This window comes from Planomonospora sp. ID91781, assembly GCF_015711595.1.
Taxonomy (GTDB): Bacteria; Actinomycetota; Actinomycetes; order Streptosporangiales; family Streptosporangiaceae; genus Planomonospora; species Planomonospora parontospora.
The window spans coordinates 56,239-170,216 of record NZ_JABTEY010000001.1 but is presented as its reverse complement, the minus strand read 5'-3'; the positions used below and the strand labels follow the sequence as shown (position 1 = coordinate 170,216).

Below are 113,978 nucleotides of genomic sequence, written 5' to 3'. Positions count from 1 at the left end.
TGGTCCGCGCAGCTGAAGAAGGCCGGCCTGCCGTTCGAGAAGCCGAAGGTCCGGTTCATCACCGGGCCCACCCGCGTGTGCGGAGAGCCATGGGGTGAGTACGTCGTCGGCCTCTACTGCACCAAGCAGCGGCAGATGGTCGTCATGATCGACGACTACTCCATCCAGCAACCGGCCGACCCGGACATCCTGCACACCCTCGCGCACGAGTACGCCCACCACGTGCAGAACGTCACCGGCATCCTGCCCGCCTTCTGGCGTACGCGGGTCCGCACGGAGGCTCAGGCTCTGACGTACGTCCGCCGCATGGAACTGCAGGCCGAGTGCCTGGCGGGGGCGTTCATGGCGAGCATCTGGGCCTCGCAGGAGTACACCGCCGAGGAGCGGGAGGCCCTCGTGAACGCCGCCCGGCACAACGGTGACGAGCAGTTCGAAAAGGGGAAGCGCATCCACGGCACGGGCAAGAACCAGTCCGCCTGGTTGCAGCGCGGCTTCGACAGCGCCTCCCCGGCCGCGTGCAACACCTGGACCGCGCCGGCGTCCCGCGTCGCCTGACGGCAGGACCTTCCGAGGCGAGGGGCGGGCCCGGTTCCGGTGATCCCGGTGCCGGGCTCCGGGCGGGCCGGGCGGCCGCCGTACCCGGCCGCGACGGGTGCGGGACGCCGGGGCCGATGCATCGGCCCCGCCTGGATCGGCCCCGCCCGGCGTGATGACCGCGAAAGGCGGCCGGAGTGCTGGAGCGGCTGAGCCGGGACCCGGCCGTCCTTCCCGCCGGGAGGTCAGAGGCGTTCCTGGCGGGGCAGGACGACCTCGCGGACGATGAGCAGGACGGCCGCGGCCATCGGGATGCCCAGCAGGGCCCCGACGACGCCGAGCAGGGCGCCGCCGAGCAGGGCGCCGACGATCGTGGCCAGCGGCGGGACGTCCACCGAGCTCTTCATCACCCTCGGCGCGATCAGGTAGTTCTCGACCTGCTGGTAGAGGGTGAAGAAGACGATGCAGACGATGCCCACCGTGGGGGAGACGAAGAACCCGACGAGGGAGGCCACCCCGGCGCCGATGAAGGCGCCGACCAGGGGGATCAGGTCGGTCAGCGCCACGATCAGGGACAGGGCCAGCGCGTACGGCACCTGCATGATGCTCAGGAAGACGAAGGTCGTCACGCCCGCGATCAGGGAGACGATCAGGTTCCCCGCGACGTAGCCGCCGATGCGCTGGATGATCTCGTCGCCGAGCAGGCGGGTGCGGGTCCGGCGGGACCGGGGGACCATGCGGTAGCCCATCTCCTTGATCGAGGTGAGCGAGCCGAGGAAGTAGAGCGTGAGGACCAGCACGGTCAGGGAGTTGAAGACCGCGCCGAGCAGGACCGTGCCGAGGCCGAGCACCCCGCCGAACATCTGGGTGCCGAAGTCGCCGCTGGTGACGTACTGCTGGAGTTTCTCCAGCAGTTGGAAGCGCTGGTCCAGGTCGCGGATGAGCGGGTGGTTCTGCAGCTCCTGGACGTACGTCGGGACGTTCTCCACGAACTCGGCGGACTGCGTGGTCAGCGGGGGCACGACCGCCAGGCCGAAGACCGCGAAGACGGTGATGACGCCGAGGAAGACCGTCGTGATCGCGAGCCAGCGCGGCAGGGTGCGGCGCTGGAGCGCCTCGACGGCGGGGTTGAGGCCGACGGCGAGGAAGAGCGAGACCACGATGAGGACCAGCACCGACCCCGCGCTCGCGACGGCCTGTACCAGCCACCACGCGGTGAGCACGCCGAGGGCCGCGGTGAAGCCGAACACGAACGGGTTGCCCCGCATGGAACGGCCGGGCCGTCCGAAGGGGGCGTCGGCCGGCGGAGCGCCGGTGGCGGGCGCCGCGGTGACGCCGTCGGTGACGTCGTCGGGGACGGGCGGAGCGGCCGCCGGGACCGGCCCGGAGGGGGGCGCGACGGGCAGCGGGCCCGCCGAGGTGAGGAGCGGTTCGGGAAACGGATCCGGCAGCGGGTCGGCCGCGGACGGGTCCGGTCCGGGAGGGGGAGCGGACGGCGCGCCGGATGCGAACGGGCCAGGTCCGGGAAGGGGGCCGGACGGCGCGCCGGATGTGGATGGGCCCGGTCCGGGAGGAGGGGCGGGCGCGCCGGATGCGTCCGGTGGCGTGCCCCCGGGTGTGTCCGGGGCCGTCTCCGGCTGCGGAGCACCGTTGTGGGAGGTGGGTTCGGGCACGTTCCGCTATTGCCCGTTATGGGGAGAAATAGTCGGACAGAAAGCGGGCCGGACCTGGGGAACGGCTCAGCCCATGCTGACGTACCGACGGGGGCGCAGGGCGTGGCCGCGCAGGGCCGCCAGCGCGGCGGCGCGGCCCGCCGAGGTGAGCTCGCCCCCCGCCCGCAGGCCGAACGCGTCCAGGAGACGGGTCAGCCCGGCCAGGGAGGCGTCGATCTCCGACCGGCGCTCCTCCTCGCAACCGATCACGGAGGCCACGCTCTCACGGTCGGCGGGCAGGCCGTCGGCCAGGAGCATGAGCGCCACCTCCCTGGCGGAGACGCCGAGGTCGTGCTCGTGTGAGACGGGCGAGAGCAGCGCGGTCGTCGCGGCCTCCCAGAGCAGCTCCGCGTCGCCGAGCAGGCGCCGCCCGGCGGCGGTGGTCACCAGGGCACGGCCGTCCCGGTCCAGCGCGCCCATCCGCTGGGCGGCCTCCCCCGCCGCGGCCAGTTCGTCGCCGCCCCAGCGGCCCGGCGTCCCCGAGGGCGCCGCGAGCACGGCGGGCACGACGACGGGGCCTCCCGGACCTTCCGGACCTTCCGGGCCCTTCGTGTCCGCGGAGTCCGCCGGACCCGCCGAGTCCGTCGGTCCCTTCGTGTCCGCCGGACCCTTCACGTCCTCCGAGTCCGGCGGGTCCGGGACGAGCGGGACCCCTCCGGGCTCCCCGCCCCGGCGCAGCAGCCAGCGCAGCGCCGCCAGGTGTTCCCCGGCCGGAGCCGGGATCGGGGCGTGCAGGCGGACCTCGAAGGGCTGAGCCAGCTCGCGCCAGGCCGCCCCCCGGCCCAGCACCCACCGGTTCAGCCGCTCACCCTGCACCCGGTGCAGCCAGTTGTCCCCGCCCAGCTCGGCCCGGGGAGTGGTCAGCCAGCGGCGGGTCAGGGCCTTGCGGTCGCGGGTGGAGCCGGGTGCGAGTTCACCCGAGACGATGGCCAGCTCCAGGGCGGCCGAGCAGGCGCCGTGGGCGCCCAGCTCCTCCGGCCCCATGATCGAGCTCCACCGCAGCTCCGGCACGTCGGGCGGGAGCACCCCGCGGGCGTCCAGCGCCGCCTGGTAGGCGGCGATCCCGGCGTCCTCGCCGGCCCGGGCGTAGGTGCGCAGGATCTGCGCGGTGACGGGGGAGGAGCACAGCGCCGCGTAGCGCTCCAGCCCGCCCAGGCGGAGCAGCCGGCCCAGCGCGCGGGCCGTCGCCGGCCGGTCGCCGGAGACCTTGGTGGGCAGCGTGTACCAGAGGAACTCGCAGACGGCGAGCTCGGTGATCGTCTCCAGCGGCTCGCCGCCGCTCAGCCACTCGATCGCACCGCGGGCGTCCTCGGCGCAGTCGGGGTCGGACCGTTCGAGATCGGCGAGGAGCGCGGCCACGTCCGGTGCAGGCATGCCTCGAAGTCTGCCGTATGACGGCCTGCCCTGACGATGAACGTGACGTAGTGGATCGTGCACGTCGCCCACCCTACGAAATCAGCTCTAAGCAACTCGTATGTGGACGGTCAGATCCACCTCTGGAAGAACATCCTCGCGTGCCACTCGGCGTACGGGATGCTCTCCGCGGTGAGCACGGGATAGAGGTACCAGAAATTGAGCAGGGCGAGCAGCACGAACGCCCCGACGATTCCCGCGCCGATCATGCGCCTGGGCTGGGTGAGCGGCACGAACGCCCCGGCGATCCGCACGCCGAGCATGCGCTGCTTCGGCGGGGCGTGCACCGGGCCGATGACGAGTCCGGCGGCCAGGACGAGGGCCAGGATCATGAACGGGACCATGGGGATGGCGTAGAACATGAACATGGTGCGGTTGTCGGCCAGGGCGTAGTAGAACCAGGGCAGCCAGCCGGCGGCGTAGGCCAGGAGCACGGCTCCGGCGCGCCAGTCGCGGGTGGCGACGTACCAGGCGACCATGGCGACGAGCGCGGCCAGCCCGCCGTACCAGATGACCGGCGTGCCGACGCCGAGCACGGCCTGGGAGCAGCCGCTGGGGTCGCCGCAGCCGGGTTTGGCCGTCTCGTAGAAGAAGGCGACCGGGCGCAGCAGCAGCGGCCACTCCCACGGCTCGGACTGGTAGTTGTGCGGGGTGGTCAGCCCGGTGTGGAAGCCGAGGACCTGGAAGTGGTAGGCCAGCCAGGAGCGGACGGAGTCGAAGACGAAGTAGTAGGGGCCCTGGGAGGTGGCCTGGGTCCAGTTGCGGCCCCAGCCGCCGGCGGAGGCGAACCAGCCGGTCCAGGAGGCCAGGTAGGTCAGGGCCGGGGCGGCGGCGAGGGCGGTCAGGGCGGTGGGCAGGTCGCGCATGAAGGCGCCGCTGTAGGGGCGGCGCAGGCCGACGGCGCGGCGGGCGCCGGCGTCCCACAGCAGGGTCAGGATCGTGAAGGCGGCCAGGAAGAAGATGCCGGACCATTTGACGGCGCAGGCGGCGCCGAGCATGGTGCCGGCGGCCAGGCGCCAGGGGCGCCAGCCGAGCCAGGGGCCCTGGTCGGTGAGGGGGGAGGTCTCGTACCAGGTGGCGAGGCGGGCGCGGGTGTGGTCGCGGTCGGTGACCAGGCAGGCGAAGCCGGCCAGGACGAAGAGCATGAGGAAGATGTCGAGCAGGGCGGTGCGGGACAGGACCAGGTGCAGGCCGTCGAGGGCGAGCAGGAGTCCGGCCAGGCAGCCGAGGAGGGTGGAGCGGGTCATGCGGCGGGCGGTGCGGGCGAGGATGAGGATGGAGATGACGCCTGCGGCGGCGGTGGCGAAGCGCCAGCCGAAGGGGGTCATGCCGAACAGGTGCTCGCCGGTGGCGATCAGCCACTTGCCCAGCGGCGGATGGACGACGTACGACGCGCACTTGTCCAGCTCGGCCGGGGCGCACTGCTCCCAGATCGCCGTGTTGCCCTGCATGAGGAGCTTGTCGGCGTCCTTGACGGCGTTCCGCTCGGCGCCGAAGTTGAGCAGCGCGAAGCCGTCCTTAGCGTAGTAGGTCTCGTCGAACATGACCGCGTTGGGGCGGCCCAGGTTCACGAAGCGCAGGACCGCACCGAACGCCGCCACCAGCAGCGGGCCGATCCAGCCCCACAGGACGCTCCCCGGCATGGGCGGCACCAGCCGGTCGCGTACGGAGTCCTCCGGTCGGCCGCCCGGCCGGGGCTCCGGCTGCTCGGACACCTGCTCAGGGAAATCGGTCACGGCCACCCGGACATCGTACGGGCCTCGTCACCCGTGCACCTCAAGAAACATCCCGTACGTACCCAACCGGGGAGCTTCTCCACGGCGGAACCGTGTTCTCCGCTGTCGTCCCCGGCTCCCCGGCCTCCCGAAATGCTCCGGACGGGGCGGACCGGGGCCGGGAACGGCGGGCGGGGACGAGCGGATCGGAGGCGTGACGGGAGGGGACCGGACGGGGCGGACCGGGGGCGGGAACGGCGGGCGGAGGCGGGAGCGGTGGGCGGGATGGGAGAAGATGGAAGGGTGACGGACAACGGCAGGCTGGTGCTGGCGGGGGCTCCGATCGGGCAGGCGGGCGACGTCTCGCCGCGCCTCCGCGAGGCACTGGAGACGGCCGACGTGGTCGCGGCGGAGGACACCCGGCGGCTGCGCCGGCTGGCCTCGGACCTGGGCGCGGAGATCGGCGGCCGGATCGTCTCCTACTACGACGCCAACGAGGTCGCGCGGGCCGCCGAGCTGCTGGAGGTGCTCCAGGCCGGCTACACCGTGCTGGTCGTCACCGACGCGGGCATGCCGGGGGTCTCCGACCCCGGCTACCGCCTCACCCGCCTGGCCGTCGACGCCGGGATCACGGTCACCTCGCTGCCCGGCCCCTCCGCGGTCACCACGGCCCTGGCCATCTCCGGCCTGCCCAGCGACCGGTTCTGCTTCGAGGGGTTCCCGCCGCGCAAGCAGGGCGAGCGGACGCGCCGGCTGGCCGCCCTGGCCGCCGAGGAGCGCACGATGGTGTTCTTCGAGGCGCCGCACCGGCTGGCGGCCTCGCTGGCGGCGATGGCCGAGGCGTTCGGGGCCGACCGGCCCGCCGCGGTCTGCCGGGAGCTCACCAAGACCTACGAGGAGGTACGGCGCGGCGGCCTGGGCGAGCTCGCCGAGTGGGCCGCGCAGGGGGTCAAGGGCGAGATCACCGTCGTCGTCGCCGGGCACGTCCAGGAGGCCCTGGAACCGGTCATCGAGGACCTGGTCGCCGAGGTCGCCCGGCGCGAGGAGGCCGGCGTGCCGAGGAAGCACGCGATCGTGGACGTCGCCAAAGCCGCGGGCATCCCCAAACGCGATCTCTACGACGCCGTCCATCGGGCCTGATCACACGGGCATCCCCAAACGTGACCTTTACGACGCTGTGCATCGGGCCTGATTCATCACCATAATCTCCTGAATGGGATCAACGCGTGACCGGCTGGTGCCGCCCATGCCGGGAGGCGTCCTGTGGGGCTGGATCGGCCCGCTGCTGGTGGCGGCGTTCGGCGCGGTCCTGCGCTTCGTCGACCTGGGCCGCCCCAACGCGGTCGTCTTCGACGAGACCTACTACGCCAAGGACGCGTTCGCGCTGCTCAACTTCGGCGTGGAGCGCAAGGCCCTGGGCAGCGTCGAGGACCAGGTCGCCGACCGGATGCTCATCGCCGGGGACACGCGGATCTGGGAGACGTGCGTGCCCGCGGACGCCGACCCCTGCCCGCTCTACGTGGCGCATCCGCCGCTGGGTAAGTGGCTGATCGCCACCGGCGAGCACCTGTTCGGCATGACCCCCTTCGGCTGGCGCTTCGCCACCGCCGCCGCAGGCGTCATCTCCATCCTCATCCTCGCCCGCACCGCCCGCCGCATGACCCGCTCCACCCTCCTCGGCTGCCTGGCCGGACTCCTGCTCGCCCTCGACGGCCTGCACCTGGTCCTGTCCCGCACCGCCCTGCTCGACATCTTCCTCATGCTCTTCGTCCTGGCCGGCTTCGCCTGCCTGGTCACCGACCGCGACCACACCCGCGCCCGCCTCGCCACCTGGTACGAGACCTCCCCCCTCACCGACCAGGGCCCCTGGCTCGGCTGGCGCCCCTGGCGCCTGGCCGCCGGCACCATGCTCGGCGCCGCCTGCGCCGTCAAATGGTCCGGCATCTTCTTCCTGGCCGCCTTCACGATCCTGACCCTGCTGTGGGACGCCGGCGCCCGCCGCGCCGTCGGCCTGCGCCGCCCCTACAGCGGCGCCTTCATGCGCGACCTGCCCACCGCCCTGACCGCCCTCGCCGCCGCCCCGGCCCTGACCTACCTGGCCTCCTGGACCGGCTGGTTCGCCTCCGCCGGCGGCTGGGGCCGCAACTGGACCCAGGCCACCTCCCAGGGCCCCTACTACTTCGTCTTCGACTCCGTCCGCTCCTGGCTGGCCTACCACTTCCAGGTCCTCGGCTTCCACACCGGGCTGGCGAAGCACCACGACTACCAGTCCGAGCCGTGGGAGTGGCCGCTGCTGCTGCGCCCGGTCGTGTTCCACTGGAAGACCCCCGCGAGCGGGTGCGGCGGGGGGAGCTGCGCGCAGGAGGTCCTGGGCGTCGGCACGCCGGTCATCTGGTACGGCGGGCTGGCCGCGCTCGTCGCCATGGTCGCCTGGTACGTCGCCACCCGCGACTGGCGCGCCGGAGCCGTGCTCCTGGCCTACGCCGCCGGCTGGCTGCCCTGGTTCTACTACGCCCTGGCCGACAACCGCACCATGTTCATGTTCTACGCCATCCCCATGGTCCCGTTCATGATCCTGGCCCTCGTCCTGGCCGCCGGACTCGTCATCGGCCCGGCGCGCGCCCCGCTCAACCGCAGGGCGCTGGGAGCCGCGCTGACCGGGACGTTCGCGCTGCTCGCGCTGGCCAACCTCTGGTGGCTCTACCCGGTGCTGACCGGCGAGGTCATCCCGTACGAGGACTGGTCGTCGCGGATGCTCACCGGGGACTGGATCAAGCCCGGCTGACGCCGGGCCAGGGTGATCGCCGCGGCGAGGCAGGCCAGCGGCACCGCGGGCAGCAGGTAGCGGTAGTCGAACTCGGCGGTCGCCGCCGGGGCCAGGATGAGCCCGAAGGCGGCCAGCCACGGCAGCAGCACCGGCCCGCCCAGCGTGCGCCAGCGCACCGCCACCCCGCCCAGGCCGATCAGCAGCAGCGCGCCCAGCACGATGCCGGGCAGCCGGACGATCCGCTGGTAGCCCTGCATGAAGGCGGCCCACGGGTCGTGCACGTCGGTGCCGATCACCCGGAGCCTGCCCTCGATCTGCGCGGTGGGCAGATCGGGGTCGTAGATCTGCGCGTCCCGGTCGGTGGTGCTGCCCTTGGGCGAGGACCAGGCGGGCAGCACCTTGTTCTCCGGGAGGAACTCGTACTGCCGGTAGGTGTTGGCGTCGGGGAAGCGCGGCCGGTCCCAGCGGAAGGCGCGGAAGAAGTCCCGGGCGACGACGGCGAGGTAGTCACCGGGCTGGGAGAGGATCGCCCGCTTGGCGAAGTCGCCGGCGGTCTTGTTCATCTCGGGGGTGAAGGTCGTGCCCACCCCGAAGGCGTGGAAGCGCTGGCCGTTGCGCGCCCACCACAGGTACATCTGCCCGAAGAGCCGCTTGTCCGGCGGATCGCTGATGCACAGCAGCGCGAGCTCCAGCTCCCTGCGCTTGTCGATCTCCATCTTGCTGCAGTCGGCGAACATCGCGGTCCGCATGTACAGGATCGCGCCGTCGCTGTTGGTCATCGCGACGTTGCCGTGCGCCGAGGCGAACCAGGCCATGTAGCCGGCCACCGGGATCGCGCACGCGGTCACCATGGCCGCGACCGGCTTCCACCCGGACCGCTTGACCAGCAGGTAGACCACCACCAGGGCGAGGATGGGCAGGCCGATCGAGCGGGTCAGCGCGGTGAGCGCGAGCAGCAGGCCGATCAACGCCCCCATCGGCCAGGTCATCCGCCGGTGCCAGAGCACGAGCGTGATGACGCCCACCACCAGCAGCATGAACATGGTGTCGGACATGATCAGGTGTTCGAGCTGGATCTGGTAGGCGTCGAAGAGCACCGGCACCGCGGCCAGCGCCGCCCCCCACCCCGGCAGGGCGAACCTCCGGCGCAGCAGGGCGTACACCAGCACGCCGACGGCCAGGCCCATCAGGTGCTGGGTGAACGCCACCAGGCTGAAACTGTGGAACGGCCGCAGCAGGAGCAGCCAGAAGGAATAACCGTTCGGCCGCAGGGCACTGGGTCTGTCGGGGTTGACGGCTCCGGAGACGTACTCGTAGGAGTCGTTGAACCACAGCGCCGGGCCGTACCCGAGCATGGTGACCACCCGCAGCGCGAAGGCCGCCGCCAGCACCACCGCGAACACGCGGTGGCGGTGCAGGAACGCCCGGAGACGGGCGCGCGCACCGGTCGGAGGTGGAGGATCCGCGACGGTCACCATGCATTACAGAATGCCAGCCGTTTGACGGACTCGACGCGGGCACCCGGACGAGAGGGCATCATGGTGGGATTGCCTGTGCCGTGACTGAAGGGTTCGAGACGTGGAACTGACCGTGGTCATGCCGTGCCTCAACGAGGCGGAGACCGTGGAGACCTGCGTACGCAAGGCCCTGGCCTGCATGCGGGAACACGGGATCGACGGCGAAGTCCTGATAGCCGACAACGGGAGCACCGACGGCTCGCAGCAGCTGGCCCGGGACGCCGGGGCGCGGGTCGTGCACGTGGACGCCAAGGGGTACGGCAACGCCCTCATCGGCGGCATCCGCGCCGCCCGCGGGACGTACGTCATCATGGGCGACGCCGACGACTCCTACGACTTCACCGCGCTGATGCCGTTCGTCGAGCAGCTGCGCGACGGCGCCGACCTGGTGATGGGCAACCGCTTCAAGGGCGGGATCGCGCCGGGCGCCATGCCGCCGCTCCACCGCTACCTCGGCAACCCGGTGCTCTCCTTCATCGGGCGGCTGTTCTTCCCCAGCGCCATCGGCGACTTCCACTGCGGCCTGCGCGGGTTCCGGCGCGACTCCATCCTCAGGCTCGGCCTGCAGACCGGCGGCATGGAGTTCGCCAGCGAGATGGTGGTGCGCTCGACGCTGTCCGGGCTGGACGTGCGCGAGGTGCCCACCACGCTCTCCCCGGACGGGCGGAGCCGGCCCCCGCACCTGCGCTCCTGGCGCGACGGCTGGCGCCACCTGCGCTTCCTGATGCTCTACAGCCCGCGCTGGCTGTTCTTCATCCCCGGCCTGGTCATGATGACCCTCGGCCTGGTCGCGGGCACCCTGCTGACCTTCGGCCCGGTCTACATCGGCAAGCTCGCCTTCGACGTCGACACCCTCGTCGGCGCCTCGGCCATGCTGGTGATCGGCTTCCAGGCGGTGCTGTTCGCCCTGTTCACCAAGGTGTACGCCGCCGAGGAGGGGTTCCTGCCGGAGGACCGGCGGGTGCGCAAGCTCGTCGACATCGTGAGCCTGGAGAAGGGCCTGATCGCCGGCGGCCTGCTGGCCCTGGCCGGGCTGGGCGGACTGGTCGCCTCGCTGGTCCACTGGCAGACCCGCAGCTTCGGGCCGCTGATCCCGTCCGAGTCGCTGCGCATCGTGGTGCCCTCGGCCACCGCGCTGATCATGAGCTTCCAGACCATCTTCGCGGCGCTGTTCATCAGCATCCTGGGCATCCGCCGTACCAAGGAGACGCCCATCGACGTGGCGGCCTCCGCCGCGGAGGAGGCCGCCGAGGCGGTCAGCCGGGAGCGCGCCGGGACCGCCGGGAGCGCTGAGAGCGTTGGGAGCACCGCGGACGGCGGCGTCCCGGTGGAGACGGGCGCGGACAGCGGTACGGCGTGACCCGCCGCCCGGGGCGCCGGGGTCCGCTCGGGCGGAGGATCCGCGGCACGGCGTGACCCGCGGCCCCGGCGCCGGGGCCCGGCCGGGCGGCGGTACGGCGTGACCCGCCGCCTGAGCACCGGGGCCCAACCGGGAGGAAGATTCACAGGACAGGCTCTAGGCTTAGAACATGTCCCAGCACATCCTGACCGCGGTCGCCTGGCCCTACGCCAACGGCCCCCGCCACATCGGGCACGTCTCCGGATTCGGCGTGCCGTCCGACGTCTTCAGCCGCTACCAGCGGATGGCGGGCAACAAGGTCCTCATGGTGAGCGGGACCGACGAGCACGGCACGCCCATCCAGGTCCAGGCCGACAAGGAGGGCCTGGGCGTCCGCGAGGTCGCCGACCGCTACAACCGGCTGATCGCCGAGGACCTCACGGCCCTGGGCCTGTCCTACGACCTGTTCACCCGGACCACCACGGCCAACCACTACGCGGTGGCGCAGGAGATCTTCAAGGGCCTGCACGCCAACGGCTACATCTTCCCCAAGACCACGATGGGGGCGATCTCGCCCTCCACCGGCCGCACCCTGCCCGACCGCTACATCGAGGGCACCTGCCCGATCTGCTCCTACGACGGGGCCCGCGGCGACCAGTGCGACAACTGCGGCAACCAGCTCGACCCGATCGAGCTGATCAACCCGGTCAGCCGGATCAACGGCGAGACGCCGGTCTTCGTGGAGACCGAGCACTTCATGCTCGACCTGCCCGCCTTCGCCGAGGTGCTGGGCTCGTGGCTGCAGTCCAAGCAGGGCGAGTGGCGGCCCAACGTGCTGAAGTTCTCCCTCAACCTCCTCGGCGACCTGCACCCCCGCGCGATCACCCGCGACCTCGACTGGGGCGTGCCGATCCCGCTGGAGGGCTGGAGCGACCAGGCCAACAAGCGGCTCTACGTCTGGTTCGACGCGGTCATCGGCTACCTCAGCGCCTCCATCGAGTGGGCCCGCCGCTCCGGCGACCCGGACGCCTGGCGGCAGTGGTGGCAGAACCCCGACGCCCGCGGCTACTACTTCATGGGCAAGGACAACATCGTCTTCCACTCGGAGATCTGGCCGGCGCTGCTGCTCGGCTACAACGGCCAGGGCGCCCGCGGCGGCACGGCCGGCTCGCTCGGCGCGCTGAACCTGCCCTCCGAGGTGGTCTCCAGCGAGTTCCTGACCATGGAGGGGCGCAAGTTCTCCTCCTCCCGCCAGGTCGTCATCTACGTCCGCGACTTCCTGGCCCGCTACGACGCCGACGCGCTGCGCTACTACATCGCGGTGGCCGGGCCGGAGAACCAGGACACCGACTTCACCTGGTCGGAGTTCCTCAACCGGAACAACGGCGAGCTGGTGGCGGCCTGGGGCAACCTGGTCAACCGCTCGATCTCCATGGCCGCCAAGAACTTCGGGGCGATCCCGGAGGCGGGCGACCTCACCGACGCCGACCGCGCCCTGCTGGACAGGTCCCGGGCGGCCTTCGGCCCGGTGGGCGCGGAGCTGAACCGCTCGCGGTTCAAGAACGCGGTCAACGAGGCGTTCGACGTCGTCCGCGACGCGAACAGATACCTCGCGGAGCAGGAGCCCTGGAAGATCAAGGACGACCCCGAGCGGGTCAAGTCCATCCTGCACGTCGCCCTGCAGGTCGTCGACGACGCCAAGACGCTGCTGACCCCGTTCCTGCCCACCTCCTCCAACAAGATCTACGCGATGCTCGGCGGCACCGGCGTCTGGTCGGGCATGCCGGAGATGAAGGAGGTCGGCGAGGACGGCCGGAGCTACCCGGTCATCACCGGGTCCTACGAGGGCGCCGCCCGCTGGGAGTCCGCCCCCATCAGGCCCGGCACCCCGCTGGCCCCGCCGACCCCGCTGTTCCGCAAGCTCGACCCGAAGATCGTCGATGAGGAGCTCGCCCGCCTCGGCGAGTAGCCGCACGCCCCGGTCGTACGCGGCCGCCCGGACCGTCGCGGTCCGGGCGGCCGCTCGTCTTCGGGGGCGCCGGGCTCAAGGGCCGGCGGCACCGTGCTCGGGGCCGGAGAGGCCGGGCTCAGAGGCTGGAGGACGCCGGGCTCAGGGGGGGCGGGGGGCAGGCCGTTCAGGGCCGGGGGAGCAGGCCGTTCAGGGCCGTCTCGACGACGCGGTCGGCGTACTCGGGGGTGAGCGGTCCGCCGCGCTGCATCCACCGGTTCTGCAGCGGGCCCCAGAGCATCTCGACGGCCACGTCGAGGTCGAGGTCCGCCGCGAGCTGCCCGGCCCGCTGGGCGCTGCGCAGCCGCTCCTTCTTCAGCTCCCGCATCGGTCGCTCCAGGTGTTCGGCGTAGGCGGCGGCCAGTTCCGGGTCGTGGGCGATCTCGGTGTTCAGGGCGCGCATCGGCTCGTCGTAGCGCGGGTCGTTCAGCTCCGCGACGGTGGCGCGCAGGACCGTCTTCAGGTCGGCCTCCAGGTCCCCGGTGTCGGGCAGGGCGGGATCGCCCTCCGCTCCCTCGCTGAGCATGAGGAAGGCGTCGAAGAGCACCGCGCCCTTGGAGGGCCACCAGCGGTAGATCGTCTGCTTGCCGACGCCGGCCCGGGCCGCGATGCCCTCGATGCTGAGCCTGGCGTAACCGACCTCACCGGCCAGGTCGAACGCCGCGGTGAGGATGGCCCGCCGGGAGGTCTCGCTGCGGCGGGCCGCGTTGGCGGTGGTCGTGCGCTGCGTCGTCATGCGGCCCAACCTAACAAAAACTAGACGAGACGGATCGTCTTGACTTGATGAAGCCGCCTTCGGTACCGTCATCGCCATAGAGCGAGACGGACCGTCTCGACTCGTCAAGTGAACGATCGGAGAATCCGTATGCGCACCCCGGGAACCGCCCCCTCCCGCACCTGGTTCGTCACCGGCGCGAGCCGCGGCCTGGGCCGCGCGTTCACCCTGGCCGCGCTGGAGCGCGGCGACAGGGTGGCCGCCGCGGCCCGGACCGTCTCCGCGCACGACTTCGGCGACCGGTACGGTGACCGGCTGCTGGCCCTTCCCCTCGACGTGACCGACCGCGACGCGGTCTTCGCCGCCGTGGACGCGGCCGCCGAGCACTTCGGCCGGCTGGACGTCGTGGTCAACAACGCCGGGACCATGTCCTCGGGGATGGTCGAGGAGTTCACCGAGGCCGAGGCCCGCGCCCAGTTCGAGGTCAACCTCTTCGGGGCGCTCTGGGTCTGCCAGGCCGTACTGCCGCACCTGCGCGCGCAGGGCTCCGGCCACATCGTGCAGATCTCCAGCGTCGCCGCCCTCGGCGGCTTCCCGACCACCGGGATGTACAGCGCGAGCAAGTTCGCGCTGGAGGGGATGAGCGAGGCGCTGGCGATGGAGGCCGCGGGCTTCGGTGTCAAGCTCACCATCGTGCAGCCCGGCGGCTACTGGACCGATCTCTACGCCGGCATGGCCATGACCGCGCCCGCCGAGCCGTACGGCCCGCTCCGCGCCGAGATCGAGAAGCAGTGGGCCGAGGGATCGGTCGACAGCGAGCCGCGCCTGGCCGCCGAGGCGGTGCTGGAACTGGTCGACAGCGACGATCCGCCGCTCCGGCTGCTGCTCGGCGGCATGGCCTACGACCTGGCCTTCGACGTCTCCCGGCGGCGGATGGAGACCTGGGCCGGCTGGGAGCGGGTCAGCCGCGCCGCCGAACGCGCCGTGCCCGCCCCCGGGACCGCCGGGTGACCCGCTCCGCCCCGGGCTCCGGCCTCAGTCCGGGCGGCCGGGGCCGGGCAGGACGCGTTCGACCACGTCGGTGACCAGGGTGTGGATCCGGTCGGCGGGAAAGACGTCGGGCAGGGTGAGCCGCTCCACGATCAGCCAGTTCAGCGCCAGATAGAGCAGGACCACGGTGGTCTCGTCACCCGGCATGCCGGACCGCAGGTGGTTGTCGACGTTGAAGTCGAGGTCGGCGCGGACGCGCTCGGTGAGCAGGCGGCGCAGCTCCGGGCGGCGGGTGGCCTCCAGCCGCAGCTCCAGCAGGGCCAGGTAGCCGGAGCGGAAGTCGCTGATGCGCTCCACCAGGTCGTGCATGAGGCGGGTGACGTGGTCGCGGTCGCGCGGCCCCTCCATCGAGGCCGCCAGCATGCCGGGATCGGGCGTCAGGCGCTCGTAGAAGCGGTGACCGACCTGGGTGAGCAGGTCGTCGCGGTTGGTGAAGTAGTTGGAGGCCGTGCCGTTGGGCACCTTCGCCTCCGTGTCGACGGCGCGGAAGGTCAGGCCGCGCGCCCCCTCGCGGGCCAGGACCTCGATGGCCGCGTCGAGGAGGGCCGCCCGCCGTGCCGGGTTCTGCCGCATCACGTTCTCTCCCTGGAGTTCGGTGTTGACACCACTTTAAGCGTAGTACTACATTCTAATCACTCCAAGCAGAGTACTAAATATGTAGTGGAAAGAAGAGGAACAGAGATGCGAGTTCAGCTCACCGCCCCGGTCACCCCCACCGCCCCGGTCGCCATCACCACCAGGGTCTCCTTCGCCCCGGCGGCCGCGGCCGCCGCTCCGGTCGTGCCCGCCGCTCCGGCCGCTGCCGCCGCCCCGGTCGCGGTCCACTCGCCGGTCGCCGGGCCGACCCCGTTCCCGGCACGGCCGGCGCACCGGCGGCAGGTCCCCCGGCCGCGTTCGGTGCCGCGGCCCAGGCCCCTGCCCAAGCCCGGCGGCAACCGGTGACCGGCGCCGCCGTGCGGCCGACCGAGCCGCCGGAGGCGCGGCCGCAGGCTTCCCCGGGACGGACCGCAGGCCTCCCTCGGGACGGGACCGCCGATCTCCGGGCGGTAGGTTGGGCGGGGTGACCACGATGCCCTCCGCGCCGGAGCCGTTGACCGGCGAAGTGTTCGACAGCCACTGCCACCTCGACATCATGGTGGGCAACCGCCAGGCGTCCTCGGGGGACCCGGTCGCCCAGGCCGCGCAGGCGGCCGAGGCGAGCGTGGAGCGGATCGTCGAGGAGGCGCGGGCGGTCGGGGTGACCCGGCTGATCACGATCGGCTACGACCTCGCCTCGTCCCGGTGGAACGCCGACGTCGCCCGGCTCCACCGCGACGTCTACGCCGGGGTGGCGATCCACCCCAACGAGGCGCACGCCTCGACCCCGGAGGTCCTCGCGGAGATCGAGGAACTGGCGAGGGAGCCGCAGGTCAGGGCCGTCGGCGAGACCGGGCTCGACTACTACCGCGACTGGGCGTCCAAGGACGACCAGCACGCGAGCTTCCGGGCGCACATAGAGATCGCCAAACGGACCGGGAAGGCCCTGGTCATCCACGACAGGGAGGCCCACGACGACGTGCTGCGCGTGCTCGCCGAGGCGGGCGCGCCCGACGTGGTGGTCTTCCACAGCTACTCCGGTGACGCGGAGATGGCCGCCGCGTGCGCGGAGGCCGGCTACTTCATGTCCTTCTCCGGGCCGGTGACCTACAAGAACGCCGGCTACCTGCGGGAGGCCGCGGCGGTGGCCCCGGCGGAGCTGATCCTGGTCGAGACCGACGCGCCCTACCTGCCGCCGGTCCCGCACCGGGGCAAGCCGAACGCGCCCTATCTCATCCCGCTGATCGTGCGCTGCCTGGCCGAGGTCAAGGGGATGGAGCCGGACGAGCTCGCCGCCGCGGTCAGCGCGAACGGGGAGACCGCCTTCGGCGCCTGGTGACCTCCCGGTGACCGTCCGGCGGTGTCCGCGGCCTTCGCGGGTCCGCGGCCTGACGGTGTCCGCGGCCCCGGCGGGTCCGGTGCGCTCGGGCCGGCCGGAGACCTCGCCGGGACCGAGGATCCCCGGCGGGGCCCGGTGATCCTCAGCCCGCCGCCGCGCCGAAGTCGACGGAGGCGCCGCCGGTGACGGCCGGGATCCGGCCCGCGCCGGGGGAGAGCAGGGTGACCGCCCCGTCGTTGCGGCCCAGCAGCGCCACGGCCCCGGAGGGACCGTGGTCCGGGGCGCCGGCGACCAGCTTGTTCCCGGCGGAGGCCAGCGACCAGCCCAGGCGCCCGCCGGGTGCGGTCCCGGACACCATCCGGGACCGGGCGGGATCGGCGGGCGGGACCAGGTGGACGCCTCCCCGCTGCTCCGGTCCGTCGAACGGCACGCCCACGGCCAGCCGTACGTCCCCGCCGGAGGCGAACGCCAGCGCGGAGCCGTACCCGCCGCCGGGGGAGCCCTCCGCGCCCCGGCTGAGCACGGGACCCGGCGTGATCTCCGCCGTGCTGGACGCCTGGAAGAGCTGGACCAGGCCGGAGTCCCGCACCGAGCCGCCGTCGCCGAGCGGGGCGCCCACCGCGAGATAGGACGTGTCGCCCTGCTCGGCGTAGGCGAGGGCGTAACCGAACCGGTCACCCGCGTCGGCGTCCAGGACCTCGCGGAGGTCCCACTTCCTGGACGACTGCGCACCGGTCCTGGCCCGCACGTCGAACAGGACGGTCACCGCGCCCGAGTCGAGGTTCCCCTCACCGGCCTGCACGCCCTGCCCGTCGTCGTTCTCGTACGGCAGGCCGACCGCGAGGTCGGGCTCCCCGGCGTCCCCGCCCAGCCTGCCGAGCTCCACGGCCCAGCCGAACATGTCCCCGGCCTCGCCGTTGCCGGTGACCCCCTCGGTGTTCTGGGAGAGCCGCCGGGCGGTGCCGAGCGCGGACGTCTCGAACAGATAGACCGCACCGGAGTCGGCCACCCCCTCGGCGTCCTCGTGCGGCGCCCCGACCGCGACCAGGGGGCCGCGCCCGGCCAGGGACCAGCCGAAGTGGGCGTCCGCCTCCGGGACCGGGGCGACCAGGCGGACGGGCTCCCGCCCGCCCCCGCCGTACACGGCGTAGACCGCGCCCGCGTCCCGCACCCCCGCCACGTCCGTGTACGGCGCGCCGACGAGCAGGTCGGCGCAGCGGTCGCCGTCGAGGTGGACCAGCCGGACCGACCAGCCGAAGCCGTCGCCCGCCGCGGGGGAGGGCGCGGTCACCACCGCTCCCTCCCCGCCCTGCCCGGCCACGCCCGACAGCACGTGCACGGCTCCGGCGCCGTCGGCCCTCCCCGGTCCCCCGGAGCCCTCCGGGGGACCGACGTCCGCCAGGGGGTCGCCGACCACGGCGTCGTCCACCCCGTCGCCGTCGAAGTCCCCGCCGGGGTCCCCGGTGCCGGCGTCGGCGCAGGCGGACGCGGACAGGTGTCCGGCGGCGGGGAGCACCGGAAGGGCGGGGAGGGCGGGGAGCACGGGGAGCGTCACCGCGGCGACGAGGGCGGCCAGAAACCTCACCAGGTCCTCCGGAGGAAGCCCCGGGCCTCAGACCGGGGAGGAATCCGGACCCCCGAGCGCCGCGTTCTGGTACCGTCTCGCTCGGTGGCGATAACCAAGCCACCACCGGTACGACCGCCCCAGGGCATGGGGTGGCTGCGCGGGGAGGCTTCGGGGTTGCCCAGCCGGTGAACCGCGAACCTCAACATGGTTTCCTCCTTGGGAACCAGGTCGGAATCCTCCGCCTTCAGGCGGAGGAGGATGTCAAGACAGTCTCACCTCGATGTCCTCGCTGCCCTCGATCACGGGGCCGGTGAGCTTGAGCGGTCCGCGGACCGGCGGAAGGTCGTAGACGAGGACCCCGTCCGCCCTGGCGCCGGGGGCCAGATCGGACGGGGGTCCGGACGAGGCGGGCTCGGGGGTGTGTGCGGAGCCCCGGTCGTCCACCAGGGTGAGCGGGGTCCGGCTCAGCCGGACCTGCGTGCCGCCGGTGTTGAGCAGGGTCCAGCGGATCACGCAGAACCGCCCGCGGGCCGGGGCGGCCCCCCGGTAGGAGATCAGGTCGCAGGAGGGCGCGACGGGCACGATCAGCTGGGGGCCGCCGATCGCGGCGCCGAGCGTGATCCGGCGGCCCACGTCGGCGCCGGGGGTGGCGCTCCCGGCGGAGGCCGACGGCTTCACCGGGTTCTCGCCTCCGCCGATGAGATTCGCCAGTACGAACCCCGTGACGGCCAGCGCCGCCACCACGGCCAGCCCGGCGAGCATCCACCGCCATCGGGGCGTCCCCGACCGGCCGGAAGGACCCGCCGCCTTCACCGGTACCGCCGGCGTCGTCGGAGCGGCGAACGAGGAGACAGGTCCCGAGGTGGATCCCGGAGGCGCGGCAGGCAGGGTCGCGGCGGATCCCGGGGGCGTGGCGGGTCCGGTGGGCACCCGGGGTTCGGCGGGAGCGGTGTGCGCCGGGGGAGCCGGGGGGACCGAGGGGTCCGTGGCGGCTCCCGGAACCGTGGAGGGCTCCGCGGGCGCGGGTGCGGCCGGGACCTGCAGGTCGAGGACGCTGAGCGTCAGCGTGGCGTCCGACTCGACGTTGGGCGGGGCCTGCCACGACTCGGCCAGCGCGTCGGTGGCGACCAGCGTGGGCGGGTCCACCGGGAGGGCCGCCGCGGGAGCCGGGGCCGCGATGCCGCCGCCGACCAGGGCGATCAGCAGGTCCTGGGCGGTCGGGCGCTGATAGGGGTCCATCGAGGTGGCCAGCCGGGCCAGGTCGTTCAGCGGGGCGGGGAGCGCCCCCAGGTCGGGCGGACCGTTGAGCAGCCGGGAGGCCATGGTGATCATGTTTCCGCGGCCGTAGGGGTGGCGGCCGTTCCCGGCGTAGGCGACCAGGCAGCCCCAGGCGAAGACGTCGGCCGCCGGGGTGATCTCCTGGCCCCGTACCTGCTCCGGAGCCCACCAGCCGGGGCTGCCGAGCACCTCGCCGGACTTGGTGAACCCGGAGGTGGAGTCCAGCGCGCGGGCGATGCCGAAGTCGATCACCCGGGGCCCGGACAGCGACAGGATCACGTTGGCCGGCTTGAGGTCGCGGTGGACCAGCCCGGCCACGTGGATCGCGGCCAGCGCGGCGGCCACGCCGAGGGCGACGCCGTGCAGCGGGCCCGGTTCGAGCGCGCCGTGCTGGAAGATCTGCCGGGACAGGGGGGTGCCCGCGATGTACTCGGTCACCATGTACGGCCGACCGTCGTCGGCGTTGCCGTTGTCGAGCACCTGGGCGGTGCAGAACGAGGCCACCCGCCGGGCGTTCTCCACCTCCGCGTGGAACCGGGAGGCGAACCCCTCCTCGATCGCGAACTCCGCCTTCACCACCTTGACGGCGACCGGCCGCCCGGTGGGCGCCTGCGCCAGGTAGACGGTCCCCATGCCGCCCTCGCCGAGGCGTCCGAGCAGGCGGTACGGCCCGATCCGCTCGGGATCGCCGATGCGGAGCCCTTCGACGCCGGGCTGGTCCACGGCCACCTCACCCAAAAGATCATCGTCCCTTGAACCCTCGAATGAGCCCTCGAAGGCCGTCCCCCGGGGGACAACGGTATCCACAGGCGAGCCTTTCGTGTCCAGGATGCGTCTTCGCACGGCATTCGATGCGCGAGACTTGTCGGATGGCATGGGGAGAGGGAAAGTGATCGGACGCGGACGAGACCGCAGGCACGGCGGGGTGCGCACCTGCGCCGCGCCCGGGGGCGGAGATCGAGCATGAGCCTGCTGGGCCCGGTGGAGATACGTAATCTTGCACAGAGGCTGGACATCCGCCCGACCAAGAAACTCGGCCAGAACTTCGTGATCGACGCCGGCACGGTGCGCAGGATCGTCCGGACCGCGGAGCTGCGCCCCGACGACGTGGTGATCGAGGTCGGCCCCGGCCTGGGCTCGCTCACCCTGGCCCTGCTGCCGGAGGTCCGCTCGGTGGTCGCGGTGGAGATCGACCCGGTCCTCGCCGCGCAGCTCCCGGCGACCGTCGCCGAGCACGCCCCCGAGCTGGCCGACCGGCTCACGGTGGTGCTCGCCGACGCCATGCGCGTGCTGCCGGAGGAGCTGCCGGAGGACAGGCCGACCGCGCTGGTGGCGAACCTGCCCTACAACGTCTCCGTGCCGGTGGTGCTGCACCTGCTGGAGGTCCTGCCCTCGCTGCGCAACGTCCTGATCATGGTCCAGTCGGAGGTGGCCGACCGGCTGGCGGCCGCGCCGGGCTCGAAGATCTACGGGATCCCCTCGGTCAAGGCCGCGTGGTACGCCGACGTCCGCCGCGCCGGCCCGGTCGGCCGTACGGTCTTCTGGCCCGTGCCCAACGTGGACTCCGGGCTGGTGGCGATGACCCGCCGGGAGCCTCCGGCGACCGGGGCGACCCGCGAGGAGGTCTTCGCCGTCGTGGACGCCGCCTTCGCGCAGCGCCGCAAGACCCTCCGCGCCGCCCTGGCCTCCTGGGCGGGTACGGCCGCCGCCGCCGAGAGCGCGCTGCGCGCCGCGGGGATCGACCCCTCGGAGCGGGGGGAGCAGCTCACGGTGGAAGATTTCGCGCGGATCGCTGAGAACCGCACATAGCGTGATTTGTCGGCGTGCTGGCGTGGGCGGACCGGCGCCCCCGTTACCATCGGTGACCATGCATGAGCAAGAGCCGGTGGAGGGCGCCGCATGAACTCCGTGACCGTCCGCGTCCCCGCCAAGGTCAACCTGCAGCTCGCGGTCGGGCCGCTCCGGGGCGACGGCTACCACGACCTGGTCAACGTCTTCCACGCGGTCTCGCTCTTCGACGAGGTGACGGCCGTCGCGGAGACCGGGATGAGCGTCCGGGTCGAGGGCGAGTCCGCCGACCAGGTGCCCGAGGACGACGACAACCTCGCCATCCGGGCCGCCGTCGCGCTGGCCCGGCACGCGGGCCGCTCGTACGGCGTGAGCCTGGCCATCCGCAAGGCGATCCCGGTGGCCGGCGGCATGGCCGGGGGCAGCGCCGACGCCGCCGCGGCGCTGGTCGCCTGCAACGAGCTGTGGGGCCTCGGCCTGCCGCTGGAGGACCTGATGGAGATCGCCGCCGACATCGGCAGCGACGTGCCGTTCGCGCTGCTCGGCGGCACCGCCGTCGGCACGGGCCGGGGCGAGCGGCTGACCTCCCTGGAGGCGGCCGGGCCGTTCCACTGGGTGTTCGCGCTGGCCGACGGGGGCCTGTCCACGGCGAAGGTCTACGCCGAGTGCGACCGCATCCGGGCGGAGGAGGGGCTGCCGGTCGCCGAACCCCGGGCCGCCGGGGCGCTGCTGGCCGCGCTCCGCGACGGCGACGCCAAGGCGCTCGGCGCCGAGCTGACCAACGACCTGCAGTCGGCCGCCCTGCGGCTGCGCCCCTCCCTGGCCGCCACCCTGGAGGCCGGGCGCGGGCACGGCGCGCTCGGCGCGCTCGTCTCCGGCTCGGGGCCGACCTGCGCCTTCCTCGCCGCCTCCGCGGCGCACGCCGGGGAACTGGCCGGGGCACTGCGGGACGCGGGCGTGGCCCGCGAGGTCCTGACCGCCCACGGCCCCGTCCCGGGACCCGCCGTCGTGTAGTGCGCGGTCCCTCCGGGAGCGGTGCGGGAGACTTGGGCGGTGACGATCGAGAACGCCCGCCCGGGCCCGCCGGCGACCAGCCCCTCCATCGTGCTGCTCACCCTGGCGCACCGGATCGAGTCCGAACTGGGCGCCGCCCTCGCGCCGCTCGGGCTGACGGTGAGCAGGTTCGGCCTGCTCGGACACATCTCCGGGGTGCCCGGCGCCTCGTTCAGCGACCTGGCGCGGATGTCGGGGATAACCGTCCAGAGCGTCCACTCGGCGGTGAAGGCGCTGTCCGGCGCCGGGCTGGTCCGCGACACCACCGCCCGCGCCGGATCCGCCTCGGCCATCGAGCTCACGCCCGAGGGCGAGCGTCTCATGCGGGAGGCGATGAAGGCCGTGGCCGAGGTCGACGAGCGGTTGTTCGGCCCGGACGCCGACCCGGTCCAGCGCCGGATCGCCGACACCGTGCGTGCGGCCTTCGGGGGACGCGCCCGGCCCTGACCCCCGTCCTCCGCCGGGTGGGATCCTCCGCCGGGACCCCGCCTGCTTCTCGTCGGTGGCCCTCCATCGGGAGGTTCTCCATCAGGCAGCCCTCCCTCCGGGCGGTTCCGTCCCGAGGAGAGATCCCGGACGGCCCGGACGTCTGACCCATCACATCCTTCAGGCCGCCTGAAGCATCTGTTACGCTTCAGGCACCCTGAAGGTTGCGATGGGAGGAACCCGTGGAAGGTCTGCTGCTCTCGATACATGTGCTCGCCGGCATCGTGTTCGTCGGGGGTTCGGCGGTCGCGGCGAGTCTGTTCCCCCGCTACGCCCCGATCGCCGCGGCCTCGCCGGCCGTCCCGGTCGCCTCGGGCGCCCCGACGGGTGCCTCGTCGGCCGTCCCGTCCGCCTCGGGCGTCCCGGTGGGCGCGGCCACGGCGGACGCGACCGCCGGTCCGCGTCCGGAGGAGCCGGGCGACCGCAACCGGGCCGTGGCCGTCGCGATGCACCGCATCACCCGCGGCTACGGCGTGCTCGCCGTCATCGTGCCCGTCGTGGGAATCGTCCTGGCCTTCGTCCAGGGCCGGATCGGTGAGATCTGGATCAGCGTCTCCATGGCCCTCACCGCGGCCGCGGGCGGACTGCTCACCCTGTGGATCCGGCCGCTGCAGAGCGAGGCCCTCGCCGACCCCGACGACGGCGGGCGGCTGCGCACCCTCGGCATGCTCGCGGGGGTCTACAACCTGCTCTGGGCGGCCGTCGTGGTCCTCATGATCGTCCGTCCGGGGTCCGACTACTCCTGAGCGCCGCCCGGGCAGGGGGGCGGCGCGGGACCGGGGAGCGCGCCGCCGGGAAGCCGGAGCCCCGTGCCGCCTCGGATACCCTTGTCACAAGATGAATCTGGTCAATCTTGAGTCGGTCTCCCACTCCTACGGTCCCAAGCCGCTGCTGAAGGACGTCTCCCTCGGCATCGAGGCGGGCGACCGCATCGGCGTGGTCGGCCGCAACGGCGGCGGCAAGACGACGCTGATCTCGGTGATCGCCGGACGGCTGAAGCCCAACGAGGGCCGGGTCACGCACAACCGCGGCCTGCACGTCGGCACCCTGTCGCAGGGCGACGACCTCGATCCCGCGCGCTCGGTGGCCGAGATCGTCCTCGGTGACCGGCCCGAGCACGAGTGGGCGGGCGACGCGGGCATCCGCGAGATCCTCGCCAACCTGCTCGGCGACATCGACCTGACCGCCCCGGCGCGGAGCCTGTCCGGCGGCGAGCGGCGCCGTACGGCCCTGGCCCGGCTCCTCATCGAGGAGCACGACCTGATCATCCTGGACGAGCCCACCAACCACCTGGACATCGAGGCCATCGACTGGCTGGCCAGGCACCTGTCCGCGCGGCGGACCGCACTGGTGGTCGTCACCCACGACCGGTGGTTCCTCGACGCGGTCTCCACCCGGACGTGGGAGGTCGTCGACGGCGCGGTCGAGCGCTACGAGGGCGGTTACGCCGCCTACGTGCTGGCCAAGGCCGAGCGCGCCCGCATCGCCGCGGCCTCCGAGGCCCGGCGGCAGAACCTCATGCGCAAGGAGATCGCCTGGCTGCGCCGCGGCCCGCCCGCGCGCACCTCCAAGCCCAAGTTCCGCATCGACGCCGCCCAGGCGCTGATCGCCGACGAGCCGCCGCCGCGGGAGAGCGTCGAGCTGGTGAAGTTCGCCGCCGCCCGGCTGGGTCGTACGGTCTACGACCTGGAGGACGTGACCCTGCACGCGGGCGGCCCCGACCAGGGCCCGCTGGTGCTCGACCGCTGCACCTGGCAGTTCGGCCCCGGCGACCGGATCGGCCTGATCGGGGTGAACGGCTCGGGCAAGTCCTCGCTGCTGCGGCTGCTGTCCGGCACCGTCCAGCCCGACTCCGGCAAGGTCGTGCGCGGCCGGACGGTACGGCTGGCGCACCTGTCGCAGGAGCTGGGCGAGCTCGACCCGTCCCGCCGGGTGCTGGAGACCGTCGAGGAGATCCGCAAGTTCGTCCAGGTCGGCAAGAAGGAGTGGACGGCCTCGGCGCTGCTGGAGCGCCTCGGCTTCAAGGGCGAGGCGCAGTGGAAGGTCGTCGGCGACCTGTCGGGCGGTGAGCGCCGCCGCCTGCAGCTGCTCCGGCTGCTCATGGACGACCCGAACGTCCTGCTGCTCGACGAGCCGACCAACGACCTCGACATCGAGACGCTGAACGAGCTGGAGGACCTGCTCGACGGCTGGCCCGGCACGCTGATCCTGGTCAGCCACGACCGCTACTTCCTGGAGCGGGTCGCCGACCGCTGCGTGGCGCTGCTGGGCGACGGGAAGCTGTCGATGCTCCCCGGCGGCGTGGACGAGTACCTCCAGCGGCGCGCCTCGGGCGCGGCCCTGTCGGCGCGCGCGGCCTCGGGCTCCGGTTCGGCCTCCCCGGCGGCCCCCTCGTCCGCCGCCGCCTCCGCCGCCCCGGCCGCGGAGGCCGGTCCGGGCCTGTCGGCGAAGGAGGAGCGCGAGCTCCGCAAGGAGCTCTCCCGGCTGGAGCGCCAGCTCGACAAGCTGGCCGGCCGGGAGGCGAAGCTGCACGACTCCATGGCGGCGGCCGCCGCCGACTACGGCCGTCTGGCCGAGCTGGACGCGGAGCTCAAGGCGGTCCGGGCCGAGAAGGACGACATCGAGACCGCGTGGATGGAGCTCGCCGACCGCCTCGGCGAATGACATTCCGCAGATCGCGTTTATTTCCCGCAGGGCGGGCACAGAGAGTCCTGTGGTTCAGGGTGCTCCGGTGTCCGTCGCGTCAAAAGGGATGAGTAGCGTGCGCAGCAGGCCCGCGAGGGCCTGCTGTTCATGCTGTCCGAGGCCGGCCAGCAACTCGCGCTCGCGGCGGAGCAGGTCGGCGAAGGCGTCGTCCACGCGCTTGCGGCCCGCCTCGGTCAGCGAGACCAGGACGCCGCGCCGGTCCTCGGGATCGGGGCGGCGGGTGACGAGCCCGGCGGCGGCCAGGCGGTCGATCCGGTTGGTCATGGTCCCGGAGGTGACGAGGGTCGCGCGGAGCAGGGCCCCCGGGCTCAGCTCGTACGGCTCGCCGGCCCGGCGCAGGGCGGTGAGCACGTCGAACTCCCAGGTCTCCAGATCGTGCTCGGCGAACGACGCGCGCCGGGCCCGGTCGAGGTGGCGGGCCAGCCGGGAGACGCGGCTGAGCACCTGGAGCGGTTCCACGTCGAGGTCGGGACGCTCCTGCCGCCAGGCGGCGACCAGGAGGTCGACTTCGTCCTCGGTCCTGTCCGGGTGGTGCGAGGTCATGGCAGGGAGTGTATCTGTCTTGACATCGAGATATATAACTTGATATCGATTATCTTGATGTCAAGAGATATGTGGGACCCCGAGGTCTACGCCCGCTACGCCGAGGAGCGGGCGCGCCCCTTCCGCGACCTGGTCGCCAGGATCGGCGCGGAACGCCCCGGCTACGTCGTCGACGCGGGCTGCGGCAGCGGCGAGCTCACCGCGGAGCTGGCCCGGCGCTGGCCGGAGGCCGAGGTCCACGGCTTCGACTCCTCGCCCGCGATGATCGAGCGGGCCCCGGCCGGCGACCGGCTGTCCTTCTCCGTCGGCGACGTCGCGGACTGGCGCCCGGAGCGCCCGGTGGACGTGATCGTGTGCAACGCGGTGCTGCAGTGGGTGCCGGACCACCCGGAGCTGCTGACGCGCTGGGTCGAGGACCTCGCCCCCGGCGGATGGCTCGCCTTCCAGGTCCCCGGCAACTTCCACGCGCCCAGCCACGAGGCGGTCCGCGAGGTGATCCGGGTCAAGTGGTTCGACTGGCTCGGCGACCTGGTCCGGCACGACCCGGTCGGCGGGCCCGCCGACTACCTGGACCTGCTCGCCGGACCGGGCCGCGAGGTGGACGCCTGGGAGACCACCTACCTGCACGTCCTGCCGGGCCGGAACGCCGTCCTCGGCTGGATCGCGGGCACGGCCCTGCGCCCCATGCTCGACCGCCTGCCCGAGGCCGAGCACGAGGAGTTCCTCACCGACTGCGGCATCCTGCTGAACGAGGCGTATCCCCGCCGGCCGTACGGCACGCCCTTCCCCTTCCGGCGCGTCTTCGCCGTGGTGCGCAAGGTCGCCACGGATGAATAACGGATTGTCGGTAAATAACGCGATAGCGTGATAGATGGTCGGGCAAAAGGGGTGGGCTCGTGGCGATGGAGATCGAGGACAAGTTCGACGTCCCGGAGGACTACCGGCTCCCCGACCTGACGGGACTGCCGGGCTGCGACGAGACCGCCGGCCCCAAGTCCCACCGGCTGGTCGCGATCTACTTCGACACCCCCGACCTGAGACTCGCCGCCCGCGGCATCACCCTCCGCCGCCGCAGAGGGGGCCTCGACCCCGGCTGGCACCTCAAACTGCCCAGGGCCAAAGGCGTCCGGCAGGAGATCACCCGTCCGCTGACCCCCAGCACCAAGATCGTTCCGGCCGAGCTGGCCGACCTCGTCCTCGCCTACACCAGAGGCGCCCCCCTCACGCCGGTCGCCGAGCTCGACACCCGCCGCTCGGTCACCCACCTGCGCAACGGCGCGGGCGTACGCCTGGTGGAGATCGCCGACGACCGGGTCAAGGGCACCGTGCTCGGCGGCGAGCCGTACGTCGAGCGCTGGCGCGAGGTCGAGGCCGAGCTGATCGAAGGCGACGCGAAGCTCCTGCGCAAGGTCGGCAAGCGGCTCCGCAAGGCCGGGGCGGTCCCCGCCGGATCGGCCAGCAAACTCGCCCGCCTGCTCGGCGCCGCCCGCGAAATCCCCCGCCCGCGGCTCGCGCGGACCGCACCGGGAAGCGCCGGAGAGGCCGTCGTCGGCTACCTGGCCTCCCAGGCCGCCGTCCTGCTCGCCGAGGACCCCCGGGTGCGCCGGAACGAGGAGGACGCCGTCCACCGGATGCGCGTCGCCTGCCGCCGGACGCGGAGCGCCCTGAAGTCCTTCAAGGGGATCGTCGCCGGCACCCGCCCGCTGCGGGACGAGCTCAGATGGCTGGGCGAGGTCCTCGGCGAGGCCCGCGACCTGGAGGTGATCAGGGAGCGCTTCGCCCGCGCCCTGGACGGGCTGGACGAGGACCTGGTCGCGGGCCCGGTCCGCGCCCGCCTCGGCTCCGACCTGCTCGACGACGAGCACGAGGCCCACGACCGCATCAGGGAGGCGCTCGGCGGCGAACGCTACTTCGCCCTGCTCGACGCCCTCGACGACCTCCTGGCCACCCCCGCGCTCACCGAGGACGCCGGCCGGCCCGCCGCCTCCCTCACCGCCGTCGCGGCCAAGAGCTGGCAGCGCGTCACCCGCGCCTACGAGGCAGCCCAGGAGGTGGAGGACCCCGGCGAGCGGGCGACCGCCCTGCACGAGGTGCGCAAGGCCGCCAAACGGGCCCGCTACACCGCCGAATCACTCGGCATGACCGAGCTCGCCGAGCGGGCGGAGACCGTGCAGGAGGTGCTCGGCGCCCACCAGGACGGCGTGGTGGCCCAGCGGCGGCTGGCGGCCGAGGCCCGAGCCGCGCGGCGGGCCGGGGAGGACACCTTCACCTACGGCGTCCTGACCGGCCTGGAGCGGGCCCGCGCCGACCGGGCCCACGCCGACTTCCCCGGGGTGTGGCGGAAGACGGCCAAGGCCGTCGCCAAGCTCCTCTGATCCGCCCGGCGGCCCGGTCCGCCGCGCACCCGCACCCGTACGACCGGCCGCCGCACGCGCCCCGGGACGACCGCCCCGGAGACCGGGGACGGCCCCGCCCCCGCGGGGCCGTCCGGCCCGTCTCAGGCGGGGTAGCGGTCCGCGGCGACGATCCGGCCGCCCGCCCGGTGCACGACCAGGAACGCGCCCTTGTCGAGCCGTACCTCGTCCGGTCCGCCGACGAGGCCGGCGATCAGTCCCGGGAGCACCTTGCCGTGGCTGCACAGCGCCGCCGGCGCGCCCGACTCCAGCACCGCCGACGCGACGCGCAGGGTCTCGGCGGGGTCGTGACGGCTCTCCGAGAGCAGCGGCTCGCGGCGGATCTCCAGGTCCGCCCGCCCGGCGTACGGCTCCAGGGTCTGCACGCACCGCAGGCTCGGCGAGCTGACCAGCTCCACCGGGCGGTAGCCCGCCAGCGCGTCCGCCAGCCGCCCCGCCTGCGCCCGCCCGGTCCCGTCCAGGGGACGCAGGTCGTCGTCGCCCTCCCACGCGTCGCGCGAACCCGCCACGCCGTGCCGGACGAGGACCAGCGGCACGGTCGCCAGCGGGGCCCCCGACGGTGACCGGAACAGCGACCGGAGCAGCTCGGCGTCCTGCTCGTAGGTCAGCCGCCGCCACGCCTCCTCCGGCGGCAGCCAGGCCACCTCGTCCACCTCGTCCGCCGCGGTGGGCGCCCCCTCGGCGACCGCCCGCGCCACCCAGTAGTCGACCCGCTTGAGCCGGCCGCCCTTCATGTAGTGGGCCGGGGGAAGGGCCCGGCCCAGCACGACCGTCGCCCCGGTCTCCTCCGCCACCTCGCGCAGCGCCCCGGCGATCACGTGCTCGCCCCGCTTCAGCTTGCCCTTCGGCAGGGACCAGTCGTCGTACCCCGGCCGGTGCACGACGGCGATCTCCGGAGCCGACTCCTCGCCCCGCCACACCACCGCCCCGGCGGCACGGATCATGCCGCCCGGGCGGGTGCGCGCCCGAACGGGCTCAGTCATCGACCGACCTCCACCGCCTCGTGCCCACCAGATGGCTCTGCAGGTCCTCGCCCCGGTGCCGGCTCCAGGAGCCGTCCGCGTTCAGCCACCACGTCGCCGTGTCCTCCGCCATCGCCCGGTCCAGCAGGTCGCTGAGGTAGAGCCGGTGCTTCTGGCCGGTCACCTTCACCAGCGCCTCCACCCGGCGGTCCAGGTTGCGGCGCATCAGGTCGGCGCTGCCGATCCAGATCTCCGGCCTGCGGCCCTGGCCGAACTCGTAGATCCGCGAGTGCTCCAGGAACCGGCCCAGCACGCTCCTGACCCGGATGTTCTCCGACAGGCCCGGGATCCCCGGCCGCAGCGTGCAGACCCCGCGCACCCACAGGTCCACCGGGACGCCCGCCTGCGAGGCCCGGTACAGCGCGTCGATGAGCGGCTCGTCCACCAGGGAGTTCGTCTTCATCCGGATCCGGGCCGGACGGCCCGCCTGCTGGTGGGAGATCTCCCGGTCGATCCTGGCCAGCAGGCCGCCGCGCAGCGAGTGCGGGGCGACCAGCAGCCGCCGGTAGGCCGTGTGATTGGAGTAGCCCGTCAGGTGGATGAACAGGTCCGTGACGTCCTCGCCCACCAGCGGGTCGGCGGTCAGCAGCCCCAGGTCCTCGTAGAGCCGCGCCGTCTTCGGGTTGTAGTTGCCCGTGCCGATGTGGCAGTAGGTGCGCAGCTCGCCGGAGGGCTCCTGCCGTACGACCAGGGCCAGCTTGCAGTGCGTCTTCAGGCCCACCACGCCGTAGACCACGTGGCACCCGGCCCGCTCCAGCTTGCGCGCCCAGCTGATGTTGGCGTGCTCGTCGAAGCGCGCCTTGATCTCCACCACCACGACGACCTGCTTACCCGCCTCCGCTGCGTCGATGAGCGCGTCCACGATCGGGGAGTCGCCGCTGGTGCGGTAGAGCGTCTGCTTGATGGCCAGCACGCCCGGGTCGGCGGCGGCCTGCTCGATGAAGCGCTGCACGCTCGTGGCGAACGAGTCGTACGGATGGTGCAGCAGCACGTCCCGCTCCCGCAGCACCGTGAAGATGTCGTCCTCGACGTGCACGACCTCCGCCGGCACGAACGGGCGGAAGCTCAGCTCACCCCGGTCCAGGTCGGCGATCGTGTGCAGCCCCGTGAGGTCCAGCGGGCCGGGCAGCCGGTAGATCTCGTGCTCGGCCACGCCCAGCTCGTCGACCAGCAGGTCGAGCACCTCGGGCGTGATGGTGTCCTCCACCTCCAGCCGGACCGGCGGGCCGAACCGCCGCTTGAGCAGCTCCTTCTCCAGCGCCTGCATGAGGTTCTCGGTGACGTCCTCGTCGACGTCCAGGTCCTCGTTGCGGGTGACCCGGAAGACGTGGTGCTCGACGACCTCCATGCCCTTGAACAGCTGGCCCAGATGGGCCGCGATCACGTCCTCCAGGGGGACGAAGCGCTCCCTGGACGCCGCGACGAAACGCGGCAGCCGGCTCGGCACCTTCACCCGGGCGAACACCGTGTGGCCGGTCGCCGGGTTGCGGACGGTCACCGCGAGGTTGAGCGAGAGCCCGGAGATGTAGGGGAAGGGGTGCGCCGGGTCGACGGCGAGCGGCGTCAGCACCGGCCGGATCCGCTCCCGGAACAGCCTGCGCATCTCGGTGCGCTCGTCGCGGCTCAGGTCGTTCCAGCGGACGATCGCGATGCCCTCGGCGGTGAGCTCGGGGCGCACCCTCTCGTGGAAGCAGGCCGCGTGCCGCTGCGCGAGGCCGTCGGCGATCGCCGCGATCCTCGCCAGCTCCTCGCGCGGCTTCAGCCCGCTCTTGGTGCGGAGCAGCAGGCCGGTGGCCATCCGGCGCTTCAGGCCGGCCACCCGGACGCGGAAGAACTCGTCCAGGTTGCTGGCGAAGATGGCCAGGAACCTGACCCGCTCCAGCAGCGGCAGGGACGGGTCCTCCGCCATCTCCAGGACACGCTGGTTGAACTGGAGCCAGCTCTCCTCGCGGTTGAGGAAACGCTCCTGGGGGAGAGGCAGCCCTTCCGGGGAGGGGGGTGCAGGTTCTGCGGACATATGACCAGAATGCCCGCTTTCGTTGAACGTAACGTTAACTACGGCTCAACGGACGCTGTTGCTTCTCCCGCCTTCCCGGCCCCAGGGGCGGAAAGCCCACACCTGAGGCGGGGGAAGCCCGCTCCCGGAGGCCGGGAAGCCTCCTCCCGGGGGCGGGGAGCCCACCCCTGGGAAGCGGGGAGCTCACTCCCGGGAGCGGGAAGCCTCCTGTTCCGCCTCCCGCCCGGCCGCCTTCGCCAGCCTCGCGGCCTCCCGCTCGGCCGCCCGCGCCTCCCGGAGCCGGATCTTCTCCAGCTCCCGCAACTCCCGCTCACGGGCCTTCTCCTGCTCGCGCAGCAGCCGCTCCTGCTCCTTGAGCTCCCGCTCGCGCGCCTTCTCCCGCTCCCGCAGCTCCCGCTGCCGCGCCTTCTCCTGCTCGCGCGCCAGCTTCTCCGCCTCGCGCTGCTCCCGCTCCCGGATCCTCTCCAGCTCCTTGAGCTCCCGCTCGCGCGCCTTCTCCCGCTCCCGCAGCTCCTTGTCCGTCGGCCGCGGCGCCACCGGACGCCGCCTCTCCGCCTCCCGGGAGGTCGCCGTCAGCCGAGGACGCGGATCCAGGCCCGTCAGGCCGTTCCAGGAGAGGTTGACCAGATGCGCGGCCACCTCCTCGCGCGACGGCCTGCGCACGTCCAGCCACCACTGGCCGGTCAGCGCCACCATGCCCACCAGCATCTGCGCGTACATCGGCGCCAGCTTCGGGTCGTAACCGCGGCCCGCGAACTCGGCCACCATGACGTCCTCGACCTGGCTGGCGATGTCGTTGATCAGACTGGCGAACGTGCCCGTCCCCGACGCCGCGTGCGAGTCGCGCACCAGGATCCGGAAACCCTCGCTGTTCTCCTCGACGTACGCCAGCAGCGCCAGCGCCGCCCGCTCCAGCTTCACCAGGGCGTGCGAGGCCGACAGCGCCTCCGTCACCATGCCCAGCAGTTTCTGCATCTCCCGGTCGACGACGACCGCGTAGACGCCCTCCTTGCCGCCGAAGTGCTCGTAGACCACCGGCTTGGAGACGTGGGCGCTCGCCGCGATCTCCTCCACCGACGTGCCGTCGAACCCCTTCTCTGCGAACAGGGTGCGGCTGACCTGGATCAGCTGCTCCCTGCGCTCCTTACCGGTCATCCGCCGCCGAGGTTCGTTCACACGTTCAATGATGACGCCGGCGACCGGGGAGGCGGGCACCGTACGGGACGGAACCGCCGCGAGCGCCGCGCCGGGAAGGACCGCCAGGGCGGTCCCCGGGGCGCTTCGCCGAGCGGTCCGCGGGACGGCCGGGGCCGGGCCGGTCACCGCCGCCGGACCCACCGGGACGGGCGGACCCGGGACGGCCGTCGCCGCCGGGCCCGCCGGAACGGACCCCGCGGGCCGGTCAGCCTCCAATGCGCTTCGCCGCCAGGCGCTCCGGCGTCGGCCAGCGGACGTCGTAGGCCCAGCCCGCCTTCTCGAACCAGCGGATCACCCCGGCGCTGAGGTCGATCTGACCCTTCAGCGCGCCGTGGCGGGCGCAGGTCGGGTCGGAGTGGTGCAGGTTGTGCCAGGACTCGCCGAAGGACGGGATGGCCAGCCACCACACGTTGCGGGACTTGTCGCGGGACTCGAACGCCTCCTCGCCGAAGACGTGGCAGATGGAGTTGATCGACCACGTCACGTGGTGCAGCAGCCCGATCCGGATCAGCGTGCCCCAGAAGAAGGCCGTCACCGCGCCCCACCAGGACCAGGTCAGCAGCCCGCCCAGGACCGCCGGGGCCGTCATCGAGGTGATCGCCAGCACCGGGAACCACTTGTGCAGCCTGATGATGTCCGGGTCCTTCAGCAGATCCGGGGCGTACTTCTCCCGGTTCGTGCGGTGCGTCTCGAACAGCCAGCCCATGTGCGCCCAGAGCAGGCCCTTGGCCATCGACCAGAAGCCCGGCCCGAACCGCCACGGCGAGTGCGGGTCGCCCTCCTTGTCGGAGAACTTGTGGTGCTTGCGGTGGGTGGCCACCCAGTCGAGCACCGACATCTCCAGGGAGATGCTGCCCGCGATCCCCAGCGCCAGCTTCAGCGGGCGCTTCGCCTTGAACGAGCCGTGGGTGAAGTAGCGGTGGAACCCGACCGTCACCCCCAGTCCGGACACCACGTAGAAGACGGCGGCGATCGCGATGTCGACCCAGCCCAGCCCCCATCCCCAGGCGAACGGGATCGCGGCGACCAGGGCGACCAGCGGCGCGGCCACGACCACGCCGAAGGTGATGAGTTCGGGGAGCGTCTTCGGCTCCGGGTCGATCTCCGGCTTGGGACCCGGTGCGGGGCGTTCGGATACGACTGTCATGCGGTACCTCATGAGATCGGGAAGGCGGTGCGTCTTGCTTGCCTACGCAACCGTAACCTACGCAACAGTAAGTTAGAACCCCTAAAGCGCCAACGCGGTGAACAGGACTCTTTCCCGGCGATTTCCTGGCATCGCCGTGACTTGCCGCCCTCGAGCCGGCCTGCTAGGGGTCCCATCGCCCTCCCGCCTGCCCTGCCCGCTGATCGCTAATCCCGGCCCGCTTCCGCGTCCGCCGTGACCGTACGGCGGGCGTCCGGCCGGCAGGGCCGGGGAAGGCGGAGATCGGCGCGCACCGGAGCGGGAGGGCTCGGTATCGTAGGGGTGTCCGGCCTTCGGAATCCGTCCGAATTGTCGGATCGATCCGGCATTGGGTAATTGGCAGCCCCCAAGGTTTTGGTCCTTGTTGTCCAGGTTCGAGTCCTGGTGCCGGAGCTGTGATATTTGTCCGGTTTGGTAAGCGGCTGGTCGGCTGGGGGGATCCCCGGGGGGAAGGTATCCTCACGTTGTCGAGCGGGTGACGGTGCGGTGCCCTGGTGGTAGCCGCGAGTCACCCCGTTTCGTCATGTCTCAGCCGCGATGCCGAGGGAGCCTCGCCCGTGAGTGTGCCGCGCCCGGCCGCCGTCATCGTCCTCGCCGCAGGCGAGGGCACCCGGATGAAGTCGAGAACACCCAAGATCCTTCATGAGCTGTGCGGCCGCACGCTGGTCGACCACATGCTCACCGCCGCCCGGGGGCTGGAGCCCGAGCGACTGATCGTCGTCATCGGCCACGAGCGGGAGCGGGTCCGGGCGCACCTGGAGGTGAGCAGCCCCGACGCGCTGGCCGTGGTCCAGGAGGAGCAGAAGGGGACCGGCCACGCGGTGCGGACGGTCCTGGAGGCCGTCGGCACGGTCGCCGGCACGGTCCTGGTGACCTACGGGGACACGCCGCTGCTGCGCACCGGCACCCTGGCGGGCCTGCTGGAGCGGCACGCCGAGGACGGCAACGCCGTCACCGTGCTCACCGCGGAGGTCCCCGACCCGTACGGGTACGGGCGGATCGTCCGCGACTCCTCGGGGGCGGTCCTGGCGATCGTCGAGGAGAAGGACGCGAGCCCGGAGCAGCGGGCGATCAGGGAGATGAACTCCGGCGTCTACGCGTTCGACGGCCTGCTGCTGGCCGACGCGGTCAAGCGGGTGTCGGCCTCCAACGCCCAGGGTGAGGAGTACCTCACCGACGTGCTGTCCATCCTGCGCGAGGACGGCCACCGGGTGGGCGCGCACGTCGCGGCGGACTACGTCGAGGTGGAGGGCGTCAACGACCGGGTGCAGCTGGCCTTCGCGCGGCGGGTGCTCAACGCCCGGCTGCTGGAGGGGCACATGCGGGCGGGTGTGACGGTGGTCGACCCGGCCAGCACGTGGGTGGACGTGGACGTCGTGCTGGGGCAGGACGTGGTGGTCCATCCGGGCACCCAGCTGCAGGGCCGTACGACCGTCGGGGAGGGCGCCGAGATCGGCCCGGCCTCGACGCTGACCGACACGGTCGTCGGCGAGGGGGCGGTGGTCCGCAACGCGGTCTGCGTGGAGGCCGAGGTGGGTCCGGAGGCGGCGGTCGGGCCGTACGCCTACCTGCGGCCGGGCAGCGTGCTGGCCCGCGGGGCCAAGGCGGGGACGTACGTCGAGCTGAAGAACGCCCGGGTGGGCGAAGGCTCGAAGGTGCCGCACCTGTCCTACGTGGGCGACGCCACGATCGGCGCCGGGGCGAACATCGGCGCCTCCTCGGTCTTCGTCAACTACGACGGAGTGAACAAGCACCACACGACGGTGGGCGACCACGCCTTCGTCGGGTGCGACACCATGCTCGTCGCGCCGGTGAACATCGGCGACGGCGCCTACACCGCCGCGGGTTCGGTCATCGACTCCGACGTCCCCGCCGGGGCGATCGGGGTGGCCCGCGGGCGGCAGCGAAATATCGAAGGGTGGACGGTGCGCAAGCGCCCGGGCACCAGATCGGCGCAGGCGGCGCAGCGGGCCGCCGAGGCCGGAGATCAGCAGGGGAGCACCTCCGAATGAGCAGCATCAAGCAGACCGGTGAGAAGAAACTGATGTTCTTCTCCGGGCGCGGATATCCGGAGCTGGCGGAGGAGGTGGCCAGTCACCTGGGGATCGGGATCGCCCCGACCACGCTGCGTGACTTCGCCAACGGCGAGATCTACGCGCGTTACCAGGAGTCGGTCCGGGGCTGCGACGCGTTCGTGATCCAGAGCCACACCGGGCCGATCAACCAGTGGATCATGGAGCAGCTGATCATGGTGGACGCGCTCAAGCGCGCCTCCGCCAAGCGGATCACCGTGATCATGCCCTTCTTCGGCTACGCCCGGCAGGACAAGAAGGGCCGGGGCCGCGAGCCGATCACGGCCCGGCTGATGGCCGACCTGTTCAAGACCGCCGGGGCCGACCGGCTGATGTCGATCGACCTGCACACCTCGCAGATCCAGGGCTTCTTCGACGGCCCGGTGGACCACCTGTTCGCGATGCCGGTGCTGGTCAACTATCTCAAGGACAAGCTGGACCTGGCCAACACCACGGTGGTGTCGCCGGACACCGGCCGGGTGCGGCTCTCGGAGCGCTGGGCGGACACGCTGGGCACTCCGCTGGCCTTCATCCACAAGCGCCGCGACCTGGACGTGGCCAACCAGGTGAAGGTGAACGAGGTGGTCGGCCGGGTGCGGGGCCGCACCTGCGTGCTGATCGACGACATGATCGACACGGCGGGCACGATCTGCAAGGCGGCGGACGCGCTGTACGAGCAGGGCGCGACCGACGTGGTGGTGGCGGCGACGCACGCGGTCTTCTCCGACCCGGCGGTGGACCGGTTGAAGAACTCGCGCATCTCCGAGGTCATCGTCACGAACACGCTCCCGCTGGCGGAGGACAAGCGGTTCGACAACCTGACCGTCCTGTCGATCGCGCCGCTGATCGCGCGGGCGATCACCGAGGTGTTCAGCGACGGCTCGGTGACGAGCATGTTCGAGGGCGACAGCTAGGCGCGTCCGCCGGATTCCCGTCCGCCTCCCGCGGGGAGGCGGACGAAGCCCTGCGACGAGCCGATAGGCTGTGCAGGTTGCGCGCGCTCGTAACGCCTTCCGCTAGGGCGGGTGAGGGGGAGCGCGCTTTCACCGTCGAGGATCCCTAGGAGATCTGCCGTGTCTGAAGTAGTCATCGCCGCCGAGTCGCGCACCGGTTTCGGCAAGGGCGCCGCCCGCAAGATCCGCCGCGAGCACAAGGTGCCCGTCGTCCTCTACGGGCACGGCACGGACCCCCGCCACCTGTCCCTGCCGGGCCACGAGCTGCTGCTGGCCCTGCGCACGCCGAACGTGCTGATCCGTCTCGAGGGCGCGGTCGACGAGCTGGCGATCCCGAAGGGCGTGCAGCGCGACCCGATCAAGGGCTTCCTGGAGCACGTCGACCTGCTGCTGGTCAAGCGCGGCGAGAAGGTCACCGTCGACATCCCGGTCAACGTGGTCGGCGAGGTCTCCGACGGCATCCTCGACCAGCAGATGGTCTCGGTCTCGGTCGAGACCGAGGCGACGCACATCCCCGAGGGCGTCGAGGTCGACGTCGCGGGCCTGGAGGTCGGCGCCCAGGTCACCGCCGGCGACCTGAAGCTGCCGAAGGGCACGACGCTGGTCGCCGACCCGGAGGCGCTGGTCCTGATCGTCTCCGGTGCTCAGGCCGCCGAGCCGGTCGAGGGCGAGGCCGCCGAGGGCGAGTCCGCCGAGGCCGCCGAGGGTGAGGCCGCGGAGGCCGCCGAGGGCGAGTCCGCCGAGTAAGTTCTCTCTGCTACACCTGTCAGGGCGGCCCGGGAGCGGGCTGCCCTGACGCGCATGGAAGGGGTGCCGGCCGTGGACCGCTGGCTGGTGGTCGGCCTGGGGAATCCGGGGCCGGAGTACGCCGGGAACCGGCACAACGCCGGGTTCATGGTGCTGGACGAGCTGGCCGCGCGGGCCGGGGGGCGGTTCAAGGCGCACCGGTCGCGGGCCGAGGTGCTGGAGGGCCGGTTGGCGGACGCCCCGGTGGTCCTGGCCAAACCGCTGTCGTTCATGAACCTGTCCGGCGGCCCGGTGAAGGCGCTGGCGGACTTCTACAAGGTCGATCCGGCGCGGGTGGTCGTCGTCCACGACGAGCTGGACGTGCCGTACGGCGCGCTCCGGGCGAAGCTGGGCGGGGGCGACAACGGCCACAACGGGCTGAAGTCGATCACGAAGTCGCTGGCGACGCGTGACTACCTGCGGGTGCGGTTCGGCATCGGCCGCCCGCCGGGCCGGATGGACACGGCGGCGTACGTCCTGCGCGATTTCGCGACCGCGGAGCGCAAGGACCTGGCGTTCCTGGTGGACCGGGCGGCGGATGTGGTGGAGTCGCTGGTCCGGGTGGGGCTCGAGGCGACGCAGAACACCTTCCACGCCGTCGATCTGAAGCTTTCGGGCCCGCCCCGCTAGCGGACCCGGCGGACGGCGCGCCGGGGCGTGCGTTCCGGCGTTCGCCCTCCCTTCTTTCTCCTCGCCGATACCATTCCATTACTGTCAGTAGACGAATGGTTACGCGGAGGGGTGCGTGCGCGACGTAACGGCTCTCCATGTGGTGTCCGGGTCCGTGCCGGCGGCGCGTTGGCGGGAGCCGCTCTGGGTGCGCGGGCACCGGGCGCGGGCGGTCGTCGCCGACTTCGGGTGCGCCTCCCTCTCCGGCGCTCTGGCGTTCTTCGTGCGGTTCGGCGAGGTCACGCCGTACGTCGTCCCCTATGTGGTGCTGAGCGCGGCGCTGCCCGTGGTGTGGGTGTGCGCGATCGCGTTGAACCGGGCCTACGAGGCGAGGCTGATCGGTCTGGGCCCGGAGGAGTTCCAGCGGGTCCTGCAGTGCGGTTTCATGATCACTGCTGCGCTCGCGGTCGGCGCGTACGTGACGAAGACCGACGTGGCGCGCGGTTACGTGGTGCTGGCGGTGCCGCTGGCCACGGCCCTGACGCTGCTGGTGCGCTACCGCCTGCGCCGGTCCCTGCACCGGAGGCGGGCACGGGGCGGGTGCATGCGGCGGGTGGTGGCGGTGGGCCACCGGGCGGCGGCGGCGGAGCTGGTCGACCGGCTGCGCCGGGAGCGCTACCACGGCATGGAGGTCGTGGGGGTGTGCGTGCCGCGCGGCGGCGGTCCCGAGGTGGCGGGGGTGCCGGTGCTGGGCGGCCTGTCGGACGTGCCGCTGGTGGTGGGGCAGGCGGAGGCGGACACGGTGGCGGTGCTGGCCTGCCCGGAGATGGACGGCACGGCGCTGCGGCGGCTGGCCTGGCGGCTGGAGAAGACGCACACGGACCTGGTGGTGGCTCCGGCGCTGATGGAGGTGGCGGGGCCGCGGACCACGATCCGCCCGGTGGCGGGCCTGCCGCTGCTGCACGTGGACCATCCGGAGCTCGCGGGGCTGCGGCAGGTGGTCAAGATGCTCTTCGACCGGGTGGGGGCGGGGGCGCTGCTGGTGCTGCTGTCGCCGCTGCTGCTGGCGCTGGCGCTGGCCGTGCGGGTGTCGGGACCGGGGCCGGTGCTGTTCCGGCAGACGAGGGTGGGCCGGGACGGCGCGGAGTTCATGATCTACAAGTTCCGGACGATGGTGACCGACGCGGAGCAGCGGAAGATCACCCTGATGAGCGACGACGGGGGGGTGCTGTTCAAGATCCGGAACGATCCGCGGGTGACCCCGGTCGGCGCCTGGCTGCGCCGCCACTCCATGGACGAGCTGCCGCAGCTGATCAACGTGGTGCTCGGCCACATGTCGCTGGTGGGCCCCCGGCCGCCGCTGCCGGAGGAGGTGGCCCGGTACGGTGACGACGTCCGGCGCCGGCTGCTGGTCCGGCCGGGGATGACGGGGCTGTGGCAGGTGAGCGGGAGGTCGGACCTGAGCTGGGAGGAATCGGTCAGGTTGGACCTGCGTTACGTGGAGAACTGGTCCCTCATGCTGGACCTGCAGATCCTGTGGAAGACTTGGTCGGCTGTCGCGCGAGGGGCTGGAGCTTACTGATGACGATTCGCGACGATCATGTCCTGGCCGGGGATCTGGCGGCCGAGGCCGGCGAGAGGCTGCTGGCGCTGCGGGACGAGGAGGGCTTCGGCGATCCGTCCGCGCTGCGTGCGCGGGGCGACGCCGAGTCGCACCGGTTCCTGATGGAGGCCCTGGCGCGGCTGCGCCCGAGTGACAGCGTGCTGTCGGAGGAGGCGACCCAGCAGGAGCGCCTCGACTCCCGCCGCCTGTCGGCGGAGCGGGTGTGGATCGTCGACCCGCTGGACGGCACCCGCGAGTTCGCCGAGGAGGGCCGCCAGGACTGGGCGGTCCACGTGGCGTTGTGGGAGCGGGGCGTGCTCACCGCCGGGGCGGTGGCGCTGCCCGCGCAGGGCAGGACGCTCTCCACGGCGGAGCCGCCGGTGCTGCCCGGGCCGCCCGCCGGCCCGGAGGCGGCCTCCGGCCAGGAGCCGGTCGCGCGGCCGGGCGGCGGCCGGGTGCGGATCGCGGTGAGCCGGACGCGGCCGCCGGAGTTCGTGCAGAAGCTCGCCTACCTCGTCGGCGCGGACCTGGTGCCGATCGGCTCGGCGGGGGCGAAGATCTCCGCGGTGCTGACCGGAGAGGTGGAGGCGTACGTGCACGCCGGGGGTCAGTACGAGTGGGATTCGGCGGCTCCGGTCGCGGTGGCGCTGGCCTCCGGGGCCCACGCGAGCCGGATCGACGGCTCCGCGCTGACCTACAACCAGGACGACCCCTCACTACCGGATATTCTGGTATCCCTACCAGGACTGGCGCCAACGCTGCTCGCCGGAATCCGGGATCTGCACCGATAGGGGCGCACCCCCAATCCCCGATGGGAGAGTCAGATGCTTCAGCGCGACTACACCACGTCGCAGCTCGATGTCCTCGAGGCGGAGGCCATCCACATCATGCGTGAGGTGGCGGCGGAGTTCGAGCGACCGTGTCTGCTCTTCTCGGGGGGCAAGGACTCCATCGTGATGCTCCGCATCGCGGAGAAGGCGTTCTGGCCCGCGCCGATCCCGTTCCCGCTGATGCACGTGGACACCGGCCACAACTTCTCCGAGGTCATCGAGTTCCGCGACCGGCGGGCCGCGGAGCTGGGCGCGCGCCTGGTCGTGGCGTCCGTCCAGGACTCGATCGACGCCGGGCGCGTGGTGGAGGAGACCGGCCGCCGGGCCTCCCGCAACCGGCTGCAGACCACCACGCTGCTGGACGCGATCGAGGACAACGAGTTCGACGCGGTGTTCGGCGGCGCCCGCCGCGACGAGGAGAAGGCCCGCGCGAAGGAGCGGGTGTTCTCCTTCCGCGACGACTTCGGCCAGTGGGACCCGAAGAACCAGCGGCCGGAGTTGTGGAACCTCTACAACGCCAAGATCCGCAAGGGTGAGCACATCCGGGTCTTCCCGCTCTCCAACTGGACCGAGCTGGACATCTGGGACTACATCCGGCGTGAGGGCATCGAGATCCCGTCGATCTACTACGCGCACACGCGCAAGGTGTTCGAGCGCGACGGCATGCTGCTGGCCGACAGCGAGTTCGTCACCCGGGACGAGGACGAGCAGCTCGTGGAGATGACGGTCCGCTACCGCACGGTCGGCGACATCACCTGCACCGGCGCCGTGCAGTCCGCCGCGGCGACCGTCGAGGAGATCATCGAGGAGATCGCCGCGACCCGGATCACCGAGCGGGGCGCCACCCGCGCCGACGACCGCGCCTCGGAGGCCTCGATGGAGGACCGCAAGCGGATGGGCTACTTCTGATGCGGCACCTTCCCTCCCCGTCCCCCCGCGCACGCCGTACGACCTCTGGAGAGCAGAACTGATGGACATCCTTCGCTTCGCCACCGCGGGAAGTGTCGACGACGGGAAGTCGACCCTGATCGGGCGGCTGCTCTTCGACTCCAAGGCGATCTTCGAGGACCAGCTCGAGGCGGTCGAGCGCACCTCCCGCGACCGGGGCACCGAGTACACCGACCTGTCGCTGCTCACCGACGGCCTGCGGGCGGAGCGGGAGCAGGGCATCACGATCGACGTGGCCTACCGCTACTTCGCCACCCCCAAGCGCAAGTTCATCATCGCCGACACCCCCGGGCACATCCAGTACACCCGGAACATGGTCACCGGCGCCTCCACGGCGGACCTGGCGGTCGTGCTGATCGACGCGCGCAAGGGCGTGCTGGAGCAGTCGCGCCGGCACGCGTTCCTGACGACGCTGCTGCGCGTCCCCCACCTGGTGCTGGCCGTCAACAAGATGGACCTGGTCGGCTACTCGCAGGAGCGGTTCGAGGAGATCCGCGAGGAGTTCACCGCGTTCGCCTCGAAGCTGAACGCGCCGGACCTGACGTTCATCCCGATCTCCGCGCTGCACGGCGACAACGTGGTCTCCCGGTCGGAGAACATGCCGTGGTACAACGGCTCGTCGCTCCTGCACCACCTGGAGAACGTGCACATCGCCTCCGACCGGAACCTGGTCGACGTGCGCTTCCCCGTGCAGTACGTCATCCGCCCGCAGAAGGCGACCGACCCGGCCTTCCACGACTACCGCGGCTACGCGGGACAGGTGGCGGGCGGCGTGCTCAAGCCCGGTGACGAGGTCGTGCACCTGCCGTCCGGGCTGACCACGCGCATCGCGTCCATCGACACGTTCGACGGCCCGGTGGAGGAGGCGTTCGCGCCGATGTCGGTCACCCTGAGGCTGGAGGACGACATCGACATCTCGCGCGGCGACATGATCTGCCGCCCGAACAACCAGCCGCACGTCGCGCAGGAGGTGGAGGCGATGGTGTGCTGGATGACCGACGCGTCCAAGCTGGCCCCGCGCACGAAGCTGACGATCAAGCACACCACCAGGACGGCCCGCGCGCTGGTGCGGGACCTGCACTACCGGCTCGACGTCAACACCCTGCACCGCGACGAGTCGGCGACCGCGCTCGGCCTGAACGAGATCGGCCGCGTCTCGCTGCGCGTCACCCAGCCGCTGTTCGTGGACGACTACGCGCGCAACCGGCTCACCGGCGGTTTCATCCTCGTGGACGAGGCCACCAACAACACCGTCGCGGCAGGCATGATCGTCGAGGCGCGGTAACCGGCCGGTCACCCGCCGTAGGTAGATCCTTTGACCGTTCACTGACTGCGAGGTTACTCTCCGCGATATCGTCGGCACGTTCCGTATCCATAACGGTGAGGATTCGTGCCTGTGTCTGTTCGTCCGCAGCCCACCCGGGTGGTCTTCCTGGGTGGGCTTGGCCGTAGCGGAACCACGCTGCTGGAGCGCCTGCTCGGGGAGCTCCCCGGCTGCGTCGCCCTCGGCGAGGTGGTCCACCTCTGGGCACGGGGTGTGCTGGCGGACGAGGCCTGCGGCTGCGGCGAGCCGTTCGGCGCGTGCCCCTTCTGGCTGAAGGTCGGTGACCGCGCGTTCGGCGGGTGGTCCGCGGAGCGGGCCGAGCGGGTGCTCGAGCTGAGGCGCCGGGTGGACCGCACCCGGCGGATCCCGGGCCTGGCCCGGCTGCTCGCCGAGGAGCGGGCGGGCGCCGGGGTGTGGCGGTCGCCGACCGTGACCGAGGAGCTGGGCGAGTACGCCGTCGCCTACCGCAGGCTCTACGAGGCGGCGGCCGAGGTCGCGGACAGCCCGGTCGTCGTCGATTCCAGCAAACACGCCTCCCTGGCGTTCTGCCTGGCGGCGGCCGGAGTCGACGTGCACGTCGTGCACGTCGTGCGCGACCCCCGCGCGGTCGCGTACTCCTGGCGGCGCCGGGTCGCGCGCCCGGAGGACGGCGTCCCCATGACGGTCTGGTCGCCCGCCCGGACCTCGCTGCACTGGCTGACCCAGAACCTCGGTCTCGAGCTGCTGGCCCGCGAGGGCGTGCCCGTCACCCGGATCCGCTACGAGGACCTGCTGGGCTCACCCGTCCGGACGCTGCGGCGCCTGGCGGCGGGGCTCGGCGTCCGCCCGAGCCTGGGCTTCCTCGGCGACGGCGAGGCCGAGCTGTCGGTGGCGCACACCGCCTCGGGCAACCCCATGCGGTTCACGGTCGGCCGGATCGGCCTGACACGGGACGACGGCTGGCGCACCGGCGCCCCGCCCCGGCAGCGGAGCCTGGTCACCGCACTGACCTGGCCCCTCATGCTCAAGTACGACTATCCCTGGAGGCTCTCGTGAGTCCATCGGTGGGCGTGGTCATCCCCACGCGTGGAGATCGGCCCGACCAGCTGCGCGCGGCCACGTGCGCCGCGCTCGCGCAGGACTACCCGGGCTCCGTCGAGATCGTCATCGTCGTCGACGGCGGCGACCCGTCGCGGGTGGCCGGCCAGGTGGCCGACCTCCTCGCGGGCCGGTCCCCGGCGGTCCGGGGGGAGACCCCGCCGCCGGAGCGCGGCGTGCGGGTGCTGGCCAACCGGTTCACCCCCGGCCTGCCGGGGGCGCGCAACACCGGCATCGCCGCGCTCGGCACCGACCTGGTGGCCTTCTGCGACGACGACGACCGGTGGCTGCCGGGGAAGGTCGACGCGCAGGTCGCGGCGGTGGAGGCGGCGCCGGGGGCGGAGTTCGCCAGCTGCGCCATCGAGGTGGAGTACGGTTCCCGGCGGGTCCCGCGGCTGGCCGGCACCTGCCGGGTGACCCGTGAGCAGCTCGTCCGCTCGCGCATGGTGATGGTCCACTCCTCGACGTTCCTGTTCCGGCGCGGAGCCCTCTGGGTGGACGAGAGCGCTCCCGGAGGCCAGAACGAGGACTGGGACCTGGCCCTGCGCGCGGCCGGCCGCCATCCGATCGTGCATGTCGACCGCCCGCTGGTGCGGGTGCGCTGGGGCGGCTCCATGTACGCGACCCGCTGGGCCGATCGCATCGCCGGTCTCGAGTGGATGCTCGCCCGGCACCCGGATCTGGCCGTAGACCCGCGCGGCGCGGCGCGGATCTACGGCCAACTCGCCTTCCACCACGCGGCCCTGGGCCGCCGGAGGGAGGCGGGCCGCTGGGCCTGGCGGGCCTTCACCGCCAGGCGCGGCGAACCCCGCGCGCCGATCGCCCTGGCCGTGGCGCTCGGCCTGGTGCCCGCCCAGGCGGTCCTCAGCCGCCTGCACCACCACGGACACGGCATCTGATGCGGGCCGGAGCAGGCCACGCCCCGGTGGCCGCGGACGGGTGCCTCGCGATGGCGACGGGACCGAAGGACCCGGCCGGGCGGTTCGGGCCGTTCGGACCGGGGAGGACGGCGAAACCGGTGCAGTCGGTGAAGTCGGCGCTCCCCGCGGACCCGGCCCAGGCGGCGAGGCCGGGGAAGACGGCGGCCCCCGCGGGCGCGGCGCAGGCGGCGAGGCCGGGGAAGACGGCGGCCCCCGCGGGCGCGGCGCAGGCGGCGAGGCCGGGGAAGTCGGCGGCCCCCGCGGGCGCGGCGGTCCCGCGGCAGCGACCGCGACCGGACAAGGCCACCCGCAGGCGGCTCCGCCGCCGCGTCCGGGTGGCGGGCGTCGCGATCGACCCGATGACCGAGACCGAGGTGGTCGACCACGCGGTGGCCGCGTTGAAACGGGGCGAGGGCGGTCACATCGTCACCCCGAACGTGGACATCAGCCGGGCCGTCGCCCGCGACGAGGCACTGCGCCGGCTGGTCGAGGGCGCCGATCTCGCGGTGGCCGACGGCATGCCGCTGGTGTGGGCGGCGAGACTGCTCGGCACCCCCGTCCCGGGCCGGATCACCGGCGCGGACCTGATCTGGTCCCTGTCGGAGGCGGCGGCCTTCTACCGCTATCCGATCTACCTGCTGGGCGGTCCGCCGGGCGTGGCGGAGCAGGCCGCGGTCAGGCTGGTGGACCGCTACCCGGGTCTGCTCGTCTCCGGGGTGGACGCGCCGCCGTACGGGTTCGAGGACACCCCCGAGGGCTACGAGCGGATCCGGGAGGCGATCGTGGCCGCCGGGCCCCGGGTGGTCTTCGTCGGGCTGGGCTTCCCCAAGCAGGACCGGCTGATCGCGGCGCTCCGCGAGGAGCTGCCGGGGACCTGGTTCATCGGCTGCGGGTCGGCCATCGCCTTCGCCGCCGGGGCCGTGCGCCGGGCACCGGAGTGGATGCAGCGGTCCGGGCTGGAGTGGCTCTTCCGCCTGCTCAGCGAGCCGGGCCGGCTGGCGCGCCGCTACCTGGTCGACGACCTGCCGTTCGCGCTGAGACTGCTCACCGTCTGCCTGTTCAAGCGGTTGTTCTCCTGAAGATCCGGGCCTCCCGCCGCTCGGTGCCCGCCGGGGGAGCGGCTCAACCTCGGGCCAGTTCCCTGACCCGCCGGGCGTCCTCCTCGCTGAGGCGGCCTCCCGCCTCGGCCAGGGCCCGGCGGGAGTCCATCGGCCGGTAGGCCGTGCGGGACAGGCCGTGCCAGGCGAAGCCGCGGGCGGTGGAGCCCGGGGCCGTGCAGGCGCGGCGGACGCGTCCCTCGGCGCGCGCGGACCAGGTCAGGCCGGCCCAGTCGTACAGGCGGCGGAAACCCTCCACCGGGGCGGCGGCCAGGTCCTCGTAGCGGACCAGCAGGATCTCCGGGTGCCGGGCGGCCAGGTCGGCGGCGACGGCCGCGGCCGTCCGCCACAGGGCGACGTTCTTGAGCAGCCGGTCCTGGCAGCCGACCAGCGGCCGCAGCTCCTCCACCCGGGGGTGGTCCCGGACCAGCAGCGGCTGCTCCAGCAGCTCGTGGAAGTAGACCGTCCAGCCGAGCCGCTGCCAGCTCCCGGCGAACGCCACCGGGTCGCGGACCAGGATGATCACCCGGCAGCCCAGCCGGTGGGCGAACCAGCCCGCGGAGAACAGCGCGAACGGGTCGTCGAGCAGCGCCCGGCGACCGGTCAGCCGCCCGAGGGTGAACGCGGTGCCGTACCGGACCATGCGGGCCAGGTCGTACGGCGCGCGGTTGCGGCGGAGCTCGGCGAGGAACCGGTAGCGCAGGGAGACGGTGTCGGTGAAGGCCCGCAGCCACGGCTCGTCGTCGTCGGCGCAGATGTACTGGAAGCGGTGGGTGACGTCGGCGTCGAGCACGCCGGGGGAGCGGCCCGGCCGGGGCAGCGGGTTGAGCGGCTCGTTGACGTAGACCAGTTCGCCGCCCGCCGCGAGCATCCTGCCCGTCCAGCTCGTCCCGCTCCGGGGCAGCCCGGTCACCAGTACGGGGGTCACCGGCCGCCTCCGGAGGCCGGTGCCGCGGGAGCGGGGGCGGCCGGACCCCGGTCCCCGGCGCGGGCGGCCCCGGCCGGTCCGGCCGCGCCCCGCCTCAGGACCGCCACGACGGCTCCGCGCCGAGCCAGGGGGCCAGCAGGGCGTCGGACCCCTCGAACCGGGCGGCCAGCTCGCGACGGAGCGACGGGGGCATCGGAGCGGGCCGGGGGCGGGCGTTGTGCCGGTCGAACACCGGGTCGCCGAGGTGCGGCAGGCCGAGGAACCGCAGCACCCGGTCGTAGACGGGCTCCGGCCGGGCGAAGAACTCCCCGCTGTCCAGTACGAGGATCCGCTCCCGGCCGATCAGGGGCTCCACCCGGGCGAGCTGCTCGGAGTAACGGCCCCGGGCCAGGTAGGCGTGGTGGCGGTGGGCGTGGTGCGTCGAGTACGGCGAGGCGACGAGGGACTCCTCCGCCCCGGCCAGCCGCTCCTCCTCCAGCTCCAGGGCTCTGGCGAAGCAGCGTTCGGTCTCGAAACCCCGGGCCAGCTCGTGGGCGTGCGCGGAGAAGGCGCGCTCGACCGGGTCGCGGACCAGCACGATCAGCTTCACCCCCGGCAGGTCCGCGGCGATCCGGGCGGCGGCCAGCGGGTGGAAGAGGTAGTAGGGCGCCGACTCGAAGGCCTGCGGGCGGTGGCCGTGGCGGCGGGACAGGCGCAGGGTCGCCCCCCGCAGCGGGAAGTGCGCGCGGTACCAGGACAGACCGCGGTCGTAGGCCACGTCGAAGTAGTGCACGCCCTTGTGCAGGACGGGCTTGAGCACGAGCGGGTGGCGGGCCAGCGCCCGGTAGAGCGAGGTCGTGCCGGAGCGCTGCGCCCCGACGACCAGGAAGGACGGCAGGACCCGGTTGCCGGAGGTGAGGCGTCCCGTGGTCCGGGACACGGCGTGCACGGAGCGTTTCAGCGCGGGTTTCACACCAGGACCTCCTGGGAGTCGACGACCGGGTTGAGCCATGCGGCGGGCGGGCCGAGCGGCTCGTGCCCGTCGGCGGCGTGCCGGTGGGCCAGCGCGGTCAGGTAGTGGACCGCGGTCAGCCGGGCCTCGCCCGCCGACAGGCCGAACGGGGCCAGCAGCGGCAACGCCTGCGCCACGCACGCGCGGGCGGCGGTCGGCGGGTCCATCCGGCGCAGGGCCCGCTGCAGGAAGTGGTGGAGCGCGTCGAAGCCGAGCGGCACGCCGGTGCCGAACCGCTCCCAGTCCCACACCAGCAGCCGGTCGTCCGGGCCGCGCGCGATGTTCCACGGGGAGAAGTCGCCGTGCCAGGCGAAGCGCTCCCCGCCGATCCCGCTGATCTCACGGATCGCCTCGGCGCGCAGGTCCGCCCCGGCCGCGCCGCGCCGTACGGGCAGGGGGGAGAGCGCGAGGACCGACAGGTCGCGCCAGGAGCCGTGGTGGAGCACGGTCGGCGGGATGACGGTCTTCAGCGGCGTCTCGGCGAGCATGGCGAGCGTCCGCGCCTCGTGCGCGACGAGTTCGCGGGTGCGGTCGGTGTCGCCGATCTTGACGAAGGCGACCGTGCCGTCCGGGCCCCGGGCCTCCAGGACGGGCTTGCGGTTGGCCCGCCGGGCGGGGCGCACGTGGAGGGTCACCCGGATCGGGGTGTCCAGCACCTCGCTCAGGTGGGTCTCGATGCTGTCCCGCCCCGCGGGGACCATGACCCTGCCGCAGGGGTGCCACCACGCCCGCGGGGTGAGCCTGCGGGGGATCAGGGGGTGCGGGAGCAGGCTGTACGGCCGGTCCTCGCCGGGACCGGGGAACAGCAGGCTGATCGTCCGGTCGAGGTAGCGCCGCCGGACCCGGGCGTCGTTCATTCGGTGGCCCCCCGTGCCATGGTGTTCCTCCAGAGCAGTGCGAAAGAGATCAGGTAGAGGATGAGCGGTGTGACCAGCCCGTCGTAGACGAACATGTAGAGCAGGGTGAGGATCATCACCAGGACGCCGGCCGCGCCGATCGGCGAGCGGTCGGACCAGTGGCGCCGGACGGCTCCGGCGAAGAACGCGACGTAGAGCGCGGCGCCGACGAAGCCCTGGGTGATCATCAGGTGCCAGAGCTGGCCGTCGCTGCCCAGCGGCGGGTGGCCGCAGGTGTCGCACCAGTCGCTCTTGCCGGTGGTGATCGTCCGGTAGTTGCCCCGGGCGCTGCGGTTGTTGCCGTAGCCGATGAAGGGGGAGGTGCCCGCCGCGGCGATGGTGGACGACACGGTGAAGGCGCGGATGTCGTTGCTGTGCGGGTTGTCCAGCCGCTGGGCGACCAGCGGCTGGAGCGGGCTCAGGACGAAGGCCAGCGCTCCCGCCGCGACGGCCGCGCACATCACCAGGCGGCGCCGCGCGCTCGTCCTCAGGATCAGGTAGGCGGCGGCGACGCCCAGGCCGATCCAGAGGCCGCGGTTGAGCGAGTAGACGACCGGGATGGAGGCGAGGGCGAGCAGCACGAGCGCGGCCAGGCGGCGGTGCGGCCCGCCGTACACCCACCAGCCGACCACGAACCAGACGAGCAGGACCGAGAGGTTGCTGCCCCAGGCGTTGGCCCACTCGAAGGGCGCCTCGGGGCGGGGCGAGGCGTGCCCGAGGACCTTCTGCATCTGGGCGGCGGTGGGGTGGATCAGGTTCTGCACGAAGGAGTTGCCGCTGATCCACCCGGGCAGGAGCCGTTCGACGGGCGAGGTGAACTGCACCTGCGGTGCGAACACGCCCAGCAGGCCGCCCGCGACGGTCGTGACGAACAGCGCGCCCAGCATGCGCACCAGCCTGAGCTGCGGCAGTTCGTGCTCGGTGAGGCTCCCCAGGTAGAGGACCATGATCGTCATGGAGACGTAGAGGGCCAGGCGCATCAGGTAGCCGATGATCCGCCCCGCGCCGAACTCGCCGTAGGTGTCCGGCGGCATCTCGCCGAGCATGAGCGCGCTGACGAGGTAGCCGGCGAGCAGCAGCAGCCAGATCCCGAACCCCTTCGGCACCCGGACCGGCCGTCGCCGCCACAGGACGACCGCCATCGGCGGAGCGAGCACGATCACCGCCAGCCCGCCGAAGCCCAGCATCCACCAGACGGGGTAGCCGATGAGGAGCACGGCGATGGGCCAGCTCGCCGGGTGCGGGCCTGTCACGGGGGGAACACCCGCCTGCCGGCGGGCGGGGTCCCGCGCAGGGCGGCGTGCACGTCGGAGAGGGCGATCTCGGCCGTGGTGTCGGACTCGGGGAGGGTGGCGCGGGGGTTCCCGCCGCCCGAGGGGATCAGCGTGCCCCCGGCGGGCTCGACGAGGCGCACGGCCCGGGGCTTGTCGGTGGCCGCCTCCGCGGCGACGACCGCGCCGAGCACCGGGACGCGGCTCTCACCCAGCTGCCGTACGGCCCGGGCCACGTCCTGGGACGACGTCCCGGGCAGGGGGACCAGCAGCACGGCGCCGCCGGCGCCTGCCAGGTCGGCCACCTCCCGGCCGGTGACGAGGTCGATGCCGGTCAGGCGGGCGAGGTCGCGGGGGTCGCGGATCCGGGTGTCGAGGCGGTCGCGGATCCAGGCGAGCCCGACTCCGGCGAGCAGGCCGATCATGAAGCCGCTGCCGAGGTACAGGGGAGGGCTGGGCGTGCTGGGGCGGTCCGGGGCGACCGCCTCGCTGATCACCGAACCCGGGGTGACGGCGACGGTCTTGAGCGCGTCGTATTTGACGGTGAGGTTGTAGACCTGGCGGCTGAGGACGCTCCGCCGCTGCAGGGCGATGGTGTGGTCGGCCGTGCCCCGGTCCAGCCCGGGCAGTTCGGCGACCACCTTGGTGAGGCTCTCGTTGACCTGCCTGAGCTTGGACAGGAGCGTCTTGAGCTGGACGGTCAGGGCCTCGTCGGCGGCCTCGCGGCGGTGCGCCAGGTAGGCCTGGGCGTACGCGCTGGCCCCCGCGGCGGCGCTGTTGGGGTCGGCGGCGGTGTAGGAGATCTCCAGGACCGAGGTGTTGGGCGGCACGGCGACGTCGACGGGGCCGGGAGTGCTCTTGAGCGCGGCCTGGGCCTTCTTGGCGACCACGGCGGACTGGGCGATCTGGGCCTCGGTGTCGAGGTTGAGGGCCTCCCGCTGCCGGTTGGTCACCTGGTTGGTCTGCTCCTGGACGCCGGTCGGGGTCACCAGGACGTAGGTGGAGGCGGTGTAGGCGGGCGGGGTGGCCCACAGCAGGGCGCCGCCGCCGCCGGTCCCGGCGGCGAGGCAGAGCAGGAGGGCCGGCCAGCGGCGGCGGAGCAGGGACGCGTAATCCGCCAGGTCTCCGCCGGAGCGGCGGACGGGGGGGTCCGGCGACAGGCTCATGCGTTCGGTCCCTCTCGGGGGCTGGGCCTCGCGGGGGGAGGCTGACGCTGGGAACCCTAGGACTATAGGCCGGAACGCTATTTTCCCGTCCGCATACCCAAGATTTTCCTGGTGCGGTGACGGCCAATCACGCCGAGATAACGGTTGTTTATCCGATATTTCCTCGCCGCTCCGCCGGGGAGGCGGAACGGTCCGGCAAAGTATGCGACGCGGCACGTCCGGAGGATGGGAGGGTGTGTCCCGCGGAAGGTAAAGAAACGCGCGGACGGATCATCTGTGAGGAACCGTTGTATCGGACAAATGCCGATTTAAGGCCAACTCTGAAGATGTCCCTGATCGCCGGCGCCGGTACGGCTCTCGTGCTCGGACTGGGCGCGTGCGGCCAGGCGTCGGGCGTCGCCTCGGAGGCGGCGCGGCACAGCCCGGCCCGCGGCGGGCTGCTGGACCTCCGCACGACGCCGGCGGCGGGCTGCGAGGCCAGCGTGAAGCTCATCCCCTCGTGCGGCGCCTGGTGGGGCGTGGCCCCGGAGGTCTTCACCGGCAGGCCGCCCGACCGGGCGCTGGCCCGGGCCGAGCGCCGCATGGGCCGTACGGCCGGCGTCGTGCACGTCTACCACCGGGAAGGCGAGCTCTTCCCCACCCCGCAGGAGGCGGCGATCGCCCGCGACCCCGCCGGGCGCAGGCTGCTGCTGGTCAACTGGAAGCCGTCGTTCGGCCGCACCTGGGCGGAGATCGCGGACGGGGCGCTGGACAAGCGGATCGACCGGCTGGCCGCGCACATCCGCACGACCTTCCCCGAGCGGTTCTTCCTGACCGTGCACCACGAGCCGGAGAACGACGTGCGGGACGACCCGGCCTCCGGGATGACCGCGCGCGACTACGCGGCGATGTTCCGGCACGTGGTCGAGCGCCTGCGGGCCGGCGGCGTGCGGAACGCGATCACCGTCATGACCTACATGGGCGCGCCCAACTGGGCGGCCGAGCCCTGGTTCGAGCAGCTCTACCCCGGCGACGACGTGGTCGACTGGGTCGCCATGGACCCCTACGCCGACGCCCGGGTCCAGACCTTCGACGGGCTGATCAACAAGACCCGCAAGGAGTTCCCCGACTGGCCGGGGTTCTACCGCTGGATGCAGTGGCGCTTCCCGGGCAAGCCCGTCATGGTCGCCGAGTGGGGCGTGTTCGAGCGCCGGGAGCAGCCGTGGTTCAAGTCGGCGTTCTTCGCCTCGGTCCGCCAGGAGCTGCGGCGCTACCCGCAGATCAAGGCGCTGGTCTACTTCGACTCACCGAGCGCCCCGCGAGGGGACACCCGGTTCGACACCACTCCCGCCGGACGCCGCGCCTTCCGGGAGCTCGCCCGCGACCCCTACCTGAACGCCACCGCGGTGCCGGAGAAGTGACCAGCCGGCCGCTCCGGCGGCCGTCGCACCGCCCAGGATCCAGAGCGTGGCCGCGTTGCCCACGCCGAGGAGCTTGAGCGCCGAGGCGAGCAGCACCACCGCCAGCAGCGCGCGGATGACGCCGCCGGGGGCCCGGGAGGAGATCCGCGCGCCGAGGTAGACGCCGGGGATCGAGCCGATGAGCAGCGAGGTGGTGAGGTCGAGCTGGAAGTCGCCGAAGAACAGGTGGCCGAGGGCGGCCGAGGCGACCAGCGGGACCGCCTGGACCAGGTCGGTGCCGACGAGCTGGTTGGCCCGCAGCGTCGGGTAGAGCGCGAGCAGCGCCACGATGATCAGCGAGCCGGAGCCCACGGAGGAGATGCCGACCACGACGCCTCCGACCATACCGACCAGTAACGTCGGGATCGGGCGCACGACGATCTCGCCGAGGTCCGCCGAGACCGGACCCTCGTGCCGGGCCAGCCAGAACTTGGCCACCAGGCCGGCGACGGCCAGCAGCAGCGCGACGCCCAGGGCGTACTTCACCGTCTGCTGGACCTGCTCCCCGTCGCCGAAGGCCCGCGCGATGAGCACCCCGCTGAAGGCGGCCGGCACCGAGCCCGCGCACAGCCAGCCGACCAGCCGCAGGTTCACGGTGCCGCGGCGCATGTGCACGACCCCGCCGACCGGCTTCATCACGGCCGAGGCCACGAGGTCGCTGGAGACCGCGGCGAGCGGCGGCACGTTGAAGAACAGCATCATCATCGGCGTCATGAGCGCGCCGCCGCCCATGCCGGTCAGGCCGACGACGATCGCGACGAAGAACGATCCGATGACCAGGGGGATGTCGATGCCCATCAGGCGCTCACCGCTTCCTCGCCCGCCGCACGGGCGGTCAGTGTCCTCGGCGTTCTCAGTGTCCTCAGTGTCCTCAGTGCCCTGGGGGGCCCCGGCGTCCTCGGGGGCCTGAACGTCCCCGGCGTCCCCGGTGCCCGTACGGAGATCCCGCTCACCGCACCCAGCCCCCCTGCACAAGCGGGTCCAGCACGGTCCGCACGGCCTGCTCGACCGTGACGGCGGTGGTGTCGACGACCAGGTCGGCGTCGTCGGGCTCCTCGTAGGGGGCGGAGATCCCGGTGAACTCGGGGATCAGGCCCGCCCTCGCCTTGGCGTAGAGCCCCTTGCGGTCGCGCCGCTCGCACTCGGCCAGCGGGGTGGCGACGTGGACGAGCAGGAAGTCGGCTCCCACGGCCTCGACCATCGCGCGGACCTCGTCCCGCGTCGCGGCGTACGGCGCGATGGGCGCGCAGATCGCCAGCCCGCCGTGCCGGGCCGCCTCGGCGGCGACGAAGCCGATCCGCCGGATGTTGAGGTCGCGGTCCTCGCGGGAGAAGCCCAGCCCGGCCGAGAGCAGGTGGCGGACCACGTCGCCGTCGAGGTAGGTCACCGTACGGCTGCCGCGCTCCAGGAGGGCGTCCCGCAGGCCGCGGGCGACGGTCGACTTGCCCGAGCCGGACAGGCCGGTGAAGAAGACCACCAGGCCGCGCCGGTGCGGCGGCCCGGGGAGCGTGACGGGCTCCGGGCCGGCCAGGTGCTCGGCGGCGCCGTAGGCCTCGGCGACGCGCTCGCGCAGCTCCAGGTCGACGGCGTGGTCCTCGCGCGGCGCCAGCGGCACCACGGCGACCGAGACGCCCTTCACCGTGCCGCCTGTGCCCCCGGTGCCCTCCGTCAGCCGGTCGCGGGCCCGGAGCGCGGCGCGGACGACCGCGGGACCGCCCTCGCCGAAGGCCAGGGGGAGCAGCAGGACCGCCGCGCCCAGTTCCCCGGCGGTCGCCTCGATCTCCGTCAGGTCGTCCAGCGGGCCGCGCATGGTGACGGCCAGGACCTCCCGGCCGGCCAGCTCCTCGCGGACCTCGGCGGGAGTACGGCGCAGCCGGGCGAACGGCCCGTGCTCGGGAGCGCCCAGCGCCTCGACCGGCCCGGCGGCCAGGTCGCCGGAGCGCTCGGTCACGGTCAGCACGGCCAGCGGGGCGCCCTCGGGGTCGCGCAGGGTGATCCGGTCGCCGGGGGCGGCCGGGTGGTCGCCGGGCAGCGCGAGCGTGACCGGGGCCGGCCACGGCGTGCCGTCGGCGAGCGTGCCGTGCTCGTCCACGGAGTGCGCGTCGGCCGGTCCCATGAAGCCCGTCAGCGGGTGGTAGGCGCCGGAGAGCAGCAGCTCCAGGTCGGCGAGCTCGCGGGCGTCGGGGGTCCACTCGAAGGGCGCCGTCATCTGCTCCACATTCCCGATCGACTTAGTCGGATATGGCCACTGTAGCCACTCCGGTTGTCCCACATCAACCGGTCCGGTTCAGAGCACTCGCGTGAAGTAGTCCTCCGGCTTGCGGATGATCATGGTGATCTCGTCGTGCGAGGCGGGGATGCGGCCCCGCGAGACGGCCTCGATCACCGAGCACGCGGCGCGCACCAGCGGCCGGTCGGCCGCCGGGCTGCTGGTCCCGAGGAACTCGTCGGTGACCACCAGCCCCCGGGTCAGGCAGTAGGCGCGGATGCCCTCCCGCGAGATGGACGGGCCGTACACCTTGGGCAGCGGCCCCGGCGTGCCCGCGGGGACGAGCTTGGGCCACAGCAGCCGCCGCAGCGGCCACGGGGTCAGCCGGGCGCACGTGCCGTAGGCCGACTCCCGGTCCCGCATCCGCAGCAGCAGCAGCCCGTTCGGCCGCAGGCCCCCGAGCAGCCGGTCGAGCACCAGTTCGGGGTGCTCCAGCCGCTCCAGCAGGAAGGGCGCGTAGACCACGTCGAAGGCCCGGGGTGGCACCGGGATCGACCGCAGGTCGCCCAGCGCCCACGAGGTGAGGTCCCCCCGCGCCGAGGTGTTCGCCCGCACCACCGGGTGGTCCTCGTCGATCCCGACGACGCGGCTCTCCATCTCCAGCTTCAGCGGGTCGGGCCATCCGCAGCCCGCGATCAGGACGTCGAGCCGGCGTCCGCGCCGCTCCGTCCACCGCTCCTGGATCCGTCGCTCGAAGAGGTCGCCCTGTGCGGCGACCGGTCGCATTCCTCTCATATCACTTAGAGTAGTGGAGTGATTACGATAAGTCACATGGCCCCCGATCGTTCCCGTCGGCCGGACCCGGGCAAGTAGTCTTGGACGCGCAACCCCCGTGTCCTGCGCGTCCGGGGGCCTTTCGTGTTGCCGTCGTGGGGGCTGTGGGCGATTTCAATGAGCCTTTCCGGACTGCTTGACCTCGTCGTGGCCGACCCGGCCCTGGACTCCGTGCTGGCGGACGTGCGCGGGGGCGACCTCTCCGACGTCTCCCTCGTCGCGCCGCCCGCGCTGCGGCCCTTCGCCGCGGCCGCCCTGGCCGGCGGCGGCACGGGCCGGGAGGGCGGGACCGCCGGGCACGGCCCGCGGACCGTGCTCGCGGTGACCGCGACCGGGCGCGAGGCCGAGGACCTCGCCTCGGCGCTCTCCAGCCTGCTGGGGGAGAACGCCGTCGCGGTCTTCCCCGCCTGGGAGACCCTCCCGCACGAGCGGCTGTCGCCGCGCAGCGACACCGTCGGCCAGCGCCTGGCCGTACTGCGGCGGCTGTCGCACCCGGTGGCCGGCGACGCCTCGGCCGGGCCGCTGCGCGTCGTCGTCGCGCCGGTCCGGGCGGTGCTCCAGCCGATCGTGCGCGGGCTCGGCGACCTGTCGCCGGTACGGTTGCGCGCGGGCGACGACGCCGACCTCGACGGCGTGGTCCACGCCCTGGTGGGCAGCGGCTACCACCGGGTGGACATGGTCGAGAAGCGCGGCGAGGTGGCGGTGCGCGGCGGCCTGCTCGACGTCTTCCCGCCGACCGAGGAGCACCCGCTCCGCCTGGAGTTCTGGGGCGACACGGTCGAGGAGATCCGCTGGTTCAAGGTCGCCGACCAGCGGTCGCTGGAAGTGGCGCAGGACGGGTTGTTCGCCCCGCCCTGCCGGGAGCTGCTGCTCACGCCCGAGGTGCGCGAGCGGGCCGCGGCGCTGGCCGCCGAGCACCCGGCGCTGGCCGAGACCCTCGACCAGCTGGCCGAGGGCGTGCCGGTCGAGGGCATGGAGGCGTTCGCGCCGGTGCTCGCCGGGGAGATGGACCTGCTCGTCGACCACCTGCCCGGACCGGCGGCGGTCTTCGTGTGCGACCCCGAGCGGATCAGGAGCCGGGCCGACGAGCTCGTGCGGACCAGCCAGGAGTTCCTGGAGGCCTCCTGGATCAACGCCGCGGCGGGCGGGGAGGCCCCGATCGATCTGGGCGCCGCCGCCTTCCGGACGCTGGAGGAGATCCGCGACCACGCCCGCAAGCTCGCGCAGCCGTGGTGGTCGATCGCCCCGTTCGGCGGCGGAGACGACCTCGGCGACGCCGGGGACGCCGGAGATGCGGCCGGCGCGCTGGTCCTGGACGCCCAGGAGGCGGAGGCCTACCGGGGCGACACCCAGCGGGCGCTGGCCGACATCAAGGGCTGGCTGGAGTCCGGCAGGACCGTCGTGCTGCTCAGCGAGGGCCACGGCCCGGCCGAGCGCATGGTCGAGCTGCTCAAGGGCGTCGACCTGCCCGCGCGGCTGGAGCCGGAGATCGGCCCGGCGCCCGACCCCCGGGTCGTGCACGTCACCACGGCCCTGGTCGACCACGGCTTCGTCACCCCCTCGCTGGCGGTGCTGACCCATCTGGACCTGGTCGGGCAGAAGGCCTCCACCAAGGACATGCGCAGGCTCCCCAGCCGCCGCCGCAACATGGTGGACCCGCTCCAGCTCAAGGTCGGCGACCACGTCGTGCACGAGCAGCACGGGGTGGGCCGCTACGTCGAGATGGTGCAGCGGACCGTGCAGGGCGCGACCCGCGAGTACCTCGTGATCGAGTACGCCAAGGGCGACCGGCTCTACGTGCCGACCGACCAGCTGGACGAGGTCACCCGCTACGTCGGCGGCGAGTCGCCCACCCTCAACCGGATGGGCGGCGCCGACTGGGCCAAGGCGAAGACCAGGGCCAAGAAGGCCGTCAAGGAGATCGCCGGAGAGCTCATCCGCCTCTACAGCGCCCGGATGGCCTCGCCGGGGCACGCCTTCGGGCCGGACACGCCGTGGCAGCGGGAGATGGAGGACGCCTTCCCCTACGCCGAGACCGGCGACCAGCTGGAGGCCATCGACGAGGTCAAGCGCGACATGGAGCGCCCGATCCCGATGGACCGGCTGATCTGCGGCGACGTCGGCTACGGCAAGACCGAGATCGCGGTGCGGGCGGCGTTCAAGGCCGTGCAGGACGGCAAGCAGGTCGCGGTCCTGGTGCCGACCACGCTCCTGGTCCAGCAGCACCTGTCCACCTTCGCCGAGCGGTTCTCCGGATTCCCGCTGAACGTGCGGCCGATGTCGCGCTTCCAGACCGACGCCGAGGTCAAGGAGACCCTGCGCGGCCTGTCGGAGGGGTCGGTGGACATCGTCATCGGCACCCACCGGCTGCTCTCGCCGGAGGCCAGGTTCAAGAACCTCGGGCTGATCATCATCGACGAGGAGCAGCGCTTCGGCGTCGAGCACAAGGAGGCCATGAAGCACCTGCGCACGCAGGTCGACGTGCTGGCCATGTCCGCCACGCCGATCCCGCGCACGCTGGAGATGGGCCTGACGGGCATCCGCGAGATGTCCACCATCCTCACCCCGCCGGAGGAGCGGCACCCGATCCTCACCTTCGTCGGCCCCTACGACGAGAAGCAGATCGCCGCCGCGATCCGCCGCGAGCTGATGCGCGACGGCCAGATCTTCTTCGTGCACAACCGGGTCGCCAGCATCAACAAGGTGGCGGCCCGCCTGCACGAGCTGGTGCCCGAGGCGCGCGTCGCCGTCGCGCACGGCCAGATGAACGAGCAGCAGCTCGAGAAGATCATGGTGGGCTTCTGGGAGCGCGAGTTCGACCTGCTCGTCTGCACCACGATCGTCGAGTCCGGCCTCGACGTGCCCAACGCCAACACGCTCATCGTGGACCGGGCCGACAACTACGGACTGTCCCAGCTGCACCAGCTCCGCGGCCGCGTCGGCCGGGGCCGCGAGCGCGGCTACGCCTACTTCCTCTACCCGCCGGAGAAGCCGCTCACCGAGACCGCCCACGAGCGGCTGGCCACCATCTCCCAGCACACCGAGATGGGCGCGGGCATGTACGTCGCGATGAAGGACCTGGAGATCCGCGGCGCGGGCAACATCCTGGGCGCCGAGCAGTCGGGCTTCATCGCGGGCGTCGGCTTCGACCTGTACGTGCGGATGATGTCGGAGGCCGTGCAGGAGCAGAAGGCCAAGCTGACCGGGGCCGAGCCGGAGGAGCGACCCGACGTCAAGGTCGAGCTGCCGGTCAACGCGCACATCCCGCACGACTACGTGACCTCCGAGCGGCTGCGCCTGGAGGCCTACAAGCGCGTCGCGGCGATCTGCACCGACGACGACATCGCGGCGGTCCGCGACGAGCTCACCGACCGGTACGGCAGGCTGCCCCAGGAGGTCGACAACCTGCTGGCGGTCGCGCGCTTCCGGATCCGCGCCCGCAGGGCGGGGCTCACCGACGTCACCCTGCAGGGCCAGCACATCCGGTTCGCCCCCGTGGACCTGCGCGACTCCCAGCAGGTCAGGCTCCAGCGGCTCTACCCGAAGGCGCTGCTGAAGCAGGCGACCGGTACGTTGCTGGTGCCCGTCCCCAAGACCAGACCGCTCGGCGGCCAGCCGCTGCGGGACCTGGACCTGCTCAAGTGGTGCGGCGATCTGGTCGAGGCGATGTTCCTCGAGAACATGCCGGTAAAGTGAAGCGGCATTTGTCGTGAAGGGATCGCAAGTGAAGTCGACTCGAGTGCGCGTCATCCTGGCGGCCGTGGCCGTGGGGGCCACGCTGACCGCCTGCTCCCCGGCGCAGGTCGGCGCCGCCGCCGTCGTGGGCGACCAGCGGATCAGCTCCAGCGAGCTGGAAGCCGACGTCAAGGAGTACGAGGCGGCGGTGGTCGCCTCCGGCATCAACAAGAGCCAGCTCCAGCTCCGGGGCTCGGTCCCGCAGGCCGTGCTGACCAACGTGATCGCCATCGAGCAGCTCGACCAGCTCGGCGCGCGCAAGGGCGTCACCGTCACCGAGGCGGAGGTCGACGCCTTCCTCACCCAGATCGCCACCCAGGGCGGGCAGACCCAGCGCATGCCCGACGAGCAGATCGCCGTCAACGTCGGCGTGCCCCCGTCGAAGCTGCGCGACCTGGTCCGCATCACCCTGGTCGAGCGGAAGCTGCTGGCCGGGCTCGGCGCCGGGCAGGACGAGGCGTCCCAGCAGGCCGCGTCCCAGAAGCTCGCCCAGGAGGCGGCGACCATCAAGGTCGTGCGCAGCCCGCGCTACGGCGTGGCCAACCCGCAGTCGCAGGGCGGCGCGGACTCCTACGTCGACGCCGGCCGCTTCGGCGCGGTCCCCGCGTCCTCGTAACCTCCGACGGACGCCCGACGGACATGCCGCTGATCCTCGTCACCACCTCGCCCCGGGTCGCGCCGGGTCTGCTGAGCCACCGCGCCTGGCAGGTCCTCGCCGCCGGCCCGGTGCGCACCGCCGCACCGGACCACCCGCACCTGCCGTTCCTGGCCGAGGCGGGGATCGAGGTCGAGGTCGCGGAGCCCGATCCGGCCGCCCTGGTCCGCGAGGCCCAGGGCGGGGACGTGGTCTGGCTGGAGGCCGACGAGGCGCTGATGCGCCTGATCGGGCACGCGGCGGTCGCCCTCGACGACCCGCCGGTGATCGAGGTCGTGCCCGGCTCCTACGACCTGCCGGGCGCGCGCCTGCTCGACCTCGTCGCGGTGATGGACCGGCTCCGCACCCAGTGCCCGTGGGACGCGGAGCAGACCCACGAGTCGCTGGCGCCGTACCTCCTGGAGGAGGCCTACGAGGTGCTGGAGACGATCGAGGAGGGCGACCGCGGCGCGCTCCGCGAGGAACTGGGCGACCTGCTCCTGCAGGTGGCCTTCCACGCGCGCGTCGCGCAGGACCGCCCCGAGGGCGAGGGCGGGTTCGACGTCGACGACGTGGCGGCGGGCATCGTGGACAAGCTGGTCCGGCGCCACCCGCACGTGTTCGCCGCCGTGCGGGTGGACGGCGCCGAGCAGGTCAGCGACAACTGGGAGACCATCAAGGCGGCCGAGCGCGCCGCCAAGAGCGGCGGCGACGCCGGATCCCCGGTCGACGGCGTGCCCATGGGCCAGCCCGCGCTCTCCCTCGCCGCCCAGCTGCTGCGCCGCGCCGGACGCGCCGGCGTCCCCGCGGACCTGCCGGAGGGCGTCCCGGCCGACGGCCTCGGCGCCCGCCTGTTCGAGCTGGTGCGGCAGGCGCAGGCCGAGGGGCTGGACCCGGAGGCGGAGCTGCGGGCGGTGTCCCGCGCCTACCGCGACATGGTCCGCAAGCGGACCTGATCCGGCGGATCCGGACGGACGCGGAGCGGGTGCGGACCGGGCAGGGACCAGGTACGGACCGGGCACGGACCAGGTGCGGGCCGGGCACGGAGCGGGTGCGGGCCGGGGCGGGGACGCGTCCGGATCCACGCCCCCGGCGGGGCGGTAGCCGTACTGGGAAGTAGGGGTCGATAGGCTTTTGCAGCAAACTGTCCTACGACCTTAGGAGCGCTTCGTGGCTTCCATCGAGGGCGTACACGCCCGCGAGATCCTTGACTCCCGGGGTAACCCGACGGTCGAGGTCGACATCCTGCTGGACGACGGCAGCGAGGGCCGCGCCGCGGTGCCGAGCGGGGCCTCCACCGGCCAGTTCGAGGCCGTCGAGCTGCGCGACGGAGACGAGCGCTACGGCGGCAAGGGCGTGGAGAAGGCCGTCCTCGGGGTGACCGACGAGATCGCCGACGAGATCCTCGGCTTCGACGCGGCCGAGCAGCGCAGCATCGACCAGGTCATGATCGACCTGGACGGCACGCCGAACAAGGCCAGGCTGGGCGCCAACGCCGTGCTGGGCGTCTCCCTGGCGGTGGCCAAGGCCGCCGCCGAGAGCGCCGAGCTGCCGCTCTTCCGCTACCTCGGCGGGCCGAACGCGCACGTGCTCCCGGTGCCGATGATGAACATCCTGAACGGCGGTGCGCACGCCGACACCAACGTCGACATCCAGGAGTTCATGATCGCTCCGATCGGCGCGGAGAGCTTCCGTGAGGCCGTCCGGATGGGCACCGAGGTCTACCACGCGCTCAAGGCCGTGCTGAAGGAGAAGGGCTACGCCACCGGCCTGGGCGACGAGGGCGGCTTCGCACCGAACCTGCCGTCCAACCGCGACGCGCTGGACCTGATCCTGGTCGCCATCGAGAAGGCCGGCTACACGCCGGGCGAGGACATCGCGCTCGCCCTCGACGTGGCCGCCTCCGAGTTCCACAGCGAGGGCGTCTACACGATCGACGGCAAGGGCCTGTCCGCCGCCGAGCTGATCGCCTTCTACGAGGACCTGGTCGCCAACTACCCGCTGGTCTCCATCGAGGACCCGCTGGACGAGAGCGACTGGGAGGGCTGGAACGCCATCACCAAGGCGCTCGGCGACAAGGTCCAGCTCGTCGGCGACGACCTGTTCGTGACCAACCCCGAGCGGCTGGCCCGCGGCATCGCCGAGGGCACCGCCAACGCGCTGCTGGTCAAGGTCAACCAGATCGGCACCCTGACCGAGACCATGGACGCCGTGGACCTGGCCCACCGCAGCGGTTACCGGTGCATGATGAGCCACCGCTCCGGCGAGACCGAGGACACCACGATCGCCGACCTCGCCGTGGCCACCAACTGCGGTCAGATCAAGACCGGCGCCCCGGCCCGCTCCGACCGGGTGGCCAAGTACAACCAGCTGCTCCGCATCGAGGAGCTCCTCGACGACGCCGCCCGTTACGCGGGCCGCGCCGCGTTCCCGCGCTTCCAGCGCTAGCTTGACAGCGTACGGCTCGCGCCCGTCCTCCATCCCGGGCGCGAGCCGTACCGGCACGGCCCCGGACACGACGCACGACGCCCGGACCGAGGAGCGAGGGAACTCCGGCGTCCGGACCGAGGTGCGAAGGAGCCCGCGAGGGGGCTCCGGCGTCTGGACCGAGGAGCGAAGGAGCGCAGCGGATGAGCGACGAGGGAAGACGCCGGTTACCGGCCCCCGAGCCGCGGCGCGCAGCGTCGCCGTCAGCAGAGCGGATGAGCGACGAAGGTGGACGCCGGTTACCGGCCCCCGAGCCGCGGCGCGCAGCGTCGCCGTCAGCAGAGCGGATGAGCGACGAGGGCGGACGGCGGGCAGCGGCGCCCGAGCCGCGGCGCGCCGGCGTCGCCGCCGGCAAGGGGAAGCGGCCGCAGTTGACGGCGCGGGCCGCGGTGCTGGCGGTCGTGGTGTGCGCGATCGCGATGAGCCTCGCCTACCCGGTCAGGGAGTACATCGCGCTGCGCCGCAACATCGCCCAGCTGGAGCAGGACAAGGCCAGGGAGCTGGCGGCGATCAAGGCGCTGGAGGACCGGCGCAGACAGCTGCAGGACCCCGGCTACATCAAGCGGCAGGCCCGGGAACGGCTGTTCTACTGCGAGCCGGGGCAGAAGTGCTACGTCGTCATGGACGACGAGCCCGCGGGCCGGAAGGGTGCCGCCGCGCAGCAGAAGGCCGCCGTCCCGCCGTGGTACCAGACGCTCTGGGAGTCGGTCGAGGCCGCGGACACGGGCAAGGGGCGCAGGGCGCCCGCCGCCGGAGCGGGTCCGGCGCGGCCCGGAGGGTGACCGCCCGCCCCTGGCGGGATCCGGAGGGCGATAGCCTGGACGCCGTTTCCAGGGGGTGTGCTGAATGGTCGACGACCGCGACGTGGCGGCGGTGGAACAGCAGCTCGGCCGGGCGCCGAGAGGGCTGCGGGCGGTGGCGCACCGCTGCCCGTGCGGACTGCCGGACGTGGTGGAGACCGCGCCGCGGCTGCCGGACGGCTCCCCCTTCCCGACGCTGTTCTACCTGACCTGCCCCCGGGCCAACTCCGCCATCGGCACCCTGGAGAGCACGGGGATGATGCGGGAGATGCGGGAGCGCCTCGCCGGGGACCCGGAGCTGGCCGAGGCCTACCGGCTGGCGCACGAGGACTACGTCGCGCGCCGCGACAAGGCCGCCGCCGCGGAGGGACTGGAGCCGCTGCCCCGGGGCATGCAGAGCAGCGGCGGCATGCCCGACCGGGTCAAGTGCCTGCACGCGCTGGTCGCGCACGAGCTGGCGGCGCCGGGGACCAACCCGTTCGGCCGTGAGGCGCTCGACGCGCTCGGCGAGTGGTGGGCCGACGGCCCCTGCTGCCAGGTGGAGGGGGCGGACACGTCCCGCACGACAGACTCCGAGGAGGACGACCAGTGACCCGTGTCGCCGCGATCGACTGCGGTACCAACTCCGTCCGTCTGCTGATCGCGGACATCCACCAGGACTCGCTGCACGAGGTCGAGCGGCGGATGGAGATCGTCCGGCTCGGGCAGGGGGTGGACGAGACGGGGAGGCTGGCCCCGGAGGCGCTGGAGCGGACCTTCGCCGCGATGCGCGGTTACGCCCGGCTGATCGAGGACCACGGGGCCGCCGCGGTCCGCGTGGTGGCCACCAGCGCCACCAGGGACGCGGCCAACCGGCAGGACTTCGCCGACGGCGTGCGGGAGATCTTCGGGGTGGAGCCCGAGGTCGTCACGGGCGCGGAGGAGGCGGAGCTGTCGTTCACCGGGGCCACCGGGGATCTGGTGAGCCTCTCGCCCGAGACCGGCCTGCCCACCCCGGTCGGCACCCGCCCGCCGTACCTCGTGGTGGACATCGGCGGAGGCTCCACGGAGTTCGTGGTCGGCTCGACGCACGCGGAGGCGGCGCTCTCGGTGGACATCGGCTGCGTCCGGCTGGCGGAGCGGCACCTGCGCGGGGCGGGTGACCCTCCTGCGGCCGCGGCCGTCGAGGCGATGACCGCGGACATCGACGACGCGCTCGACCGGGTCGCGGAGGAGGTGCCGGTGGAGCGGGCGCTGACCATGGTCGGGCTCGCGGGTTCGGTGACCACGGTCGCGGGGATGGCTCTTGAGCTGGATGAATATAGCGCGGAAAAAATCCATCACTCACGAATTCCGGCAAATCGGGCACATGAAATATCGCGCCGTTTGTTTGAAATGTCCCATTCTGAGCGGCTGGCCGTGCCGGTCATGCATCCCGGAAGGGCCGACGTCATCGGGGCGGGCGCGCTCATCCTGGACCGGATCCTGCAGCGGTACGGCTTCGCCGAGGTCGTCGTCAGTGAGCGCGACATCCTCGATGGGATCGCCTGGGGTCTCAGCAAAAAGTGACGACATCTGGACAAAACGCGTTTAGTTGGAGTATTGAGTGATCTATCCGTTTTATGGTTAGGTGAAGAAGCTTTAGCGAGGCTTTGCCGTGGGGCCCGGCACAGCTGGTGTCGGGGCGGCAACCGTCTCCGGAGCGCACCCGCTTCCTAACGAAACGGAGCATCCCCTCATGAAGTCCGGTCTAGCGCGCAAGCTGGCCGCCGTCGGAGCCGGCGCGGCCATGCTGGCGACGATGGCGACGGGCCTGCTGGCCACGCCCGCAGCGGCGGCCAGTGCGTCCACCGCGGGGAAGGCGACTTCCTCGCACACCAAGCCGGCGGTCTCCGTCGGCACCCCCAAGGTCTCCCTCTCGAACTACGAGGGAGACTGCCCGGTACGGGTCACCTTCTCCTCGCGGATCAAGGTGAAGGCCGTCAAGGGCAAGACCACGGTCGCCTACCGGTGGCTCCGTGGCAACGGTTCCAAGAGCTCGGTCAAGACCTTCACCGTGGGCAAGGGCGTCAAGTACGTCACGGTGAAGGAGACCCACAAGATCGGTGGCGACACCAGGGGCTGGGAGGCGCTGCAGGTCCTGGCGCCGCGCAAGGCCACCTCGAAGAAGGCCTACTTCAAGGTCTCCTGCGACGAGGGTGACGGCCACAAGGTAGAGGTCAAGGACCCGCGCACCAGCACCAGGGTGTGGGTGAACGAGGGCAACTGCAAGGCCGTCCTCGTCGGCCGCATCAGCTCCCACCGCGGCTGGGTGCGCTACCGCTGGGTCGTCAACGGCCACGTCGTGGACCACGGCAAGGTCTGGGTGGACGGCTCCCGTACCGTCTCCCACGTGATCCGCACCCGTGAGAGCCTGCGCGGCTGGGCGTCCCTGCACGTCTCGGACGGCCACCACAGCAGCTCCGACCGCACCGGGTTCAGGATCTGGTGCAAGGACTGGTCGCCGAAGCCTCCGAGCCACCCCTCGGTGAAGGTCGAGGTCACCGGTGTGACCGCCGACCAGACCGCGGCCCAGTGCCCGAAGGGGACCCTGAACGCGTCCGGCGGCATCCACTCCAGCGGCTGGGCCAAGGTCCGGTACGAGTGGCTCGTCAACGGCCAGGCGGTCCAGAGCGGTTGGGTCGAGTTCGGTCGTGAGGGCGGTACCCGGACGGTCTTCTACACCGGGTCGTCGGACGGTCTGAAGGGCGGCGTCGTGTCGCTGAAGATCGACGGTGACTCCGAGTCGGACGGCTACGCCCGGGCTTGCGCCGAGCCGAAGCCCGAGCCCAAGCCCGAGCCGACCACCTCTGCTCCGGCGGAGCAGAAGTCCACGACTGAGACCGGTGCCTGAGCCGCGGACCGAAGGCCTCGGCCTGAGCTGAGGAAGATGTGACAGAGGCGGCGCCCGCTCCGTGCGGGCGCCGCTTCTCTGTGTCCGCCACCGCCTCCTTCCGCCCGCCCGGTCGCGGCACAGCCCACCGCCGTGCCGCCGTCGGCCGTCGGCCGTCGCCCGGCCCCGCTCCCGGGTGGAGCCGCAGGGTGGCACGATCGGGGCATGACCTTCGTTCCTCCGGGGTCCGGCTGGCCGGACGACCCGGCCCGGCCGGACACACCCGTCGCGCACGACCCCGGCGAGGTGGGAGAGCTCGCCTCGGCGAGCCCCACCCTCGCCGAGCTCACGGCCCGCCAGTCGGTCTGCCGCGCCTGCCCCCGCCTGGTGGAGTGGCGCGAGGAGGTCGCGACGGTCAGGCGGCGGGCGTTCGCCGGGGAGACCTACTGGGGCAGGCCCATCGCCGGTTGGGGCGAGGAGAGGCCGGAGATCCTGATCGTGGGACTGGCCCCGGCCGCGCACGGCGGCAACCGGACCGGGCGCATCTTCACCGGGGACCGGAGCGGGGACTGGCTGTTCGCCTCGCTGTACCGCACGGGCCTGGCCGCACAGGAGACCAGTGTCCGGGCGGGGGACGGACAGCGGCTCCTCGGCGCCCGGATGGCGGCCGCGGTCCGGTGCGCGCCGCCGGACAACAAGCCGGCGCCGCAGGAACGGGCCGCCTGCTTCCCCTGGCTGGCCCGCGAGGTCGAACTGGTCGCGGAGAGCCTGCGCGTGGTGGTCGCCCTGGGCGGATTCGCCTGGCAGGCGGTCTGGCCCGCGTTGCGGGAGGCGGGATACGCCCTGCCGCGACCGCGGCCCGCCTTCGGGCACGGTGCCGAGGTCCGGCTCTCCCGCGGTGGAACTTCCACACATCTTCTCGGCTGCTACCACCCCAGCCAGCAGAACACCTTCACCGGCCGGGTGACGGCCGAGATGCTCGACCAGATCTTCACCAGGGCCAACGCGTTGCGAGCCCTGTGAGGTCCATCACAAAACAGAACAATCGTAGAATTTTCCTCCGAAATGAAGAGCAGATAGTCCGCTTTGCATAATTTTGAGGGAAGTTCCCAGGGGATGCCCTGGTGTGATCGGAAAGTCCGACGTATGCTTGTGAAAGCTTTCACAAGGCCTCGGACCGAAGGTGGCACCGAAGTGAACCGCAACTCCAAGCACATCGTGGTCGTCGGCGGCGGCTATGTCGGCCTCTACACCGTGCTGCGGCTGCAGCGCACGCTCCGCAGGGAGCTGCGCGAGGGCAGTGTGCGCATCACCGTCCTGACCCCCGAATCCCACATGACCTACCAGCCCTTCCTCCCCGAGGCGGCGGCCGGCAACCTCTCGCCCCGCCACGTGGTGGTCCCGCTCCGCCGGGTCCTGTCCGCGGCGACGATCCTCAACGGCAAGGCCTCCAAGATCGACCACGCGGCCAAGCGCGTGCACTTCGAGCCGAACGTCGGCACCCCCTACGAGATCGACTACGACGTCGTGGTGATGGCGGCCGGCTCGGTCTCCCGCACCCTGCCCATCCCGGGCCTGGCGGACGCCGCGATCGGTTTCAAGACGGTCGGCGAGGCGATCGCCCTGCGCAACCGGGTGCTCGGCCTGCTCGACCGGGCGGAGAGCAACGGCGACGAGGCCCTGCGCCGCCGGGCGCTGACGTTCGTCGTGGTCGGCGGCGGCTTCGCCGGCATCGAGGCGCTGGCCGAGCTGGAGGACATGGCGCTCGACGCGGTCCGCTACTACCACAACGTCCGCCGTGAGGACCTGCGCTGGGTCCTGGTCGAGGCCACCGACCGCATCCTGCCCGAGGTCGGTCCCGAGATGGGCATGTGGACCGCCGAGCAACTGCGGGAGCGCGGCATCGAGGTCAAGATGAACACCCGGCTGGAGTCCTGCGAGGGCGGCCTGGTCAAGCTGTCCGACGGTGACGAGTTCGAGTCGGCCACCATCGTGTGGACCGCCGGTGTGAAGCCGAGCCCGGTCGTGAACGCCGGGGACCTGCCGCTGGACGAGCGCGGCCGGATCAAGACGAGCACCCGGCTGACCGTGGTCGGGGTCCAGGACGCCTTCGCCGCGGGAGACGTGGCCGGGGTGCCCGACGTGACCAACCCGGGCCAGTACTGCGCGCCCAACGCCCAGCACGCGGTCCGTCAGGCCAAGGTCCTCGCCGACAACATCACCCGGCACCTGCGCGGTCAGGAACTGGTCGACTACCGGCACAAGTACGTCGGATCGGTCGCCGGTCTGGGGCTGCACAAGGGCGTCGCCAACGTCTACGGCGTCAAGCTCCGCGGACTGCCCGCATGGTTCATGCACCGCACCTACCATCTGTCGAGGGTGCCGACCCTGAACCGCAAGGTCCGGGTGATGGCGGACTGGACCCTGGCGCTGTTCTTCAAGCGCGAGACCGTCTCGCTGGGGGAGATCGAGGCTCCGCGCGAGGAGTTCCGCGCGGCGGCGACGACCTGATCCCCGGCGCCGGGGGCGCGCCGATCATCGGGTCCCGGGGTCGCGCCGATCACCGTGCCGGTCCCGCGGGGCCCGGTCCGTCGCACGGACCGGGAACCGTGGGGCAGATGGCGCGAGCGGTTACGCCCGAGTGGTCCGTTACGTATGATTGCGGCGCCCCCGTAGCCCAATGGCAGAGGCATACCCCTTAAAAGGGTCGAGGTGCGGGTTCGAATCCCGCCGGGGGCACTCATGCGGTCCGGCTGCGGGTCCCGTCGGCGCAACGGCGTCCCGTCGCAGGACGCCGTGAGGTCATGGCGGGAACCGGGAACTCAGAAGAGGAGCCGGTCGTTGGAGAAGACGGCGGTAGCCGTACGGCCAATCGCGCACGATGGATATCAGCACGATACGGCTGTGTGACGAACGATCGAATACGCTGATCGTGTAGGTCGCAGCGTGGAGGCAGCGATGGAGAGCAAGAACCCCGTATTCAAGCGGCAGCCCCATGGCCAGCAGGCCTGGGGCGGGCCGACCCCGACCCCTGAGCAGCTTCAGGGCATGTACGACAGCCCGTCGTACGCACCGCCCGCGCAGCGGGCCATGACGATCGACGACGTGGTCGTGCGGGGCTTCATCACCCTCGGCACGCTCGTCGTCTCGGCCGCCGCGGCCTGGGCGCTCAACCTCGGCTGGGGCGCGGCGATGGTCGGCGTGCTCGCCGGCCTGGTGCTGGCGCTGGTGATCTCGTTCAAGCAGAGCACCAACCCGGTGCTGATCCTCGGCTACTCGGTCGCCTACGGCGTCGCCGTCGGCGTGATCAGCCACATGATGGAGAACATCTACCCCGGCATCGTCATCCAGGCGGTCCTCGGCACGGCCATGGCCTTCGGCGGCATGCTGACCGTCTACTCCCTGCGCATCGTCCGGGTGACGCCGAAGTTCACCAAGTTCGTCGTGGCGGCGGCGCTCGGCCTGATGGCCGCGCTGCTGGTCAACTGGGTCGCGAGCTTCTTCGTCCAGGGCGGTCTCGGCCTGCGTGAGGCCGGCCCGATCGGCTACCTCGTCAGCATCGCGGCGATCCTGATCGGCTGCTTCTTCCTGCTGCTCGACTTCGACCAGGTCGAGCAGGGCGTCCGGATGGGCGCCCCGGCGAAGTACTCCTGGCTGATGGCCTTCGGCCTGACGATGACCCTGGTCTGGATCTACCTCGAGATCCTGCGCCTGCTGAGCTACTTCAGCAGCAGCGACTGACCGGACATCTAGATAAGCGGACAAACCCCACCGGATCGCTCCGGTGGGGTTTTTCTATGCGAAAACGGGCACATTGTGAACGAAACACATCTGGAGATCAACGAAACGTGACAGAAGACCCTCCGCAGGTCTTGCCATCCGTAGTGTCGTGAGGCACTGTCGAGCAAAGGAGCCTTATCCGTGGAGGTGCCCATGCCGCTGAACCACTCACCGGAGACGCACAGCAAGCTGATCGCAAGGGTCCCGGACATCACGGGGCGCGCACTCCCCGAGTGGTTTCAAGCCATCGACAACGGTCCGTCGTTCCTTCGCTGCGACGAGCGCGCCAACTGGCTCGCCGCAGAGCACGGACTGACCCACGGCTACGCCGCCGCCATCGTGCACGAGCACGAGCGGCACCGCCGTCACCACTTCTGACTCGCCGTCTCGTGAGGACTCCGCCGCCACCGGTGGCGGAGTCCTCGCCTGCGCGGGGATGATGATCCAATGGATCTCGACAAGGCACGTGAGTTCATCCGGGGCAACCACCGGGCGGTCATGCTGACCTGGCACGCCGACGGCCGGCCCCAGCTCTCCCCGGTCACCGTGGGGCTGGACTCCCGGGGAAACCCCGTCGTCAGCACGCGGGAGACGGCGGCGAAGGTCCGCAACCTCCGCAGGGACCCCCGGGTGGCGCTCTGCGTGACCACGGACGCGTTCTTCGGCGAGTGGATCCAGATCGAGGGGACGGCCGAGGTCGTGCCGCTGCCGGAGGCGATGGACCTCCTGGTGGCGTACTACCGGGACATCTCCGGGGAGCACCCCGACTGGGACGACTACCGGGCGGCCATGGAGCGGGACCGGCGGGTGATCGTGAGGATCGACCTCACCCGCGCCGGTCCCGACGTCCACGGCTGACGGCTCCGAGCCGGGGGCTAGCTGAGACGCTCCAGGACCATGGCCATGCCCTGACCGCCGCCCACGCACATGGTCTCCAGGCCGATGGACTTGTCGTGGAACCTGAGGCTGTTGATCAGCGTGGAGGTGATCCGGGCGCCGGTCATGCCGAACGGGTGGCCCACCGCGATGGCGCCCCCGTTGACGTTGAGCCGGTCGAGGTCGATGCCCAGCTCCTTGTAGGACGGGATGACCTGGGCGGCGAAGGCCTCGTTGATCTCGACGAGGTCCACGTCGTCGATGGACATGCCCGCCCGGGCCAGGGCCTGCCGACTGGCCTCGATCGGGCCCAGGCCCATGATCTCGGGGGACAGGCCGCTCACGCCGGTGGAGACGACGCGGGCGAGCGGGGTGATGCCCAGCTCCGCGGCCTTGGTGTCGCTCATCACGATCACGGCGGCGGCGCCGTCGTTCAGCGGGCAGCAGTTGCCCGCCGTGACGGTGCCGTCGGGGCGGAACACCGGCTTGAGCTGGGAGACGGCCTCGTAGGTGGTGCCGGCGCGGGGGCCGTCGTCCTTGCTGACCACGGTGCCGTCGGGCAGGGTCACCGGGGTGATGTCCTGCTCCCAGAAGCCGTTGGCGATGGCCTTCTCGGCGAGGTTCTGGGACCGGACGCCGAACTCGTCCTGCTCCTGCCGGGAGACGCCCTTGAGCCCGGCCACGTTCTCCGCGGTCTGGCCCATCGCGATGTAGATGTCGGGCAGCGCGCCGTCCTCGCGGGGGTCGCGCCAGACGGGGGCTCCGCCCTCGGCGGCCTGCTTCCCCCGGGCCTGGGCGTCGAGGAAGAGAGGGTTCTGCGTGTCGGACACGCCGTCGGCGCTGCCCTTGACGAGGCGGGAGACGCACTCCACGCCCGCCGAGACGAAGATGTCGCCCTCACCCGCCTTGATGGCGTGCATGGCCATCCGCGTGGTCTGCAGCGAGGACGAGCAGTAGCGGTTGACGGTGGTGCCGGGCACGCCGTCCAGGCCGAGCAGGGTGGAGACCACCTTGGCCATGTTGAAGCCCTGCTCGCCGCCCGGCTGGCCGCAGCCCAGCATCAGGTCGTCGATGGTGTTCGGGTCGAGCTGGGGGACCTTGGCCAGTGCGGCCTTGATCATTTGCGCCGTCAGGTCGTCAGGACGGATGTCCTTGAGCGATCCCTTGAAGGCGCGTCCGATGGGCGAGCGCGCGGTCGCGACGATGACTGCCTCGGGCATTTGGCCTCCTGTGCTCATGGCGACGCTGCGCGTCGCGGCTCGGGGGCCGGTAACCGGTGTCTTCCCTCGTCGCGTGCGCGGCGTAGCTGCGCGCGCTCCTCAGTCCAGACACCGGAGCCCCCTCGCGGGTCCTTCGTTAATCGCTCCTCTGCGGAGGTTACCGCGCGGTAGTCCGGAAGCCACGACCCGGGGTGGGAAGAAACAGAACTTTGTTACGGAATGCCAAAGGGCCCCGCTGTTCGGCGGGACCCGGGCACAGTCATGGACGGACGACGGGCGCTAGCCGTACATCCCGGGGGCGGTGGCGGTGGCGTCCTGGACGCCGTGCAGGCCGCCCTTCTCGTCACGCCAGATCCGCCAGCCGTTCTGGCTGCCGGTGAACCAGCCGGGCGGGGCGCCGGCGTCGGCCACCCGCTTCCCGGTGGCCAGGTCGAACTCGCACAGCGAGGCCACCGAGTAGAACCCGGGGGTCTGACCCTTCAACGAGAGGGGCTTGGGATCGGTGACGCAGAAGGACCAGCCGCGCTCCTCCTCGACCTCGGCCGGCCTGCCGGTGGCGAGGTCGAAGGCGGTCCCGCGCTTGCCGTGCTTGAGGAAGCCGATCCGGTCCATCCGCGCGGGGAAGGCCAGCCACCAGCCCGACCCCGGGACGTCGGTCGCCGGGATCTGGCCGAGGACCCGGCCGCTCTCGGGGTCGAGCCGGGCGAATCCGCCGTACTGACCCTGCTGGTCGACCGGGCGGACGACCGGTGCGAACCCCGGGCTGCCGCTGGGGTACACGCGTACGACCGAGGGACGGATCCAGTTGACCGAGCCGTCGGAGAGCTTCACCGAGAAGAGCCCGAAGGTGGAGACCTTCTTCGTCCTGGGGTCGGTGTAGGGGGCGACGTAACCGACGAGGTTCTCGGCCGTCGAGCCGAACGACCAGCCGCCCGACATGTTGACGCCGGAGCCGAGGGCCTGCTCGACGGGCTGCTGCCAGACGACCTTCCCGGTCCGCAGGTCGTAGGCCTCCAGCAGAGGGTTGCGGGCCAGGCGCAGGAAGACCACGCGCGAGGCGTTGGACCACTGCACCTCCGCGATGCCGGGGAGCTTCCACCGCGGTCTCCCGGTGGCCGGGTCGAGCACGACGACCCGGGCCGTGGAGAGTGCGGTGTTCTCCGACAGGCACACGAACATCCCGCACTTCTGCGGCCCGAAGGTCGAGTGGACCGGCCGGGTCCACCGCGCGGTCCCGGTCTTCGCGTCGCGGCCGACGAGCGCGGCGGTCCGCCGCCGCTTCGCGGACGGATCGACGGTGACGACGACGGTGTGGTCCCGGCCCGTCTCGATGATCGCCGGAGCGGGGATCCCCATCCCGGGCAGTCGGCCCGCCATGACCGCGGGGGCGGACCACAGCCGTTTGCCGGAGTCGAGGTCGAGGGCGACCGTCTCCAGCGTGCCGTCGGGCTTGAGCGACGTCGTCGTGGCGACGCCGCCGGCGGTGGTGGTGCGGCTGACCGCGTTCACCTCGGTGTTGTGCCAGCGTGGGTAATCGGGGGTGGCCGCTTCGCTGCCGGAGCAGCCGGCCAGGGCCAGGGCTCCGGCGAGCACCATCGCTGGTTTCGCATGAGACCGGATCACGGGCATCCACTCCAAAGGGGCGAGGCGTCACGACATCGCCGCGGAGGGTGACCGGGCTCAGGCGTCGTGAGGCAGCGGCTCGGACCTCCGGCGGAGCAGGGTCACCCATCGTCCGTGGGGACCCGTGGCTCGACCGGCGACCCGGGTCGCGGACACCTCGGCGCCGGGCTCCTCCGCGGCCTTAGCCGCCGCAAGGTAAACCGACTGACCGCGCACGGGCTGCGGCTCGGGCCACAGCTCCAACGCAGTGCAAACAGACGGTAGCACCGCGTAAGCGACTTGCGTGTAGCCTCGGCGAGATGGGTGGTAACGGTCAGGTCCGAACATTTCGTGGGGGTTTGTCTCGAATTCCTCCCCCAGGAGGTCGGCGAAGGCCACCGTCCGCCCGCCCGCCTCGATGACCGCGACGGTCTGCGCGGCGGCGAGCTGCCGGCTCCAGCGCCTGGTCACCCAGCGCAGCGGCTGCGGGAGCGGCCGGACCGTGCCCAGGTCCGGGCAGGTGCCCACGACCACCTCGGCCCCGGCCTCGCGCAGCCGCCGCACCGCCTTCTGCAGATGCCGTACGGCCTGCGCGGGGAAGGTCTGCGTGGTGACGTCGTTGGCCCCGATGAAGACGACCGCGACCTCCGGGCGCGCCTCCAGCGCCCGGTCCACCTGCTCGCCGAGGTCGGCGGAGGCGGCCCCCGACACGCCGGCCACGGTGAGCCGCACCGGCCGCTCGGCTACGGCGGCCACGCCGCACGCGATGAGCACGCCGGGGGTGTCGGCGGGATCGGTCATGCCCAGGCCGACCGAGGTGGAGTCGCCGAGCATGGCCATCCGGATCGGCTCGCCGCCGAACTCGCCGTAGACCCCGTCCGAGGGCGGCCCCTCCATGCCGTGGGGGCGGCCGACGATCCGCCGGGCCAGCACGCCCTCGGCGAACAGGATGCCGTAGGTGGCCGCCCCGAGCAGGGTCAGGCCGCCGCCTCCCACGGCCGCCGCGGCCGCGATGCGCCGCGCGGCCCGAGCCGCTCCGGGTGTCCAGCTCACGTGTCCGCGCCCTCCTCCGCCGTGGTGCTCCCAGGTGACCGGTGACTTCGTCGTACCCGTGGCGACACTGTGCGTCGCGATGCGACGGTAGCGTTTGAGGTGAAACTAGCCGAGTCCCGGTCACCCCCTGGGATCTTGGCATCCGACAGAACAAGCTGACAAAGCTTCGGTATTTCGAGGTGATCAACGCGATGCGCGTACATGACTCGCTGGTGGAGCTGATGGGCGACACCCCGCTCGTCAGGCTGCACAAGGTGACCGCGGGCCTGCCGGCCCAGGTGCTCGCCAAGGTCGAGTACTTCAACCCCGGCGGCTCGGTGAAGGACCGCATCGCGGTGCGCATGATCGACGCCGCGGAGAAGTCGGGCGCGCTCCGCCCGGGCGGCGTGATCGTGGAGCCCACGTCGGGCAACACCGGCGTCGGCCTGGCCATCGTGGCCCAGCAGCGCGGCTACAGGTGCCTGTTCGTGGTGCCGGACAAGGTCGCCCAGGACAAGATCGCCGTGCTCCGGGCCTACGGGGCCGAGGTCGTCGTCTGCCCGACCGCGGTCTCGCCCGACCACCCCGACTCCTACTACTCGGTCTCCGACCGGCTGGCCAGGGAGGTCCCCAACGCCTGGAAGCCCGACCAGTACTCCAACCCGCAGAACCCCGAGAGCCACTACCACACCACCGGCCCGGAGATCTGGGAGCAGACCGAGGGGCGGATCACCCACTTCGTGGCGGGCGTCGGCACGGGCGGCACGATCAGCGGCACCGGCCGCTACCTCAAGGAGGTCTCCGGCGGCCGCGTGAAGATCATCGGAGCGGACCCCGAGGGATCGGTCTACTCCGGCGGCACCGGCCGGCCGTACCTCGTGGAGGGGGTCGGCGAGGACATCTGGCCGGCCACCTACGACACCACGGTCTGCGACGAGATCATCGCGGTCTCCGACAAGGACTCCTTCGGCATGACCCGCCGCCTGGCCCGTGAGGAGGCCCTGCTGGTGGGCGGCTCCTGCGGCATGGCCACGGTGGCGGCGCTGCGCGTGGCGCAGCAGGCCGGGCCGGACGACGTGGTCGTGGTGCTGCTGCCCGACGGCGGCCGCGGCTACCTGTCCAAGATCTTCAACGACGACTGGATGGCCGACTACGGCTTCCTGACCACCTCCTCGGATGAGGGCCTGGTGCGGGACGTGCTGGTCCGCAAGGGCACCGGCCTGCCGGAGTTCGTGCACACGCACCCGCACGAGTCGGTGGACACCGCCATCGCCATCATGCGGGAGTACGGCGTCTCGCAGCTTCCGGTGATGAAGGAGGAGCCGCCGGTCATGGCCGCCGAGGTGGTCGGCTCGATCGTGGAGCGCGATCTGCTGGACGCCCTCTACCGGGGACGGCTCCGCCCGGACGAGCCGCTGGCCGGGCACATGTCCCCGCCGCTCCCCATGATCGGCGCCGGCGAGCCCGTCTCGCACGCGGTCGAGGCCCTGGAGAAGGCCGACGCCGCCGTGGTCCTCGACGACGGCAAGCCCGTCGGCCTGCTCACCCGCCAGGATCTGCTGGCCTTCCTGGTCACCCACTAGCCCCGGCGAGGGGGCTCCGGCGTCCGGACCGAGCCGCGGCGCGCAGCGCCGCCGTCAGACCGCGAGGGGGCTCCGGTGTCTGGACTGAGGAGCGCGCGCAGCGAAGCGAGCACGCGACGAGGGAAGACACCGGTTACCGGCCCCCGAGCCGCGGCGCGCAGCGCCGCCGTCAGACCGGAAACTCGGCGAACACCTCCCAGGCGCCCTCGGGGGTGGGGCCCGCGTAGAGACGGCCGCCGAGCGCCTCGACGCGCTCGGCCATGCCGACCAGGCCGAAGCCGCCGCCCAGGCGGGAGACCCTGACGTCGGAGGCCGAGGCGTAGTTGCGCACGCGCAGCCGTACGCACCGGTCCACCCGGCGCAGGTCGGCCTCGACCCAGCCGGTGCCGGGGGCGTGGCGGCGGACGTTCGTGAGCGATTCCTGCAGCACGCGGTGGAGGGTGGTCAGCACCTCCGGCGGCAGGGTGTCGTCGGTGATGTCCTGGCTGACCTCGAAGGCCACCCTGGGCCCCCCGTGGGCCGAGAACCGCTCTACGAGCACGCGCATGTCCGCCAGGCGCGTGCCGGGGGTGCGCGCGGCCTCGTCCGCCCGCAGCACGCCGACCAGGCGGCGCATCGAGGTCAGCGCGTCGGCCCCGGCGTTCGCGATCGCGTCGAGCGCGGGGGCCACCGCCTCCGGCTTCGCCTCGGCGACGACCTTGGCCGCCTGTGCCTGGACCACGATCCCGGTGATGTGGTGGGCGACCAGGTCGTGCAGCTCGCGGGCGAGCTCCAGGCGTTCGGCCCGCCGTACCGAGTGCACGGCCTCGCGGCGGCGCTCCATCTGGAAGCGGAGGTAGGCGCCGACGCCGGCGGCCATGGACCAGGCGAAGAAGAGGAGGAAGCCCAGGGCCAGGGAGGGTTCGGACTGACCGATCCGGCCGGCGGAGGACTCCAGCATGAGCATCGCCACCACGGCGAAGATCGCCGCGCTCTTGACCGGCTCGATCCAGCGCAGCCCGCCGACGATGAGGACGAGCAGCGCCCCGGTCTCGGCGAGACCGGGGCCGGCGTCGCCGCCCGGGATCATCGCGGCGGCGACGGTGGCGGCGAACGACAGTCCCAGCAGGACCGCGTAGGGCAGGACACGGCTCCGGCGGCGGCGCCACACCGCGTAGATCCCGTAGGCGCCGCAGCCGAAGGAGAGCAGGTGCTCGGGGTTGTTGCCGCCCACCGCTATCCCGAGGTCCAGCAGGAGCAGCAGCCCGAGCCAGCAGAGCAGGGCGATCTCGCTGAGCCGCCGGATCCAGTAGACAACGCGATGCGATTCCCCCACGGGCGACGAGCCTAATCCGGATGGTTGACCTGACATATCGGCCGTTCGGCCGAATGCCCCCTCGCAGGACCGGCCCTTCAGCGGAGGCGGGGCCCCCGCTCCCCGGCGCATGCTTGAAGCGTCGAAGGGGAGAGGGAAATGACCGTCATCGGGATCGTGTTGCTGGCCGTCGGATTCGTCGTCGCGTTGTGCCTGGCGCTCGCCGATCCCGTCCTGCTCTCGCGCATCAACGGGGAGCCCGCCGAGGGGGCGAGCGGCCGGTACATCCAGGCGCCGCCGATCGCCGTCGTCACCGGGACCACGGCAGGGACCACGGCCGGGACCGCCGCGGCGGGCGCCGAAGTGGTGCCGTTCAGGCCGAGGCGCCCGGACGACCGCGAGCCGCAGGCCGCGTAGCAGACCACCGGACGCTCCGGGAGCACGGCGGTCGGGGGACCGCCGCCCGGAGACCGCCGGCCCGTGTCCTGCCTCTGGAACTCCAGGGAGGCGGGACGCGGGCCGGCTCGCGTTTTCCGGACCGCTGCGGGTACGGACGGGTCCTTCCGCGGTGAGGCGGGCGCGGGCCGGGTTCTTCCGCGGTACGGCGGGCGCGGGCCGGGTTCCCGGCACCGCGGCGTTCGCGGGCCGGGTTCCCTGCGGTGCGGCGGGCGCGTTCGCGGGCCGGGCCGGGTCCTCCGGGCCGCGAGGCGGAGTAGCGTGGCCCGTATGAGTGAAGGATTCGAGACCCTGGCCATCCACGCCGGTCAGGAGGCCGACCCCCAGACCGGGGCCGTCGTGCCGCCCATCTACGCGGTGTCCACCTACAAGCAGGACGGCGTGGGGGGACTGCGCTCCGGATACGAGTACAGCAGGTCGGCCAACCCGACCAGGACCGCCCTGGAGGAGGCGATCGCCGCCGTCGAGGGCGGCACCCGCGGCCTGGCCTTCGCCTCCGGCCTGGCGGCCGAGGACACCCTGCTCCGCACGGTCTGCAGGCCCGGTGACCACGTGATCATCCCGAACGACGCCTACGGCGGCACCTACCGCCTGTTCGCGAAGGTCCACGAGAACTGGGGGCTGCACTACGACCCGGTGCCGCTGGGCGACCTGGCCGCGGTGGCCGCAGCCATCACGCAGAAGACCCGGGTCATCTGGGTGGAGACGCCCACCAACCCGCTGCTCGGCATCGCCGACATCGCCGCCCTGGCGCAGCTGGCGCACGACTGCGGCGCGCTGTTGGTGGTGGACAACACCTTCGCCTCGCCGTACCTCCAGCAGCCGCTGGCGCTGGGCGCGGACGTCGTGGTGCACTCCACCACCAAGTACGTCGGCGGCCACTCCGACGTGGTCGGCGGCGCGCTCGTCGCGCGGGACGCCGAGCTGGGCGAGCGGCTGGCCTACCACCAGAACGCGATGGGCGCGGTGGCCGGGCCGTTCGACGCGTGGCTGACGCTGCGCGGCCTCAAGACGCTCGCGGTGCGGATGGACCGCCACTGCGACAACGCCGAGCGGGTGGTGGACCTCCTGCTGGCGCACCCGCGGGTGACCTCGGTGCTCTACCCGGGCCTGCCCGAGCACCCCGGGCACGAGGTGGCGGCCAAGCAGATGAGGCGCTTCGGCGGCATGATCTCCTTCCGCGTCGCCGGCGGCGAGGCGGAGGCGGTCGAGGTCTGCAACCGGGCCAGGCTGTTCACCCTGGGCGAGTCGCTGGGCGGCGTGGAGTCGCTGATCGAGCATCCGGGCCGGATGACCCACGCCTCCGCCGCGGGCTCGCCGCTGGAGGTCCCCGGCGACCTGGTCCGTCTCTCGGTCGGCATCGAGACGGTCGACGACCTGCTCGCCGACCTCACCCAGGCCCTCGGCTAGCCGACCTCACCCAGGCCTCGGCCGGCCGCATCCTCCCGCGGCTAGGGGTTGCCCCAGACCATCAGCACGAGGACGACCATCCAGATCAGGGTGATCAGCCCGGAGAGGGTGGCGATCCGGCCGGTCTGCACCTTGGCGTCGTCCTGCGGGTCCTCGCTGGTCAGGGCCCGCAGGGCGGCGCGCTGGTCCCGCTCCACGACGACCAGCAGCACGGCGGAGACGATGAAGAGCGTCATGGAGACCGACAGGTACGGCCTGCCGAGATACTCCAGGCCGACCAGCACGCCGAACAGGAAGACGCCGACGGAGGCGACGGCGTAGACGCGCGTCGTCTTGTGCAGGTAGCGCAGGACGTCGACGTTCCGGGCGCGGATGAACCGGGGCGTGGACATGGTCGCGGCGACGACCGGCCCCAGAGTGAAGATCGCGAAACCGATGTGCAGCCAGAGCAGCAGAGTCATACGCCCGACATTAACCTCCGGTGATCCCGTCGGGGCGCGGCTCGTCCGGCCCCCGCGGTCCGGGCGCGCCGTACTCCTCCCGACCGGGCGGGGGAGGGAGCCGGGCCCGCGACGGGGCGGATCATCCCGTTCCCGCCCTGAGCACACCGGCGGAGTGAGTAGGATCACCCCGGAGCCCGTTCCCGCGTGAGGGCCGCCGGCGGTCGAGCCGGGGCCGTGTCCGGGCGGGCGTCGAGATCGAGATCGTGCACAAGGCACAAGGGAGTGCCCGTCGTGGCTGTAAGACATGTCGAGCCGTACACCGACGAATGGCGGCACCAGCCCGTCTCCTATCTCCGGCTGGTCGCCGAGGCGCTGGGCGCCCAGGCCGAGGCGTGGTGGGAGGGTCCGTGCGACCCGCGCGCCGGGACGATCCGGCTGACCGGCGGGGACGCGCTGGTCTGGGACGAGGAGAGCGGCTGGCGCTGGGGCCGGTTCGTCTCCGGCGGGCCCGGCTCCTGCACCGTCCTGGCGGAGTTCCGCTATCTCGGCGGAGGGCTGCTGCTCCGTCCCGAGCGGGTCCCGGCCGCGGTGGCCGAGGCCAGGGCGGGCGTGGGCAACAGTACGGCCTGGCGCCCCTGCTACCGCTCCTACCGGCACTACCGCGACGGCTTCGACCTCGCGCTGGACCACTACGCGGCCTTCGCCGGAGCCTGACCGGCCGCGCGCGCCCGACCGCGCGCCGCCTACCGGGCGCGGCGGGTGCGCAGGAAGTCGCTGACGACGTACTCGCCCAGGCGGTCCGCGCTGGGGGAGAAGACCCGGCCGCCGTTGCGGCGGGCGACCTCGTCCACGAACTCCTTCAGCCGTTCGTCCTCGGCCAGCATGAAGACGTTGAGCGTCGCCCGGCGCCGCGTCATCTTGTCGACCTCGGCGAGCGTCAGCTCCAGGGTCTCGCGGGTGGGCGGCCACTCGAAGGCGTAGGTGCCGTTGCGACGCAGGTGCGAGGTGGGCTCGCCGTCGGTGACCACGAGCACGACCGGTTCGAAGTCGGGGTGGCGGTCCAGGTGGCGGCCCGCGATCAGCAGGGCGTGGTGCAGGTTGGTGCCCTGGACCATGTCCCACTCCAGCCCGGCCAGTTCGTCGGGCTGCAGGACCCTGGCGTAGTTGGAGAAACCGACGATCTGCACCGAGTCCTGCGGGAACTTGGAGCTGACCAGCGCCTGCAGGGCCATCGCGGTCTGCTTGGCGGCCGCCCAGGTGCCGCGCAGGGCCATGGAGTAGGACAGGTCCACCAGCAGGCAGACGGCCGCCGCGGTGCGCCGCTCGGTCTCGGCCACCTCGAAGTCGTCCACCGACAGGGCCACGGCGCCTCCGTGTCCGGGGCCGCGCCGTACGGCGTTGACGACCGTGCGGACCACGTCGATGGGCTGCTCGTCGCCGAACCGCCAGGGCCGGGTGGAGCCGGTGAGCTCTCCGGCCGCGCCCGCGTCGACCTGGTCGTGGTCGCCGCGGCGGCCCGACTCCAGGGAGGCGAAGACGCGGCGCAGGGCGGTCTCGCCGAGGCGGCGGACGGCCTTGGGGGTGAGCTCCAGCCTGCCGCGCCGGCGTTGCAGGTAGCCCTGCTGCTCCAGCTCGCGCTCGATCTGCCGGAGCGCCCGCAGGTCGTCGACCGCCGAACGGCCGAGCGCGCGCCGGATCGCCGCCTCGTCGACGTCGTCCAGCCGGGCGCCGGGGTAGTCCTGGCGGAGCGCGGCCTCCAGCTGGGTCAGGTCGGCGAGCTCGTCCAGCGCGGTCACCGCGTCGGCCATGCCCAGCGGCTCGTCGCCGCCGAGCCGCTCCGGGGTGTTCCAGGCCAGGTCGGGGCGGCGGGACTGGAGCGACTCGCCCAGGCGGCGCATCTGGTCGGCCAGCCCGGCCTGCTCCAGGGTCTGGTTGATCAGGCCCGCGAGCTCCTCCCGCTGGGCCGGGGTGAGCGAGGCCAGCAGGCGCTGGGTCGCGGCGGCCCGGCGGGCGAGGGCGTCGACCAGCTCCTCCAGGTTGCGCGGCGACTCGGGGAACATGTCCCCGTATTTCGACATGAAGTCGTCGAAGTCGCCCTGGGTGTGCTCGCCCCGCGCGTCCCGGTCGAGCATGTCGTTCAGCGCGGTCATCATCTCGCGGACCCGTTCCAGCGCGGCCGGGTCGGGGTCGGCCAGCGCCTGCCGCATGCCCCGGAACTGGCTGTCGAGCACCTCCCTGCGGAGCAGGTCGCGCAGTTCCTCGAAGGTCCGCCGGGCCGCGGCGGAGCGCCAGTCGTAGGAGCCCAGCGACTGGATCGCGCCCGCCGGGTCGTCCGGCACGCCGTCCAGCACCGACTCGCGGAACCGGGCGTCGTCGGACGGGTCGGGGAACAGTTCCGCCCGCTCCTGGCCGATCGCCTTGTCCAGCAGCGCCCTGGCCCGCTCCAGCGTCCCGTCCAGCCGCCCGCGCTCGCGCAGCTCGCGGCGGCGCCGGCGCACCTCCCGGAGCAGGTCGTCCAGGCCGCGCCGGTTCTCCGCGCCGGGCAGGCCCTGCTTGAGCAGGTCGCGCAGGGCGTGGCCGGGGTTGGAGCCGGACAGGATGGCGTCGCCCATCTGGTCCAGCGCGGCGCGCACGTCGTACGGCGGGGCGAGCGGGTCGGGCCCGTCCCGGTATTCGCCGTAGCGGTAGCTCATCGCCCGCCCCCGGCCCGGCGGTGCGGCGAGGGCGAAGCGGAGGGCAGGGTGGAGGGCAGGGTGGAGGGCAGGGCGGAGGGCAGGGTGGAGGGCAGGGTCGAGAACAGAGCGGAGAGCAGGGAACGGTCGGGCATGGCGGTCTCCTCGGTCTTCCTGGAGTGCGGCACGGGCACCGCTAGGTGCGGTAGACCGTGGTGCCGTCCACCTCGTCCTTGGACAGCCGGCGCAGGAGGTAGAGACCCTCCAGGGCGAACTCCAGGGCGGCCGCGGCGTGGCCGGGGGACTCGTCGCCGATGCCGAGCCGGGACATGATCCTGGCCAGGCCGTTCACCGGGCCGATCCGCTGCAGCAGCTCGGCGGCGGGCACCAGGGGACCGGACTCCACCTGGACGCCCTCGGAGAAGCGCTCCAGCAGCGCCGACAGGTCCGCGCCGCCGAGCGTGCCGCGGAACGTCTCGGCGACGGCCCTGCGGAGCAGGTGGGAGAGGACCTCGATCTCCCGGCCCTCCTCGCTGACCTCGAACTCCACCTTGCCCCGGAGGGTGTGCACGATGTCCGGCAGGTCGGCGACCCGGGCCACCGCGCGCTCCTCACCGGTCAGCGCGGCCCGCCGCAGCGCGGAGGCGGCGGCGGTCTCGGCGGCGGCGATGGAGAAGCGGGCCGAGACGCCGGAGCGGGAGTCCACCGCGGTGGACTCGCGGACCAGCCGGGTGAAGCGGGCGATCACCTCGACCAGGTGGCCGGGGAGGTCGGCCCCCACGTGGTCGAGCGCCGCCTCCTGCCGGATGAGCGCCAGCTCGTCCTCGACGGAGGACGGGTAGTGGGTGCGGATCTCCGCGCCGAAGCGGTCCTTCAGCGGGGTGATGATCCGGCCGCGGTTGGTGTAGTCCTCGGGGTTGGCACTGGCGATCAGCAGGATGTCCAGGGGCAGGCGGAGGTTGTATCCCCGGACCTGGATGTCGCGCTCCTCCAGCACGTTGAGCAGCGACACCTGGATCCGCTCGGCCAGGTCGGGCAGCTCGTTGACGGAGAAGACGCCCCGGTTGCTCCGCGGCACCAGGCCGTAGTGCACGGTCTCCGGATCGCCGAGCGTGCGCCCTTCGGCGATCTTGATGGGGTCGACGTCGCCGATGAGGTCGCCGACGGAGGTGTCGGGGGTGGCGAGCTTCTCGCCGTAGCGCTCGTCGCGGTGCCGCCAGGAGACCGCGAGCTCCTCGCCCTCGGACTCCGCCAGGCGGCGGCAGCGGACGCAGGAGGGCGTGTAGGGGTGGTCGTTGATCTCGCAGCCGTCGACGACCGGGGTCCACTCGTCGAGCAGTCCGGTGACGGTGCGGATGAGCCGGGTCTTGCCCTGGCCGCGCTCGCCGAGCAGGACCAGGTCGTGACCGGCGAGCAGGGCCCGCTCCAGATGGGGCAGGACCGTGTCGTCGAAGCCCACGATGCCGGGGAACCGCGTCTGGCCGGCCCGGAGCCGGGCCAGGAGGTTCTCGCGGATCTCCGCCTTCACCGTGCGATGGATATGGCCGCTCTCGCGAAGCTCGCGCAGAGTCCGTGGCTCTGGAATGTGAGGCACGGGACCGAGACTACGTCTCCTGAGCCGAAACCGGCAGTCTCATCCTGATTGCGAGTCTCCCGCATTGCCTGGCGGCGGACGCGCGTGCCCGCCCTCCCAGTGGGGAGAATCGCTCCAGGGAAGCCGGGGCGGTCCGGAGAGGACTCCGGGCGGGAAGGCTTCGCACACAATGAGGGAGGCGAGACGAGTGGCGCTGTTGACGAGCCGCTTCGCCGACGGTCTCGCCGTGGGCTCCGACCTGGTCGCGGCGGCGGAATCCGCGGTGAACCAGGCTCTGCGCGGCCTGGACAAGCCGCCGGACCTGGTCTGTTTCTTCGTCTGCGGTGACGACCCCGACGACGTCTCGCGCGCGGGGCTGCGCGCGATGAGCATGGTCCCCGGCGCCGCGGTGGTCGGCTGCAGCTCCACCGGGGTGATCGGCGACGGGCAGGGGGTGGAGATCACCCCGGCGGTGAGCGCCTGGGCCGCCGTCCTCGACGGGGCCAGGCTGACGACCTTCGCGCTGGACAGCCTCCGCACGGAGGAGCAGTTCGTCGTGGTCGGCCTGCCGGAGCGCGTCCCGGACGACCGGGTGGCGATCATGTTCGCCGATCCCTACAGCTTCCCGACGGACGGTTTCGTCGAGCGCTCGGGGGAGGTCCTCGGCGGCCTCCCGCTGATCGGCGGCCTGGCCAACTCGCTGCAGGGCCGGGGCGCGGTGCGGTTGTTCGCCGACGGCAAGGTCTACACCGAGGGGGCCGTCGGGGTGCTGCTCGGCGGCGAGGTCAACGTCGGCACCGTGGTCAGCCAGGGCTGCCGCCCGATCGGCCCGTCCATGGCTGTCACCGGGACGGAGGACAACCTCCTGCTCGAACTCGCCGGGCAGCCCGCCCTGGCCCGGCTGGAGGAGATCGTCAGCGCGCTGGACGAGGACGACCGCGACCTGGTCGCCGCCGGGCTGCAGATCGGCATCGCCATCGACGAGTACGCCGAGCGGCACGAGCGCGGCGACTTCCTGATCCGGGGCGTGCTCGGCATCGACCCCGACCGCGAGGCCGTGGCCATCGGGGACGTCGTGGACATCGGCCGCACCGTCCGGTTTCAGGTGCGTGACGCGGCGACCGCCGACGAGGACCTCTACGAGCTGCTCGACGCGCACCGCGAGGAGTTCGGCAGGGTGGAGGGCGCGCTGCTGTTCGCGTGCAACGGGCGGGGCTCGGCCATGTTCGGCAGCGCCGATCACGACACGACGGCGGTCAGCGACATCCTGGGGCCCGTCGGGGTGGCCGGGTTCTTCTCGGCGGGGGAGATCGGCCCGGTCGGGGGCCAGAACCACGTGCACGGGTTCACCGCGAGCCTGCTGGTCTTCTCCTCCCGCCCGCCCTCCGGCCAGCCGTATGATCGCTGAATGCCGCGATCAGTGCTTGCCGTCGACATCGGCGGGACGAAGTTCGCCGCCGCGCTGGTCGGCTCCGAGGGAGACGTCCGGGCGGCGGAGCGGGTCGCGACCCCGCCCGGCGGTGACGCCGAGACCCTGTGGAAGGCGCTCGACGCGCTGATCGGCGCCGTCGCGGGCGACACCCCGGTCGACGGGGTGGGGATCGGCTGCGGCGGCCCGATGACCTGGCCCGACGGGGCCGTCTCACCGCTCAACATGCCCGGCTGGCGGGCCTTCCCGCTCCGCGACCGGCTGGCCGCCCGCTTCCCCGGCGTCCCGGTCCGCATCCACAACGACGCCGTCTGCGTGGCCGCCGCCGAGCACTGGCGGGGGGCGGGCCGGGGCAGCGCCAACATGCTCGGCATGGTCGTGTCCACGGGCGTGGGCGGCGGGCTGATCCTCGGCGACCGGCTGATCGACGGCGGCAGCGGCAACGCCGGGCACATCGGGCACGTCGTGGTCGACCCGGACGGACCGGCCTGCGAGTGCGGCGGACGCGGCTGCCTGGAGGCCGTCGCCCGGGGCCCGGGCCTGGCGGCCTGGGCCCTGGAACAGGGCTGGGTCCCGGGCAGGGCTTCCGGCGCCCCGGAGTCCGGTACGGCGGGCCCTACCGGTACGGCGGGCCCCACGGGTACGGCGGGCCCCACGGGTACGGCGGACCCCGCGGGTGGGGTGGGAGCGGCAGGAGCGGGCGGAGCCGCGAAGCCGGCCGGGGCCGAGGAGTCCGCGGGGGCCGCCGGGGCCGAGGAGTCCGCGAAGGCCGAGGAGTCCGCGGGGATCCGGTCCCCCGGCGCGGCGGGTCCGGCCTATGTGGAGGCCACGGCGGCCAGCGGGCGGCGGCTCGCGCTCGACGCCGCCGCGGGCGACGCGATCGCCCTGGCCGCCATGGAGCGGGCCGGGCGGGCGGTGGGCCTGGCCGTGGCCTCCGCCACCCACCTGTGCGACCTCGACGTCGTCACCATCGGCGGAGGCCTGTCCCAGGCCGGGCGGCTGCTGTTCGACCCGCTGGAGGAGACCCTCCGGGCGCACGTCCGGCTGGACTTCGCCCGGCGCGTGCGCGTCGTCCCGGCCGCCCTCGGCCAGGACGCCGGACTCGTCGGCGCCGCCGCCCTCGTCCTGGCCGCCGACCGCTACTGGTCGCCCCGCGGCTGAGACCCGCGGGCAGCGGGACCACCGGTCACCCCGCGACCGAGGGCGATGCGCCGGCCGGGAGCGGCACCCGGGCCGGCGATGACACGGACGAGCGGGGCGGCACCCGGGCCGGCGATGACGCCGCCGACCGGGGCGGCACCCCGGTCAGCGACGCATCGCCCGCCAGGCGGTGTAGTGGTGGACCGCGATGCCGGCGAAGGCGGGATACGCCCGCGCGATCGCGTCGACCTCGGCCAGGGCGGCGGTCATGCGCGCGGCGCCCTCCTCGTGGAAGGTGCAGTGGGGGCAGTCGGCCAGCGGGGAGGTCTCGGCGGCCAGCCGTGCCGGCCGGCCGGCGCGGCCCGCGCGGGCGAGCATGTCGGAGCCGACGGCCGTCAGCGAGTTGGGCCCGCTGACGGTGTCGCGGTAGCTCATCACGGTGACCGCGTCCACCCGCGCCAGCACCGCGTCGGCCAGCGTGGTGCGCGGACCGGCGGGGATCGTGCCGTACCAGAACGGGACGTCGGCCTCCAGCGGGCGCCGGTCGTCGGCCTGCAGCAGCTGCAGCATCCGCAGCAGGCCCGCGACCAGCGCGGGCTGGTCGGCCTGCCAGCCCGGCAGCACGTACGGCTCCACGTCGACGTGGCTGCCCGCGAACAACCCGGTGCCCAGGACGGCCCGCTGCCAGGCCCGCGCCGCCGCGTGGTCCAGAGCCCACCGCGGATCCCCGCCGAGGGCGGTCAGGCGGATCCGCGCCGTGTCCGCGCTGCGCTTCAGCTCCCGCAGCCGGGCCAGCCGGGAGGCGTCGGAGGGCAGCCGCGCGTCGGCGTGGACGAAGACCTCCTTCACGCCGCGGGCCCGCGCCCAGGCCAGCACGTCGGCCGGCCGTACCGCGCCGACGTCCCACAGCCACATCGCCCGGGTCCCCGCCGCGGCGGGCTTCAGCCGGGACGAGGCCGAGGCGGGCACGGGGAGGAGCGTGCCGAGCAGCAGTGCGACGGTGAGGAGGACCCACCCGGGCCGCACCGCGCCCGAAGCGTCTCTCATCGGGACCACTCCTTTCGGGATCCCGGCGGAGGACGGACCGGGTGACCCGCCCATCGGGCCCGGGGCGTGCGAACTGAGGGTTTCTCCGTGTGGCCTGCACCTCACCGGCAACCTTCCGCGACCCGGCGCGGCAACCGCCCGGACGGCACGGGGCGCGACGGGAATCCCGCGCACCTCGCCGCGCCGGTGCGGGATGAGAGGATGGCCGCCATGTCGTCAGCACCGCAGGTGACCTTCGAGGACGTGCTCGCCGCCCGGGAGCTCCTGACCGACGTCGCGCTGCGGACCCCGGTGGTGCACTCGCGGGTGCTGTCCGACCTGCTCGGCGGGCCCGTCCACCTCAAGTGCGAGAACCTCCAGCGCTCGGGTTCGTTCAAGGTGCGCGGCGCCTACGTCAGGATCGCCCGGCTGGGCCCCGGGGAGCTGCGGCGGGGCGTGGTGGCGGCCAGCGCGGGCAACCACGCCCAGGGGGTGGCGCTCGGCGCGGGGCTCCTGGGGACGGAGGCGACGGTCTACATGCCGGAGGGGGCGCCGCTGCCCAAGGTGGCCGCGACCCGCTCCTACGGCGCCGAGGTGGTCTTCGCCGGGCACGGCGTGGACACCGCGCTGGCCGGCGCGCGGGAGCACGCCGAGCGGACCGGCGCGGTGTTCATCCACCCCTTCGACCACCCCGACGTCGTCGCCGGGCAGGGCACCATCGGGCTGGAGATCCTGGAGCAGCTCCCGGAGACCGGCACGATCGCGGTCTCCGTCGGCGGCGGCGGGCTCGCCGCCGGGGTCGCGCTGGCGGCCAAGTCGCTCCGGCCGGGCGTGCGGGTCGTCGGCGTGCAGGCCGAGCGGGCCGCCGCCTACCCGGCCTCGCTCGCGGCGGGGCGCCCCGTCACGGTGCGGCCCGCCACCACGATGGCCGACGGCATCGCGGTGGGGCAGCCGGGGGAGCTGCCCTTCGAGCTGATCCACTACCTGGTGGACAGCGTCGTCACGGTCACCGAGCAGGAGATCTCCCGGGCCCTGGTGCTCTGCCTGGAGCGCGCCAAGCAGGTGGTCGAGCCCGCCGGGGCGGCCGGGGTGGCGGCGGTCATGGCGCATCCGGAGGTCTTCGAGCCTCCCGTGACGGTCGTGCTCTCCGGCGGGAACATCGATCCGCTGCTGCTGGTGAAGGTGCTCCGGCACGGCCTGGCCGCGGCGGGCCGCTACCTGACGCTGCGCCTTTCGCTGCCCGACCGGCCGGGCACGCTGGCGGTGCTGATGGCCGAGGTGGCGGCGCTGCGCGCCAACGTGCTGGACATCGCGCACGAGCGGGTCGGCGTCAACCTGGGCGAGGTCGAGGTCCAGCTCCAGCTGGAGACCAGGGGACCCGACCACGCCGAGGAGGTGCTGGGCTCCCTCAGGAAGCAGGGCTACCGGATCGTCTCCGCCTGACCCGCCCGCGCCGGGCCGTCCCGGCCGGTGCGCCGTACGGCAGGCGCCTGCCGTACGGCGCACCGGCCGGGACGTGCGGCCCGCCGTACGGCGCGCATGCGCGGGTGCTCAGGCGGCGGGCTTGCTCTCCTGGAACAGCCAGGCGTCGAAGAGCGCGTCGAGCTCCTTCCCGGAGATCTTCTCCGCCAGCGCGGTGAACTCCTCCGTGGTGACGTATCCGTACCGGTGCTCGCGGTTCCAGGTCTTCAGCAGCTCGAAGAAGTCCCGGTCGCCGATCTTCCTCCGCAGGGCGTGCAGCGTCATGCCGCCCCGGGTGTAGACCGAGTCGTTGAACAGGTCGTCGGGCCTGGCGCGGCCGGGGGCGTACTTCCAGATGGCGTCCCCGGCGGGCGCCGCGTAGTGCAGGCGGAAGGTCTGCTCGGCGGTGGCGTCGCCCTGGTGCTCCTCCCAGAGCCACTCGGCGTAGGTGGCGAAGCCCTCGTTGAGCCAGAGGTCCTTCCACCGCTTGATGCTGAGGCTGTTGCCGAACCACTGGTGGGCCAGCTCGTGGGCGATGATGCCCTCGCCCGGGGAGAAGCCGCCGTACATGGGCTTGGTCTGGTTCTCCAGGGCGTAACCGGCGGAGAAGTCGTCCACCACGCCGCCGGTCGAGGAGAACGGGTAGGGGCCGAAGACCGTGGCCCAGTAGTCGGTGATCTTCCCGGACAGGGTGTAGAGCTTGTCCAGCGAGCCGCGGAAGCGCGGGTCCACGGCGGCCAGGTTCTTGATGCCCGAGGCGGTCTTCCCCTCCCGCAGGGTGAACTTCCCCAGCGTCATGGTGGCCAGGTAGGTCACCATCGGGTGGTCCTCCCGCCAGGAGTAGGTCGTCTTCCCGCCGCGGGTCACCGGCTCGCCGGTGAGCTCGCCGTTGGCCAGCGCGGTGATCCCCTCCGGGACGGTGATCTCGAACTCGTAGAGCGCCTTGTCCGCCGGGTGGTCGTTGCCGGGGAACCAGGTCTTGGCGCCGTTGGGCTCGCAGGTGACGAAGGCGCCGTCCCGGGTGGGGATGAAGCCGTAGGTGCCGAGGTTGGACGAGCCGGTGACGGGCTTGGGCTCCCCGGCGTAGGCGACCTCGACGGTGAAGTCGGCCCCCTCGGGGAGGGGCCGGCCGGGGATCACGGTGAGCTCGGTCCCGGACCGCTCGAACGCGGCGGCCCGGCCGTCCACGGTGACCCGGCCGACGGTGAAGCCGGACAGGTCCAGGTTGAAGCGGGTCAGCTCCTGCGTGGCCTTCGCCCGGATCCCGGCGGTGCCGGACAGGTGCCGGGTGGCGGGGTCGTAGCCGAGGACGAGGCGGTAGCGGGCGACGTCGTAGCCGCCGTTGCCGTCGGAGGGGAAGTCGGGGTCGCCGATCCCGGGCGCGCCGGCCCCGGGCGGGAGGGCGCCGGTCCCGTCCGGCTGCGGGGCGGTGGCGCCGGACGGCACGGTCCTGCCGGCGGCGGGCGAGGAGGAGCCGCCGTCCCCGCCGGGGGAGGAGCAGGCGGCCGTGCCGGTGGTCGTGCAGAGCAGCACGGCGGCCGCCGCGAGGGCCCGCCTGCGTGACGTCGTCGACGCCATGGTCTGGATGTCCCCCTTCCGGCCCGGACCGTGCCGGGGCGCGTTCGCAGACTACGCGAGCGGCCCCGGCCAGGTCAGGCCATCCGGGGAGCCGGGTCCGGCGCCCTCCCGGTCCGGCCCGTCCGGCCCGTCCGGCCCTCCCGGACCGCGGGCCGGCCGGGTGGACGGACCGGGAGGGCCGGGCGGCCGGGCTTCAGAGGTTGCCGCGGCGCTCCTGCTCGCGCTCGATGGCCTCGAACAGCGCCTTGAAGTTGCCCTTGCCGAAGCCGAGGGAGCCGTGCCGCTCGATGAGCTCGAAGAACACCGTCGGGCGGTCCTGCACCGGCTTGGTGAAGATCTGCAGCAGGTAGCCGTCCTCGTCGCGGTCGACCAGGATCTTCCGCTTCTTCAGCTCCTCGATCGGCGCGCGGACCTCGCCGATGCGGGCGCGCAGCTCCGGGTCGTCGTAGTAGGAGTCGGGCGTGTCCAGGAACTGCACCCCGGCCGCGCGCATGTGGTCGACCGTGGTCAGGATGTCGTTGGTGGCCAGCGCGATGTGCTGCACGCCGGGGCCGCCGTAGAACTCGAGGTACTCGTCGATCTGGGACTTCTTCTTGGCGACCGCCGGCTCGTTGAGCGGGAACTTCACCTTGCGGGTGCCGTCCGCGACGACCTTGGACATCAGCGCCGAGTACTCGGTGGCGATGTCGTCGCCGATGAACTCGGCCATGTTGGTGAAGCCCATGACCCGCTTGTAGAACTCCACCCACTCGTCCATCCGGCCGAGCTCCACGTTGCCGACGCAGTGGTCGACGGCCTGGAACAGGCGGCCGTTCCTGACGTCCGGCGGGGCGACGAGCGGCTCGGCCGCGACGTAGCCGGGCAGGTACGGCCCGCTGTAGTTGGAGCGGTCGACCAGGGTGTGCCGGGTCTCGCCGTAGGTGGCGATCGCGGCCATGACCACCTTGCCGTGCTCGTCCTCCAGCGTGTACGGCTCGGCCAGCCCGCGCGCGCCCTGGGCGAGCGCGTGGGTGTAGGCGGCCTCCACGTCGGGGACCTCGATGGCCAGGTCGATCACACCGTCGCTGTGCTCGGCCACGTGCCGGGCCAGGTCGGTGCCCGGCCGCAGGGAGCCCCGCAGCTCGAAGCGGGCGCTGCCGGAGGTGAGGACGTAGGCCACCTCGTCGCGGCTGCCGTTCTCCGGGCCGCGGTAGGCCACGAGCCGCATGCCGAACGCGGTGGAGTAGTAGTGGGCGGCCTGCTTGGCGTTGCCGACCGCGAAGACCACGGCGTCCATGCCGTTCACAGGAAAGATGTCGCTCATGCGGATACTGTCGGTTTCAGTGGTCTTCCTGCGCAAGAGTTACTTATTCTGGTGGACAATCTGCACAGTTACCGGCCGGTCAGCGAGGAGTGGTTGTACATCATGACGATCGACGAGCTCGACGCCCGGCTCATCAACCTGCTGGCGGCCGAGCCCCGGCTCGGCGTCCTGGAGTGCTCGCGCCGGCTCGGGGTGGCGCGGGGGACCGTCCAGGCCCGCCTCGACCGCCTGATCGCCCGGGGTGTGATCACCGGGTTCGGCCCCGACGTCGATCCCGCCGCGCTCGGTTACGACGTGACCGCGTTCGTCACGCTGCAGATCCGCCAGGTCAGCGGGCACGACCCGGTCGCGGTCCAGCTCGCGGCCATCCCGCAGGTGCTGGAGGTGCACACGATCACCGGGGGCGACGACATGCACTGCCGGGTGGTGGCGCGCAGCAACGCCGACCTGCAGCGGGTGATCGACCGGATCGTCGACGTCCAGGGCGTGGTCAGGACCTCCTCGGTGATCGCCTTGGACACTCCTGTGCCCTATCGGGTGATGCCTTTGGTGTCAGACGTCCCCCACCGGGCAGAGAGCTAGCCGTACCATCCCAAGAGGGAATCAGGCACCGTTATCCACCGTTTACCCTTAACGGTTCGCGCGGTTGACGGGGGTCGGTCGCGGGGCCGGATCGGGGGCACGCTTGTTGAAGGGCGAAGGGAAGGCACGGCCGCGCAGGAGGAGGTTCCTGCGGGTCGCGCTGGTCGTCTTCGGCGCCGGCGTCGTGGCGGCGGCCGGCCTGTTCGCCGTGGCGTGGGCGATGACCCCCATCCCGGAGAGCACGCAGGCCGCGGCCACCGCGCAGGGCTCGGTGATCTACTACCGCGACGGCAAGACCGTGCTCGCCAAGCAGGGCGTCAACCGCCGGACCGTCGAGCTGGACAAGGTCCCGCGCAGCCTCAGGAACGCCGTCATCGCCGCCGAGAACCGCTCGTTCTACCAGGACCAGGGCGTCTCCCTGCGGGGCACCGCCCGCGCCGTGTGGTCGACGGTCAGCGGCAGGCAGCTCCAGGGCGGCTCGACGATCACCCAGCAGATGGTCCGCAACTACTACAGCGGCCTCAGCCAGGAGCGCTCCGCGGTCCGCAAGCTCAAAGAGATCATGATCTCCCTCAAGGTGGACCGCTCGAAGTCCAAGGACTGGGTGCTGGAGCAGTACCTCAACACGATCTACTTCGGCCGGGGCGCGCACGGCGTGCAGGCCGCGGCCGACGCCTACTTCCGCAAGGACGTCTCCGACCTCACCCTCTCCGAGGGCGCCTACCTCGCCGCGGTGATCCAGCAGCCGACCAGGTTCGCCGACCCCCGGGGCGACGACCTGGAGGCGGCCAGGTCCCGCTGGCGCTGGGTGGTCGACGGCATGGTCAAGACCGGCGCGATCACCCCGGTCGAGGCCGCGAAGACCGAGTTCCCCAAGCTGAAGAAGCCCAGGGACGTCTTCGAGCCCGAGGGCCAGGAGGGCTACATGCTCGACCAGGTCATGGCCGAGCTGCGCCGGCGGGGCTACACCGACGAGGACGTCAACCAGGGCGGCCTGAAGATCGTCTCGACGTTCGACAGGAAGCTGATGGAGGCCGCCGAGCAGGCCGTCACCTCGGTCCTGCCGGAGAACACCCCGAAGCGGGTCCGCACCGGCCTGGCCGCCGTCGACCCCGGCACCGGCGAGGTCGTCGCCTTCTACGGCGGCCGGAACTACGACGCCAACAAGTTCGACAACGCCTTCTCCGCCGAGGTGCAGGCCGGGTCCACCTTCAAGGCCTACGTGCTGGCCGCGGCCCTGGAGAACGGCCTCGACCTCGGCACCCGGGTCGAGGGGAACTCGCCGATGCGGGTCGCCTCCGCCGCCAAGCCCATCCCCAACTCCGGCGGCGCCTCCTACGGCCGGGTCGACCTGGTGCGGGCCATGCGCCACTCGGTGAACACCGCCTTCGTCGACCTCGGCCAGCAGGTCGGCCTCGACGAGGTGGCCGAGGCCGCCGAGGCCGCGGGCATCCCCGTCGACCAGCTCACCCCGCACCGGGACGCGGCCACGCTCCCGCTGGGCGTGGCCTCGGTGAGCGCCGTGCAGAACGCCTCCGGCTTCGCCACCTTCGCCGCCGACGGCGTGCACCGCCGGCCCCACGTGATCCGCTCGATCACCGGAGCCGAGGGCAGGCTGAAGATCACCGAGAAGGGCGAGCGGGTCTTCTCCGAGCGGACCGCCGCCGACGTCACCCACGCGCTGACCCAGGTGGTCACGGGCGGCACCGGTACGGCGGCCCGCCTCTACGACCGCCCGGCGGCCGGCAAGACCGGCACCACGGACAAGTCGGCGTCCGCCTGGTTCGCCGGGTTCACCCCGCAGCTCTCCGTCGCGGTGAACATGTTCCGCGACGACAACAAGCCGGTGGTCGTGGGCGGCATGACCCAGTCCGGAGGGCAGTACCCCGCCCAGGTCTGGCGCGCCTTCATGGCCGAGGCGATGGCGGGCAAGCCCGTCGAGGAGTTCCCCGAGCCGTCCTCCTACGGCCGCTCCGCCCCCTACACCGACGACGACCCCGGCTACCGGGGCGATCCGGAGACCGGGACCGGCGACCCCGGCCTCCGGGGCGACCCCGTCCCGGAGGAGCCGGCCTCCCCGGCGCCGGACGAGCCGACCGTCCCCACGCCGGACCAGCCGGACGTTCCGGACGACCCCGGGCAGCCCACCGCTCCCCCACCGCCGGACGAGCCGACGGTCCCGGCGCCGGACGAGCCGGAGCCCGGCCCCGGGGACGGAACCGGAGGCGGGGGCGAGGGCGGAGCCGAGTCCACCGGTCAGGCCGCGGTCCCGGTGGGCTGACCGGACGCGGGAGCACGCCGGCCTCCCCGGGCTCCGGTCCCGGGAGCGGCGCCGCACCCCGGCGAAGCCCGGCGCGCGGCGCCGCGCTCAGGAGGTCCGGACGCTCAGGAGGTCCGGACGGCGCCGCCCAGCTCCGCCCTGAGCGCGGCCGGAGTGGTGACCGGCATCCTGCAGGTGAAGCCCCGGCACACGTACGCCGCGGGGGAGCCGTCGACCAGTCCCCGGCTCTCCAGCAGGGGCACCCCGGACGAACCGGGCTCGCCCACCGCGACCACCAGGCCGGGGACGGCGGACAGCAGCGCGGCCCGGTGCAGCGCGGCGGTGGCCGGGTCGCCGGCGGGGCCCACGACGGCCACCTCGACGGGACCGGTGACGGCCGCCTGCGCCACGGCCAGACCCCATCCGGCGAACCTGGCGTGCTGGGGGGCCAGCACGCTCACCGTGCCGAGGGCCGCCTCCGCGGCCTCCCGGTGGCGGGCGGAACCGGTCAGCGCCGCGTAGGAGAGCAGGGCGCCGGCCGCGGCGAACTGGCCCGAGGGGGCGGCGTTGTCGGTGGGGTCCTGGGGCCGCTGGAACAGCCGCTCGGCGTCGTCGGCGGTGTCGAAGAACCCGCCGGAGCCGTCGGCGAAGCGGTCGAGCACCGTGTCCAGCAGCGTCCCCGCGCGCCGGAACCAGCGGACCTCCCCGGTCACCGCGTAGAGCGAGAGCAGCCCCTCCGCCAGGTCCGCGTAGTCCTCCAGGACGCCGGCGTTCCCGCCCGCCCGGCCGTCGCGCGAGGTGCGCAGCAGCCGGTCGCCGTCCAGGTGCAGCCCGTCCAGGAGCACGGCCGCCTCCCGGGCCGCCGCCACCAGGTCGGGCCGGTCGAACAGGGCCCCGGCCTCGGCGAGCGCGGCGACGGCCAGGCCGTTCCAGGCGGCGACGACCTTGTCGTCCCGGCCGGGCCGTACCCGCCGGGAACGGGCCCGCAGCAGGGCGGCGCGCACGCGCTCGAACCGCGCGGGGTCGTCGGGGTCGTCGAGGAGCTGGAGCACCGAGGTGCCGTGCTCGAAGGTCCCGGTCACCTCGAACAGCCCGACGGCCCAGTCGCCGTCGGGCCCCAGGACCTCGCGCAGCTCCTCGGGCGTCCAGGCGTAGAACTTGCCCTCCACGCCCTCGCTGTCGGCGTCCAGGGCCGAGGCGAAACCGCCCTCCGGGGTGCGCATCTCCGACAGCAGCCAGTCGGCGGTCTCCAGGGCCACGCGCCTGCCCAGCACCGAACCGGTGGAGCGCCACCAGTGCGCGTAGACCCGCAGCAGCAGCGCGTTGTCGTAGAGCATCTTCTCGAAGTGCGGCACGACCCACCCGGAGTCCACGCTGTAGCGGGCGAACCCCCCGGCGAGCTGGTCGTAGATGCCGCCCCTGGCCATGGCCTCCAGCGTGCGCTCCGCCATGCGGAGCGCGTCCGGCCCGCCGTGCCGGAGCAGGAACTCCAGCACCATCGACGGCGGGAACTTGGGCGCCCCGCCGAAACCGCCGCGGACCGGATCGAAGGACTCGGCCAGGCTGCGCACCGCCTGGTCCAGCGTCTCCGCCGTGGGGGCCGGGCCGGTCGGGAACGCGGTGCGCTCGTTCAGCGCCTCGACGATCTTCGAGCCCTGGGTGAGGACGGCCTCGCGGTCGTTGTGCCAGGCGTTGGAGACCCCGACGAGCAGGCGCTGGAACTGCGGCCGGGGGAAGTAGGTGCCGGTGTAGAAGGGGTGGCCCTCCGGCGTGGCGAAGACCGTCATCGGCCAGCCGCCGTGACCGGTCATCGCCTGCGTGGCCGCCATGTAGACCGCGTCCACGTCGGGCCGCTCCTCGCGGTCCACCTTGACGTTGACGAAGTGCTCGTTCATCAGCGCCGCGGTGCCGTCGTCCTCGAACGACTCGTGCGCCATGACGTGACACCAGTGGCAGGCCGAGTAGCCCACGCTGACCAGCAGCGGCACGTCCCGCCGCCGCGCCTCCTCGAAGGCCTCCGGGCCCCACTCGAACCAGTGGACCGGGTTGTCGGCGTGCTGGAGGAGGTAGGGACTGGTGGCGTCCTTCAACCGGTTCATGGTGCGACTCCCGCGGGCGAGGCACGGGCCTGACCGCCCGCGTAAGGGGTCCTACCCCGTCCGCCCACCCTAGACCGGCGGCGGGGAGATCAGGTCCGGCCCGCGAGCGCGGGTGCGGGCCGCCGCCCGGCGCGGAGCGGGACGGCGGCCCGGCGGCCGTCCTCCCGCCGGGCGCGGGAGGAGCGTAGGCTCAGCGGGCGTGGACCTCGACTTCATCTGTGTGCACGCCGGGCGCCCGGCGTCCGAGCTGACCCGGCGCGATGTCGCCCGCGCGCTCCTGTCGGTGCCCTCGGGGGTGGCGCTGGTGGCCCTCGCCGATCTGCGGCGGGCCATGCTGGCGGCGGGCAACCCGCTCTCGGCGGCCTTCTGGGAGTCGGCCAGGACGACGCTGGGGGCGATCGAGTCCGGGAGCGCGACGATCGGCGACGTGCAGCGCTGGCTGGAGGCCACCGGGACCGAGCCGCTGCTGCTGACCCGGAGCTTCTTCGTCTGGCCGGAGGAGGACGAGCGGGGGCCGGTGGCGGGGGAGATGTTCGGCCGGCTGGTCGCCCATCTGGAGGAGCTGGTCGCGGCGGGCGAGATCGACCCGGACGCGCTCGCCCGGGGCGACGAGGCGGCCCGCAAGGCGTACGAGGACCTGCAGGAGGAGTGGCTGTCCGGCCCGCTCCCCGACGGCCGGGTCCCCGGGCTCGTGGTGAGCGACGAGCAGGACGAGGAGCTGTTCGCGGCCTGGGACGAGGAGGAGGCGTTCGCCCTCGACGAGCTGCGGCGCATCCTCGCCGAGCTGCCCGACCCGGTACGGCCCGAGGCCGAGCTGCGGGCCGCCTGCGCGAGGCTGCGCGAGGTGCTGGCCGACCCCGGATACCCCGGGAACGTGCTGCGGGCGTGCGCCGGATACGGCGACGGGCCGCTGCCCGCCGGCGACGAGGAGCTCTGGCTGGCCGTCGCGGCCGGCATCGCCGGACCGGTCTCCGACCTGCCGGAGGACGACGACACGGTGGAGGAGTTCGCCGACGTGGAGAACGAGCTCAGCGCCGAGGACTCGGCGCTGGCCTCGCTGTGCGCGATCCACCACGCCGACTGGCTGGCCGCGGTGGCCGCGCTGGCCAGGCGCGGGCCCGGGGTGCTGGCCTCGCCCGAGCGGATCGCACGGCTCATCGCCGAGTCCGACGACATCGACGTCGACATGGACGAACCGGAGGACCTGGAGGCGACCGAGGCGCTCTTCGGCGCGGTCACGCCCCTGTGGGAGTCGCTGGGCGTCGTCGACCGCAGCGGGATCCTCACCCCGCTGGGTCACTGGGGCCTGCCCCGGGCGCTGGAGCGGGCCTGGTCGTCGACGGACGCGCTCGGCGACTGACATCCGCCGACGGGGTCCGGACGGCGGCTGACGTCCGCGGGCGCGGTCCGGCCGGCGGCGGGCGTGCCCGGCCGGCCGGTGCCCGCCGGTGCGGGCCGCCGCCCGCGGAGGGTCCGGCCGCCGTGCCGCGGCCGGACCGGGGTCCGCCCGCGCGGGCCCCGGGACTACTCGGTCCGGACGGCGCCGTCCGGCTTCGTGTCCGCGTCCTCCCGGTCGGTCTCGGAGGGGAGATCGATCTTCGAGATCTGCTTCCTCATCGACTTGACGAGCAGGAAGAGCGCCAGGCCCATCGCCGCCACGACCAGGAACCCCAGGAGACCCGGGCTGACGTCACCCTTGGGGACGGTGTCGAATGCAATCACGTGTCAAGTCTGCCACCGCGGGTCCGTGGTCGGGTCAGGGGCAGGAGGCGTGGCTGACCTCGTCGGCGTGGATGCCGGCGAAGAGGTCGTCCTCGGGCAGCTCGGTGTCCACCAGGGAGCGGGCCAGGTGGTAGTCCTCGGTCGGCCAGATCTCGCGCTGCAGGTCGCGCGGGCAGACGAACCAGAACCCGTCGGGGTCGACCTGCGTGGCGTGCGCGAGCAGGGCCTCGTCGCGGACCTCGAAGTAGTCGCCGCAGGGGACGCGGCTGGTCACCGGCCACTTCTGCGGGCGGTCCTCCCAGCGGGCGATCCAGTCGGCGTACGGCGAGCCGATGCCGCGCGCGGTCATGGCCTCGTGCAGCGCCTCGAACCGGTCCTTGGTGAAGCCCATGTGGTAGTAGAGCTTCAGCGGCTGCCAGGGCTCGCCCGCCCCGGGATAGCGGTCGGGGTCGCCGGCGGCCTCGAAGGCCTCCACCGAGACGCGGTTGGTCATGATGTGGTCCGGGTGCGGGTAGCCGCCGTCGTCGTCGTAGGTCAGGATGACGTGCGGCCGGAACTCCCGGACCGCGGCGACCAGCGGCGCCGCGGCGACCTCCAGCGGCTGCAGCGCGAAGCACCCCTCCGGCAGCGGCTCGGTCTCGTCCTCGGGCAGGCCGGAGTCCACGAAACCCAGGAAACGCTGCTTCACGCCGAGGATCTCGCGCGCCCGCTCCATCTCCAGGCGCCGGACCTCGCCGATGTTCTCCAGGATGTCGGGGCGGTCCATCTTGGGGTTCAGGATCGAGCCCCGCTCCCCTCCGGTGAGGGTGCATACGAGCACGTCCACGCCTTCGGCGACATAGCGCGCCATCGTGGCGGCGCCCTTGCTCGACTCATCGTCGGGATGCGCGTGAACGGCCATCAGTCTCAGCGGTGCACTCACGGGCTCGACGTCTCCTCTTTCAGTGGTGCGGCTCGGACCCCCGCCGGCCTCGCGGCTTGGCCTGGATCACTCCAGGGAGAGGCTAGTTTCTCTATGGCGGTCGCGAGAGCGGGGCCCCCGCGAGGGACAATTGTCTCGGATAACGCCGAGGTAGTGCAGGGAGATTCCGTCATGGCCACCAGCGAGGCCGGCAAGGGCCGATTCGAGGGCCCCGTTCTCGGCACCCCGGGCGACCTCCCCGACCGTCCGGAGCGCCGGGGGCGCTTCGTCGTCCACGTGGTGATCGCGATCCTGTGCGCGGTGACGGCGGGCGGGTGGGGTTACGTGATGTGGGCGGCCAAGGGCGAGACCGAGGTCATCAAGCAGATCATCGCGTTCGACGTCGGCCGGCCCGACTCCGCGCAGATCACCTTCGAGGTGATCAAGCCCTCCGACCGGGCCGCCGTGTGCCGGTTGCGCGCCATGGACGTCGGCCACGCGGAGGTCGGGAGCCGAGAGCTGGACATTCCCGCTGGTGAGGGATATCTCCAGCTTACCGAACGGCTAGAGACCAGTGCTCAGGCCACTTCCGCTGACGTCGAGTACTGCTATCTCGTATAGTGAGACATTTGGGGAAGCGTTCGCTCGGCTAACTTGTTAGCCTGTCGAGATTCGACCGTCCGCTCGTCCCCAGCACTATGCCCCACAGAGGAAGCAAGGAGAACCCGTGGCCGACTCCCACATCGAGAGCGTCACCTGGCTCACTCAGGAGGCGTACGACCGCCTGAAGGCGGAGTTCGAATACCTCTCGGGGCCCGGGCGCGTCGACATCGCCAAGAAGATCGAGGCCGCCCGCGAAGAGGGCGACCTCAAGGAGAACGGCGGCTACCACGCCGCCAAGGACGAGCAGGGCAAGATGGAGGCCCGCATCTTCCACCTCCGCCAGATCCTGGACACCGCCAAGGTCGGCGAGGCGCCGCGCACCGAGGGCGTCGTCGGGCCCGGCATGACCGTCACCGTCCGGTTCGAGGGCGATGACGAAGAGGTGGCGTTCCTGCTGGCCTCCCGCGAGGAGAGCGGCGCCCCGATCGACGTCTACTCGCCCAAGTCCCCGCTCGGCGCGGCGATCAACGGCAAGAAGGTCGGCGAGAAGGCCACCTACACGATGCCGAACGGCCGCTCCAACACGGTGGAGATCCTGGAGGCCGTGCCGTACAACGGCGGCAACTGACCCGCGAGGACGGCCGGACCGATCCGCCGGGACAGGGTTCCGGCGGATCGCCATGTCTCCGGGGGGTTTTTCATCCCCGCCGATGACCATGACGCGGGTAGTGACTGTTTTGGCGGGTTCGCGTGCATCCGGCGGCGGAGTACGGCAGGCTCGTGGAGCCGGGCCGCTCCGATGAGAGCCGGTCAGGCGGAACGGACGGAGTTCGACCGAGGGGGAGCCGACGTGTTCGATCGGCGGACGCGTGTCTCCGACGTGGTCCGGGAGGTCTGCCACGACCTCGCCTACCGCCCGCGCCTGCGGCCCGGCGGGCGCACCGCCGGCGCGCCGGGCCGGGCCGCTCCGGCGATCGCGGTGCCGGCCATCGCGGTGCTGCTGGTCGGCGTGCTGGCGGCGGACCTGGTGGTGCTGAGCCGGATGCCGGAGCGGACGCCTGAGCGGGGCGGTGCGGACACCGTCGCCGCCCGCCGGCCCGCCGACCGGCGGGAGCTGGCCCGCACCACGCAGGCCGCGGCGCCCGTCTCCTCTCCCGTCGCCCCGCCGCCCGTCGCCCCGCTGACCGAGATGCGCAAGCCGCACCTGTTCGTGGTCGCGAACCGGCCGCTGAGCTCCGCCGTCGTGGCGCGGGCGGCGCGGATCAAGGGGATCCGCGCGATCGAGCGGGCCGACGCGGCCGAGGTCACGATGGACAACAAGCCGGTGCAGACGCTGGGGGTGGACCCCTCGACGTTCCGCGCCTACACCCCCAAGCCGACCGCCACGTCCGACAAGCTCTGGCGCAACGTCGCCGCGGGAGAGGTCGCCGTCTCCTTCGTCCTCGGCAACGACGGGGGCCTGGAGCTGGGCCGGACCGTCGCCAGCGGCGGGCGCGCCCTGCGGGTGGGCGCCTACGCCACGATGGGCATGGGCGCCATCGACGCGGTGGTCTCCCGGCGGACGGCGCGCGAGCTCGGCATCCCGGAGAACAACGCCCTGGTGGTGAGCGCCCCGGGGGCCGACTCCGCCCGGCTCCGCGCGGCCCTGCTGAAGGTCCTGCCGAAGGGCAGCCAGGTCGTCGCGATCAACCCGGTCTTCAAGGCCGCGCCGCGGAAGATCTGGCCGGCCTCGGCCTTCATGCACCCCGACCAGGTGCGGACCGCGCTCACCGCCGCCATCGGCAAGCTGGGCCGCCCGTACGTCTGGGGCGCCGAGGGGCCGGACACCTTCGACTGCTCCGGCCTGGTCCAGTGGGCCTACGCGCAGGCGGGCGTCAGGGTCCCCCGCGTGACGCACCAGCAGTTCGTGTCGGGCCCGCAGATCCCGCTCTCCCAGGCCCAGCCGGGCGACCTGCTGTTCTGGCGGCACGATCCGACCAACCCCGGCTACGTCTCGCACGTGGCGATCTACTGGGGCGACGGGAAGATGCTGCACGCCCCGCGGACGGGCGACGTGGTCAAGCTCGTCCCGGTCAGCACGAGGAACTTCGCCGGGGCCGTCCGGATCAGCCCGCAGATCGCCGCGCGGGCGGGCTGAGCCGGGGTCTCCGCGCGGGCCCCGGCCCGGCGGGCGGCGCGGTCGCCGGGCGGAGGCCGCCGCCGTACGCGGAGCGGTCGCGCCGTGCCGGACGCGGCCGGGTCAGGGACGCAGGCCCGACTCCAGGAGGGCGAGGGTCTCGTCGACGATGTCGGCCAGCGGGCGGGTCCCGTCGCTCTCGGCCCAGGAGAACAGCGCGGCCAGCATGGCGCCGACCACCGCCCCGGCCGCCGTCCGGGCGAGCAGGTCGGCGGCGGCACGGCCGGCGGGGGCGGGGGTCATGCGCGCGGAGAGGGCCCGGGTGAACACGTCGATGGTGGCGATCATGTTGTCGACGGCGCGGGCGCGCAGCGCGGGGTGGCTGAGCTGGAGCCTGGTGCGGGCCCGGATCTGCTCCTCCTCCTCGGGGGGGATCTGCGCGAACGCCTCGCGCATCGCGGCGCGCAGCGCGGGCACCGGGTCCAGGCCGGCGGGCTGGGCGGCCAGCGCGGCCAGCATGACGGGGTCGTAGTCGTCCTGGACGACCACGTCCTCCTTGGTAGGGAAGTAGCGGAAGAACGTGCTGGGCGAGATCTCGGCGGCCTCCGCGATCTGCTCGACCGTCGTCGCCTCGTAGCCCTGCTCGGCGAACAGTCGCAGGGCCTGCTCCTGGATCGTCCGCCGGGTCCGGGCCTTCTTGCGTTCGCGCAGTCCCTCAGGGCGCGGAGGTGAGCTCATGCGCAGATTCTCGCGCGTCGTCCGCGCGCATGAACACCGCCACGGCCGCGGCGCCCGCCGCGGCCAGCGCCGCGCACACCAGCAGCACATCGCTCATGCCGCCGGTGAAGGCCTCCCGGGCGGCGGCGGCGAGCACGGGGTCGCCGAGCCGTACGGCGGCGGCCACGGAGTCCCGTGCGGCCTCCGGAGCGCCCCCGGGCAGCCCGTCCGCGTAGCCGGCGGAGAGCAGGCTGCCCAGTCCGGCGACGCCGAGCACGCCGCCGACCTGCCGCAGCGCCTGCAGCGTGCCGGAGCCCGCGCCCACCCGCTCCTGGGGCAGTACGGCCAGCACGCCGTCCATCGCCGGGACCATCGCCAGCCCCACGCCGGCCCCCGCCACGGTCAGCCAGACGGCGATGAAGCCGTATCCGGAGGAGGCGCCGGTCAGGGCGCCGAGGGCGAGACCGCCGGCGAGCAGCGCCAGGCCGGCCGGCAGGAGCACGCGCAGGCTCAGCCGGCCCAGCAGGCGCTCGCCGGCCAGGCCGCCGGCCATCAGGCCGAGCACCATGGGCACGACGCGGATCCCGGTGCCGAAGGCGTCGTGTCCCAGGACGGCCTGGAGGTGGAGCGGGACCACGAACAGCACGCCCATCATGGCCAGCGAGACGAGGGTCGCGCCGGCGGAGCCCCACAGGAAGACCCGGTCGGTGAAGAGGCGGAGGTCCATCATGGGCGCGGGGGAGCGGGCCTCCACCATGACGAACGCGGTGAGCAGGACCACGCCGGCGGCGAGCGGGACCAGCACGGCGGGTGAGGTCCAGCCGGCCGAGGGCGCCTCGATCACGCCGTGGACCAGCGCGGCGAGCCCGCCGACCGAGAGCAGCGCGCCGGGCAGGTCGAAGCGGGGCCGCCGCTCGTCGCGCGACTCCGGCAGCAGCACCGCGGCCGCCGCCAGGGCGACGGCCACCACGGGGAGGTTGATCAGGAAGATCGAGCCCCAGTGGAAGCGGTCGAGCAGGTAGCCGCCGAGGATCGGTCCCAGCGGCAGGCCGAGGGCCATCCCCGCCGACCAGGCCGCGATGGCCTTCGAACGCTCGTGCGCAGGGAAGAGGCTCGGCAGGATCGACACGGAGAGCGGCATGATCAGGGCGCCCCCGGCGCCGAGGAGCACCCGGGCGGCGATGAGCGCCGCCGAACCCCCGGCCGTCGCGGCGAGGAGCGAGGCCACGCCGAAGACGGCCAGCCCGGTCAGGAGGAGGCGCTTGCGGCCGAAGCGGTCGCCGAGGACGCCGGCGGGGAGCAGGAGGGCGGCGAAGGGGATCAGGTAGGCGTCCACGATCCACTGCAGCTCGCCGGTCGAGGCGCCGAGGTCCACGGCGAGCGTGGGCAGGGCGACGTTCAGGATCGTCGCGTCCAGTCCGATGACGAGGACGCTCAGCACCAGCGCGGCCAGGGCCCACCAGCGACGGGAGGAAGTGATAGCAACCATGATTTGAGGGTAACTCTCAAAATCTAGTTTGTGTCAAAATATTTCCCGGCCCATCTTTGTGAAAGGGTGTAATCTTCATTACATGGAGAACGAAGAAGTAGAGGCGCAGCTGCGCGGCTGGTTCTCGGGACGCATGCCCGAGGGGTGGTTCGACGGTCCGCTCGAGATCGCGCTGGACCGCGAGGAGATCACGGTGGTGGGGGTGCTCCGCCCGCCCGCGTCCGCCGAGGGCGTCTCGGAGGTGGAGCGGGTGGCCGCGCTGGAGGGGGCGGTGCAGCGCTTCCGGGAGGAGACCAGGGAGCGGCGCATCGAGATCGCTTCGGAGGCCGAGCACCGGTTCCGGAGGAAGGTCTCCTGGGGCGTCTCGGTCGGAGGGGAGAGGGTGATGTTCACCACACTGTCGGTCCCCGTCATGACGCGGCTCCGCCAGTCCGAGCGCCGGGTGCTGGACACCCTGGTGGCCGCGGGCGTGGCGCGCAGCCGCAGCGACGCGCTCGCCTGGTGCGTGCGCCTGGTGGGGCGGCACGCCGACACCTGGCTGGCTGATTTGCGGGACGCTCTCCAGCACGTCGACCGGGTGCGGGCGGCGGGTCCCGACGTGACTTCCTGAGGCGGGCCAGGAAAAAGAGGGCGGTAAGTGGTCTGAACCTTTCGGCTCATTGGTTTAGACCTCTTTCAGTGGCCTATACCAATCCATGGTGCGGTTTATTTAAACCCGCTTCTTTCGGGTAGAGGAATCCAGTCATCGCGGCCCCTGCCAGCCCATACGTCCGACGGTGGGACTGGGGGCGGGTCCGCCGGGACACGAGCCGGAGCTAATTCACTGGTCTACGCCAATTGGATTACGTCCGGTTTCTTGTCGATGATGATTCCGCCTGAGAAGCGTGAGGAGCCGCCACAGTGACCGCAACCGTTGACGTATCCGCCCCCAGTCCGACCACCCACAAGGAACTGATCGCCTGGGTCAACGAGATCGCCGAGCTCACCCGTCCGGACCGGATCGAGTGGTGCGACGGCTCGGAGGCCGAGTGGACGCGCCTGACGAACCTGCTGGTCGAGCAGGGCACGTTCAAGCGCCTGGCCAAGCGGCAGAACAGCTTCTACGCCGCCTCCGACCCGAGCGACGTCGCCCGCGTCGAGGACCGCACCTACATCTGCTCCGAGAAGGAGGAGGACGCCGGGCCGACCAACAACTGGATCGCCCCGGCCGAGATGCGCGCGACCTTCGGCGAGCTCTTCGCCGGCTGCATGCGCGGGCGCACGATGTACGTGGTCCCCTTCTGCATGGGCCCGCTCGGCGGCGAGATCTCCCAGCTCGGCGTCGAGATCACCGACTCGCCCTACGTCGCGGTCTCGATGCGGATCATGACCAGGATGGGCGAGCCCGCCCTCCGCCTCATCGAGGAGCGGGGCGACTTCGTCAAGGCCGTGCACTCGGTCGGCGCCCCCCTGGAGCCCGGCCAGGCCGACGTGCCGTGGCCGTGCAGCTCCACCAAGTACATCAGCCACTTCCCCGAGACCCGCGAGATCTGGTCCTACGGCTCCGGCTACGGCGGCAACGCCCTGCTGGGCAAGAAGTGCTACGCGCTGCGCATCGCCAGCACCATGGCCCGCGACGAGGGCTGGCTGGCCGAGCACATGCTCATCCTCAAGCTCACCCCCCCGAGCGGGGAGACGCGCTACATCGCGGCGGCCTTCCCGTCCGCGTGCGGCAAGACCAACCTCGCCATGCTCCAGCCGACGATCCCGGGCTGGAAGGTCGAGACGATCGGCGACGACATCGCCTGGATGCGCTTCGGCGACGACGGCCGGCTGTACGCGATCAACCCGGAGGCGGGCTTCTTCGGCGTCGCGCCCGGCACGGGCCAGTCGACCAACGCCAACGCGATCAAGGCGCTCTGGGGCAACAGCATCTTCACCAACGTCGCCCTCACCGACGACGGCGACGTGTGGTGGGAGGGCTTGACCGACGAGCCCCCGGCGCACCTGACCGACTGGAAGGGCCGCGACTGGACGCCGGAGAGCGGCGAACCCGCCGCCCACCCGAACGCCCGCTTCACGGTGCCCGCCGGCCAGTGCCCGACCATCGCCTCCGAGTGGCAGGACCCCGAGGGGGTGCCGATCTCGGCGATCCTGTTCGGCGGCCGCCGCGCCACCGCGGTCCCGCTGGTCACCGAGGCGCGCAGCTGGAACCACGGCGTCTTCATCGGGGCGAACATCGCCTCCGAGAAGACCGCCGCCGCCGAGGGCAAGGTCGGCGAGCTGCGCCGCGACCCCTTCGCGATGCTGCCGTTCTGCGGCTACAACATGGGCGACTACTTCGCCCACTGGATCAGCATCGGCGAGCGCGAGGGCGCGCGGCTGCCGCGCGTCTACTACGTGAACTGGTTCCGCAAGAACGCCGAGGGCAGGTTCATCTGGCCGGGCTTCGGCGAGAACAGCCGCGTGCTCAAGTGGATCGTGGACCGCCTCAACGGCCGGGCCGAGGCGGTCGAGACGCCCATCGGCATGCTCCCCGCCGAGCTGGACACCGAGGGCCTCGACCTGTCGGAGGAGGACCTCGCGACCCTGCTGACCGTGGACCGGGAGGTCTGGCGGGAGGAGGCGAAGCTGATCCCGTCCTTCTTCGAGACCTTCGGCGACCACTGCCCCAAGGAGCTCTGGGACGAGTACAACACCCTGGTCGAGCGCCTGGGCTGACCCCTGATCCGGCGCGGCCCGGCGGGTCCGGGTCGCGCCCGGCGGCGAGCACCGCGGCGAACACGGCGTCGGCCGCGCCGGCCGCGGGCGGCGGCTGGTCCGTCCCTGCCCGGACCTCCCGCTTCGCGTCTCCTCCGGCGGGAGCCGCGGGGGCGGGGGCGTTCCGGCGCAGCGGCCGAATCGAGACCTTCGGGCTGAAACTTCCGCGGAGCCCCGGGCGTCTACCTGACAAACGGGGCCGACGCCCCTTCCCCCAGGAGGCGGACGTGGAAGTCGTACTGTTCGTCATCGCGGTCGCCCTGCTCGGGGCCGTGGTCATCGTGTCGACGGTCCTGAGCGGGCAGCAGCGCGAGGTCCGCGAGGCCGCCGCACACCACAAGGGACGGCCGATCACCCCTTACCACCTGGCCTACCTGGCCGGCGGGCCGCGCCGTACGGTCAACACCGCGCTCGCCATGCTGGCCAGGGGCGGCGGCATCCGGGTCGCGCGGGGCGGGCAGATCGGCCTCGTGGCCGGGGCCCCGCCGTCCCCGGACGGCATCGAGCAGGCCGTCCTGTCGGCCCTCGCCGCCCGCTCCGGCACCTGCCCGGCCGGGGAGCTGCGCCGTACGGTGGCCGAGGCGCCGGCCATGGCGGCCCTGCGCGTCGACCTGGAGCGCATGGGCCTGCTGGTGCCCGGCGGCGCGCTGGACGGGGCGGGCAGGTCGCTGCGGCGGCTCCTGGTCGCCGCCCTGCTCGCGGCGTTCTTCACCGTCGACGCCGTCGTGCTGCTCGCCGTCGTGGACGTCGCGGAACCCGGCCTGGGCATCGGCGCGGTGCTGATCGGCTTCGCGGCGGCGCTGATCGGCCTGATCACCTACGGCACGCAGCGCAAGGCGCTGCGCAACGTGCTCACCCGGGCCGGGCGCGACGTGCTCGACTCCGCCCGCCGGGTGCACATCCGGGGATCCCGCCACGACACGAGCGGCGACCTGGCCTTCGCGGTCGGCGCCCCGGTCGCGCTGTACGGCCTGAGCGAGGCCGGCGACCCCGCGCTGGAGGAGGAGCTGAAGCACTCCGACGGCGGCGGCGCGTACGTGGGCGGCGCGTGCGGCGGCGGTTCGGGCGGTTCGGGCGACGCCACCTACGGCGGCGGCGACTTCGGCTCCGGCGGCTACGGCGGCGGCGACTTCGGTTCGGGGGGTTCCGGCGGCGACTCGGGCGGCGGCTCCAGCTGCGGCGGCGGTGGGGGCTGCGGTGGCGGTGGCTGCGGTGGCGGATGAACGGGGTTCCGACGGCTGCGGCGGCAGGTGAGCGGGGAGGTGGCGGCGATGGGTGAGCGGCTCGGCGTCGGCATCGGCTGGCGGCCGGAGATCGACCTGACCGTGGAACGCCTGCCCGGCGTCGACTTCGTCGAGGTCATCGCGGAGAACATCCGCCCCGGCCGCCTCCCGGAGTCGCTGCGGGTGCTGCGTTCCCGCGGTGTGCCGGTGATCCCGCACGGGGTCGGGCTGGGCGTGGGCGGGGCGGAGCCGCCGGACCCCGACCGGCTGGCGCACCTGGCGGCCTGCGCGGAGGCGCTGGGCGCGCCGCTGGTCAGCGAGCACCTGGCCTTCGTGCGCGCGGGCGGGCTGGAGGCGGGTCACCTGCTCCCGGTCCCGCGCACCCGGCGGGCGCTCGCGGTCGTGACGGAGAACGTACGGCGGGCGCAGGACGCCCTGCCCGTCCCGCTGGCGCTGGAGAACGTGGCGGCGATCTTCGGCTGGCCGGAGGACGAGATGACGGAGGCGGAGTTCCTCGGCGAACTGGTCGCCGCGACCGGGGTCGGGCTCCTCGTCGACGTGGCCAACCTCTACACCAACCAGGTCAACCTGGGCCTGCCGGCCGTCGGGGCGCTCGACGCGCTGCCGCTGTCCGAGCTCGCCTACGTCCACGTGGCCGGGGGCCACGAGCACGGCGGCGTCTGGCACGACACCCACACCGCGCACGTCTCCGACGAGATCCTGGCCGTCCTGTCGGAGCTCTGCGCCCGGGTGGACCCGCCCGGGGTGCTGCTGGAGTGGGACGCCGACTACCCGAGCGACGCCGCGCTGGAGGCCGAGCTCGGCCGGATCCGCGAGGCGATGGCCCGTGGCTGAGGCCGTTCCCCCGGAGGAGCCCGCCGGGGCGCGGGCGGACGACCGCGGAGGCCCCGGTTCCGGCGGGCGGCCCGGGCGGAGGGAGCCGGCCGGGGCGCAGGCCGGGCCGGAGGAGCCGGTCACGCAGACCGGGCGGGAGGAGCTGGCCAGGGCGCAGGCCGGGCTGCTGGCCGCCCTGGTGGCGGGGGCGCAGGCGCCCCCGGGGTTCGACGGGGAGCGGCTGCGGATCCAGACGGCGAGCCTGGTCGCCAAGCGGCGGAGCGCGGTGGCCCGGCTCCGCCCGGACCTGGTGCAGGCCCTCGGCGAGGACTTCCGGGCCGAGTTCGCCGCCTACGCCTCCGGCCGTCCCAAGCCGCCGGGCGGCTCCCGCGCCGACGCCGCGGACTTCGCCGGGCACCTCGCCCGGACCGGGCGGATCCCGGCCGGTGCCGGTGCCGGAAGCGGGGACCGGACGGGGCCCGGGAACGGATCGGGGCCCGGGAACGACGGACCGGAGGCCGGGAGCGGACCGGGGAGCGGAAGCGGCACCGGACCGCCGCGGCCGGCCGGACGGTGGGCCCGCCTGACCCGGTGGCTGGGCGGGGAGCGGGACCCCTGGGAGGACGACGGACGGTGAACCGGACGTTTTGCCGGGACGAGGCGGGATACGCTCCCTGACGTGGGGGAACTTCGCTGCGTCGACGGATCGTGCCTGACCGTCACGCCCGTGGTGTGCCGGGACAGCGTCGGTGAGCCGTACGAGGTCACGCTCGAACTCCGCCGCGACGGCATGCCGTACGGGACGGTGGGCGAGCGGTGCGGCTGGTTCCTCGCCCGGCTGGCGCGGGGGGTGGCCGAGGCGCGCGCCGACCGGGCGGCGGGATGGCCGGACCCCGACGACCGCTTCCCCGGGCTGCCGGGCCGCTCCGGCGGCGAGGAGGGCGGAGAGCGGGACGAGGAACTGTTCGCCTTTCGTTACCGGACCCGGACGGGCCTGGTCGGCGGGGGCGAGCTCCGCTGCCGGCTGCGCACGATCCCGGTCTGGGTGCCCGGGGGCGAGGGCGCCGGACGGGGCGCCCCGGGCGAGTGGCGGCTGACCAGGAGGGCGTTCCTGGAGGCCTGGGGGAGCGGCGGGGTGGGGCTGCGCGCCGTGCTGACCTCCGCCGAACTGGGCGTCTTCGTACGGGAACTCGTCGAGGAGGCCGAGGAGCGGCTGCGGGCGCAGGTGCCCGGGGACGCCGCGCGCGCCTGAGCGGAGGGGCGGAGAGGTCCCGCGGGCGGCGATAATTGCCTGTCGGCGTCCGCAGGCGATGGGCGCTCGCGGGAGGGAATCCACATGGGCGTGCGCGATCTCGTCTACCGGCTGTACGAACGGCGGCTGGAGGCGAAGCTGTCCCGCGACAGGGACATGGTGCCCCGCCACGTCGGCGTGATCGTGGACGGCAACCGGCGCTGGGCGCGGTCGATGGGCATCGACGACGTCAGCCGGGGGCACCGCAAGGGCGCGGACAAGATCTCCGAGCTGCTCTGCTGGTGCCGGGAGGCCGGGGTCGAGGTCGTCACCGTGTGGCTGCTGTCCAGCGACAACATCAACCGCTCCAAGGACGAGCTGGAACCCCTCATGAAGATCATCGAGGACGTGGTCCAGGAGCTCGTGGCGGACGGCTGGCACATCAAGCCGATGGGAGCCCTTGACCTCCTGCCCGATCACACGGCACATGTCCTGAAAAATGCAAAAGAAGCAACATCGCACCGTCCAGGTTTGATTGTGAACGTTGCGGTTGGGTATGGAGGAAGGCGTGAGATCGCTGATGCGGTGCGCTCCCTCCTGCTGGAGCACGCCAGCAAGGGGGCGACCATCGAGGACCTGGTCGAGGTCCTCGATGTGGAGCACATCGCGGAGCATCTCTACACGCGCGGCCAGCCCGACCCGGACCTGGTCATCCGGACCTCGGGAGAGCAGCGGCTCTCCGGATTCCTGCTCTGGCAGAGCGCCCACTCCGAGTTCTACTTCTGCGAGGCCTACTGGCCCGACTTCCGCAGGGTCGACTTCCTCCGGGCGCTCCGCTCCTACGCCGCGCGGCATCGCAGGTACGGCACCTGAAACGCAACGTGAACACCCCCTTTCGGTCACGCATGGCCCATTGGACGGTGGGTATTCAGGACGTACCGTAAGAAGTAGGCGGGCGAAGCCCGCCTACTCCGGAGAGGGCCCGCCTTTGCGTCACGACCTGCTGAGGGGGGCCGGTCGCCGGCGCCCGCTCGGTATGCCGCGAGCGCGGTCCCGGGTCCGGTCCGCATCCCAGCTCATGGCAGGGCGCCCCCCAGGGCGCCCGGGGGAGAACGCGTGGCACACCCTTCGTCCGCATCCACGTCTCCGGCCGGCAACCGGAAGACGTACGTCCTGGACACCTCGGTCCTCCTGGCGGACCCGGCTGCGATAAGCCGCTTCGCCGAGCACGAGGTCGTCCTCCCGATCGTCGTCATCACCGAGTTGGAGGCCAAGCGCCATCATCCCGAACTCGGCTACTTCGCGCGCAAGGCGCTGAGGTACCTCGACGACCTGAGGGTGACCCACGGACGTCTGGACGAGCCCATGCCGATCGGCGAGGGCACCATCCGGGTCGAGCTCAACCACAGCGACCCGTCCATCCTGCCCGCCGGGTTCCGCCTCGGCGACAACGACACCCGCATCCTGACCGTCGCGCGCTCCCTGGCCTCCGAGGGCCTCGACGTGGTGCTGGTCTCCAAGGACCTCCCGATGCGGATCAAGGCCGCCTCCGTCGGGCTGGCCGCGGAGGAATACCGCGCCGAGCTCGTCGTGGAGTCCGGCTGGACCGGCATGGCCGAGCTGCAGGTGACCGAGGAGGACATCGAGACGCTCTTCGAGCACCGCGTCGCGGACCTGGCCGAGGCCCGCGAGCTGCCCACGCACACCGGCCTGCGGCTGCTGTCCAGCCGGGGCTCGGCGCTGGGCCGGGTGCTGCCGGACAAGTCCGTCCGCCTGGTCCGCGGCGACCGCGAGGTGTTCGGCGTGCACGGCCGCTCCGCCGAGCAGCGCATCGCCCTGGACCTGCTCATGGACCCCGAGGTCGGCATCGTCTCGATGGGCGGCCGGGCCGGCACCGGCAAGTCCGCCCTCGCGCTCTGCGCGGGCCTGGAGGCGGTCCTGGAGCGCCGCCAGCACCGCAAGGTCATCGTCTTCCGCCCGCTGTACGCCGTGGGCGGCCAGGAGCTGGGCTACCTGCCCGGCTCCGAGAACGAGAAGATGGGCCCGTGGGCGCAGGCCGTCTACGACACCCTGGGCGCGGTCACCACGCCCGAGGTGATCGAGGAGGTCATCGACCGGGGGATGCTGGAGGTGCTCCCGCTCACCCACATCCGCGGCCGCTCGCTGCACGACGCCTTCGTGATCGTCGACGAGGCCCAGTCGCTGGAGCGCGGGGTGCTGCTGACGGTGCTGAGCCGGATCGGCGCCAACTCCCGGGTCGTGCTCACCCACGACGTCGCCCAGCGGGACAACCTGCGGGTGGGCCGGCACGACGGCGTGGTCGCGGTGGTGGAGAAGCTCAAGGGCCACCCGCTGTTCGCGCACGTCACGCTGACCCGCTCGGAGCGCTCGCCGATCGCCGCGCTGGTCACCGAGATGCTGGAGGACTTCACGGTGTAGGCCGGTCCCGCCGCCCCCTTCCCGCAAGGGGGCGGCTGGCCGCGCCCCGGGCGCTTCTCCGCGGTCTCGCGGCGCCGTCCGGATCGACACGGGGCGGCGCGATGAAGGCGCGGGGCGGGACGGGCACGGCCCGGCCGGGTGCCGCCCGGCTCACGGGGGCAGGCGCACCCCCCGGCCCGCCAGGTCCTTGTACTCGGAGCAGCTGTGCTCGCCCAGCGACTCCGGAGTGCCGGGGAAGAGCCTGGTGATCTCGACGCTCCAGATGCTCGCCTGCTTGTTCTGCCGGACGGTGCAGGTGATCTGGGCGAGTCCCAGCCGGGTGACCCTGCCCTCGCCGGTGACGATCACGTTCAGCCGGTAGCCGAGGTCGTCGGTGGGTTCGCTCCGCTGCGAGGGGCCGGTGTACCGGGTGGTCTTGATGTCGTAGTAGTCGAACCCGGTCAGCTCGCTGGTCAGCCCCGGCCGCGGCGGCTGCTGCCCGGCGCGGAAGAGGCTCTTGACGACGTTCTCGGTCGAGTCCGAGGCCACCGGGACCCGGACGGGCTGCAGCGTCCCGTCGTCGACCATGTAGACCGTCACCCAGGTCGGGCTGTAACTGATCACCGGCGGGCGGCCGCTGTCCCGCACGCCGGTGGGGGAGATGCCGCACCCCGCCGCCGCCAGTACGGCCAGCACGGCGGCGGCCGGCGCCGTGATCCGCCCCGTGCGGGTGGAGGAGGCCGTACGGGTGCGCGCGCCCGGGT

General features: G+C 72.7%; 99 protein-coding genes and 2 tRNA genes (2 of these 101 only partly in view). 63 read left to right on the top strand and 38 right to left on the bottom strand.

The window, feature by feature from the left end:
- On the top strand, positions 1-555 hold the 3' portion of the coding sequence (locus tag HS048_RS00735; RefSeq protein ID WP_068902393.1) for a neutral zinc metallopeptidase. Its footprint begins 261 nt before the window's first position; only the last 555 of its 816 coding nucleotides appear in the window; the start codon falls outside the window, past its left edge; it ends in the stop codon at positions 553-555.
- A gap of 224 nt (positions 556-779) precedes the next feature.
- On the opposite strand, the gene HS048_RS00730 is transcribed toward HS048_RS00735, so the two are convergent.
- The 3 genes from HS048_RS00730 to HS048_RS00720 all read right to left on the bottom strand — a co-directional run bounded on the left by HS048_RS00730 (position 780) and on the right by HS048_RS00720 (position 5,302).
- The gene (locus HS048_RS00730) at positions 780-1,802 is read right to left on the bottom strand and encodes an AI-2E family transporter (protein WP_196465814.1); all 1,023 of its coding nucleotides are present in this window, start codon (positions 1,800-1,802) and stop codon (positions 780-782) included.
- 471 nt (positions 1,803-2,273) lie between these two features.
- Positions 2,274-3,620, bottom strand: coding sequence for a hypothetical protein (locus tag HS048_RS36615; RefSeq protein WP_230880676.1), 1,347 nt, complete (start codon positions 3,618-3,620; stop codon positions 2,274-2,276).
- Positions 3,621-3,730: 110 nt separating this feature from the next.
- Positions 3,731-5,302, bottom strand: a complete 1,572-nt coding sequence (locus HS048_RS00720) for a phospholipid carrier-dependent glycosyltransferase (protein ID WP_196467731.1) — start codon at positions 5,300-5,302, stop codon at positions 3,731-3,733.
- Positions 5,303-5,659: 357 nt separating this feature from the next.
- Between HS048_RS00720 and rsmI the strand changes: the two genes are divergently transcribed.
- Both rsmI and HS048_RS00710 read left to right on the top strand, forming a co-directional pair.
- A complete protein-coding gene (rsmI, locus tag HS048_RS00715) occupies positions 5,660-6,514 on the top strand; it encodes a 16S rRNA (cytidine(1402)-2'-O)-methyltransferase (protein ID WP_196465813.1) in 855 nt (284 codons plus the stop codon).
- Between the two features lie 73 nt (positions 6,515-6,587).
- Positions 6,588-8,159, top strand: coding sequence for a dolichyl-phosphate-mannose--protein mannosyltransferase (locus HS048_RS00710; RefSeq protein WP_196465812.1), 1,572 nt, complete (start codon positions 6,588-6,590; stop codon positions 8,157-8,159).
- Here the strand turns inward: HS048_RS00710 and HS048_RS00705 are convergent.
- Positions 8,075-9,619 (bottom strand): hypothetical protein, encoded by a 1,545-nt coding sequence (locus HS048_RS00705; RefSeq protein WP_084008787.1) that lies wholly within the window; start codon positions 9,617-9,619, stop codon positions 8,075-8,077. The genes HS048_RS00710 and HS048_RS00705 overlap by 85 nt on opposite strands.
- A gap of 100 nt (positions 9,620-9,719) precedes the next feature.
- Between HS048_RS00705 and HS048_RS00700 the strand changes: the two genes are divergently transcribed.
- Together HS048_RS00700 and metG are read left to right on the top strand one after the other, a co-directional pair.
- Positions 9,720-11,018: a glycosyltransferase gene (locus HS048_RS00700; protein WP_307832326.1), complete on the top strand. Its 1,299-nt coding sequence runs from the start codon at positions 9,720-9,722 to the stop codon at positions 11,016-11,018.
- A gap of 169 nt (positions 11,019-11,187) precedes the next feature.
- Positions 11,188-12,966: a methionine--tRNA ligase gene (metG, locus tag HS048_RS00695; RefSeq protein ID WP_196465811.1), complete on the top strand. Its 1,779-nt coding sequence runs from the start codon at positions 11,188-11,190 to the stop codon at positions 12,964-12,966.
- Between the two features lie 166 nt (positions 12,967-13,132).
- On the opposite strand, the gene HS048_RS00690 is transcribed toward metG, so the two are convergent.
- Entirely contained in the window at positions 13,133-13,741 is a 609-nt protein-coding gene (locus HS048_RS00690) for a TetR/AcrR family transcriptional regulator (protein WP_196465810.1), read from the bottom strand.
- Between the two features lie 129 nt (positions 13,742-13,870).
- On the opposite strand from HS048_RS00690, the gene HS048_RS00685 reads away from it, so the two are divergent.
- The gene (locus HS048_RS00685; RefSeq protein WP_196465809.1) at positions 13,871-14,731 is read left to right on the top strand and encodes an SDR family oxidoreductase; all 861 of its coding nucleotides are present in this window, start codon (positions 13,871-13,873) and stop codon (positions 14,729-14,731) included.
- Positions 14,732-14,755: 24 nt separating this feature from the next.
- On the opposite strand, the gene HS048_RS00680 is transcribed toward HS048_RS00685, so the two are convergent.
- The gene (locus tag HS048_RS00680; RefSeq protein ID WP_196465808.1) at positions 14,756-15,343 is read right to left on the bottom strand and encodes a TetR/AcrR family transcriptional regulator; all 588 of its coding nucleotides are present in this window, start codon (positions 15,341-15,343) and stop codon (positions 14,756-14,758) included.
- 108 nt (positions 15,344-15,451) lie between these two features.
- Between HS048_RS00680 and HS048_RS00675 the strand changes: the two genes are divergently transcribed.
- Together HS048_RS00675 and HS048_RS00670 are read left to right on the top strand one after the other, a co-directional pair.
- Positions 15,452-15,712, top strand: a complete 261-nt coding sequence (locus HS048_RS00675; protein ID WP_196465807.1) for a hypothetical protein — start codon at positions 15,452-15,454, stop codon at positions 15,710-15,712.
- Positions 15,713-15,839: 127 nt separating this feature from the next.
- Positions 15,840-16,685, top strand: a complete 846-nt coding sequence (locus HS048_RS00670; protein WP_068901457.1) for a TatD family hydrolase — start codon at positions 15,840-15,842, stop codon at positions 16,683-16,685.
- A 142-nt stretch (positions 16,686-16,827) separates the two neighbouring features.
- Here the strand turns inward: HS048_RS00670 and HS048_RS00665 are convergent, their stop codons facing one another.
- Both HS048_RS00665 and HS048_RS00660 read right to left on the bottom strand, forming a co-directional pair.
- Entirely contained in the window at positions 16,828-18,270 is a 1,443-nt protein-coding gene (locus HS048_RS00665; RefSeq protein WP_196465806.1) for an FG-GAP repeat protein, read from the bottom strand.
- A gap of 243 nt (positions 18,271-18,513) precedes the next feature.
- Complete coding sequence (locus tag HS048_RS00660) at positions 18,514-20,259, bottom strand: protein kinase (protein ID WP_307832546.1); 1,746 nt, start codon at positions 20,257-20,259, stop codon at positions 18,514-18,516.
- A gap of 234 nt (positions 20,260-20,493) precedes the next feature.
- Between HS048_RS00660 and rsmA the strand changes: the two genes are divergently transcribed.
- The 5 genes from rsmA (at position 20,494) to HS048_RS00635 (ending at position 25,521) form a co-directional block, all read left to right on the top strand.
- Entirely contained in the window at positions 20,494-21,339 is an 846-nt protein-coding gene (gene rsmA / locus HS048_RS00655) for a 16S rRNA (adenine(1518)-N(6)/adenine(1519)-N(6))-dimethyltransferase RsmA (protein WP_068901066.1), read from the top strand.
- Positions 21,340-21,429: 90 nt separating this feature from the next.
- The gene (locus tag HS048_RS00650) at positions 21,430-22,332 is read left to right on the top strand and encodes a 4-(cytidine 5'-diphospho)-2-C-methyl-D-erythritol kinase (RefSeq protein WP_196465804.1); all 903 of its coding nucleotides are present in this window, start codon (positions 21,430-21,432) and stop codon (positions 22,330-22,332) included.
- Positions 22,333-22,371: 39 nt separating this feature from the next.
- The gene (locus HS048_RS00645) at positions 22,372-22,818 is read left to right on the top strand and encodes a MarR family winged helix-turn-helix transcriptional regulator (RefSeq protein WP_068901070.1); all 447 of its coding nucleotides are present in this window, start codon (positions 22,372-22,374) and stop codon (positions 22,816-22,818) included.
- Between the two features lie 221 nt (positions 22,819-23,039).
- A complete protein-coding gene (locus HS048_RS00640; protein WP_196465803.1) occupies positions 23,040-23,603 on the top strand; it encodes a hypothetical protein in 564 nt (187 codons plus the stop codon).
- 91 nt (positions 23,604-23,694) lie between these two features.
- Positions 23,695-25,521 (top strand): ABC-F family ATP-binding cassette domain-containing protein, encoded by a 1,827-nt coding sequence (locus HS048_RS00635; RefSeq protein ID WP_068901076.1) that lies wholly within the window; start codon positions 23,695-23,697, stop codon positions 25,519-25,521.
- A 54-nt stretch (positions 25,522-25,575) separates the two neighbouring features.
- Here the strand turns inward: HS048_RS00635 and HS048_RS00630 are convergent, their stop codons facing one another.
- Entirely contained in the window at positions 25,576-26,106 is a 531-nt protein-coding gene (locus HS048_RS00630) for a MarR family winged helix-turn-helix transcriptional regulator (RefSeq protein WP_068901078.1), read from the bottom strand.
- Positions 26,107-26,163: 57 nt separating this feature from the next.
- On the opposite strand from HS048_RS00630, the gene HS048_RS00625 reads away from it, so the two are divergent.
- The gene (locus tag HS048_RS00625; protein WP_230880674.1) at positions 26,164-26,943 is read left to right on the top strand and encodes a trans-aconitate 2-methyltransferase; all 780 of its coding nucleotides are present in this window, start codon (positions 26,164-26,166) and stop codon (positions 26,941-26,943) included.
- Between the two features lie 65 nt (positions 26,944-27,008).
- The gene (locus HS048_RS00620; protein ID WP_230880911.1) at positions 27,009-28,481 is read left to right on the top strand and encodes a CYTH and CHAD domain-containing protein; all 1,473 of its coding nucleotides are present in this window, start codon (positions 27,009-27,011) and stop codon (positions 28,479-28,481) included.
- 122 nt (positions 28,482-28,603) lie between these two features.
- Here the strand turns inward: HS048_RS00620 and HS048_RS00615 are convergent, their stop codons facing one another.
- From HS048_RS00615 to HS048_RS00600, 4 genes are all read right to left on the bottom strand, one after another.
- The gene (locus HS048_RS00615) at positions 28,604-29,503 is read right to left on the bottom strand and encodes an NUDIX hydrolase (RefSeq protein WP_230880673.1); all 900 of its coding nucleotides are present in this window, start codon (positions 29,501-29,503) and stop codon (positions 28,604-28,606) included.
- Positions 29,496-31,559 (bottom strand): RNA degradosome polyphosphate kinase, encoded by a 2,064-nt coding sequence (locus HS048_RS00610; RefSeq protein WP_068901085.1) that lies wholly within the window; start codon positions 31,557-31,559, stop codon positions 29,496-29,498. The genes HS048_RS00615 and HS048_RS00610 overlap by 8 nt, the downstream gene beginning before the upstream one ends.
- Before the next feature lie 183 nt (positions 31,560-31,742).
- Complete coding sequence (locus tag HS048_RS00605) at positions 31,743-32,735, bottom strand: TetR/AcrR family transcriptional regulator (RefSeq protein WP_231647524.1); 993 nt, start codon at positions 32,733-32,735, stop codon at positions 31,743-31,745.
- Between the two features lie 226 nt (positions 32,736-32,961).
- The gene (locus HS048_RS00600) at positions 32,962-33,903 is read right to left on the bottom strand and encodes an acyl-CoA desaturase (protein ID WP_068901090.1); all 942 of its coding nucleotides are present in this window, start codon (positions 33,901-33,903) and stop codon (positions 32,962-32,964) included.
- Between the two features lie 360 nt (positions 33,904-34,263).
- On the opposite strand from HS048_RS00600, the gene HS048_RS00595 reads away from it, so the two are divergent.
- The 12 genes from HS048_RS00595 to HS048_RS00540 all read left to right on the top strand — a co-directional run bounded on the left by HS048_RS00595 (position 34,264) and on the right by HS048_RS00540 (position 46,143).
- A tRNA-Gln gene (locus HS048_RS00595) sits at positions 34,264-34,335 on the top strand.
- Positions 34,336-34,499: 164 nt separating this feature from the next.
- Positions 34,500-35,954 (top strand): bifunctional UDP-N-acetylglucosamine diphosphorylase/glucosamine-1-phosphate N-acetyltransferase GlmU, encoded by a 1,455-nt coding sequence (glmU, locus tag HS048_RS00590; RefSeq protein WP_196465801.1) that lies wholly within the window; start codon positions 34,500-34,502, stop codon positions 35,952-35,954.
- Complete coding sequence (locus HS048_RS00585; protein ID WP_068901092.1) at positions 35,951-36,928, top strand: ribose-phosphate diphosphokinase; 978 nt, start codon at positions 35,951-35,953, stop codon at positions 36,926-36,928. Before glmU ends, HS048_RS00585 begins: the two co-directional genes overlap by 4 nt.
- A gap of 159 nt (positions 36,929-37,087) precedes the next feature.
- Entirely contained in the window at positions 37,088-37,714 is a 627-nt protein-coding gene (locus HS048_RS00580) for a 50S ribosomal protein L25/general stress protein Ctc (protein ID WP_068901094.1), read from the top strand.
- Between the two features lie 54 nt (positions 37,715-37,768).
- Positions 37,769-38,383: an aminoacyl-tRNA hydrolase gene (pth, locus tag HS048_RS00575; RefSeq protein ID WP_196465800.1), complete on the top strand. Its 615-nt coding sequence runs from the start codon at positions 37,769-37,771 to the stop codon at positions 38,381-38,383.
- Positions 38,384-38,537: 154 nt separating this feature from the next.
- On the top strand, positions 38,538-39,944 hold the full coding sequence (locus HS048_RS00570; RefSeq protein WP_196465799.1) for a sugar transferase: 1,407 nt from the start codon (positions 38,538-38,540) through the stop codon (positions 39,942-39,944).
- Complete coding sequence (locus HS048_RS00565) at positions 39,944-40,756, top strand: 3'(2'),5'-bisphosphate nucleotidase CysQ (protein ID WP_153054502.1); 813 nt, start codon at positions 39,944-39,946, stop codon at positions 40,754-40,756. The genes HS048_RS00570 and HS048_RS00565 overlap by 1 nt, the downstream gene beginning before the upstream one ends.
- Before the next feature lie 33 nt (positions 40,757-40,789).
- Positions 40,790-41,704 carry a sulfate adenylyltransferase subunit CysD gene (cysD, locus tag HS048_RS00560; protein ID WP_191895205.1) on the top strand — a complete coding sequence of 305 codons (915 nt, stop codon included), beginning with the start codon at positions 40,790-40,792 and terminating at the stop codon, positions 41,702-41,704.
- Positions 41,705-41,765: 61 nt separating this feature from the next.
- Positions 41,766-43,028, top strand: coding sequence for a sulfate adenylyltransferase subunit CysN (gene cysN / locus HS048_RS00555; protein ID WP_196465798.1), 1,263 nt, complete (start codon positions 41,766-41,768; stop codon positions 43,026-43,028).
- Between the two features lie 111 nt (positions 43,029-43,139).
- The gene (locus HS048_RS00550; RefSeq protein ID WP_196465797.1) at positions 43,140-44,102 is read left to right on the top strand and encodes a sulfotransferase; all 963 of its coding nucleotides are present in this window, start codon (positions 43,140-43,142) and stop codon (positions 44,100-44,102) included.
- A complete protein-coding gene (locus HS048_RS00545; protein WP_196465796.1) occupies positions 44,099-45,043 on the top strand; it encodes a glycosyltransferase family 2 protein in 945 nt (314 codons plus the stop codon). Before HS048_RS00550 ends, HS048_RS00545 begins: the two co-directional genes overlap by 4 nt.
- A gap of 50 nt (positions 45,044-45,093) precedes the next feature.
- A complete protein-coding gene (locus HS048_RS00540; RefSeq protein WP_230880672.1) occupies positions 45,094-46,143 on the top strand; it encodes a WecB/TagA/CpsF family glycosyltransferase in 1,050 nt (349 codons plus the stop codon).
- Positions 46,144-46,186: 43 nt separating this feature from the next.
- Here the strand turns inward: HS048_RS00540 and HS048_RS00535 are convergent, their stop codons facing one another.
- From HS048_RS00535 to HS048_RS00515, 5 genes are all read right to left on the bottom strand, one after another.
- On the bottom strand, positions 46,187-47,089 hold the full coding sequence (locus tag HS048_RS00535) for a sulfotransferase (RefSeq protein WP_191895209.1): 903 nt from the start codon (positions 47,087-47,089) through the stop codon (positions 46,187-46,189).
- A 94-nt stretch (positions 47,090-47,183) separates the two neighbouring features.
- On the bottom strand, positions 47,184-48,041 hold the full coding sequence (locus tag HS048_RS00530) for a sulfotransferase (protein WP_307832325.1): 858 nt from the start codon (positions 48,039-48,041) through the stop codon (positions 47,184-47,186).
- The gene (locus HS048_RS00525; RefSeq protein WP_196465794.1) at positions 48,038-48,937 is read right to left on the bottom strand and encodes a hypothetical protein; all 900 of its coding nucleotides are present in this window, start codon (positions 48,935-48,937) and stop codon (positions 48,038-48,040) included. The genes HS048_RS00530 and HS048_RS00525 overlap by 4 nt, the downstream gene beginning before the upstream one ends.
- Positions 48,934-50,229, bottom strand: coding sequence for an O-antigen ligase family protein (locus HS048_RS00520; protein WP_196465793.1), 1,296 nt, complete (start codon positions 50,227-50,229; stop codon positions 48,934-48,936). Before HS048_RS00520 ends, HS048_RS00525 begins: the two co-directional genes overlap by 4 nt.
- Positions 50,226-51,413 (bottom strand): YveK family protein, encoded by a 1,188-nt coding sequence (locus tag HS048_RS00515; protein WP_196465792.1) that lies wholly within the window; start codon positions 51,411-51,413, stop codon positions 50,226-50,228. The genes HS048_RS00520 and HS048_RS00515 overlap by 4 nt, the downstream gene beginning before the upstream one ends.
- 326 nt (positions 51,414-51,739) lie before the next feature.
- Between HS048_RS00515 and HS048_RS00510 the strand changes: the two genes are divergently transcribed.
- The gene (locus tag HS048_RS00510; protein ID WP_196465791.1) at positions 51,740-52,813 is read left to right on the top strand and encodes a glycoside hydrolase family 26 protein; all 1,074 of its coding nucleotides are present in this window, start codon (positions 51,740-51,742) and stop codon (positions 52,811-52,813) included.
- Here HS048_RS00510 and HS048_RS00505 read toward each other — a convergent pair.
- The 3 genes from HS048_RS00505 to HS048_RS00495 form a co-directional block, all read right to left on the bottom strand.
- Positions 52,697-53,650 carry a sulfite exporter TauE/SafE family protein gene (locus tag HS048_RS00505; RefSeq protein ID WP_196465790.1) on the bottom strand — a complete coding sequence of 318 codons (954 nt, stop codon included), beginning with the start codon at positions 53,648-53,650 and terminating at the stop codon, positions 52,697-52,699. The genes HS048_RS00510 and HS048_RS00505 overlap by 117 nt on opposite strands.
- A 151-nt stretch (positions 53,651-53,801) precedes the next feature.
- Positions 53,802-55,061 carry an adenylyl-sulfate kinase gene (gene cysC / locus HS048_RS00500; protein WP_196465789.1) on the bottom strand — a complete coding sequence of 420 codons (1,260 nt, stop codon included), beginning with the start codon at positions 55,059-55,061 and terminating at the stop codon, positions 53,802-53,804.
- Between the two features lie 78 nt (positions 55,062-55,139).
- A complete protein-coding gene (locus tag HS048_RS00495; RefSeq protein WP_068901120.1) occupies positions 55,140-55,856 on the bottom strand; it encodes a bifunctional 2-polyprenyl-6-hydroxyphenol methylase/3-demethylubiquinol 3-O-methyltransferase UbiG in 717 nt (238 codons plus the stop codon).
- 156 nt (positions 55,857-56,012) lie between these two features.
- On the opposite strand from HS048_RS00495, the gene mfd reads away from it, so the two are divergent.
- From mfd to HS048_RS00425, 14 genes are all read left to right on the top strand, one after another.
- Positions 56,013-59,591: a transcription-repair coupling factor gene (mfd, locus tag HS048_RS00490; RefSeq protein ID WP_196465788.1), complete on the top strand. Its 3,579-nt coding sequence runs from the start codon at positions 56,013-56,015 to the stop codon at positions 59,589-59,591.
- Positions 59,592-59,619: 28 nt separating this feature from the next.
- Positions 59,620-60,246, top strand: a complete 627-nt coding sequence (locus HS048_RS00485; protein WP_196465787.1) for a SurA N-terminal domain-containing protein — start codon at positions 59,620-59,622, stop codon at positions 60,244-60,246.
- Positions 60,247-60,269: 23 nt separating this feature from the next.
- The gene (locus tag HS048_RS00480; protein WP_068901126.1) at positions 60,270-61,220 is read left to right on the top strand and encodes a MazG family protein; all 951 of its coding nucleotides are present in this window, start codon (positions 60,270-60,272) and stop codon (positions 61,218-61,220) included.
- A gap of 214 nt (positions 61,221-61,434) precedes the next feature.
- Positions 61,435-62,712 carry a phosphopyruvate hydratase gene (eno, locus tag HS048_RS00475; protein ID WP_068901127.1) on the top strand — a complete coding sequence of 426 codons (1,278 nt, stop codon included), beginning with the start codon at positions 61,435-61,437 and terminating at the stop codon, positions 62,710-62,712.
- Between the two features lie 326 nt (positions 62,713-63,038).
- Entirely contained in the window at positions 63,039-63,533 is a 495-nt protein-coding gene (locus HS048_RS00470) for a septum formation initiator family protein (protein ID WP_068901129.1), read from the top strand.
- 64 nt (positions 63,534-63,597) lie between these two features.
- Positions 63,598-64,143 (top strand): DUF501 domain-containing protein, encoded by a 546-nt coding sequence (locus HS048_RS00465; protein ID WP_196465786.1) that lies wholly within the window; start codon positions 63,598-63,600, stop codon positions 64,141-64,143.
- The gene (locus tag HS048_RS00460; RefSeq protein ID WP_196465785.1) at positions 64,140-65,099 is read left to right on the top strand and encodes a Ppx/GppA phosphatase family protein; all 960 of its coding nucleotides are present in this window, start codon (positions 64,140-64,142) and stop codon (positions 65,097-65,099) included. The genes HS048_RS00465 and HS048_RS00460 overlap by 4 nt, the downstream gene beginning before the upstream one ends.
- 169 nt (positions 65,100-65,268) lie before the next feature.
- Entirely contained in the window at positions 65,269-66,423 is a 1,155-nt protein-coding gene (locus HS048_RS00455) for a hypothetical protein (RefSeq protein WP_196465784.1), read from the top strand.
- A gap of 204 nt (positions 66,424-66,627) precedes the next feature.
- Entirely contained in the window at positions 66,628-67,425 is a 798-nt protein-coding gene (locus HS048_RS00450; protein WP_068901136.1) for a uracil-DNA glycosylase, read from the top strand.
- Positions 67,426-67,596: 171 nt separating this feature from the next.
- Positions 67,597-68,913: an NAD(P)/FAD-dependent oxidoreductase gene (locus HS048_RS00445; RefSeq protein WP_068901137.1), complete on the top strand. Its 1,317-nt coding sequence runs from the start codon at positions 67,597-67,599 to the stop codon at positions 68,911-68,913.
- A 155-nt stretch (positions 68,914-69,068) separates the two neighbouring features.
- Positions 69,069-69,141 (top strand) — tRNA-Leu (locus HS048_RS00440).
- A gap of 219 nt (positions 69,142-69,360) precedes the next feature.
- Positions 69,361-70,143, top strand: a complete 783-nt coding sequence (locus HS048_RS00435; protein ID WP_068901139.1) for a Bax inhibitor-1/YccA family protein — start codon at positions 69,361-69,363, stop codon at positions 70,141-70,143.
- A 192-nt stretch (positions 70,144-70,335) separates the two neighbouring features.
- Positions 70,336-70,560 carry a DUF4287 domain-containing protein gene (locus HS048_RS00430; RefSeq protein WP_068901464.1) on the top strand — a complete coding sequence of 75 codons (225 nt, stop codon included), beginning with the start codon at positions 70,336-70,338 and terminating at the stop codon, positions 70,558-70,560.
- A 69-nt stretch (positions 70,561-70,629) separates the two neighbouring features.
- Positions 70,630-71,040 (top strand): PPOX class F420-dependent oxidoreductase, encoded by a 411-nt coding sequence (locus HS048_RS00425; protein ID WP_068901140.1) that lies wholly within the window; start codon positions 70,630-70,632, stop codon positions 71,038-71,040.
- 17 nt (positions 71,041-71,057) lie between these two features.
- Here the strand turns inward: HS048_RS00425 and HS048_RS00420 are convergent, their stop codons facing one another.
- From HS048_RS00420 to HS048_RS00410, 3 genes are all read right to left on the bottom strand, one after another.
- Complete coding sequence (locus HS048_RS00420; RefSeq protein ID WP_068901142.1) at positions 71,058-72,278, bottom strand: acetyl-CoA C-acetyltransferase; 1,221 nt, start codon at positions 72,276-72,278, stop codon at positions 71,058-71,060.
- A 279-nt stretch (positions 72,279-72,557) separates the two neighbouring features.
- On the bottom strand, positions 72,558-73,874 hold the full coding sequence (locus tag HS048_RS00415) for a PQQ-binding-like beta-propeller repeat protein (RefSeq protein WP_230880670.1): 1,317 nt from the start codon (positions 73,872-73,874) through the stop codon (positions 72,558-72,560).
- Between the two features lie 84 nt (positions 73,875-73,958).
- Positions 73,959-74,933: an SGNH/GDSL hydrolase family protein gene (locus HS048_RS00410; protein ID WP_068901144.1), complete on the bottom strand. Its 975-nt coding sequence runs from the start codon at positions 74,931-74,933 to the stop codon at positions 73,959-73,961.
- A 191-nt stretch (positions 74,934-75,124) separates the two neighbouring features.
- On the opposite strand from HS048_RS00410, the gene HS048_RS00405 reads away from it, so the two are divergent.
- Positions 75,125-76,495, top strand: a complete 1,371-nt coding sequence (locus HS048_RS00405) for a cystathionine beta-synthase (protein WP_068901466.1) — start codon at positions 75,125-75,127, stop codon at positions 76,493-76,495.
- A gap of 169 nt (positions 76,496-76,664) precedes the next feature.
- Here HS048_RS00405 and HS048_RS00400 read toward each other — a convergent pair whose 3' ends face one another.
- Positions 76,665-77,810, bottom strand: coding sequence for a sensor histidine kinase (locus tag HS048_RS00400; RefSeq protein WP_068901146.1), 1,146 nt, complete (start codon positions 77,808-77,810; stop codon positions 76,665-76,667).
- Between the two features lie 138 nt (positions 77,811-77,948).
- On the opposite strand from HS048_RS00400, the gene HS048_RS00395 reads away from it, so the two are divergent.
- Together HS048_RS00395 and HS048_RS00390 are read left to right on the top strand one after the other, a co-directional pair.
- Complete coding sequence (locus HS048_RS00395) at positions 77,949-78,206, top strand: hypothetical protein (RefSeq protein ID WP_196465783.1); 258 nt, start codon at positions 77,949-77,951, stop codon at positions 78,204-78,206.
- Between the two features lie 309 nt (positions 78,207-78,515).
- Positions 78,516-79,655: a cystathionine gamma-synthase gene (locus HS048_RS00390; RefSeq protein ID WP_068901150.1), complete on the top strand. Its 1,140-nt coding sequence runs from the start codon at positions 78,516-78,518 to the stop codon at positions 79,653-79,655.
- Positions 79,656-79,696: 41 nt separating this feature from the next.
- On the opposite strand, the gene HS048_RS00385 is transcribed toward HS048_RS00390, so the two are convergent.
- Positions 79,697-80,116, bottom strand: a complete 420-nt coding sequence (locus tag HS048_RS00385) for a hypothetical protein (RefSeq protein ID WP_068901151.1) — start codon at positions 80,114-80,116, stop codon at positions 79,697-79,699.
- Between the two features lie 273 nt (positions 80,117-80,389).
- Between HS048_RS00385 and HS048_RS00380 the strand changes: the two genes are divergently transcribed.
- A complete protein-coding gene (locus tag HS048_RS00380) occupies positions 80,390-80,812 on the top strand; it encodes a DUF6292 family protein (protein WP_068901468.1) in 423 nt (140 codons plus the stop codon).
- A 29-nt stretch (positions 80,813-80,841) separates the two neighbouring features.
- Here the strand turns inward: HS048_RS00380 and HS048_RS00375 are convergent, their stop codons facing one another.
- The 3 genes from HS048_RS00375 to HS048_RS00365 are packed head-to-tail and all read right to left on the bottom strand — an operon-like array spanning position 80,842 to position 84,364.
- Complete coding sequence (locus HS048_RS00375) at positions 80,842-82,791, bottom strand: VWA domain-containing protein (protein WP_196465782.1); 1,950 nt, start codon at positions 82,789-82,791, stop codon at positions 80,842-80,844.
- Positions 82,788-82,925: a hypothetical protein gene (locus HS048_RS00370; protein ID WP_196465781.1), complete on the bottom strand. Its 138-nt coding sequence runs from the start codon at positions 82,923-82,925 to the stop codon at positions 82,788-82,790. Before HS048_RS00370 ends, HS048_RS00375 begins: the two co-directional genes overlap by 4 nt.
- A gap of 41 nt (positions 82,926-82,966) precedes the next feature.
- Positions 82,967-84,364, bottom strand: coding sequence for a sigma 54-interacting transcriptional regulator (locus HS048_RS00365; RefSeq protein ID WP_196465780.1), 1,398 nt, complete (start codon positions 84,362-84,364; stop codon positions 82,967-82,969).
- Between the two features lie 187 nt (positions 84,365-84,551).
- On the opposite strand from HS048_RS00365, the gene HS048_RS00360 reads away from it, so the two are divergent.
- Positions 84,552-85,751 carry an FIST N-terminal domain-containing protein gene (locus HS048_RS00360; RefSeq protein ID WP_231647527.1) on the top strand — a complete coding sequence of 400 codons (1,200 nt, stop codon included), beginning with the start codon at positions 84,552-84,554 and terminating at the stop codon, positions 85,749-85,751.
- On the top strand, positions 85,752-86,933 hold the full coding sequence (locus HS048_RS00355; RefSeq protein WP_196465779.1) for an ROK family protein: 1,182 nt from the start codon (positions 85,752-85,754) through the stop codon (positions 86,931-86,933). It begins immediately after the preceding gene.
- 144 nt (positions 86,934-87,077) lie between these two features.
- On the opposite strand, the gene HS048_RS00350 is transcribed toward HS048_RS00355, so the two are convergent.
- Entirely contained in the window at positions 87,078-87,959 is an 882-nt protein-coding gene (locus HS048_RS00350) for a hypothetical protein (protein WP_196465778.1), read from the bottom strand.
- 210 nt (positions 87,960-88,169) lie between these two features.
- Between HS048_RS00350 and ilvA the strand changes: the two genes are divergently transcribed.
- On the top strand, positions 88,170-89,381 hold the full coding sequence (ilvA, locus tag HS048_RS00345) for a threonine ammonia-lyase (RefSeq protein WP_196465777.1): 1,212 nt from the start codon (positions 88,170-88,172) through the stop codon (positions 89,379-89,381).
- 108 nt (positions 89,382-89,489) lie between these two features.
- Here the strand turns inward: ilvA and HS048_RS00340 are convergent, their stop codons facing one another.
- Together HS048_RS00340 and hppD are read right to left on the bottom strand one after the other, a co-directional pair.
- Positions 89,490-90,977, bottom strand: a complete 1,488-nt coding sequence (locus HS048_RS00340; RefSeq protein ID WP_196465776.1) for a M1 family metallopeptidase — start codon at positions 90,975-90,977, stop codon at positions 89,490-89,492.
- Between the two features lie 193 nt (positions 90,978-91,170).
- Positions 91,171-92,280 (bottom strand): 4-hydroxyphenylpyruvate dioxygenase, encoded by a 1,110-nt coding sequence (hppD, locus tag HS048_RS00335; protein WP_068901164.1) that lies wholly within the window; start codon positions 92,278-92,280, stop codon positions 91,171-91,173.
- 102 nt (positions 92,281-92,382) lie between these two features.
- Here hppD and HS048_RS00330 point away from each other — a divergent pair, with 102 nt between their 5' ends.
- Both HS048_RS00330 and HS048_RS00325 read left to right on the top strand, forming a co-directional pair.
- Positions 92,383-92,862: an Lrp/AsnC family transcriptional regulator gene (locus tag HS048_RS00330; protein WP_068901476.1), complete on the top strand. Its 480-nt coding sequence runs from the start codon at positions 92,383-92,385 to the stop codon at positions 92,860-92,862.
- 103 nt (positions 92,863-92,965) lie between these two features.
- Entirely contained in the window at positions 92,966-95,143 is a 2,178-nt protein-coding gene (locus HS048_RS00325; protein ID WP_196465775.1) for a transglycosylase domain-containing protein, read from the top strand.
- A 104-nt stretch (positions 95,144-95,247) separates the two neighbouring features.
- Here HS048_RS00325 and HS048_RS00320 read toward each other — a convergent pair whose 3' ends face one another.
- Positions 95,248-97,221, bottom strand: a complete 1,974-nt coding sequence (locus HS048_RS00320) for a thioredoxin domain-containing protein (RefSeq protein WP_196465774.1) — start codon at positions 97,219-97,221, stop codon at positions 95,248-95,250.
- Between the two features lie 199 nt (positions 97,222-97,420).
- Between HS048_RS00320 and HS048_RS00315 the strand changes: the two genes are divergently transcribed.
- Positions 97,421-98,581: a hypothetical protein gene (locus tag HS048_RS00315; protein ID WP_068901170.1), complete on the top strand. Its 1,161-nt coding sequence runs from the start codon at positions 97,421-97,423 to the stop codon at positions 98,579-98,581.
- 164 nt (positions 98,582-98,745) lie between these two features.
- Here HS048_RS00315 and HS048_RS00310 read toward each other — a convergent pair whose 3' ends face one another.
- Complete coding sequence (locus tag HS048_RS00310) at positions 98,746-98,943, bottom strand: hypothetical protein (protein WP_068901171.1); 198 nt, start codon at positions 98,941-98,943, stop codon at positions 98,746-98,748.
- A gap of 34 nt (positions 98,944-98,977) precedes the next feature.
- Positions 98,978-99,865 (bottom strand): mycothiol conjugate amidase Mca, encoded by an 888-nt coding sequence (gene mca / locus HS048_RS00305; RefSeq protein WP_068901173.1) that lies wholly within the window; start codon positions 99,863-99,865, stop codon positions 98,978-98,980.
- Between the two features lie 171 nt (positions 99,866-100,036).
- On the opposite strand from mca, the gene HS048_RS00300 reads away from it, so the two are divergent.
- The 3 genes from HS048_RS00300 to HS048_RS38645 all read left to right on the top strand — a co-directional run bounded on the left by HS048_RS00300 (position 100,037) and on the right by HS048_RS38645 (position 102,584).
- Positions 100,037-100,465 carry a DUF4307 domain-containing protein gene (locus HS048_RS00300; RefSeq protein WP_068901479.1) on the top strand — a complete coding sequence of 143 codons (429 nt, stop codon included), beginning with the start codon at positions 100,037-100,039 and terminating at the stop codon, positions 100,463-100,465.
- Between the two features lie 106 nt (positions 100,466-100,571).
- Complete coding sequence (gene greA, locus HS048_RS00295; protein ID WP_068901175.1) at positions 100,572-101,075, top strand: transcription elongation factor GreA; 504 nt, start codon at positions 100,572-100,574, stop codon at positions 101,073-101,075.
- A 222-nt stretch (positions 101,076-101,297) separates the two neighbouring features.
- Positions 101,298-102,584, top strand: coding sequence for a C40 family peptidase (locus HS048_RS38645; RefSeq protein ID WP_191895251.1), 1,287 nt, complete (start codon positions 101,298-101,300; stop codon positions 102,582-102,584).
- Positions 102,585-102,686: 102 nt separating this feature from the next.
- Here HS048_RS38645 and HS048_RS00285 read toward each other — a convergent pair whose 3' ends face one another.
- Together HS048_RS00285 and HS048_RS00280 are read right to left on the bottom strand one after the other, a co-directional pair.
- Positions 102,687-103,301: a TetR family transcriptional regulator gene (locus tag HS048_RS00285; protein ID WP_196465772.1), complete on the bottom strand. Its 615-nt coding sequence runs from the start codon at positions 103,299-103,301 to the stop codon at positions 102,687-102,689.
- Positions 103,279-104,769 (bottom strand): MFS transporter, encoded by a 1,491-nt coding sequence (locus HS048_RS00280; protein ID WP_230880669.1) that lies wholly within the window; start codon positions 104,767-104,769, stop codon positions 103,279-103,281. Before HS048_RS00280 ends, HS048_RS00285 begins: the two co-directional genes overlap by 23 nt.
- Before the next feature lie 82 nt (positions 104,770-104,851).
- Here HS048_RS00280 and HS048_RS00275 point away from each other — a divergent pair, with 82 nt between their 5' ends.
- The 8 genes from HS048_RS00275 to HS048_RS00240 all read left to right on the top strand — a co-directional run bounded on the left by HS048_RS00275 (position 104,852) and on the right by HS048_RS00240 (position 113,235).
- Entirely contained in the window at positions 104,852-105,379 is a 528-nt protein-coding gene (locus HS048_RS00275) for a hypothetical protein (protein WP_068901184.1), read from the top strand.
- 290 nt (positions 105,380-105,669) lie between these two features.
- Positions 105,670-107,469, top strand: coding sequence for a phosphoenolpyruvate carboxykinase (GTP) (locus HS048_RS00270; RefSeq protein WP_196465771.1), 1,800 nt, complete (start codon positions 105,670-105,672; stop codon positions 107,467-107,469).
- A gap of 266 nt (positions 107,470-107,735) precedes the next feature.
- Positions 107,736-108,731 carry a TIGR04222 domain-containing membrane protein gene (locus tag HS048_RS00265; RefSeq protein WP_196465770.1) on the top strand — a complete coding sequence of 332 codons (996 nt, stop codon included), beginning with the start codon at positions 107,736-107,738 and terminating at the stop codon, positions 108,729-108,731.
- Positions 108,732-108,779: 48 nt separating this feature from the next.
- Positions 108,780-109,586: a DUF692 family multinuclear iron-containing protein gene (locus tag HS048_RS00260; protein WP_068901191.1), complete on the top strand. Its 807-nt coding sequence runs from the start codon at positions 108,780-108,782 to the stop codon at positions 109,584-109,586.
- On the top strand, positions 109,579-110,202 hold the full coding sequence (locus HS048_RS00255; RefSeq protein WP_196465769.1) for a hypothetical protein: 624 nt from the start codon (positions 109,579-109,581) through the stop codon (positions 110,200-110,202). The genes HS048_RS00260 and HS048_RS00255 overlap by 8 nt, the downstream gene beginning before the upstream one ends.
- A 42-nt stretch (positions 110,203-110,244) precedes the next feature.
- On the top strand, positions 110,245-110,817 hold the full coding sequence (locus tag HS048_RS00250; RefSeq protein WP_068901195.1) for a hypothetical protein: 573 nt from the start codon (positions 110,245-110,247) through the stop codon (positions 110,815-110,817).
- An 84-nt stretch (positions 110,818-110,901) separates the two neighbouring features.
- Positions 110,902-111,669: an isoprenyl transferase gene (locus HS048_RS00245; RefSeq protein ID WP_068901197.1), complete on the top strand. Its 768-nt coding sequence runs from the start codon at positions 110,902-110,904 to the stop codon at positions 111,667-111,669.
- 243 nt (positions 111,670-111,912) lie between these two features.
- Positions 111,913-113,235 carry a PhoH family protein gene (locus HS048_RS00240; RefSeq protein WP_068901199.1) on the top strand — a complete coding sequence of 441 codons (1,323 nt, stop codon included), beginning with the start codon at positions 111,913-111,915 and terminating at the stop codon, positions 113,233-113,235.
- 150 nt (positions 113,236-113,385) lie between these two features.
- Here HS048_RS00240 and HS048_RS00235 read toward each other — a convergent pair whose 3' ends face one another.
- Positions 113,386-113,978, bottom strand: partial view of a hypothetical protein gene (locus tag HS048_RS00235; protein WP_196465768.1) — the 3' portion only. It continues 88 nt past the right edge of the window; only the last 593 of its 681 coding nucleotides appear in the window; its start codon lies off the right edge, out of view; its stop codon occupies positions 113,386-113,388.

What these genes read in the sequence shown, in the direction of transcription:
- HS048_RS00730 (WP_196465814.1), bottom strand. Translation starts at nt 1,802, where the DNA reads ATGCGGGGCAACCCGTTCGTGTTCGGCTTCACCGCGGCCCTCGGCGTG.
- HS048_RS36615 (WP_230880676.1), bottom strand. Translation starts at nt 3,620, where the DNA reads ATGCCTGCACCGGACGTGGCCGCGCTCCTCGCCGATCTCGAACGGTCC.
- HS048_RS00720 (WP_196467731.1), bottom strand. Translation starts at nt 5,302, where the DNA reads ATGCCGGGGAGCGTCCTGTGGGGCTGGATCGGCCCGCTGCTGGTGGCG.
- rsmI (WP_196465813.1), top strand. Translation starts at nt 5,660, where the DNA reads ATGGGAGAAGATGGAAGGGTGACGGACAACGGCAGGCTGGTGCTGGCG.
- HS048_RS00710 (WP_196465812.1), top strand. Translation starts at nt 6,588, where the DNA reads ATGGGATCAACGCGTGACCGGCTGGTGCCGCCCATGCCGGGAGGCGTC.
- HS048_RS00705 (WP_084008787.1), bottom strand. Translation starts at nt 9,619, where the DNA reads ATGGTGACCGTCGCGGATCCTCCACCTCCGACCGGTGCGCGCGCCCGT.
- metG (WP_196465811.1), top strand. Translation starts at nt 11,188, where the DNA reads ATGTCCCAGCACATCCTGACCGCGGTCGCCTGGCCCTACGCCAACGGC.
- HS048_RS00690 (WP_196465810.1), bottom strand. Translation starts at nt 13,741, where the DNA reads ATGACGACGCAGCGCACGACCACCGCCAACGCGGCCCGCCGCAGCGAG.
- HS048_RS00685 (WP_196465809.1), top strand. Translation starts at nt 13,871, where the DNA reads ATGCGCACCCCGGGAACCGCCCCCTCCCGCACCTGGTTCGTCACCGGC.
- HS048_RS00680 (WP_196465808.1), bottom strand. Translation starts at nt 15,343, where the DNA reads ATGCGGCAGAACCCGGCACGGCGGGCGGCCCTCCTCGACGCGGCCATC.
- HS048_RS00675 (WP_196465807.1), top strand. Translation starts at nt 15,452, where the DNA reads ATGCGAGTTCAGCTCACCGCCCCGGTCACCCCCACCGCCCCGGTCGCC.
- HS048_RS00670 (WP_068901457.1), top strand. Translation starts at nt 15,840, where the DNA reads ATGCCCTCCGCGCCGGAGCCGTTGACCGGCGAAGTGTTCGACAGCCAC.
- rsmA (WP_068901066.1), top strand. Translation starts at nt 20,494, where the DNA reads ATGAGCCTGCTGGGCCCGGTGGAGATACGTAATCTTGCACAGAGGCTG.
- HS048_RS00650 (WP_196465804.1), top strand. Translation starts at nt 21,430, where the DNA reads ATGAACTCCGTGACCGTCCGCGTCCCCGCCAAGGTCAACCTGCAGCTC.
- HS048_RS00635 (WP_068901076.1), top strand. Translation starts at nt 23,695, where the DNA reads ATGAATCTGGTCAATCTTGAGTCGGTCTCCCACTCCTACGGTCCCAAG.
- HS048_RS00630 (WP_068901078.1), bottom strand. Translation starts at nt 26,106, where the DNA reads ATGACCTCGCACCACCCGGACAGGACCGAGGACGAAGTCGACCTCCTG.
- HS048_RS00625 (WP_230880674.1), top strand. Translation starts at nt 26,164, where the DNA reads ATGTCAAGAGATATGTGGGACCCCGAGGTCTACGCCCGCTACGCCGAG.
- HS048_RS00620 (WP_230880911.1), top strand. Translation starts at nt 27,009, where the DNA reads ATGGAGATCGAGGACAAGTTCGACGTCCCGGAGGACTACCGGCTCCCC.
- HS048_RS00615 (WP_230880673.1), bottom strand. Translation starts at nt 29,503, where the DNA reads ATGACTGAGCCCGTTCGGGCGCGCACCCGCCCGGGCGGCATGATCCGT.
- HS048_RS00610 (WP_068901085.1), bottom strand. Translation starts at nt 31,559, where the DNA reads ATGTCCGCAGAACCTGCACCCCCCTCCCCGGAAGGGCTGCCTCTCCCC.
- HS048_RS00600 (WP_068901090.1), bottom strand. Translation starts at nt 33,903, where the DNA reads ATGACAGTCGTATCCGAACGCCCCGCACCGGGTCCCAAGCCGGAGATC.
- HS048_RS00585 (WP_068901092.1), top strand. Translation starts at nt 35,951, where the DNA reads ATGAGCAGCATCAAGCAGACCGGTGAGAAGAAACTGATGTTCTTCTCC.
- pth (WP_196465800.1), top strand. Translation starts at nt 37,769, where the DNA reads ATGGAAGGGGTGCCGGCCGTGGACCGCTGGCTGGTGGTCGGCCTGGGG.
- HS048_RS00565 (WP_153054502.1), top strand. Translation starts at nt 39,944, where the DNA reads ATGACGATTCGCGACGATCATGTCCTGGCCGGGGATCTGGCGGCCGAG.
- cysD (WP_191895205.1), top strand. Translation starts at nt 40,790, where the DNA reads ATGCTTCAGCGCGACTACACCACGTCGCAGCTCGATGTCCTCGAGGCG.
- cysN (WP_196465798.1), top strand. Translation starts at nt 41,766, where the DNA reads ATGGACATCCTTCGCTTCGCCACCGCGGGAAGTGTCGACGACGGGAAG.
- HS048_RS00540 (WP_230880672.1), top strand. Translation starts at nt 45,094, where the DNA reads ATGGCGACGGGACCGAAGGACCCGGCCGGGCGGTTCGGGCCGTTCGGA.
- HS048_RS00525 (WP_196465794.1), bottom strand. Translation starts at nt 48,937, where the DNA reads ATGAACGACGCCCGGGTCCGGCGGCGCTACCTCGACCGGACGATCAGC.
- HS048_RS00515 (WP_196465792.1), bottom strand. Translation starts at nt 51,413, where the DNA reads ATGAGCCTGTCGCCGGACCCCCCCGTCCGCCGCTCCGGCGGAGACCTG.
- HS048_RS00510 (WP_196465791.1), top strand. Translation starts at nt 51,740, where the DNA reads ATGTCCCTGATCGCCGGCGCCGGTACGGCTCTCGTGCTCGGACTGGGC.
- HS048_RS00505 (WP_196465790.1), bottom strand. Translation starts at nt 53,650, where the DNA reads ATGGGCATCGACATCCCCCTGGTCATCGGATCGTTCTTCGTCGCGATC.
- cysC (WP_196465789.1), bottom strand. Translation starts at nt 55,061, where the DNA reads ATGACGGCGCCCTTCGAGTGGACCCCCGACGCCCGCGAGCTCGCCGAC.
- HS048_RS00495 (WP_068901120.1), bottom strand. Translation starts at nt 55,856, where the DNA reads ATGAGAGGAATGCGACCGGTCGCCGCACAGGGCGACCTCTTCGAGCGA.
- mfd (WP_196465788.1), top strand. Translation starts at nt 56,013, where the DNA reads ATGAGCCTTTCCGGACTGCTTGACCTCGTCGTGGCCGACCCGGCCCTG.
- HS048_RS00480 (WP_068901126.1), top strand. Translation starts at nt 60,270, where the DNA reads ATGCCGCTGATCCTCGTCACCACCTCGCCCCGGGTCGCGCCGGGTCTG.
- HS048_RS00470 (WP_068901129.1), top strand. Translation starts at nt 63,039, where the DNA reads ATGAGCGACGAGGGCGGACGGCGGGCAGCGGCGCCCGAGCCGCGGCGC.
- HS048_RS00465 (WP_196465786.1), top strand. Translation starts at nt 63,598, where the DNA reads ATGGTCGACGACCGCGACGTGGCGGCGGTGGAACAGCAGCTCGGCCGG.
- HS048_RS00455 (WP_196465784.1), top strand. Translation starts at nt 65,269, where the DNA reads ATGAAGTCCGGTCTAGCGCGCAAGCTGGCCGCCGTCGGAGCCGGCGCG.
- HS048_RS00450 (WP_068901136.1), top strand. Translation starts at nt 66,628, where the DNA reads ATGACCTTCGTTCCTCCGGGGTCCGGCTGGCCGGACGACCCGGCCCGG.
- HS048_RS00435 (WP_068901139.1), top strand. Translation starts at nt 69,361, where the DNA reads ATGGAGAGCAAGAACCCCGTATTCAAGCGGCAGCCCCATGGCCAGCAG.
- HS048_RS00430 (WP_068901464.1), top strand. Translation starts at nt 70,336, where the DNA reads ATGCCGCTGAACCACTCACCGGAGACGCACAGCAAGCTGATCGCAAGG.
- HS048_RS00425 (WP_068901140.1), top strand. Translation starts at nt 70,630, where the DNA reads ATGGATCTCGACAAGGCACGTGAGTTCATCCGGGGCAACCACCGGGCG.
- HS048_RS00420 (WP_068901142.1), bottom strand. Translation starts at nt 72,278, where the DNA reads ATGCCCGAGGCAGTCATCGTCGCGACCGCGCGCTCGCCCATCGGACGC.
- HS048_RS00415 (WP_230880670.1), bottom strand. Translation starts at nt 73,874, where the DNA reads ATGGTGCTCGCCGGAGCCCTGGCCCTGGCCGGCTGCTCCGGCAGCGAA.
- HS048_RS00405 (WP_068901466.1), top strand. Translation starts at nt 75,125, where the DNA reads ATGCGCGTACATGACTCGCTGGTGGAGCTGATGGGCGACACCCCGCTC.
- HS048_RS00395 (WP_196465783.1), top strand. Translation starts at nt 77,949, where the DNA reads ATGACCGTCATCGGGATCGTGTTGCTGGCCGTCGGATTCGTCGTCGCG.
- HS048_RS00390 (WP_068901150.1), top strand. Translation starts at nt 78,516, where the DNA reads ATGAGTGAAGGATTCGAGACCCTGGCCATCCACGCCGGTCAGGAGGCC.
- HS048_RS00385 (WP_068901151.1), bottom strand. Translation starts at nt 80,116, where the DNA reads ATGACTCTGCTGCTCTGGCTGCACATCGGTTTCGCGATCTTCACTCTG.
- HS048_RS00375 (WP_196465782.1), bottom strand. Translation starts at nt 82,791, where the DNA reads ATGAGCTACCGCTACGGCGAATACCGGGACGGGCCCGACCCGCTCGCC.
- HS048_RS00370 (WP_196465781.1), bottom strand. Translation starts at nt 82,925, where the DNA reads ATGCCCGACCGTTCCCTGCTCTCCGCTCTGTTCTCGACCCTGCCCTCC.
- HS048_RS00355 (WP_196465779.1), top strand. Translation starts at nt 85,752, where the DNA reads ATGCCGCGATCAGTGCTTGCCGTCGACATCGGCGGGACGAAGTTCGCC.
- HS048_RS00350 (WP_196465778.1), bottom strand. Translation starts at nt 87,959, where the DNA reads ATGAGAGACGCTTCGGGCGCGGTGCGGCCCGGGTGGGTCCTCCTCACC.
- ilvA (WP_196465777.1), top strand. Translation starts at nt 88,170, where the DNA reads ATGTCGTCAGCACCGCAGGTGACCTTCGAGGACGTGCTCGCCGCCCGG.
- HS048_RS00340 (WP_196465776.1), bottom strand. Translation starts at nt 90,977, where the DNA reads ATGGCGTCGACGACGTCACGCAGGCGGGCCCTCGCGGCGGCCGCCGTG.
- hppD (WP_068901164.1), bottom strand. Translation starts at nt 92,280, where the DNA reads ATGAGCGACATCTTTCCTGTGAACGGCATGGACGCCGTGGTCTTCGCG.
- HS048_RS00330 (WP_068901476.1), top strand. Translation starts at nt 92,383, where the DNA reads ATGACGATCGACGAGCTCGACGCCCGGCTCATCAACCTGCTGGCGGCC.
- HS048_RS00320 (WP_196465774.1), bottom strand. Translation starts at nt 97,221, where the DNA reads ATGAACCGGTTGAAGGACGCCACCAGTCCCTACCTCCTCCAGCACGCC.
- HS048_RS00300 (WP_068901479.1), top strand. Translation starts at nt 100,037, where the DNA reads ATGGCCACCAGCGAGGCCGGCAAGGGCCGATTCGAGGGCCCCGTTCTC.
- HS048_RS00285 (WP_196465772.1), bottom strand. Translation starts at nt 103,301, where the DNA reads ATGAGCTCACCTCCGCGCCCTGAGGGACTGCGCGAACGCAAGAAGGCC.
- HS048_RS00280 (WP_230880669.1), bottom strand. Translation starts at nt 104,769, where the DNA reads ATGGTTGCTATCACTTCCTCCCGTCGCTGGTGGGCCCTGGCCGCGCTG.
- HS048_RS00275 (WP_068901184.1), top strand. Translation starts at nt 104,852, where the DNA reads ATGGAGAACGAAGAAGTAGAGGCGCAGCTGCGCGGCTGGTTCTCGGGA.
- HS048_RS00260 (WP_068901191.1), top strand. Translation starts at nt 108,780, where the DNA reads ATGGGTGAGCGGCTCGGCGTCGGCATCGGCTGGCGGCCGGAGATCGAC.
- HS048_RS00245 (WP_068901197.1), top strand. Translation starts at nt 110,902, where the DNA reads ATGGGCGTGCGCGATCTCGTCTACCGGCTGTACGAACGGCGGCTGGAG.